Source organism: Parabacteroides sp. KHUB-03 (genome assembly GCF_056640975.1).
The window spans coordinates 346,029-461,371 of record NZ_CM153257.1 but is presented as its reverse complement, the minus strand read 5'-3'; the positions used below and the strand labels follow the sequence as shown (position 1 = coordinate 461,371).

Here is a 115,343-nt window from a genome sequence, read left to right as displayed (position 1 = left end):
GACTTCACAAATCATAGATTTACGAGATAAATTATATATGGTCGATTGCGGAGAAGGTACCCAAGTACAAATGCGCCACATGCGAATAAAGTTCAGCAGGCTGAATCATATATTTATTTCCCACCTGCATGGTGATCATTGTTTTGGTTTGCCCGGCCTGTTATCTACTTTGGGGATGCTTGGCCGGACCGGAGAACTCGTGATTCATGGCCCTAAAGAACTGGAAAATTATTTACGTCCCGTATTGACAATCTTCAGCAAAGGTTTACCCTACGAAATACGAATCAATACGGTGGATACATATCAACATTCGCTTATAATGGAAGATCGCTCTCTAAGTGTGTATTCGATCCCTTTAAAACATCGTATACCTTGCTGCGGATATTTGTTCGTAGAAAAACAAAAAGAAGCTCATATTCTCAGGGAAATGACCGATTTTTACCAAGTTCCCGTCCGAATGATGCAAGAAATAAAAAGAGGAGCAGATTTTATAACGGAAGAAGGAGAGATAATTCCAAATGCACGTCTCACACATCCGGCAAAACCTGCAAAACGATATGCCTATTGTTCCGACACAGCATTTTATCCGAATATCATCCCATATATTGAAGGAGTAGATTTACTTTATCATGAAGCCACTTTTGCAGAATGTGATGCAGCACGAGCGAAAGAGACATTTCATTCTACAGCAAAACAAGCAGCCGAAATAGCCAAACGAGCCCAAGTAAAGCAACTAGTTATAGGCCATTACTCTGCACGCTATGAAAACCTGAGCCAACTCAAACAGGAAGCCGATGAAATATATACGGATACAACCTTAGCCAACGAAGGCATGGTTATTTCATTGTCATAGCTTCCATAGTCCATTGTTTCACAGGCTACAGACAAGTTAGATATGGCGCTAAATAAACCGGTCTTTTCTTTCTTCGTTTACAGATTTCTTCATACATTTGTGCGAAATTAGGGTTTTGAATATGAAAGTCTTTATTACAATACTGTTAGCCCTGACTTTACAGGTAGGTTCTTCAATTCCAGCATACGCTTCGAAGTTGAAGAGTGAAACCTTTGCCATAGACCAAAACAATCTTAAACCAATAGAAATATCTGTATCTGAAAATCGCATTCATGTAGAAAATGCACCTATAGGCAGTATCCTCGAAATCTATAGCGTAGTCGGAATCAAAGTAGCAGAAATAGAATTAAAACAACCGTCCGGAGATTACACAGTAAACATTGCCAAAGGATATTATATTATCCGTATCGGGGAAACTGTACGCAAAATAGCAATTCGTTAAGGTATAAGTTTCCACACAGATATTTTCACGTAGTCCGTTTGTTTTTTTCGTCCTTCTTCTATATCTTAGTCGTTTGTAGTATAAACAAAGAGGAATGTTATCGGCTATATATATACAGTTTATAGTAGGCACTATTTTCATTATATTATATTGTGTAACTATCGTAGGATTAATATTGGTTATTCTGACTGAAAACAGAAATCCGCTAAAAACAATCCCATGGGTAATTGTATTGTTATTAGCTCCCGGTATCGGATTGCTCTTTTATTTCTTTTTCGGACAGGACAATCGCAAACAACGTATTATTTCGAGAAGAACCTACAAACGTATTATGAGGCGGCCTCAAGAAGGTAAGCTACCTCAGGATATGTGCATCGTGCCTGAAGCTTATCAGCCGCTATCGACGTTGCTAAGCAACAGTAGCCAATCATCACTTTTATACGGAAGTGATATAACAATCTATACTAATGGCACTGATAAATTACAGGATTTACTAAAAGAAATAAATAATGCCACTCATCACATTCACTTGCAATACTATATTTTTTGTGATGACGAAACAGGCTATAAAGTACAGAAAGCTTTGATCAAGAAAGCCCGTGAAGGTGTAAAAGTACGTGTACTGTACGATGATGTAGGTTGTTGGAATGTGAAAAACCGCTTTTTCAAAGAAATGCAAGATGCCGGAATTGAAGTATATGCTTTTCTTAAAGTGGCATTTCCTATTCTAACCAGCAAAGTAAATTACCGTAACCATCGTAAAATAGTAGTAATTGACGGCAGAATAGGCTTTATGGGTGGTATGAACATTGCCGACCGTTATGACAAAGGCACATCTTGGGGAACATGGCGAGATACACATTTTAAAATTATAGGAAAAGGCGTCCATGGCCTTCAATCCGCTTTTCTTATTGACTGGTATGTTGTAAGTAAAAAGCTGCTGAATGACAAAATATACTATCCTCCAGCACAGATTTATAGCGATAACATCATGCAGATAGCAACTAGTGGACCTGTAGGGCAATGGAGAACATTGCTACAGGCAGCCATCTTTGTTATAGCAAACGCAAAGAAATACATCTTTATACAAACCCCTTATTTCTTACCGACTGAAGGATTGAATCAAGCACTGCAAACAGCAGCCTTAGGAGGTGTTAACGTACGGCTGATGTTACCTAAACGTTCAGACACCCGCACAGCAAACATGGCAACTCATTCTTTTATTGACGAGATGGTAAAAGCCGGAGTAAAAGTATACTTCTACAAGCCGGGATTCCTACATTCCAAACTGGTAATAAGTGATGATACCATTGCATGTATCGGTTCTGCAAATATGGACTTCCGCAGTTTTGAACACAATTTTGAAATTAACGCATTCATATATCAAAGGGAGTTCACTTTGCAAATGAAAAAAGTGTTTATGCACGACATGCAAAATTGTGAGCGTCTCGTACCTTCCAAATGGCTAAAACGTCCATGGAAACAAAGGATAGCAGAATCTTTTATGCGTCTGTTTTCCCCTCTTCTATAATCCGTTCCTCTTTAACAAAAATAGAGAAGTTTACAGAACCATAAACTCTGTGTTGATTAAAATAAGGAAGAGAAGAAAAATCATTTGCCTTTGGATGCTCCATGACAAAAATGCCTCCTTCGCGTAATAAATCACGTTTAAATATTAATTCAGGAACCTGAGGTAATTCCTTTAATGCATAAGGAGGATCGGCAAAAATAAAATCAAAACTTTGCGCCGGAGCCGAATGAAGATACCGAAATACATCCCCTCTGATCAGTGTCAGATCATCTGTCTTTAGCTCCTTGACAACTTTTGCTATAAAAGATGCATGTGCATTATTTTTCTCTACAGCAACAACACGACGACATTCGCGGGATAATAATTCAAAAGAAATACTACCCGTACCGGCAAATAAGTCCAACGCATCTAATCCTTCAAAATCAATGAGATTAGAAACTACATTAAACAAATTCTCCTTTGCAAAATCTGTTGTTGGACGTGCACTAAAAGAAGAAGGTACGTCAAAACGCCGACGACCATATTTACCACTTATAATTCGCATATCGATAAAGAAATTAAATCCATAGGGGCCTGGCCAATCTCAACTCCCAGCAAATAAGCCTCCGAAGGAATCTCCATTAAATGAATCTGCTGCAAATATGTATGCAACGTACTCATTATAGTATTACGCAACATGGAATTTCCCGCCAGATAGAGAATATCTTTCACCTGATTCATGCCAACCTCTCTCCATACATTTAATATGTAATATAACATATCATCAGGAACTGTTACCTCAAAAGAGTTTACAAAAAGCAAATTGCCTTGGGTAAAACAGGCAATATCTATCATACCATCATGCAATACCACATACATCCGCTTCGAAAGACTTGTCCGGCTTTGTTTACTCCATAAAGATATTAATGGAGTCATATAATGGACAAAACAAGGATTCAACAGCGAACGGGAACAAAACTCATATGCTTCTTCATCCAAGCCAAATACAACTTCCATTCGATCTGCTTTCAAAGCATTATTCAAACATTTCTTTTCCGGAGTTGAAAAATTAAAAGAAAGAAAGTCGTTTTTTCTTTTTTCATCAAAAATATCTCCGGGAACAAGCGTATACTGAGCAGATACACAAACCACGTAAATCCGTTTATACATCCAATTCAGAAAATCATGTTCAAAGAAAAATTCTTTCAAAGAAGACATATATGAAACTGTCCGGCTAAATTCTGCTTCTCTGTAAAAGAAGCTTCCTACTTCCGAAGGGATATAACCGGAAAAAGAAAGTCCACCCGACCATAGCCGGATGGACACTATATATTTTTCCGAATTACCAGTTAACGTATCAGGAATACTGATAGTCATATAGTTTTCGATTATTCCCAGTTACCTGCGTTATTATTAATTTCTTCCAAAGAACCTACACGCAAGCCAGGGAACTTAGATTGTTTTTCTGCTTTTTCAATCAAGTTATAAGTCAACTGAGGATCCAAATCATACAAATAGTCTGCAAACTTAACCTGGCACTGGAATACTTTAATTTCATAACCTGAACCAGACTTCAATGTAGCAGTATCCATATCAAATGTTATTTTTTCACCTGGTACTTCAGGAACATAACGCATACCTGCAACATCATAACCTGCGCCCAACAATGTATCGACAGCCAACACCCACATAGTATCACGTCTGATCAAACCTTTCTTTACAGCTTCCTTTTCAGTCATACCCTTTTCCAGCTGTTCATCAGTTAAAACACCTTCCTTTACCAAGAACGGCAGTTTTTCTGTTGTCAAGAATTTAGCCAATTCATCAAAATTAGCGGCATGTACCTTGTGAATATTTTTGTATTCAATCTGAGCTTTACGGATATCAATCAGGCGAGTCTTGATAGCGTTGTCACGTATTTCTTTCTCTGCATCATATTCCCTTGGTGCCTGAATACTTCTATAACACATGTAAACTAGCAGTAGAACTGCAGCAGCTAATAAAATCTTTAATGTAACTTTCATGGTTTGTATTGTTTTTTGAATTTATTTCGTTCGGCAAATTTAAAAAAGAATATTTAATACACTACCTTTATCGCAAAAATTATTACTTCCAAAATGATAAATAGTTATTTGAGTTGCCAAATTACACAAAATTTCCCATACAATCCCACAGATGACCAACTTTCCGCCCTGAAAATCATCTCAAACTTCTTATTTTCAAGAGAGCCGGACGGTCTTCTTCTTCTCAAAGGATATGCAGGTACCGGAAAGACTTCACTAGTGGGTTCCTTAGTAAAAACCTTAAACGAACTTAAACAAAAAACCATCCTTTTAGCACCTACCGGGCGGGCAGCAAAAGTGTTTTCCGGATATGCTGCACAGAAAGCTTACACCATACATAAAAAAATATATCGGCAAAAAGCATTTTCTAATGAACCAACTGGGTTTCTTCCGGATACTAATCTACACAAAGACACCCTGTTTATAGTAGATGAAGCTTCTATGATTTCCAATGACGGATTAGATACATTCTTTTTTGGCACCGGACGCCTGTTAGACGACCTGGTTCACTATGTTTACTCAGGCGAAAACTGCCGCTTAATACTGATGGGCGATGTTGCCCAGTTACCACCCGTAAGCCAATCTGAAAGTCCGGCTCTCAACAAAAAAATTCTTCAAGGATATAACTTGCAAGTAGAAGAAATAACTCTCACACAAGTAGTCCGCCAAAGTGAAAATTCAGGTATCTTGTTCAATGCGACTAACCTCAGAGACGCTTTAAGAAACAACACGGTGGAAAATTTCCCAAAACTGCACCTGGAAAGTTTTTCCGACTTCAGAAAAATAAATGGAGATGAATTAATAGAAGAAATTTCAGCGGCTTATGACAGAGATGGTATTGAAGAGACTATGATCATATCTCGCTCCAACAAACGGGCGACTATTTACAACAACGGCATACGCAATCGCATTCTATACCGTGAAGAAGAACTATCCTCCGGTGAGCGTCTAATGGTAGCCAAAAATAATTATTATTGGACTGCCGGATGTAAAGAAATGGACTTTATTGCCAATGGAGAAATTATTCAGGTATTACGTGTACGCCATACAACAGATTTATATGGTTTCAGATTTGCTGACGTATTAGTCCGTTTTCAGGATTACGACTTAGAGATGGAAATAAAAATTTTATTAGACGCTCTCCAGACAGACTCCCCTGCTTTACCTAAAGAGCTTAACGACAAGCTATTTTACACCATCCTCGAAGACTATGAAGATATACCTACAAAAGCCGGGAAAATGAAAAAAATGAAAGTAGACCCATATTATAACGTCGTCCAGGTAAAATACGCTTATGCTGTAACTTGTCATAAAGCACAAGGCGGACAATGGATGAATGTATTCCTTGACATCGGTTACATCACAGAAGAAATGTTAGGAGAAAGTTTCTACCGTTGGCTTTATACTGCTTTTACACGAGCAACCCATAGGCTCTATTTAGTAAACCTGCCAGACGAATTTATTGAGTAACAACGTATCTTTACAACAATATTTTACATCAATACAACGTTACATTAATAAGAAATACTTACTTTTGCGAATAACAGAGCGGATTATCTTCCCGCTTGAATACATAAAAGTATGGCAAACAAAGAAAAGATAGATTATCTGTTACTGGACATCAAGGAATTAGAAAAGCAAGTTGCCGGCATGAGGGATGTCGAAATATATCCGGTATCCTTTTTCAGCCAGACATTTGATTTGACACATAAAATACTCAAAGATCTTCATGCGCTCGAAGCAATTCAGATAGAAATGCTGCGCAAGCAAATGGAAGAACACGCAGTTTTATTGCAGTCTATCCCTAAACAAACAGCCACACCAATGCCGGATGCCCCTTCATTGGAAAAGGCTATTGAAGAAATTCCTGTTGTAAAAGAACAAATCATAAAAGTAGAAGAACCGGTCAAAGAGACAAATAATACAGCTGATCGCCCGAATTTGTTCCTCAACGATTTATTGGAAAAGAAAAACTTATCCGATTTCCGTAAAGCTTTCAGCTTAAATGATCGTTTCCGCTTTCGCAGGGAATTGTTCGGAGGAGATGAAAACAAAATGAATAAAGCAATCTCCGATCTTAATGACATTCATTCATATGAAGATTCGATTGCTTATCTGAATAATGAATTGAAATGGAATATAGAAGATGAAGCTGTAACGGACTTCATGAAACTTCTGGAAAAACGGTTCCTATGACAAAGTTAACAGTTGTACCAACTCCTGTCGGAAACCTGGAAGATATGACATTCCGGGCTATCCGGGTGCTAAAAGAGGCTGATCTTATTTTAGCAGAAGACACTCGTACAACCGGGATTCTATTAAAGCACTTTGAAATAGAAAACCGAATGCAGTCTCACCATAAATTTAATGAACATAAAACGGTGGGACAAATCGCAGCAAGAATTAAAGCAGGCGAAAATATAGCGCTTGTTTCAGATGCAGGAACTCCTGCTATCTCCGATCCCGGTTTTATGTTGGTTAGAGAATGTGTAAAACAAGGAGTAGAAGTTGAATGCCTCCCTGGTGCAACAGCATTCGTTCCGGCATTAGTTGCATCAGGACTACCGAATGAGAAATTCTGTTTTGAAGGTTTTCTTCCCCAGAAAAAAGGAAGGCAAACCCGGCTCAAAGAATTGTCGACTGAGTATCGCACAATTATCTTCTATGAATCACCTTTCAGGTTAGTAAAAACATTAGTACAACTAGCTGAATTTTTTGGAGCAGACCGACAAGTTTCCGTTTCTCGTGAAATATCTAAAATACATGAAGAAACTGTAAGAGGAACGCTTCAAGAAGTGGTTGCGCACTTTAGTGTGAACGATCCGAGAGGTGAAATTGTTATTGTATTAGCAGGCTTAAAAGATAAAAAGGACAAAGAGACAGAAAAGGATGTTTAACGTAACAAACAAAAAGACATGAAGAAAGTATTAGTAGTATGTATCTGCACAGCCATGCTGGCCTCCTGTGGACAAAATTCAGCCGATTATAAGAAGCTGAAAGCTGAAAATGATTCTCTGAGACTGGAGAATACCCGCAACACTGACGAAATTAATGAAATGCTGAACACATTAAACGATGTAGAAGCAGACTTTCAATCAATACGTGATGCCGAAAATTATTTAACCATCCAACAACAAACAGGTGGTGAAATGAATCTGAGCAAACGCGAACAGATTAAGCAGAATATGGAGTTAATCACTGAAACTTTGAAGAAGAACAAAGAACAGATTAACCAATTGCAGGATAAACTAAAGAAAAGCGGAATTCAATCGGCAGCACTGAAAAAGACTATAGACCGCCTATCTTCCGAGCTTGATCAAAAAGCTACAATGATTGTTGCTTTACAAGAAGATTTAGCTAAAAAAAATATCCGCATCCAGGAATTGGACGAAATGGTCTCATCTTTAAATGAAGATGTGGAAACTCTGGCAGCTACAACAGCTGCTCAATCCGAAAAAATAAATGCGCAAGATCAAACAATCAACACCGCTTATTATTGTTTCGGCACATCCAAAGAATTGAAAGATCAGAAAATTCTTTCCGGCGGCGGCCTATTTGCAAAATCAAAAGTATTGCAAAGTGGTTTTAACAAGGATTATTTTATTTCTATCGATATCCGAGAAGTAAAAGAAATACCTTTATTTGCAAGTAAAGCAAAACTAAGATCCAATCATCCGGAAGGTTCTTATGAATTTGTAAAAGACGAAGATAACAACCTGACACTTAAAATCACAGATACAAAAGCATTCTGGAGTTTAGGTAAATATCTGGTAATTGAAGTAGGATGACGAAATACAAAAATCTATTCATAGACTTAGACGATACCCTTTGGGATACGTATCACAACAATAAAGAATGCCTCGAAGAGATTTATAATGCCTACAATTTCGGGCGTTATTATGCCTCCTTCGAGGCTTTCTTTGATATATATATGCCCAACAATATAGATTTATGGGCTAAATATCGTACCGGAGAAATAAACCGGCAAACACTTATTATCGAACGCTTCCGTTATATGACCCGTCCGATGGGTATTGAAGATGTCAAATCCATTATGGAATTAAATAATGATTTTTTGCAACGGACTACAAAGAAAACCCGTCTAATTCCGGGAGCCATCGAACTGCTGGAATACCTCCGTCCATCTTACAGAATGTTCATTCTTTCAAATGGATTCAGGGAAGTACAATTCAAGAAACTACATAATTCCGGCCTCGCTCCTTACTTTGAGCGTATGGTATTGTCTGAAGATGCCAATATACAAAAGCCACATAAAGAAATATTTGATTTTGCCCTGCGTAATACAAACTCCCGCAGAAATGAAAGTTTAATGATAGGAGACAGCTGGGATGCTGACATTATAGGAGCTTACAATTCAAAGATAGACCAAGTCTGGTTTAACCCCGAAGGTCTTCCTGCCGGGCATTTCACTCCAACATACACTGTATATTCTTTGGAAGAAATAAAAAAAATCCTTTAAGATTTTATCTGGTAAATAAATCAACCAAAAGCAGGGGCATATCCTTCCAGCTATTCTTTACGGTCTATTAAATACTGCTGAAATCCTTCGGAATACTCAACGCGATAGCCAGTATCAACAGAATCAGAACAGATAAGATAATATTCTATTTCCGGAATTTTTATTTTCAAAGCCTTTGCTCCGTTTGAGCCCAACACCATAATAGCCGTAGCACAAGCATCAGCAATCATACCTTCCGGTGCAATAACAGTTGCCCCCAAAACATCCCGTTGTACAGGACATCCTTCACGAGGGTCAATAGTATGTGCATATTTCTTACCATCTTTCACATAAAAATTGCGGTAATTACCAGAGGTCGCCAATCCGTGGCGGCCACACAAAGAAACAATATCCTGTAAATCCTGCGTCATACCGGAAGCATCGTCTATAGGCTTTGTTATACCTATACGCCAGCACTCTCCTTTGGGATTCATCCCTTTGGCAACCACTTCTCCCCCAAAATCGATCATAAAATTTTGGATACCTTTACTTTCAAACAGCCGGGCAATCATGTCACATACCGTACCATCAGCCAATGAAGATGCGTTAAGCAATAAACGGGGATCATCCTTTTGAATTTGCCCGTTTACCAAATGCACTTTCTGATAACCGACAAAGGCTTTAACACTATCAATATGCTGAGGGGTAACACTATCTTTTTTGCTAAATCCAAACCCCCACAAATTAATGATAGGAGCACATGTAATATCATAAGCACCATCTGTTTGTTCGGAAACATATATAGCCGTATTAAATAGCTTGGCAAAAAGCGAATCTTCCACAGACATATTTGTATTCCGGTTTATTTGGGAAATAACAGATGTAGAATCAAATGCATTAAACAAATGATAAAAACGCTCAAACTCTGCATTTATTTCGTCCGTTAACGGTTGCTTATATTCATACTTAACCGTATAAGGGGTATGTAACTGACCTGTCAACGTATAATACTGTTGTTTAGGTTGACAAGACATTTGCAGCAAAAACAAACTACCCCAAAGCAGACAAAACAATACAGATTTCATATTTCCTTAAAATTCAGATGTAAAATGGAATTTAATATCCGGGAAATCATGCTGGGCCATTGTAAGAACATAATTTGAATCGGCAAGATAGACATCTCGGCCCTCCTTATCCAAAGCCATATATTGAGATTTCCGCTTTTTAAAATTCTCTAAAGCTTCTGCGTTATCACTTTCAATCCAACATGCCTTATATAAACTGATCGGCTCCCATTTACATTGGGCTCCGTATTCGTGTAGCAGACGATATTGGATAACCTCAAACTGAAGTTGTCCTACTGTTCCAATGATTTTACGGCCGTTAAACTGATTTGTAAATAACTGCGCAACTCCTTCATCCATCAATTGCTCAATACCTTTATTAAGCTGTTTGGCTTTCATCGGATCAGCATTTTCAATATACTTAAACATTTCAGGAGAAAAGCTAGGCAAGCCTTTAAAGTGAAGTTCTTCGCCGGATGTCAAAGTATCTCCTATCTTGAAATTTCCAGTATCAGGCAAACCGATAATATCACCTGCAAAAGCTTCGTCTACTACTTCTTTCTTTTGTGCCATAAATGCTGTCGGACTACTAAAACGCATCTGTTTACCAAAACGAACATGTTTATAATTGGCATTACGTTCGAAACGGCCCGAACAAACTTTCACAAAAGCAATACAGCTACGATGGTTAGGGTCCATATTAGCATGTATTTTAAAAATAAAGCCCGTAAAATTTTCTTCTTCCGGATCAACCACACGTTCCTCCGCTTGTATAGGACGAGGAAAAGGAGCAATATTTATAAAACAATCCAGCAATTCCTTTACACCAAAATTATTCAGTGCCGAACCAAAAAATACAGGAGCAATATCACCACGCAAATAGGTATCTATATCAAATTCAGGGTATACACCCTCTATCAATTCAATATCCTGACGTAGCTTTTCAGCTTGCATGGAATCTATATAAGTCTCCAATTCCGGACTATTTATATCTTTAAACTCTACGTTCTCTGTTACATATTGCTTGCTCGGAGTATACAGGTTCAGTTTCTGTTCATAGATATTATAAACACCTTTGAAGCGTTGTCCCATATCGATAGGCCAACTCAGCGGACGCACATTTATGTGTAATTCTTCTTCTATTTCATCTAACAAATCAAATGGGTCTTTACCGTCACGGTCCATCTTATTTACAAAAACAATAACCGGAGTTTTACGCATGCGGCACACTTCCATCAATTTGCGTGTCTGCGCTTCCACACCCTTTGCTATATCAATAACAATAATAACACTGTCTACAGCCGTTAGAGTACGAAATGTATCTTCGGCGAAATCCTGGTGCCCGGGGGTATCCAGAATATTGATTTTATGATCATTATAATCGAAAGCCATTACAGAAGTCGCGACAGAAATACCACGTTGTTTTTCTATTTCCATCCAATCGGAAGTTGCTGTTTTTTTAATCTTATTAGATTTAACTGCACCGGCAACATGTATGGCACCTCCAAAAAGCAATAATTTCTCCGTTAACGTAGTCTTACCAGCATCCGGGTGGCTGATGATAGCAAATGTTCTTCTTCTCTTTATTTCTTCTGAATATTGACCCATTGTTATATCTTAAATTCGTTTTGTTATTTTCAATCTTACTAAAAAGGGAATTTTTCTATTTTACAAAAACAACCGCTCTAAACAATTCCGTAAACTTTCTTCCCAATGTGGAATAATAAGGCCATAAGTTTCTTTTATTTTCCGCTTATTCAACACGCTATAATGAGGGCGTGGGGCACGTACCGGATAATCTTTCGTTTCTATAGGAACTACACGGGGCGTTAAACCTGCCAATTGTATAATTTTTACTGTAAAATCATACCAACTGCATACACCTTCTCCTGAAAAATGATAAATACCGGGACAATACGCATCATCTTCTCCCTGTTTTATGACCTCTAATATGGCAATAGCCAAATCTCCGGCATAAGTAGGCGAACCGATCTGATCAAATATAAAACGTAATTCATCACGCTCCTTACCTAAGCAAAGTACTGTCTTTACAAAGTTGTTTCCATATTCCGAATACAACCAGGCTGTACGGATAATTACTGCGTCTGTACAAACTTCCTGTAAAGCTATTTCACCCTCCAGTTTGGTACGGCCGTAAACAGATACCGGACATGTCCTGTCTGTTTCTATATAAGGACGGAAATTTGTTCCGTCAAATACATAATCCGTAGAAATATGAATCACACGGGCACCAACAATACTGGCAGCTTCACCTAGATAACGTACGGCATCCCGATTAATACGGGTACATAAATCTATATCATCTTCAGCTTTATCAACAGCCGTATAAGCAGCACAATTCACAATATAATCGACAGCATGAGTCTGCACAAACGAACAAACAACCTCTTTATTACAGAGATCTAATGTATCGACATCCGTGAATAAAAAATTAAACCGGGGATATTTTCCAGAAAGTTGACGGAGTGAATTACCCAATTGACCATTGGCACCGGTTACTAAAACAGTCTTCATAACAATTTAATCTTCTAGTTTCAGTTCTCCGTTCATATCTTCACGATACTTTTCGGCAAGCAAAGCTAAAAAAGAACTGATTTGTTTTATAGCTTCCATCGTTTCCGCACCCACTTCTTTTCCTTGCATCTTCAGAAGCAGATAACCATAAACAGCAGCAAAACAAGTTTCAATCTCCGGTAAATCCTGTCCACCCGATTTTGCACGCAATTGTACAATATAAGGAAGGGTTTTATAATAAGCGCCATTATAAACCATCTCTTTCGGAGACTTCAACAACCGTAAATGCAGATCAGTAAGTGCTATAATGACATTTTTGTTTAATTGGATATGCCCATTTTCCATAACACCTTCCGAACGCATCATTTCGATCAATTCTTCATACCACTGTTCTATTTCTTTCTTCACTTCATCCGATTGGTCATAATGGGCTATCACCGTACGACGAATTGAATCCATATCAAACTTGTTTGCACGAATCAAATCTTCTACCTGCCACATATAAAGCAGATATTCGGCTATATTTTCTTTTCTTTTTTGTCTGGCTACAATCATAGCTGCAAAGATAAGCTATATTCGGATAATGCCTTATAAAAATCAGTATCTTTAACTCCTAACTGCCGGCAAGCCAAGCGTGCAGCATTCAGATTTATCAAAAAATATGTATCCGGAATATAAACGGGAAAATCTCCATAACGCGTACTGAGAAAAACCTGCCCGTCTTTTTCTATTACCTGATGGCTGTCATAAGGAATAGCCGTAATATCAGTTCGTACTTCTTCTGCCAACCGGGTTACTGCAGAATCTGCACTGTAATAGATTAGTTTTCCTTCCCTTTCAATAGAGGTAGTAAAAGCCTGATAGGTACCCAAATAATCTTCAGAGGTTGCATGTCCGGTCTTATCCGACCATGACAGATTGGTCAATACGGCTATATGAGGACGATAAAATTCAAGTTGGCCATGTTGATCCAGGACAGAAGTAACATGTTCATCACCCTCAACCAATGCTATACGCGACTCATAACTCAGATGCACGCGGCTGGGAAGCAATGGAACTTCACTGGTAAGAGCATAATCGAAAGCTAACTTTTGTTGCTTCAAGGCACTTACCATCATGGAAATAATTGTTTTTTTCCCTCGACTTCCAGCTACCACAACCCGGGTTTTAGAACGTGTACGCTGATAAATAAATTCCGGAACCGACTGAATAAGCAACCCTAATTCTTTTGCTCTTACCAGTTCTGGATTATTCTGTTCCACATTAGCCCCCAGTACTACAGTATAAATATCTTTTGTTAATCTCTCCGGAAACCATCCGTCTCCGTAGCAGGCACAACCAGATTCACTCAATTTTATAAAAGCAGTGTCTGATATTCCTGTTCCGGAAACTGTCACGTCATAACCTTTTTCACGAATTGCTAAAGCTAAGTCCAATATTATCGGTTCGGTTACGGAGATCAAATGAACTTTTCGCATCATATATAATTTGCGGCAAATGTACGATAAATTAACCGATATGCGATTTCAGGTTTTGTAAAAAGTTGTTCCATTTTGACAAAAACAGAACAACACCTTATGAAAAAGATCGGGATGATTACAAAAAATGTTCCCGATGATTTTAAAAAAAGATCGGGATGATTTTATTACTTCCACACACATTATAGTATAACCCAAATTATCTTCAATAAATCCTTTTTATGTTTTTACCTTTTTTTATCAGTATAATGGACGTATCTTTGTAGTCGGAATTCAAGAGAAAAGCGTTAATTCAGAATGCTCGGAACGATAACAAAAGGTTTAATAATAGGCATATTAGTATCGGCACCAATGGGACCGATAGGTATGCTCTGCATACAAAGAACGCTAAACAAAGGACGATGGCATGGTTTTATTACAGGTTTGGGAGCTGCCCTTTCAGATGTATTATATGCGGCTTTCACATGTCTGGGAATGGGAGTTGTTGTAAACTTTGTTGAAGCCAATCAAGCTCCGTTACAAATTATAGGAAGTATTGTTCTAGGCATTTTCGGCTATTATATATATCAAAGCAACCCAGTAAAGAACATAAAGAAACAAAGAGAGAAAAAATTATCGTTTACGCAGGATTTCATTACAGCCTTCTTACTCACCTTTAGTAACGTCTTAATCGTATTATTATATATAGGTTTGTTTGCCCGTTTCGGTTTTGTTTTACCGGACTCTTCCATATGGATGTTGGCCGGAGGAATCGGTTGTATCGGAGTAGGCGCCATATTATGGTGGTTCGGCATAACGTATATAGTAGCAAAACTAAGAAAATGGTTTAACGTAAGAGGTATATGGATGTTAAACAGAATAGTAGGTACCATAATTATTGTATTATCGATTATAGGCGTATTATCCGTATTACTCACTTCCTATTTCCACGTGCCATTAATCCAAATCTATATTTAAAATGAAAAGTCTGAAAGTACCTTATTTGGAAATGCTGGATGTATTATCACCATCTTCCATTGATCCTGTATTGGAAAAATATGCACAACGCGAATATGTCGACGTGCTTAACTGGAAATCAGAATACGGATACAAACCAATTGTCGCATTCGACATAGCCCGTTCCAAAACACATTTGTATATCCGCTATTTTGTAAAAGGCAATAGTCTCAAAGCGGAATACGGCATAAACAATTCTCCTGTCCACCAGGATAGTTGTGTAGAGTTTTTTATGCAGAAGGCTGGAGATTCCAACTATATGAACTTTGAATTCAATTGCATTGGGACTTGTGATGCAGCCCGGCGCGAATCCAGAGAAAATAAAAGCTCATTATCCCAGGAAGAATATGCATCTATCAAAACCTATTCTTCCTTAGGAACTAAACCTTTCCTGGAAAAAGAAGGTGTGTTTGCCTGGGAACTCACTGTTGTTATTCCTTTTACTTTAATGGGGCTAGACCCAAATAATCTTCCACAAAAGATCATGGGAAACTTCTACAAATGTGCAGATAACACACAATTCCCTCATTTTGTAAGTTGGAATCCGATTGATTTACCGGAACCCGATTTCCATTGTCCAAAATTTTTCGGAGAAATTTATTTATAACAAAAAAGCCCGCAGATCAATGATCTGCGGGCTTTTTTGTTCCATTTATCATTTCTTTCCCATCTTCAACTCTATAACAAAGGCTACTATTAATCCTATACCGCCAAAAAGAAGAACAGAAGCACCATAAGTAGTACCAGCCATTTCATTTCTGTACCAATCGTCTGTCCCATTTAACACGAATAAAGTATTCATTATAAATCCTACCAACATTCCCAGCCCAAGACCTGAGAGTAGACATCCTATCTTTAAGCTGCTGAATGAAAAACAAGGAGAATAAGCCGACAAATGCAATTTATCCTCTAAAGAAGACATACCCTGTTTGTCGCTTAATTTTTCAATAATGGCCATTCGTTCCTTACGGCGTAAAAACAATTCGGACAAGCCATATATCCCGGCAAACACAATACCAACGATCAGCGGAGTTGTAATAAAGTTCATCATACCTTTCTCTATTTTAGTAAATAATTTGTTTATCTATTTGACGCAAACAAATTGATTCGGTTACAATTTCTTCTTAAAATTCACTCCGAAACCAGCAAAAAACTATGACAGACAAAAATGTTACAGTTCCGGGGAAGTTCCTCCACAGGGATGAATAAGAACAAACCGGGCGCCATCAGTATAAGACGAATCAATAAAAATAGAACCACCTAACCGCTCAGCTATAATACTGCAAATAGATAACCCTAAGCCTGTTCCTGGTTTATAGTCATCTAATTTTTCAAACCGCTTAAATACGGCAGCTTGTTTATCTAAAGGAATACCACACCCCGTATCTGTTACAGTAATTCGGACATTCTGCCCGTCCGCCTCTTGTTTATATGAAAGGTTTATTTCTCCTTCGGTTGTAAATTTTGCGGCATTAGTCAATAAATTGGTTAACAACTGTTGCAAACGTAGAACATCAGTATATACCACAACACTATTTTGATCAGGAGTAAAAGTAAGCCGGACACCTTCAGGTATACGGTAACGTATACTATCAAGTGCTTTCCTGCAACATTCCAACAAAGAATAACGTTTCATCTTAAAAGCCATATCTCCTGTTTCCATCTGGGATAAATCCAAAACATCATTAATCAATGTCAATAACAGGTCCGTATTATTCCTGATCACCTTAGAATATTCTTCCTTTTCTTCAAAACTCGATTCTCCATCTATCAACAAACCCGAAAATCCTACAATTGCATTTAACGGAGTACGTATTTCATGACTCATATTCGCCACAAAAGTACTTTTCATCTGACTGGCTTCTTCTGCACTATTTCTCTCCTGAATTAACCGGTTTTCCGACTTTAACAATGATTTTTTTTCATGCAGCAATTCATTTTTAAGACGTTGGGCACGACGAATATAGACATATAACACATAGAGTAGCACCAACAAAATAATAATAACAGACAGTGACAACAGCAGTTGATCTTGTTTATGGCTCATCCGCTTGTTCGCGTACTCCAATTCGCGACTCTGCGACTCCCGCTCATTTATTTTATGCAAAGTCCGTAGCTGATTTACCTGGCGCAAAAAAGTTTCTGTATTCTTTGCCTGGTCATAACTATAAATCTCATCATACAAAAACATGGCTTCCTTTAGTTTTCCCTGTTCTTTTAAGATATCAGCCTTCAATTGAAGTTCATCAGGAAGACGTTCTACTTCCAATATTTTGTCTATATAATAAAGGGCTAATACATGATCTTTTGTCGCTTTATAATAAGATGCCTTCGAAAACAAATAAACCAATTCTGCATAATCGCCGTCTGTAAATATATTTCCGGCATACACATTTGCGCTATCCAAAGCTTCTTTAGCCCGGTCAATTTTACCTTCACGCGTATATAAGTCCACACACAAACTATAATATAACCCATATTCCCGTTTAACCGGATATGTATCTCCGATCTCTTCATTCAACTTTTCCTGTTCTTTAATAAGGGCTAAATATTTATCCGCTATTTGTTCTGCCTGTTCAAACAGGCGAACCCGATAACAAGATTCTAATTGCAAACTAATCATACGTAATTGCATGTCTAATTTGTCACTTAATGAAAAATGCAATTGTTCACATTGTTTTTCAGTCATATTATTCAGTAAATCAATACCTTCCTGATATGCAACAACAGCATCGCTATCACGGGAAACAGCTCTGTAAATAAGTCCCAGACATTCGGAACTACAAATCAATCCATATTCTTTTTGCTTTTCACTAGCTATACGATATAGCTCCATAGCTTCTCCCATAGCTGTTTCGTAGTCTTTTTTCCAAATAAGATCTTTACAAGAAAAGCTTTTCGCAATAAACAAAGCCTTGGGATATTCATTATTTCTGTGTGCAACCGAATCAATCTTACGAATCCAAAACAAAAGGCTATCCCTCTGATCCATTCTATTATAATAATAATTCGATATATTCTCCAATGCATTATATATATCAGCTTTGGAATCTATTCGTACAGATAAATCATATTGCCGGAGCAGATATTGCAAACGTTCCGGTTTAAAATCATTCAGCTCGGCAAGCCTCTTCAATATAGGTATACGATTCTGCGGTTTTGATTCTCTTTCCAATATTCGATTCAAACTATCAATTTCCTGCTTAAATTTCTCATTAGCAAATACAGGCAATACAGAAAAAAAGCTGATACTTAAACACAGCCACAAATTTAACCAATTACGCCTATATATATTATTTGTTATCATACTCAGGAATTCATTATAACAGGGTGGACAAAAATAAAACGGGCACCTTCCGTGTAATCCGGATCAACATAAAGTTGTCCTCCTAATTTTGTGGCTATCAACCAACATATAGGCAACCCTAATCCGGTTCCCTGAGCAAAATCATTCAATTTTTCAAAACGCTCAAATACTAAACCTTGCTTCTCTATAGGTATTCCACATCCCGTATCAGTAACTATAAAACGAATTATTTGCTTTTCTTCTGATATTTCTATCGAAAGATTTATTTCTCCCTTAGTTGTAAACTTTGAAGCGTTAAGCAACAATTTATTCAATAGTTGACGAATGCGATTCATGTCAGTTTTTAATTCAAAGGACTCCACGGAGGAAGTAAACGTTAATTGCACCCCATCTGAAACTTTATCCTTTATATATTCAAATACTTCCCTGCAACAAGAAACTATGTCGCAAAAGGTAAATGAAAAACGGAAATTTGCAGATTCTAAGCAGGACAAATCAAGAACATCATTCACTAAATTCATTAATATTTCCGAATTCTTACCAATAATAGCTGCAAACTCCATCCGATCTCCTTCACTATAATTATTTTCAGCCATAAGCTCGGAAAAGCCAACTATCGCATTTAGCGGAGTACGTACCTCATGACTAATATTGGCAATAAACGCGCTTTTTTGCCGATTGGCTTTTTCAGCTTCTTCTTTAGCCATCTGTAATAATTTTTCAGAAGCCACCAAAGAATCTTTTTCACACAACAATTCATCCTTTAAGCGGCAAGTCCGCCGGTAATACCGGATAAGAAAATAAAGCACTAATAATAAAATGATAACAAACAAAACAGATATAAACAATAATCGTTGTTTTATCAAAATCTGTTCATTCTGATACAGCAAAGCACTCTCCTGTTCATTTTGATCGTTTAAATCATTTAAAATACGGAGTTGTTTTATCTGGCGATTAAATGCATCATTACTAATTACGGAATTGTTCTTTAGCAATTCTTCATAAACAGCCATTGCTTTTTTTATCTGACCATCAGCCCTCAAAACATCCACCTTTCTTTTCTGCATTTCCAAATCCAAATTCAGTGCCAAAGCATTGTCTATTGCTTTCAAAGCCAGGGCCGCGTTGTTTATTTTCTGATAATACATAGCCTTGGCTCTATAGTAGACATATCTCACCCATTCATCTGTTTCCGATTCGATAGTTTTTGTTGCTTCGCCTAATGCTTTTTCAGCTTTATTTAATTGACCGGAGACTGTATACAATTCGACATAATACGAATTGATTAATCCCGAATGCCAGCGCATCGGATATGTAATACCTATAGCTTTATATTTTTGTTGTTCATCTTTGTAGATGTTCTGATATTTTTTCAACAAATCCTCTGATTCTTCAATGTCATTCATACGCAAAGACGAGACGAGCATATCAGACAAATACTGCATAAAAAAGCCACGCTGAATACTTCTATTTTCCCATTGCAAACCCTCCCTAAAGACATTCACAGCCTCTCTATCACGCTTAACTGCCTGATATATCAGTCCTAAATTCTGTTTTGAGCACATAAAGCCAAATGCATACTTCTCTTTTTCGGCACGTGCAAACTGCAATAGGGCTTCGTTCATTGCTAACTCATAATTAGCCTCCGACAAATATTTCCTACATATAAGATTACCGACTTTGAAAAAGGCTTCAGGATATTTTTGTTTTGCCAAGCATAAAGAATCCAACTGCTTTTTCCAATATATCAAACTATCAGAAACAGATAAATTATAATAATAACGGCACATTCCGGCTATTGCATCATATACAATTCCTGTAGAATCTATCTTATTGGCAACATCTATAATCTGCTTCAAATAGGCAATCTCTTCAGGTTGCTGCCAATACTGATTAACTAATATTTTTAAAACCGGGATTTTTTCGGCATCAGTAACACAATTCTTTAGTGCCACATCAAGGCTATCCTTTGTTGTTTGACCAGGAATAACTTGCGCCTTCATCTGCGTGCCACAAAACAAATGGACAAATACAAAAATAAAGATATATATATAAACAAACGAACGCGTAGTTTTCATGCTTTCCTCTTAAAGCAAACAAACATACGAATTTATTCAGAATTGATTCAAACAAATGGTTATATTTTTTCACGAAACTTCGTAAAAATAAAGATGTTCCAGAATCACCTTCAAACTTGTCATTCTGGCCTGATACAACCCAACAGTACTCAATTTAATCTGCACACACTATAAAAATAGGACATTAGACATAAACTCATTCTTTTTTCATTCGAAAAACACTTGGGTATCAGAAAAAAGCATTACCTTTGCCCCGATTTTTTGAGAAATGACAACATAATGTCTAACTTACTAATTAAAACAAACTTAGTATTAACAATTAAAGAATGGAAAATTTAAAGAACATTCAGCCGGTTGACGATTTCAACTGGGATGCCTTTGAACAAGGTGAGTCTTACGGTGACGTAAGCAAGGACGATCTTGTAAAAACGTATGATGAGACCCTGAACACTGTAAAGGACAAAGAAGTGGTTATGGGTACTGTTACTGCAATGAACAAACGCGAAGTTGTAGTTAACATTGGCTTCAAATCTGACGGAGTTGTTCCAATGTCGGAATTCCGTTACAATCCGGATTTGAAGATCGGCGACGAAGTAGAAGTTTACATCGAAAGCCAGGAAGACAAAAAAGGACAATTAATCCTTTCACACAAGAAAGCACGTGCTACACGTTCTTGGGATCGTGTTAACGAAGCTCTTGAAAAAGACGAAATCATTAAGGGTTACATTAAGTGTCGTACAAAAGGCGGTATGATCGTTGATGTATTCGGTATCGAAGCATTCTTGCCGGGTTCTCAGATCGATGTTAAGCCTATCCGCGACTACGATGTATTTGTTGGTAAGACAATGGAATTCAAGATTGTTAAAATCAATCAGGAATTCAAGAATGTTGTTGTATCTCACAAAGCTCTTATCGAAGCAGAACTTGAACAACAGAAGAAAGACATTATCTCTAAACTGGAAAAAGGACAGGTATTGGAAGGTACCGTTAAAAACATCACTTCTTACGGTGTATTCATCGACTTGGGTGGCGTAGACGGTTTGATCCATATCACAGACCTTTCTTGGGGTCGTGTTTCTCATCCGGAAGAAATCGTACAGTTGGATCAGAAGATCAATGTTGTTATCTTGGATTTCGACGACGAAAAGAAACGTATTGCTTTAGGCTTGAAACAACTTACTCCGCATCCTTGGGATGCTTTGGATGCTAACTTGAAGGTTGGCGACAAAGTAAAAGGTAAAGTTGTTGTTATGGCCGACTACGGTGCATTCATCGAAATTGCTCCGGGCGTAGAAGGTTTGATCCACGTATCTAAAATGTCTTGGACTCAGCACTTGCGTAGCGCTCAGGACTTCATGAAAGTTGGTGACGAAATCGAGGCTGTTATCTTAACACTAGACCGCGACGAACGCAAGATGTCTTTGGGTATCAAACAGCTTAAAGCTGATCCATGGGAAGATATCGAATCTCGTTTCCCTGTTGGTTCACGCCACACAGCTAAGGTTCGCAACTTCACTAACTTCGGCGTATTTGTTGAAATCGAAGAAGGTGTTGACGGCTTGATCCATATCTCCGACTTATCTTGGACTAAGAAAATCAAACATCCGTCTGAATTTACTCAGATCGGTTCAGAAATTGAAGTCCAGGTACTTGAAATCGACAAAGAAAACCGTCGTTTGAGCTTAGGTCATAAGCAATTGGAAGAAAATCCTTGGGATGTATTCGAAACTATCTTCACAGTAGGTTCAATCCACGAAGGTACAATTATCGAAGTTCTTGATAAGGGTGCTGTAGTTTCTTTACCTTACGGCGTAGAAGGTTTCGCAACTCCGAAACATTTGGTAAAAGAAGACGGTTCGCAGGCTGTAGTAGACGAAAAGCTCCAGTTCAAGGTAATCGAATTCAACAAGGAAGCTAAGCGTATCATTCTTTCTCACAGCCGCATCTTCGAAGATGAACAAAAGGGTGCAAAGAAAGAAGGAGCTGCTGACAAAAAATCATCAGCAAAACGCAACAAAAAAGAAGAAGATTCAGCAATGGTAACCGGTTCTGTTGAAAAGACAACACTGGGGGACATTGAAGAACTTGCAGCTTTGAAAGAAAAATTGTCTGGTAAATAATCGACAACTTTCAATATAAACAAGAGCGGCAGGTTAATTATAACCAGCCGCTCTTTCTTTATCTGGCATCTTTATCTTTCAATTCACGTCCTTGTTCCTTCTCTCCATAATAATCATAGCTTTCATCAATATGAAGCAAACGATTTATCTTATGCCGCTTATTTAAATCGACAAAATAAGATTCCACCACTTTATATAAATTAAAACCATCTGTAGAACCGGCAGCTAAACTCAGTTTCTCTATTAGCTCCTCTACGGCTTTATGAATTTCATTCTTGTTCACCAAATGAAACTCATTATTATGTACCAAAGGTTTGCTATTCATAAGGCTTATTTTTAAGTTATTCTATCTTTATAACCACCCATTCATGTGATATGTTTTAAAGATATCGATAATACCAAAAGAACAGCAAGAACAACTTGTGTGCAAGAAATTAGAGAAAACAAAAAAAGGAATTAAGTTTACCAACTTAATTCCTTTTACTCAGCAGGTCGGGATGACTGGATTCGAACCAGCGACCACACGCCCCCCAGACGCGTACTCTAACCGGGCTGAGCTACATCCCGCTTTATTTTTACGGGTGCAAAGGTAAACTATTTTAGTTACACTCCAAAACTTTCACGGTAGAAATCCAACGACTCGAGAATCTTTTCCTTCTCTACATCCTGGTTTATGCGGACATCACCAATATTTGCAAGCAAAGTAAAGTTGATAACACCGCCTTCATTCTTCTTATCATGCGTCATTAATTCGTATAAGCTTTCATAATCCTTACAATCAAACATAAAAGGCGGATAATACTCTTTGATATAATAAACGACCTGGCTTAATTTGTCCATAGGGAAGTTGCAAAATTTATGAGACAAATACAATTCGCTAACAATACCTGCAGCCACAGCATGGCCATGCAATAACGGCTTGTTCTTTTTAAACGACAAACTTTCGTAAGCATGGCCTATTGTATGCCCGAAGTTTAAGGCCTTCCGAATACCTTTTTCTTTCGGATCTTCCTCCACTATTTGTTCTTTAACAGCCACCGACTGAGCAACCATACGATTAAGGAATGTATAATCTAATTTCTGATCCAAATCAAAAAGCATAACAGATGCATACGTGTCCATGGAACTGATTAATCCATGTTTTATCATCTCTGCATATCCGGACAAAAGATTATTCCTGTCCAACGTACTCAAAAATCCGCAATCAATAAATACACATAACGGAGGATAAAAAGAACCTATCTCATTCTTCAATCCATTGAAATTAATCCCGGTCTTTCCTCCTACAGCCGCATCAACCGAAGCCATCAATGTAGTTGGAATATTAATAGTATGTATTCCACGTTTAAATGTCGCTCCGGCAAAGCCTCCCATATCCGTTATCATGCCTCCGCCTAAATTTATAAGTAATGAATTACGTGAGGCCCCTTCATTAGACAGCCGTGTCCAGATATAAGAAATTTGTTCCAAATTTTTATGCATATCTCCCGCCTCAACAGTTATAACCGGAGCATCTTGTATTGCCGGAACACTTTGTATTAAAGGGAAACATTTTTCCTGCGTATTTGTATCCGTCAGGATAAAAAGTTTATCATAATTCAGAGAAGACAGAAATTCCTGTAATTCAACTTTCAGATTTTCGCAAATTAAAACTTTTTGATCTGACATACTTATTCTTATTTAATTGTAGCTTTTACGACAAAGGTATTATTTGTATTCTTATTATCCAAAGAGGCATAAAAAAATCCTCCGGACGCAAACTGTAAATCAGAGGTGCATCCGAAGGATTTTTTATTTTCTTCCGAGAGAAATCTAAATTTCTTCCGAATAAAACTTCTTTTACATTAATCCAGCAGCTTCGATGACAGTATTTACTGCAATAGACAGGCCATTCAGATTCTTACCTCCTGCTGTTGCAAAGTGAGGTTGACCGCCACCGCCACCCTGGATATGTTTAGCTGCGTCTTTTACCATCTTTCCGGCATTCAAACCGTCAACAACCAAATCATCGCTAAGCATAACCATCAGTGTGCATTTGGCATCGTCTACGATTCCAGCAACAAAAAGGAAACTACCTTCTGTCTCACTTTTAATCTGAAACGCTACATCTTTCATCGCATCCGGGTTACCTTTGCCTATAAAAGTCATTAACTTCACACCATTACGTTCGATCGCTTTAGCTACAATATCCTTTTTCAATCCGGCAGCTTTTTCCTTGATATAATTGTCCAGCTGCTTCTTCATATCTGAATTTTCTTCGATAGATTTCCTGATAGCCAGTGAAATGTTTGGCATATTATTAAATAAGGCACGAACTTCATTAAGCAAATCCTGCTGTGCATATACATAATCTTCTGCACCTTCCGCCGTTACAGCTTCAATACGACGAACGCCTGCTGCAATAGAACTTTCGCCTATAATACGCAACGAACCTATCATACCTGTAGCAGGAATATGTGTACCACCACATAGTTCCACCGAGCTTCCATATTTTACAACACGAACCTCATCACCATATTTTTCTCCAAACAAAGCCATGGCGCCCATTGCTTTTGCGTTGGCAATCGGCACATTCCGATGTTCTTCCAGCGGATAGTTTGCACGAATCTTTTCACTAACCAAACGTTCCACTTTACGAAGTTCTTCATCTGTTACTTTCTGGAAATGTGAAAAGTCGAAACGTAAAGACTGGGGAGACACATAGGAACCTTTCTGTTCGACATGCGTACCCAACACTTCACGCAATGCTTCATGCAACAAGTGAGTAGCCGAGTGGTTACATTCACACTGCACACGTTTCTTTTCATTGATCTTTGCCGTAAATGTTGCTGTTACATCGTTTGGCAATTTAGCGATCAAATGAACCGGTAGATTGTTCTCACGCTTCGTGTCAATTATTTCAATCTTCTCGTCATCCGAAATCAACCAACCGGTATCACCTACCTGACCACCCATTTCGGCATAAAAAGGCGTCTGATCCAAAACAATCTGATATAACGTCTTATTCTTTTGTTTGATCTGACGATAACGAAGAATTTCGGCTTCACACTCAAACAGATCATAACCAACAAATTTACTTTCTCCTTCTTTTATAGTGATCCAGTCGCCAGTCTCAATAGCAGCCGCGTTACGTGCACGTTCTTTCTGCTTCTGCATTTCAGCATTGAACTCATCTATATTGACTTCCATTCCGTTTTCACGCAAAATCAGTTCAGTCAAGTCCAACGGAAATCCGTAAGTATCATATAAAGTAAATGCGTCCACTCCGTTCAGGACATTTGTTCCGGCAGCTTTAGTATCTTCCATCTTCTTATCCAGCAAACGAATACCTGTTTCCAATGTACGTAAGAAAGATTCTTCTTCTTCCTTGACAACCTTTTCTATCAATGTCTTCTGTGCAATCAATTCAGGATAAGCATCACCCATTGTCTCAATCAAAACAGGCAACAATTTATACATAAATGCTTCGCGCCGTCCCAGGAAAGTATATCCGTAACGAACAGCACGGCGCAAAATACGACGAATTACATAACCGGCCTTGGCATTAGAAGGTAACTGTCCGTCAGTAATAGCAAAAGCAATCGTACGGATATGGTCGGCAATTACACGCATTGCCACATCTTGTTCCTTATCATTGCCATATACAGTTCCAGCCATTCCGGCAATTACCTTGATAATAGGCTGGAATACATCTGTATCATAATTAGACGTCTTGCCTTGAAGAGCCATGCACAGGCGTTCAAATCCCATTCCTGTATCAATCACCTTTGCCGGTAGTGGCTCCAGAGAAGCATCTGCCTTGCGGTTAAACTGCATAAAAACCAGATTCCATATCTCAATAACCTGAGGATGGTCTTTATTTACCATATCCTGGCCGGGAAGTACCTTGCGTTCTTCTTCCGGACGGAGGTCTATATGTATCTCAGAGCATGGACCGCAAGGACCCGTATCTCCCATTTCCCAGAAATTATCATGCTTGTTACCATTGATAATATGATCTTTCGGCAGATATTGTTCCCAATAGCCGGCTGCTTCATTATCACGTTCAAGCCCTTCGGCAGGGCTACCTTCAAATACAGTAGCATATAAACGTTCTGGATTCAGTTTCAACACATCCACCAAATACTCCCATGCCCAGTTGATGGCTTCTTTCTTGAAATAATCGCCAAAAGACCAGTTTCCCAACATCTCAAACATGGTATGGTGATAAGTATCATGGCCTACTTCTTCCAAATCGTTGTGCTTGCCACTTACACGAAGACATTTCTGTGAATCCGCGACACGAGGAGATTTACGAGGAACATTCCCCAGGATTATATCTTTAAACTGATTCATTCCTGCATTGGTAAACATCAATGTAGGGTCACCTTTTACCACCATCGGTGCAGACGGCACAATCTGGTGATCCTTTGAGGCAAAGAATGCTTTAAAGGACTCACGGGTTTCTTTTGCTGTCAACATATCTACTATATAGTTCTCGTTAATATTCTGAAAAACAATTTGCAAAAGTACTGCAAATTATTATTTTTGCACACATCCAAGTAATAAAAAAATCAATGGGACTATTTAAATCTCGTAAAACATACTATTTTTATAACCCAAACACCCTCAATTATGAGCGCGTTTATCCCTCTGGCAGAGACCGCTTTTTTACAGTAATCCGGCATTTAAGCACCGGCATTGTTTTTGGTGTGGCAACATTCTTTGCCATGATGTACTTAGTAGATTCACCCATGGAATCGCAACTAAGGAAAGAAAACAAGTTGATGCAAACGCAATATGAAGTACTTTCATTACGGCTAAACAATGCATTGGAAACACTTGATGACATACAACAACGAGATGAAAATTTATACCGTGCTATCTTCCAGGCAGAATCAATTCCGGAATCGGTACGTAAATCCGGTTTTGGCGGCAGTAATCGATACGAGCATTTAATGAATTTATCCAATCCGGAGCTTATTGTTTCAACCACTCAAAAGATGGATATGTTGCGAAAACAACTATATATTGAATCCAACTCTTTGGAAGAACTCATCTCTATGGGCAAGAATCTGGAAGAACGGAGCAAATGCATCCCCGCTATCCAGCCTATATCAAACAAAGACCTTAGGCGTACAGCTTCGGGTTATGGCGTACGAATCGATCCGATTTATCGTACTCCGCGTTTCCATGCAGGTATGGACTTTTCCGCTAAAATCGGGACAGAAATTTATGCTACCGGCAATGGAGTTGTGACTTCTGCAGGATGGAAGCAAGGTTATGGTAACTGTTTGACTATAGATCATGGTTATGGATTTGAAACATTATATGGCCACATGAGCAAATTCAAAGCCCGTGTAGGACAAAAGGTTACTCGTGGAGAAGTTATAGGGGAAGTAGGCAATACAGGGAAATCCACCGGGCCTCACCTGCATTATGAGGTAATTGTACACGGTAAACACGACAATCCTTCCAAATATTACTATATGGATCTTACACCTGAAGAGTATGACCGTATGATTCAGATTGCAGAAAACCATGGTCAGGTTATGGATTAATTACTTGAAAGGCTATGGGACTAAAAAAAAATAAAAACCAAAAGCTATACTTTTCCATAAGCGAAGTGGCACAGATATTCGACGTCAATGAGTCTACGCTACGCTTCTGGGAAAAAGAGTTTGATATCATACGTCCGAGGAAAACCAGTAAAGGAACCCGTTTCTATAAGCAGGAAGATATCGATGCAATACGCCTTATTTATCACTTGGTAAAAGAACGGGGCATGACGCTTGCTGGTGCACGGCAGAAACTTAAAGATAACAAAGAAACAACCATAAACCAAGAAGAGATCGTAAACCGGCTCAAGCAAATAAAAGAAGAACTACTTACCCTAAAAGCCGCTTTTGATCTCCTTGACCCTATAGATATAGACCAGGTTGTTGATAAAAACGAACCAAACATCTAGCATGTTACAGGTAAAAAGGGTAACTTCGCAGTCAATTAATAAAACGATAAACATGGAAATTACTGGAAAGATTATTGCCGTACTGCCAGAGCAAGGCGGTATAAGCAAAACTGGAAACGAATGGAAAAAACAAGAGTATGTACTAGAGACACACGACCAATACCCTAAAAAGGTATGCTTCCAACTTTTTGGGGCCGACCGGATTGCACAGGCAGCCATACAGCCAGGAGAAGAACTGACTGTTTCTTTCGACATCGACAGCCGTGAGTACCAGGGACGTTGGTTCACCAACATCAGTGCATGGAAAATCGAACGTGCAGGAGCAGCTGTAACCCAAAACCCGGCGGAGACTATCACTCCGAATAATTTCGCTCCGGCAGCAGCACCGATCGCATCACCTGAACCTGATTTCGGACCAGCCAACCCGATAGACGATTTACCATTTTAAACTAATTGTATGAATATCGTCCTGCTTCTTGGCGGCTTAGTACTTATTCTCGTAGGAGCAAATGCTCTTACGGATGGTTCGGCTTCAATTGCTAAACGCTTCCGCATATCCAATTTGTTTATCGGGCTTACGATCGTTGCTTTCGGAACATCAGCGCCTGAGTTAACCGTAAGTGTCGTATCGTCTTTGAAGGGAAGCGCTGATATAGCAATAGGTAACGTAATAGGCAGTAACATTTTTAATACTTTAATGATCGTTGGCAGCACGGCAGCCATCGTCCCGATCAATATAACAAAAGGGACATTAAGCAAAGAAATCCCGTTGTGCATCCTTGCCTCCATAATTTTATTTATTTGCTCAAACGACATGCTCATAAATAAAGCCCCGGCAAATATCATAAGCAGTAGTGACGGGTTAATTTTACTTTGCTTCTTCCTTATTTTCTTAAGTTATACATTTGCCATTGCACATAATAGAAATGCAGAGACCGAGACATCTATTAAAGAATTGCCCGTCTGGAAATCTTCTTTATTCATTCTGGGAGGATTAGTCGGGCTTATCTATGGAGGACAATTTTTCGTAAACGGAGCGTCAGGCATTGCGCGCAGTTTGGGGGTAAGCGAATCTGTTATCGGACTTACATTAGTAGCCGGCGGAACTTCTCTGCCCGAACTGGCAACATCTATAGTAGCTGCCCTGAAAAAGAATCCGGAAATGGCGATTGGAAACGTTATTGGTTCCAACTTATTCAACATATTCTTTGTACTGGGATGCAGTGCAGCTATCAGCCCGATGAGCATACAAGGTATTACCAATATGGATTTAGGAATCTTGATTGGCTCCTGCATTTTACTTTACATCTTTGGGCTACTTTTCAAAAAACGGACAATAACACGGTGGGAAGGTATCTTCATGGCTATATGTTATGTGGCCTACACTGTCTACCTGATATACTAAATAAAAAAAGTAAGCATCCAGACCGATCCGAATGCTTACCTTTTTTTATTTGAATGCCTACCCTTTCTCATGTTCAATCGGCCACGCGTCCTACCGACTTGACATTATTGATTTTAGAAAGCGTAACACACATTTTCTGTATATCTTCCACATCGTGTACTTTCATTTTGATCTTACCTTCAAACACTCCGTCTTTTGCCTCTATCAGCAAACGCTGGATATTAACATTAAAATCATCGGAAATTATTTTAGTTATCGTATTAAGCACTCCCATCGAATCGATACCTTTTATTTCTAATGTGGCCTCAAAAGAAGCATTCTTATGACTACTCCACTCTGTATTCAGAATACGTTCACCAAAACTGCTCTTCAAACGCATTGCTATCGGACACGAACGCTTGTGTACAACAACGTTTCCGTCATCATTAATAAAACCCAGTGCTTCGTCACCCGGAATAGGTTTGCAACATTCTGCTATAACATAGTTACGTTCAAAAGCTTCTTCCCGAAGAATGTATGGCTTCGATTTATCAAATCGAGGTTTTTCTTTCGGTGTTTGTTCTATCTCGGCCTCTTTAGGTTTAGTGCCTACCCGCAAAGCCTGCTTTACATATTTAAACAGAACATTATCAGTCTTCTCCTTCAATAACTTCTTTATATTTTCAGGAAGAACCACATCACCTTTTTCCACAGCACAGAAAAATTCTTCACGCTTGGAAAAACCAAAATACATACAAAGTTTGTCCAGATTAGAAGTGTTCGGCTCCATATCTGCACGCTTAAATGCTGCAATAACCTTTATTTCTCCAGCCTTTGCTGCTTCTTTACGTACACGTTTCAGTACAGCGTCAATCTTAGCTCTTGCCTTCGCTGTTGTAACAAAATTCAACCATTCTGCCTGCGGTTCCTGAGATCGAGAAGTAAGTATTTCCACCTGATCTCCACTAGCCAATGGATGACTTAAAGGAACCAAACGATGGTTTACCTTTGCCCCTATACAATGATTGCCAACATCAGTATGAAGAGCATAAGCAAAATCCAAAGATGTAGCGCCTTGCGGCAAAGTTTTTATGTCGCCTTTCGGAGTAAATACAAATATTTCGGAAGTAAACAAGTTCAGCTTAATCGTATCAAGAAAATCCAAAGCATTCGGATCCGGACTTTCCAGTATTTCCGTAATTGTTTGAAGCCATTTATCCAATTCGGTATCTTCTTCAACATGATGCTCTTTATACTTCCAATGAGCAGCAAAACCTTTCTCTGCTATTTCATCCATACGACGGCTTCGTATCTGGATTTCCACCCATTCTCCATCCGGCCCCATCACTGTAAGATGCAGAGCCTGATATCCATTTGCTTTCGGACGGCTCACCCAATCACGGATACGATCCGGACGAATACGGTATATATCCGTAATAGCCGAATAAATATCCCAACACTGATTCTTTTCATCTACGCCGGGAAGCGGATCAAAAATGATACGAACAGCATAGATATCATAGATATCTTCAAAAGTCACCCCTTTACTTTCCATCTTATTCCATATAGAATAGATAGATTTAACCCGGGCACGCATCTCATAGCTAAGCCCCATAGCTTTTAGTTTCTTATCTACAGGCTCTGCAAAATGTTGAAACAAAGCATTACGGGCTGCTTCGGTAGATTTCAGCTTCTCTTTGATGAATTCGTACTCTTGGGGATGTTCATATTTAAAGCTCAGGTCTTCAAGTTCGGTCTTAATAGAAAAAAGTCCTAAACGATGAGCCATAGGTGCATAAAGGTAAAGTGTTTCGCCGGCAATCTTGAATTGCTTTGCCGGTAGCATGGAACCCAGTGTACGCATATTATGCAAACGGTCTGCTATTTTAATCAGAATCACCCTGATATCATCACTCATGGTAAGAAGCAACTTTCGGAAATTTTCGGCCTGCGCAGAAGCCTGTTCCCCAAATATACCGCCCGATATCTTTGTCAGGCCGTCTACAATCTGGGCGATTTTATCGCCAAACATATCGCGAATGTCATCTACAGTATATTCCGTATCTTCTACAACATCATGCAAGAGGGCGGAGCAAATAGAAGTAGATCCCAGCCCCATTTCCTTACATACAATATGGGCTACAGCTATCGGATGCATTATATAAGGTTCACCCGAACGACGTTTTACACCGGCATGTGCTTGATTAGCAAAATTGAATGCTTTTGTGATACGTTCCACCTTACGGCGGTGATTAGAAGCCAGATAATCTTTCAGAAGAGCATCGAATCCTTCTTGAATCATTTGCTCATCAGCCGATAAAGCAGGTTTCGCCTCGCCTGCACTCTGTATATCTTTTGTGTCCTTTGTATTATCCTCCATGATCACCTTTCCTCCTGTTTATAAAAACATCTCTAGCCACAAATATACAAATATTCAGAAGAAGGGCATCACAAAGCAAGGAAAATAGCAGGTCAGCCCACAGGAATTTTCAACACTTGTCCGGGGCGAATATCAGAACCAGACAACCCGTTAACCTTTTGCAACGATGATGCTGTAACACCTGGATACTTCTGTGAAATTGAATAAAGCGAATCTCCGGACTTCACCTTATAGGAAACGAAGTTTTTCCCCACAAGCGGCAAACTTGCCTGCTTTGAGTTAGAAGCATCTTTATCAACCATGGTCTTCCGTGCAGCAGTTGTTGCTGTATTTTTATTGTCTCTCTTTGAATTTTGGCTGGAAGCAATTGCTACGCCGCCATTATCTACAAACAATTTCAAACGCCTTCCTTTTGCAACTCTATTCGATTTCAGACCGTTCCATTTACGAATATCCCGAGCGGTCACTCCATAACGATTAGCAATCGTATACAAATTTTCTCCTGCACCTACAATATGAGTAATCTTTTCCTGAGTTACCGAACGTGATAAATTCTTGCTTGCACCGGTTACAGGAATACAATTTGCCAGTAAATCTTCTGCACGATGAGTATATACAGTGTCCTCTTTGTCTACAAAAGCATACGTTTCAGCAGCAGGAAGCTTCAATACTGAAGCTTTTGCATTCCCTGGAATAATATCTCTTTTATATTGCGGATTCAAGGCACGCAGTTCTTCTATACTCAGATGAAGCAAATCTGCAACCTGCTGTAAATGCAACATTTTATTAACCATTATCGTATCGGTAGCCAAAGGAAGACTTGTCTGCATCGGGCAGATATTATGATCACAATAATAATTCATTATATAGTTGGCTGCAATAAATAACGGCACATACGAACGGGTTTCTTTTGGCAAATATGGAAAAATATCCCAGAAATCCGTTTTTCCACCCGAACGTCGAATTGCTTTGTTCACATTACCCGGACCGCAATTGTAGGAAGCAAGCACCAGATTCCAGTCTCCGTAAATTGCGTACATATCCTTAAAGTATTGACAGGCTGCTTCGGTTGCTTTTAAAGGATCACGTCTTTCATCAACCAAACTATTAATCTCCAAGCCATAACTTTTGCCGGTTGGCAACATAAACTGCCATAGTCCGCAAGCTCCAACTCTCGACAAAGCCACCGGATTCAAGGCACTTTCTACAACAGCAAGATATTTTAATTCGATAGGCAAGCCATGTTTATCTAGCACTTGTTCTATAATAGGGAAATAAAAATCGGCCATACCCAACATATAGCGTACCAAATCTCGTTTACGATCTGCATATAAATCAATACAATCGCGCACGATCTTATTATATGGTAAAGAAATCACGCGGGGTAATCTATCCAAACGCTGAATATAGATAGAGTCTGGGAAATAAACATTTTCAACATCATCATGGCAATATTCATCTACCTTAGAAAAATATTGCACATGCCAGGTACGGAACAGACTGTCTACATTTGCATCCAGACTCTCCGGTATCAAGCCCACCTCCTCAGCAATAGAATCTGCTGACAAGGCCGAATATTTTTGTTCGCCGTCTGTCTGTGTTTGAGCATTCACAGGTCCAAAAGCACAAACTAAACATAACAGGGCAGTAAGCAGGTACGTTTTCATTTATAATTAATCAGAATGTTAAACTGCAATTCAAGCCATACGTCCGGGGACTATAATGTGTCTTCGGAGTAACAGTAGGTTCAAGATGCATTGACAAATCCGGGGATATGTCAAAATCAAACAATTGGGCATCAATATAAGCATCTATAATACTCAGGAAATAAATACCGGCCGTAATAATAATGCTCAAATCACGATAACGCCGGTAAAAGTCCTTCCTGCTCTTCAACTGACTATGAAACTGTGTATTTTTCACATATTCAGCCGCATCACGCCCGTTAGGTAAAAGCAAAGTCCAACTATCATGCCAATCTTTCTCCGGCAACGGATTCCCATTATTATAGTCAATCAAAATATCTTTATAAGCCGCAGAATAATCCTGATAGTTCTTATTATTCCATGTTATAGCATAAAGACATCCCATGAAACCTCCATATACGATAGGCAGTTTCCAGTATTTACGATTATATATCTGTCCCAATCCGGGAACTAATGCTAAAAGTGTTGCTTTGGTAGGGCTCGGTTTAAATTCCATCTTCATTTTCGTAGCAGCCGGAACAACAATCGAGTCGGCACTTTTTAATACAGCCATGACAGACGAATCGGGAGCAGCTTCAGGCAGATTTTCCTGCGCACGCATCACACACGGGCAGCCTAACATGAATATTAAAAAGTATATGATTATATCTTTCATTTTAACTTATCCAATAAGCTTATCAACTTTTCCAGTTCTTCCTCCGAAGCAAAAGGAATAGTAATGCGCCCTTTACCTTTTTCATTACATGCTAACTGTACTTTTGTATTAAAGAAACGGGAAAGATGATCTTTCAGCAGATTAAATTCTTCCGGCAACATAGATTTCCGGGAGGGAGCAATCTCATTCTTCTCCCGTTTACCTCCTTCTGTTGCGTTACGAACCAAATCTTCTACATTACGAACAGAAAGCCCTTCGGCCAATATTTGTTCATATAACGCCAACTGAATCTCCGGATCTTCTACCGAAATCAGAGCCCGTGCATGTCCCATATCAATCTTTTTATCCTTCAGTCCCATTTGTATTTCTGCAGGAAGTTTCAAAAGACGCAGATAGTTAGCAATCGTTGCACGCTTCTTACCTACCCGTTCACTTAATTTTTCCTGAGTAAGCCCGTAATTATCTATCAATTTCTGATAAGCCAAAGCAATTTCAATGGAGTTCAGGTCTTCGCGTTGTATATTTTCTATCAACGCCATCTCGACAACATTCTCGTCGGCCGCCGTTTTAATATAAGCTGGTATTCTATCCAAACCAGCCTTCAAAGAAGCACGGTAACGACGTTCTCCGGAGATAATCATATACTTATCTGTCCCGGTTTCTTTTAAAGTAATCGGTTGAATAACGCCAAGGGCACGGATAGAAGTTGCTAATTCTTCTAAAGCTTCTTCTTCAAAAACAGAGCGAGGCTGGTTTGGATTAGGCTGTATTTTACTTAATTCTATTTCACTAATAGAAGAAGAACCACCTGTTTTCAGATCGTCCATCGTAATCAAAGCATCCAATCCGCGGCCTAAAGCCGATCGTTTCATTACTGCCATAAATCAAAATACTATTTGTTCTTATCTATCAATTCCTGGGCTAATTGCATATGGTTAACCGCTCCTTTGGATTCGGCATCATACAACAAAACGGGTTTACCATAACTAGACGCTTCGCTCAACTTTACATTCCTTTGTATTACCGTAGTAAACACCAAATCGCGGAACGGACGCTTTACCTCTTCATATATCTGGTTTGCCAGACGAAGGCGGGCATCATACATTGTAAGTAAGAAGCCTTCTATTTCCAACGCAGGATTCAGTTTAGATTTAATAATTTTAATCGTATTCAACAGTTTGCTGATTCCTTCCAGGGCAAAATACTCACATTGTACAGGAATCATTACGGAATCGGCAGCTGTAAGCGCATTCACTGTAATTAGTCCCAATGACGGCGAACAATCTATCAGAATAAAATCATACGAATCTTTCAGCGGAACTAATATCTGTTTCAATATCTGTTCCCTGTTTTCCATATTCAACATTTCAATCTCCGCACCTACCAGGTCTATATGAGAAGGAATAATATCCAGTCCTTCTACTTCCGTAGAAATTATTGCTCTTTTTGAATCCTCTCCATTCACCAAGCATTCATAGATAGAAAGTTGCACATTGCGTATATCCACGCCCAGTCCGGACGAAGCATTCGCCTGCGGATCGGCATCTACAACCAGCACTTTTTTCTCAAGAGCAGCCAGAGATGCAGCCAGATTAATCGTAGTAGTAGTCTTTCCAACACCACCTTTCTGATTTGCCAAAGCGATAATCTTTCCCATATTATATACAATTAATTCGGGGCAAAACTAAACATTAAAAACCGAACCAAATCATGTTCAATCAAAACAATGCCTGTTTTGTTGATAAGTCACCCTAACTGTTGATAACTTACAAAGATAACCAGAATTATTTGAATAAACAGTTACAAATTAAGCAACTGGGCGTTTTTTTGGAAATGATAACGAAGTTTTAGGAATAAGAAACGGGCAATAATGCGGATATTAAACTGAAATAATGAATATTGTTTATAATACAATCCAAAAAACAAACGATAAAAGAACGACTCTTACACACGATTTAAACCATTCATTATTAGCAATATTAACACACAAAACGCACTTAGCCACCAACCATTATTAACATATCAAGACCTCTATTTTTACCTTTTTTGTGTAAATATTAAACTAAAACACGCGTTATTTGTTACATTATTAAGAGATATGATTTGATATGAGGAAGTCGACAATTTGGTTGCTTGCATTAGTAATGGCATTCGCCTTCACCGGCTTGCTTTATTTACAAATAAACTATGTAAGCATACTATTAAAGGCGCGTAGCGAGCAATTTAATGAAACTGTAAAAAGAAGCTTGCACCAAGTATCTAAAAATCTGGAATTGGATGAAACAAGAAAATATCTGGAAGAAGACGTAAGTAGGGACCAAAGCAGTTTTATGTATCAGAACGCACCCGATGTACAAAGTCTCGGACAGGTTATTAATCAGGAAAAATATCAATTACAGATTACGGAGTCCAACGGTGCAGTGCAACATATAGAATTACACAGCTTCAGTAGTCAGAAAATAAAACCGTTATCATCTTTATCCGGAAGGGAATCATCCAACAGTATTGTAAACACTTCGAAAGACTTACAACGGACACTAAAAAGACGTTATCAATACCAAGGTGGATTGATTGAAGAGGTGATTCTGAATATCTTATCTACTGCCAGTCTGAAACCAATAGAGGAACGTATAGATTTTAAAAAGCTGAATAATTACTTAAAAACAGAATTTATTAACAACGGATTGAACCTGCCGTTCGTTTTTTCTGTTATTAACAAAGACGGAAATACAGTATACCAAAGTGGTGAGATTCCGAAGGATCCAATTGCATCCGACATTTTTACAAGAGCTTTGTTTCCTAACGACCCACCATCCAAGCTAAATTATTTGAAAGTGTATTTCCCGACAAAGGGAGACTATATATCCAGTTCGGTCACATTCATTGTGCCATCGGTTATCTTCTCGCTGCTATTGCTGGTAACATTTATCTTTACCATATATATAGTATTCCGTCAGAAGAAACTATCGGAAATGAAAAACGACTTTATCAACAATATGACGCACGAACTGAAAACACCTGTTTCTACTATTTCACTCGCCGCTCAGATGTTGAAAGACACGGATATAACGAAAAGTCCGGATGTATTTAAACATATTTCCGGTGTCATTAACGACGAGACGAAACGATTAGGCTTCCTGGTTGAAAAGGTTCTGCAAATGTCATTGTTCGAAAGACAAAAAGCAGCCTTGAAACTAAAAGAAATAGATGCTAACGATCTGGTAGCAAACATAGCAAACACGTTTATTCTGAAAGTCGAAAAGTATGGTGGTACAATGGATATAGACTTGCAAGCTACCGAATCGGACATTTATGTGGATGAAATGCACATCACCAATGTACTGTTTAACCTAATGGACAACGCCGTTAAATACCGTCGTCCGGAAGTACCGCTTACATTGATGGCGCGCACATGGAACGAAGGCGGGAAACTGCTCATTTCCGTGGAAGACAATGGTATCGGAATAAAGAAAGAATACCTCAAAAAAGTATTCGACCGTTTCTTCCGTGTACCGACAGGAAACGTACACGACGTAAAAGGTTTCGGCCTGGGGCTCGCTTACGTACGTAAAATTATAGAGGACCATAAAGGCACGATACGCGCCGAAAGTGGACCCGGGAATATTGGTACAAAATTTATTATTACTTTACCTCTTATAAAAAGTTAGTTATGGAAGAAAAACTGAAGATCTTCTTTTGCGAAGACGACGAAAATTTAGGAATGCTGTTAAGAGAGTACTTACAAGCTAAAGGTTATGTTACGGATCTTTTCTCTGATGGAGAGGCCGGTTACAAAGGTTTCACAAAAGGCAAATACGACTTATGTGTACTGGATGTGATGATGCCTAAGAAAGACGGTTTTACGTTAGCTCAGGAAATTCGTTCCATTAATCCGGATATTCCTGTTATCTTCCTTACTGCCAAAACAATGAAGGAAGATATTCTGGAAGGATTTAAGATTGGTGCAGACGATTATCTGACAAAACCATTCAGTATGGAAGAGTTATTACTTCGTATTGAAGCAATCCTTCGCCGTGTGAAAGGCAAAAAAATGAAAGATATTCCTTTCTACAAGTTAGGAAACTTCTTATTCGATACTCAAAAACAAACATTGTCTATCGGAGATAAAGTGACCAAACTAACAACCAAGGAATGCGAATTGCTGAGCCTTCTTTGTGCCCATGCAAATGAAATACTGGAACGTAATTATGCACTGAAAACAATCTGGGTAGACGATAACTACTTCAACGCCCGTAGTATGGATGTGTACATCACTAAACTTCGTAAATTGCTGAAAGATGATCCGGGTATCGAAATCATCAACATCCACGGTAAAGGCTATAAGCTGATTACCCCTTCAGGAGAAGAACAAGCGCGCGAAGAAGGCATACAAGTATTGTAAGAACGTTTTCTACGCAATAGTATTACCTAACGCAGGTGCAACGGTTGATTTCTTTGCACCTGCGTTTTTTTAGTTGCCTACCCAAATACAGCCAATATCAGAATTTTACAATTGAGGGACAGCCCTCTGGTGACAAAGTGGAAAACATACCCCATCCGTATTTACGGAACATGGACGTCTCTTTATCTGGATACCCTGCGTTTCCAGACAAAGAACACAACAGTTACTATCAATGTAATACATATACCTATCAATTGAGATATATGAGGGGACATTCCCAATCCTTCCGGGGCTACGAAAATATATGTGGAACATACGGCCGTCATAAACAGGGCAGGAATAAGAGTAACCCAATATATTTTCTTGGCATTAACCAAGTAGACTGTCAGTGCCCAAAGCGTAAATACGGCCAATGTCTGGTTGCTCCATGCAAAATAACGCCATATCATATCAAACCCGTCTTTATCTTTCAGGCTATACAAAAGCAGACCGATGGCGATTAAGAACAATGGCAAGCAAATCAGCAAACGCTTTACCACAGTTTTCTGCTCCATATGTAAAAAATCAGCAACAATCAGGCGAGCAGAACGAAAAGCAGTATCGCCGGATGTTATTGGAGCCGCAATTACTCCTAATATAGCCAGAATTCCTCCAACCGTACCAAGCCATTCCTTTGTGATACTATCAACTATAACAGCCGCATTATTTTCAGACATACCGTTATTCTGATAAAAATAAGTGGCAGCAGCAGCCCAGATAAGAGCAACTATACCTTCTGTAATCATAGCTCCGTAAAAGACCGGTTTAGCATGCTTCTCATTCGTCAGGCAACGTGCCATCAGCGGGCTTTGTGTAGCATGAAAACCAGAAATAGCACCACAAGCAATACTCACAAACATGATCGGGAAGATAGGCAAACCCTGAGGATCCGTGTTATGCATTCCATCCGTTATTTCCGGCAGTGGAGGATAATGAACAAACAGCATTAACAGGATTCCCACGGCCATGAATAAAAGAGCAATGGCAAAAAGAGGATATATCTTACCTATAATCTTATCAATTGGCAATAAAGTAGCCAATACGTAATAAATAAAAACAACAATAATCCAGAAAGTAGTATCCAGGTGTTCCGGAGTAAGTTTTGCCAACAAGCCTGCGGGACCTGCAACAAACACGGATCCCACAAGTATCATCAATATTACCGTAAAAGCGCGCATAAACTGACCGAAATTATTTCCCAGATACCGGCCGATCATTTCAGGAAGGCTTTCTCCTTTATTCCGCAAAGACAACATACCTGCCATAAAATCGTGCGTTGCACCTGCGAAGATACTACCAAAAACGATCCATAGGAATGAGGCTGTACCGAACTTTGCCCCCATAATAGCTCCGAAAATCGGACCTAAACCGGCAATGTTCAAAAACTGAATCATAAAAACTTTCCACGTTGGCAACGGGATATAGTCTACTCCATCCTGTTGTGTGTAAGCGGGTGTTTTACGAGACGGATCAATTCCGATAATACGCTCAATGAAAGAGCCATAAACAAAATAGCCAACGATTAGGGCTACAAGGCAACAAATAAATGTAATCATGGTTTTTTTAATTGAAGATTGAGAAACAATAAAGCCAGATCAGATAAAGCTGGGTAAAAAAGAAAAAAGAAATATACCAAAAGCTATTACCGAACGCAAATGACACAAACAAAGCAAAGATAAACGCAGGCCTTATTGATTATTAATAGAAAAGTCTACGATACTCTACATATTCTGCGTCATTTGCGCCCCTTAATCCTGACTTTTGACACACCGGCTTTTATAATACTAATTTAATAAACGTTTTACTATATCGGAAATTAAGCGTCCTTCTGCTTTTCCTGCAAGAGCTTTTGAAGCAGTGCCCATAACTTTACCCATATCCTTTGCACTGGTAGCGCCAACCTGGGCAATTATAGTTTTAAGCTCAACCTCTAATTCTTCGGCAGACATTTGCTTAGGCAAATAAGCCTCGATCACATTTACCTGAGCTAATTCAGCATCAGCCAAATCCTGACGTCCCTGTTGTACATAAATAGTAGCAGAATCCTTGCCTTGTTTAACCAATTTCTGCATAATCTTTAATGCATCAGCATCTGTCAATGTATCATTGGCACCCGGAGCAGTTTTTGCTTCCAGAAAAAATTTCTTTACGTTCCGAAGCGTATCTAAAGCTACTTTGTCTTTCGCTTTCATTGCGTTTTTAATGTCTTCGCTGACTCTTTCAAACAAATCCATAATGACGATGTAAATATCTTATTAATTAATTATCTGAAACTAATTTTCGGCTTCCCGTTAGCAGATGTATTAGGACGTGCCGAAGAAGATGCCGGTTTTGAAGATGCACCGGATACCGTAATATCTTCTCCCGAAACTTTTGCCCGTACGCGGGCAACCACCTTCGGATCGCGATTATATGTCGGATTCTCCTCCATAAAGGCAATCAGCACATCATCATCCAATTCTTCCTGAGTAAGGACAATTGCAGACGCTCTGGAAATAAAACGCCCTACTTGTTTAGCCGAACTGCCATAATACTTACCGATAAGCTCCTGCTCTTTCTGCTCTTTCTGGATTCGTTCCTCTTCCTGACGAATCTGTTCTTCCGTCATCTGCTGATCTTCAAGACGACGTTTTTCAGCAATCTGAGGGATATCATCCATTGCAAATCCTGTAGCCAGAATTGTTATCTTGACTTTATCGCCTAGTGTATCATCAATTGCCGTACCCCAAATAACTTCTATATCCCGGTTAAATTCGGCCATAAAGTTATTTACGTAATTCATTTCCTCCATGCGAAGTTCACATTCTTTGCTGAAATAAACATTGAATAATATCTTCTTCGCATTCTTTACGTTATTATTGCTCAACAACGGAGAGTTTAATGCATCTTCGACCGCCTGATGAACACGATCTTCGCCTTCACCATAACCATTACTCATCAAAGCAACTCCACCATCTTTCATTGTTGTATTAACATCTGCAAAGTCCAGGTTTATTATACCAGGCAGAGTGATAATTTCGGCAATACTTTTCGCTGCAACCGTTAATGTGTCATCGGCTTTCCCGAACGCATTCATAACAGTAAGATCGGCATATATTTCACGCAAACGCTCATTGTTAATAACCAATAGAGCATCTACATTCTTAGCAATTTCTTCTACGCCATTCAGAGCCTGGATAATCTTACGTTCACCTTCAAACAAGAATGGAATAGTAACAATACCCACCGTAAGTATTCCCATATCTTTGGCAATACGCGCAAGAACCGGAGCAGCACCAGTTCCTGTACCTCCACCCATTCCAGCCGTGATGAAGACCATTTTCGTTCCATCACTTAACATCTTACGGATATCTTCCATACTTTCTTCGGCAGCCATCATGGCACGCTCAGGCTTGTTGCCCGCACCCAACCCTTGTGTGATTTCGCGCCCCAGCAATAATTTATCAGGCACATCCAAACGATTTAAAGCCTGCATATCCGTGTTACATAATACAAAGGCTACATCATGTATACCCTCTTTATACATATGATCAACGGCATTTCCACCACCACCGCCTACACCTATTACTTTAATGATTTTCGGTGTATTCGTAGGATAACCGAAGTTTAATATTTTATCGTCCATATCGTCCGGTTTTATTACGTTGCTGATTATCTTTCTTCATCGTCAAACAAATCACCCGTCATATTATCTATGTTCTTCTTCAAACGGTCGAAGATTGAGGGCTTCTTTATCTTTTTCACTTTTTTCTCTTCCGGTTTGACTTTAACCTCTTCTACAAAAGATTCCGGTTCAGGTTTAACTTCCGGTACAGGTTCCGGTTTCGGAGGAATATATGCAGCACAATTCTTGGTACCCTGCATCAGTAATCCTACAGCTGTAGCATACCCTGGATTGGAAGCTATCATTCCGCCACCTTCAACCAAGCCTTTCCTAACAGAAGTATATCTGACATCCATTTGTAACCGGCTACTTATCACTTCCTGCAAATTCTTTAAAGCTGCCGCTCCGCCTGTAACGATAACACCTGCTGCTAAAGATCCCAATAAACCGGTATCTTCAATACGTGCATAAATATTTTCCAATATTTCTTTTATACGGGCTTCAACTACATTATTCAGTTCGGACAACTTAATCTCACGAAGTCCCATACCATCAGCAGAGTTAATACTGATCATTTGGTCATTATCTTTATCCGTCATGGCACTACCATAGGTTAGTTTCACCCTCTCAGCCTCAGCTTCTACCAAATGTAGGCTCATTATATCTTTTGTAATCAGATTGCCCCCGAAAGGTACTACCGAAAGATTCACCAAGTTACCATTTTTATATACAGAGAGAGATGTCACACCTGCTCCAAAGTTAATCAAAGCGCAACCCAACATCTTCTCGTCTTCCGTCAAGATAACATCAGCAAGAGCTAACGGAGATACAACTATATCAGCAATCTCTACTTTAGCCCGTTCGGAAATACTGTTCATGATATGGCGCTTTAACGAAGGACGTCCCACTATCAATTGGTAATGGGCATCAATACGTTTGCAGGGTATGCCTTTCGGATTCGCTTCCGGTTTATCATCTAAAAAATAGGTAGGCGAAGTAATTGCCAGTACATCCAACATCTCCGGGTGATAGTTCTTACACTCTTGATAAAGAGCGTCCAGCATTTCCTCCGTAACTTCTCCATCCTCTGGTAGTACCTTCGGAACAGTATGTTCCAATGAACGAATAGATTGTCCTCCTATGCCAACATACACCTTCCCGATCTTAGCATCTCCCAATTTATTTTCTAACTTAAGAATGAGACGTTTTATCTTGTTAGCTGTTTCTTCCACATTATATACGCATCCTCTCCGTATACAATTAGCGGAATTTTCAACTTCGTAGGCAATGATCGAAAGAGTGCCGGCAGCATTCTTGGTCCCCACCATACCAACCATTTGGGAAGTCCCCAGGTCGATGGTTGCTATAAAGTCAGTGTACGCCATATTATCTATTTTTTAGTACAAACTATCTGGTTGTTATATTTTAAATTTATCACATTATACTTCTTCCAACCTACTTTAGGAATGGCTTGTTCATAGAAAAGTTGCAAATTATTAAGCTTCTCTTCAAAATTATCGAACGTACCCAGTATAATACGATGGTCTCCCACCCTCGGAATAAGCTCTATTTCATTATCCGGTTCCACATAGATTTGTTCTATCTGGTTATTCCAGAACTCATTCTTCTGCAAAAATAGTGCAAATTTATATAAGTCGGTTACCGCCAACTCTTTTTCCACATATCCACTTACAATTGGTACATGAGCTACATAACGGGAACTGACAGGCATAACGCTTCCCAAATTATCCACATAGTAATTCCCGGAAGTACCGATAATGCGCAAGATAGGAACTTTCTGCTTTACTTCCAACTTTATAATACCCGAAGGTGTTTTATAAGCCTCTACGGAAGCGATCATCTGATTTTTCAGCAATTCATTTTCTATCTGGTCGGTATTTACCGTGTTCATCTGCTTATCTATAGGGTTAAGATGGGCTTTTTTTAATAAGCCAATCAAATCACCTTCGCTCACGAAATGCTTATCCAGACTATCTTTTACTACAACCTGAAGATCATGGCAAACATAATCCCGTCTCATTTCCCGAAAGAAAAAAGTGATAAACACGATGTAACAAAACAACAGCGTAGCTACTACTATGGAGATAATCCGTATCACAATCTATTTCTTATCTAATATTTCTTTTACCGGTTCCACCAAACGATCAATATTGCCTGCACCAACCATTAACACAACCTCCAAAGATTCCTTTTCCGATTTTATCAAATTCAGTAATTCATCCTTGCAGATCAGCCTTTTTGCAGAAATAGTTACCTTATCTAAAATCACTTGAGAAGTAATACCAGAAATCGGTTTTTCGCGTGCCGGATATATATCCAGCAAAATCAATTCATCCAACAATGACAGGCTTGCCGCAAAATCAGCTGCAAAATCTCTTGTACGCGTATAAAGATGGGGTTGAAATATCCCGGTTACCTTTTTATCCGCATACAATTCCTTTACAGATAATATACTTGCTTTCAGCTCTTCAGGATGATGAGCATAATCATCTATTAATACAATATTATCTTTCTTCAAATGGTAATCAAAACGACGGACAGGGCCGGCAAAAGAGGCCATCCCTTTTTTTATTTCGTCTGCAGTAACTCCATTCAACCATGCAAGAGCAATAGCTGCTATACCATTTTCAATATTAACTTTAACAGGAACACCTAATTGGATATCGGCTATACGAACATCCGGTGCCACAAAATCAAAAAAGATTTCGCCATTTCCTATACGTATATTTTCCGCATGAAAATCTCCTCCGTCCGTAGCAGAATAAGTATACAGACGTACACCTTTTTGTAATCGGGGCGTTATACTTATTCCTTTTTTCATTATCAAAATACCATCCGGGCGGATCAGTGACGTGAATTTTTCAAAACTTTCACGATAAGCTTCCGGTGTTCCGTAAATATCCAAATGATCAGGATCGGCAGCCGTAATAACAGCCATATAAGGAGTAAGCCAATGAAACGAACGGTCAAATTCGTCAGCCTCAATTACAGTCAAATCACTTTTGTCCGACAACATCAGGTTGCTATTATAATTTTTCAGGATTCCTCCTAAAAAAGCATTACAATCCACTTGGGATTGTTTCAGCAAATGAGCCGTCATAGATGAGGTAGTCGTTTTACCATGTGTTCCGGCTACACAAAGTCCACGGGAACAATTCGTAACCTCTCCCAACACACGGGCTCGTTTCACCACTTCAAATCCATTTGTATGGAAGTAAACAAGCTCTGTATGCGACTCAGGCACAGCTGGTGTATATACAACCAATGTATCGGATAACGATTTACATACCTCCGGAATCAAATCAACATTATCTTCATAATGAATAGCAGCACCTTCTTTATTTAACTGTTCCGTTAAAGCAGAAGGAGTTTTGTCATAACCGGCTACAAACTTCCCCTTAGAAAGAAAATACCTGATCAGGGCGCTCATTCCTATACCGCCGGCACCCACAAAATAAACTGCTTTTACAGTGTTTATATTCATATTAAATCGTCTTCTGTTACGCTTTTTCTTTCTCTATAATCTTTACAATTTCATCTACAATCAACTCCGCACTTTGATGATGAGCCATACAAGTGATATTAGAACTTAACGCATGAAGTAAATCATCATTATGTATAGTTGCCAGTGCCGTCGTTACCAATGAATTTTCGGCCTCTTTATCTGTCACCATAATTGCAGCATTTTGATTTACCAGAGCTTGAGCATTTTTAGTCTGATGATCTTCCGCCACATTAGGAGAAGGCACCAGAATCACCGGTTTCTGCAACAAGCAGAGCTCCGATATGGAACTGGCTCCTGCACGGGAAATCACCAAATCTGCTGCCGCATAGGCATAATCCATACGGGTAATAAAATCAGAACACCATACCGGCATACCGCGATACGCCTTCAAATGTTTTAAAGCTTCATCCTGATAATAACGTCCCGTCTGCCAGATCACCTGCACATCCGATGCAAATAATTTATCAAGATCACCCATGATACTACGATTTATAGTTCGCGCACCAAGGCTTCCGCCCACAACCAATATTGTTTTTTTATCAGAAGAAAGACCGAAAAAATCCAACGCTTCTTTCTTCTTGTCCAAAGCCTCTTCCAAATCCTGACGCACCGGATTACCGGTTATAACAATCTTTTCTGCAGGGAAAAACTTATCCATACTTTGGTATGCTACACAGATACGGTCTGCACGCTTTGCCAGTAATTTATTTGTCACTCCCGCATACGAATTTTGCTCCTGAATCAATGTAGGTACACCCAAAGAAGAAGCCATCCATAGTGTCGGACCACTAGCATAACCGCCTACACCAACAGCAATATCCGGTTTGAATTCGCGGATAGTCCGTTTTGCCAGGCGAAGACTTCTAATCAGCCGTCCCATCACTTTTATATTATTTGCCAAATGAGCACGATCGAAACCACTCACCGGCAAACCTATAATATTATACCCCGCAGACGGAACCTTCTCCATCTCCATACGGTCTTCAGCTCCAACAAACAATATCTCCGCCTCAGGGAAACGTTTCTTGAAAGTATTGGCTATAGAAATAGCCGGAAAGATATGCCCCCCCGTACCTCCGCCACTTATAATTATCCGATATTGTTTCATACTTTCGTTTCTGTTATAATTTCTACATTTTCTTGCACGGTAGCCATTGGAGACTCTTGTATTGCAATTTCCCCTTCTGGAAGTTCGGAAGAATTATTGTTTTCTTCATTTTCCAAAACTTCATCGTCTTCTTCCTCGCCCATATGTGCACCAAACCTGCTTACACTCAGGATTATTCCGAAATAGATGCAAGATATCACCGTAGAAGTACCACCACGGCTAACCAATGGCAAAGGCTGACCGGTAACAGGTATTAAATTAACAGCCACCGCCATATTGGCAAGAGCCTGAATACCAACCAGAAGCCCACACCCTATCACCAGGTATTTAGCATATACTTTATCACACTTCCGGGCTATAATACCAACCCGAACCAGCAACATTATATACAACATCAACACAAATACACCTCCGGCATATCCCATCTCCTCTATAATAATAGCATAAATAAAGTCGGAATATGCTTGCGGAAGAAAATCTCTTTGCTGCCCATGTCCCGGCATATTGCCTATAACGCCACCACGTGCTATAGCTATTTTCGCATGCGAAACCTGATAGTTTTTATCATTAATTTCATACGTTTCCGGATCTATTTTATCTTCTCCGTGCAAATGCTCCTGAATACGGTACTTCCATGTCAAACCGCGATCCAGATATTTATGCATCGTATCTTCAGGAGTAATAAATAATACAGCAAAAATAGTAGCACCGAACAGAACAACAATCCCCGTCAGTATCAATAACTTCTTTATTGCAACTTGCCCGATAAACATCATCAGGTAACAGAATCCAAAAAGCATTGCAGCAGTAGAAAAGTTTTCCGGAAAAATCAACACACAAGCCAACCCCACGCCACCTAATATCCACCAGAATATCTTATCAGGAGGAACCGTATCTTTCTTGCTCAACCAATAAGCCATATAGCCGATAGAGGCAAGCTTAGCAAGCTCCGAGGGTTGTATACCCCATAGCCATCGTCCGGCTCCGTTAATTTCTTGTCCCAGAATAGGAGTCAATATCAACAGGATAATAGAGATGGGAAAAAGCAACACTAAGAAACCGGCAATCTTCTTATACGGTACATGGTGCAGAAAGACAATCAAACAAACACCAAAAGCCAAAATCATAGCATGCCTGCGGATAGGTACCCACGGACTTGCCTGTTTATAGGCTAAAGTGCTGGTTGCACTAAACACCTCCACCAACGATATAACACAAAGGAACATAAAGATGATCCATATCACCATATCTCCTTTTAATAATTTATTTACCAGTTTCATCCTCTAGCAGACCTCGTTATTAAAGGTTACGTACACAAGCTTTAAACTGGTCGCCACGATCTTCATAACTTTTAAACAGATCGAAGCTGGCACAACAAGGGGATAATAATACAGTATCTCCTTTTTCCGCCAATTTATAGGCTTTTGTTACTGCTTCTTCCATAGAGCGGGCATCCTCGATCTTCTCTACTTTGCCATCAAAAAAAGCATGCAGTTTATTATTATCAACTCCCAAAAACAATAAAGCACGGGCTTTTTGTTTTACCAACTCTTCTATTTCCGAATAATCATTGCCCTTGTCCGTACCACCTAATATGAGTACAACTTTAGTTGTCATACTCTGTAAAGCATACCAGCACGAGTTTACATTCGTAGCTTTAGAATCATTAATATAATCCACGCCTCGTATACGGGCAACTTTTTCCAGACGATGTTCAACTCCGGCAAAATCACTCAACGAAGCACGAATCTTCTCATCATGAATATCTACGACTTTAGCCGCAATACCCGATGCCAATGAATTGTACAAATTATGTGTACCTGTTAATGCCAATAAGTCTTGTTCCATTGTAAATGTTCCATTTGACGTTTCAATTTTCACTTGCTTATTATCAGTATATCCCTTCACACCTTTTTCATTTGTTTCGGCGAACGGGTAAAGAGTAGCTTTCGGATTACGCTTGGCAATCTCACGAGCTATGATAGGATCATCATTCCAGAAAATAAAGACATCTTCTTCGGTCTGATTCTGCAAAATACGTAATTTTGCATCCACGTAATTCTGCATTTCATAATTATAGCGGTCCAAGTGATCCGGTGTTATATTCAAAAGAATCGCAATATCCGCCTTAAAATCATACATATTATCCAATTGAAAACTGCTCAGCTCTATAACATATACTGCATGTGGACTTTCTGCCACCTGCAAAGCCAGGCTATTTCCTACATTTCCGGCTAATCCTACGTCTATACCTGCCTGTTTTAATATATGATAGGTAAGCATCGTTGTCGTAGTTTTGCCATTACTACCAGTAATACAAATCATTTTAGACTCGGTATATCTCCCCGCAAACTCTATTTCGGAGATGATATGCGTCCCCTGTTCTTTCAATTTCCTAATGACAGGAGCCTTATCAGGAATACCCGGGCTCTTTATCACTTCGTCGGCATTCAGAATGTCGGCTTCGGTATGCTGTCCTTCTTCCCAACGAATACTATGGGCATCCAGCATCTCCTTATACTTAGGTTTGATAGACGAAAGATCGGAAACAAACACATCAAATCCTTTCGCCTTGGCTAGTACGGCAGCACCTGCTCCACTCTCACCAGCCCCTAATATAACCATTCTTTTCTTTTTATCCATTTTTATCTTTTAAATGTCAATTGTCCGTCATTTACCTCATCTTTAACGTTACAATTGTAATAACAGCCAGAATAATACCAATTAACCAGAAACGAACTACAATCTTTGATTCGGGAACCACATTATAAGGCTTCTGTATCAAAGCCTCGATTCCGGCATTACCCTGTTTCTGGAAATGATGATGAAGAGGTGCCATCTTGAAGACACGGCGTCCTTCGCCATATTTCTTTTTCGTATATTTAAAATAAAAACGCTGTATAAGTACAGATAAATTTTCCACCAGAAAGATACCGCAAAGGATCGGGATAAGCAATTCTTTTCTTATGATAATGGCAAAAACGGCTATCACACCACCTAACATAAGGCTTCCGGTATCCCCCATAAACACTTGCGCCGGATATGAATTATACCATAGAAAACCAACTGTCGCTCCAATAAAAGCCGCCGCAAATACGACTAGTTCTTCCGCTCCCGGAATGAACATAATATTAAGGAAAGACGCAAATTCAAAATGCGCCGACATATAAGCCAAGATACCTAACGCCACTCCTATTATTGCCGAGCTGCCTGCTGCCAATCCATCCAGCCCATCCGTCAGGTTAGCACCATTAGAAACGGCCGTTACCACAAAAATCACCATAATTACAAATATAAGCCAGGCCGCTTCTTCTTTATAATCGCCTGCCCAACTAACCAACTGTGCATAATCAAAATTATTATTCTTCACAAATGGAATTGTAGTTTTGGTTGACTTTTTCTCCACCGTATGATAACGCACTTCTTCAATCACATTATCATGCCGTACTTCCATATTTTCTTTAATCACCACATCCGGGCTTATAAAAAGAACCAAGCCTACAATCAGGCCAAGACCAACCTGTCCGATAATCTTGAATTTACCATGCATACCTTCTTTGTTCTTTTTGAACACCTTAATATAGTCGTCTGCAAAACCAAGGGCTCCCAGCCACAGAGTCGTAACCAGCATCAAAATTACATATATATTATTAAGGCGGGCAAATAGCAAAGTTGGTACCACTATTGCAATAATAATAATCAGTCCTCCCATTGTAGGCGTACCTTTCTTACTCATTTGTCCTTCCAGACCGAGATTACGTACAGTTTCCCCTATCTGAAGCAATTGCAGTTTGTCAATAATACGCCTGCCAATAGCGGTCGAAATAAACAATGATAAGATCAATGCCAGTGCCGAACGGAATGATACATATTTAAACATTCCCGCCCCCGGAAAGTCAAACTGATCCAAATAATTAAACAAATAATACAGCATGTCGTTTTCCTATGATTGTTGTGTTGCAAATATATCCTTTAATTTCTCGCGGTCATCAAAATGATGCTTTACACCTTGTACATCTTGATAATCTTCATGTCCTTTGCCTGCTACCAATATTACATCGCCTTTCTTAGCCAGCATAGTCGCCGTTTTAATTGCCTGGGCACGATCGGTAATACAAAGCGTATCATGCATGTCATCCTTGGATAGTCCGGCTACCATATCCTTAATAATTTCGTCAGGATCTTCCAGCCGGGGATTATCCGAAGTAAGTATAAGCTGGTCGCTCAGCCTGGCAGCTTCTTTAGCCATAATAGGGCGTTTACCTTTATCACGGTTTCCTCCACAGCCAACAACGGTAATGACGCGTCCTTTTCCTTCCAATACTTCATGGATTGTATTTAATACATTCACTAAAGCATCCGGTGTATGCGCATAATCAACAATCGCAGTATAACCTAATGGAGACTGTATGGTCTGAAAACGTCCGGACACCGAATGTAACGTACTTAACACCACTAAAACCTCTTCCGGATTTTTACCCAACGAAACTGCAGCCCCGTAAACAGCCAACAAGTTATATGCATTGAAACGTCCGACAAAATGAACAAACACTTCTTTGTTATTTATCAGCATATCTGTCCCGTCAAAAAAGGACTCCAGTATTTTTCCCTTAAAATCGGCTAATGTACGTAACGAATAAGTCAATTTCTTCGCAGCCGTATTTTGCAACATAACTAAACCTGATTTGTCATCAACATTCGTAATCGCAAATGTGCCGGCAGGCAGATCATCAAAAAACTTTTTCTTAGCTTTCAGATAATTTTCTACCGTTTTATGATAATCCAGATGATCACGCGTCAAATTGGTAAAAATACCACCATTAAATGACAGGCCGCTAATGCGTCGCTGATCTATTGAATGTGAACTCACTTCCATAAATGCATATTCGCAACCAGCTTCCACCATGCGTGCCATCAAAGCATGGAGCGTAATCGGATCAGGAGTTGTATGCTCTGTGGGTATCGGTTCACCGTCTATATAATTACATACAGTAGAGAGCAAACCAACCTTATGTCCCATTTTACGGAACATTTCATATAATAAAGTTGCTATAGTAGTCTTACCATTTGTACCGGTAACACCCACTAACACCAATTTATCCGAAGGATTATCATACCATTGGGAAACCAGTTTGCCTAAAGCTTCGGCAGAATCTTTCACCCGGATGAAAATAGGATTCCTTCCGAGAGAAATTATAAATTCTTCCGGAAGAAAAGGAATTTCTTCACAAACTACGGCTACCGCACCTTTTTTCAAAGCGCCTTCAATATACGCATGGCCGTCTACTGCCGTACCCCGGACAGCAACAAACAAAAAGCCTGGTTCCACTTTACGTGAATCAGACTGGACACCTGCTATGTTTACAGCCACATCACCCATCACTTCCGGCGAATCCAACGAATAAAGCAGTTTCTTTAATTCCATATTCAATCGTACAATTTATTCCTTATCTCAATGTCAATAATATAGTCTGCCCTTTTACAATACGTTGACCAGGCAGAATACTTTGCGAGACAACACGCCCTGCTCCCGCTAAAGAAACTCTCAATCCAACTTTTTCGAGCAGATAAACAGCATCACGGGCACCCATTCCGGTTACACGTGGCACCAGGCCTTCCCGTATTGTTACATCTTTCAGATCAACTTTCTTTTCATCCTGGTTATCCGAAGCAAATACCCATTTGGTCTCCAGACTATCCGTATCCGTGTCTATATCCAATTCGTCTAAAACATCTTCTACAGCTTTCAAATTACCACCTTTCACCGAAGGGACTTTCACGGCCAAAGAATCAACCTCCATATCACGCACATCAAAAGACATGTGGCTCGCATATACCTTCTCTGCAATCGCTTTTACCACAGCGCCCGACATTGTACCTCCGGAAGGATAACCAATCCGGGGACGACGAATTACCACAATTGCCGAATATTTCGGATGATCGGCAGGAAAATAGCCACAGAAAGATACCTGATGCCCACTGGTACGATACACCCCGCCACTGGCAATCTGAGCCGTACCTGTCTTTCCTGCTATCGGAATAATATCCGAATGGACTGCTTTACCTGTGCCTTGCTCCACCACATTAACCAACATTTCTTTTATAAGAGATAACGTACGGCTAGAACAAATAGAAGATTTTATCACTTCCGTAGAAAAACTTTCGACAGTCTTTCCGTTATGCATAATTTCTTTTGTAAACATCGGACGTACCATCTTCCCATCATTGGCTATGGCGTTAAAAAAAGTCAACGTATAAATAGGAGGAACCTGAGTTTCATAACCAAATGACATCCACGGCAATGTTGTTTTAGACCAATAGCGTGTTGAATCGTCCGGACGGCGTATCTTTGACCGGCCAGCACCCGGAATTTCCAAACGCAGGTCTGCATTCATACCAACACGGTATAAGCCTTCCACGAATTTTGTCGGGTTATTAGAATATCCCTTCAGGATCGTTTTGGCGACACCTATATTAGAAGAATACCAGATAGACTGGGCAACCGATATACGCCCATATCCTCCATGATTCATATTATGGTCGGTCATCCGGGCACCTTTATACATATATATACCATTACCTACGTCTACTGTATCATTGGGAGTACATACCCCATCTTCAAGAGCAACCATTATAGAAGCAACTTTAAATGTAGACCCAGGTTCTGTTTCATCGGCTACAGCATGGTTTTTAGTTTCGCCATAAACACCCTCACGAATACGTCCCATATTAGTGATTGCCTTAATTTCTCCGGTCTTCACATCCATGACAACAGCTGTGCCCGATTCCGCATCAATTTCTTTCAGTTTATCTATCAAACTCTTTTCTGTAATATCCTGTATACTTATATCTATTGTAGTACGGATATCCAGACCATCCGTAGGCTCAAGTTCAACAACATTTGTCCAACCTCCACCGACACGGCGTACAGAACTTAGACCAGCCTGCCCACGTAATAAAGAGTCATATTGTAATTCAAGCCCGTTTTTACCTTTAGTTGTCCCGCTTGCTTCAATTTCCCCATAAATATCTCCAATTGTACGGGAAGCTAATGTTCCAAAAGGTTTCTGGCGCTGTACCATCTCTTTAGCATAAAATCCGCTTCTAAAACGACCTAAGCGCATAAACGGATACTTTTTTATCTCCTTATAATCAGAATAAGAAACTTTTCCTTCATAAAGAGGAAACTGCCGGCTTCCGCTTTTCAATCCACGTACCAAATAATCTTTATAACCACCTGGAGTGCGGTTTTTGAGCTTACGCGACAAGTAGATAGATAAGGAATCGAGCCCGTCACGTTTCGACTTCAGTAAAGTATCCCGGCTGTTCCACTTCTTTGAAGGATTTTTATAGCAGTCCGCCCCAAAATCGATATATAAATAATAACGAGGCACACTGGTTGCCATTAATTTGCCGTCTGCAGAATAAATATTACCACGCCCGGGCAATATTAGGCGGTTCGGCCGTTTTTGTTTCTCAGCTACTTTTTCCCATATTGCTTTTTCCACAAAAGCAGTATTAAAAGCACGTATTAATATGGCAACAGCTACGAGCCCTAGCACAACAACAACAAGGAAATAACAGAGTAAAATTCTATTATTGCCCGGCACCACTTCTTTTGGTTCGTTCTCTTCTGCCATAATTATTTATACAATTCATAAGGAGGCGTTTTTGCGCCTTCCAATTCAATACCTTGTTCTTCAATAAGTAATTCTATCTGTGACTGGCGGCTATTGCCTGTCAATTCCGACGAAATCGACAATGCTTCAAAGCGCACATCACGTAATTGTTGTTGCAAACGATCTATTTCGCGTAATTTCTGCATACACGTATAACGATTGCTAATGAAAAAGAATATCAATATCACAACAAGTATAATCATGCGCGTATGTTTGATAATGAAATCCTCCTTCAGGATACCACCACCCAACACATACAAAGGAGAAAAACGATTTTCTTTCCTTTTTGCCTTTTTACGCTGTTGTTTTTTCTCTTCTTCCATATTTCAGTTTACAATAACAACTCTGGTACTCATTATTTTTTCTCAGCAATCCGAAGTTTAGCACTTCTGGAACGGGGATTCCGTATGACCTCTTCTTCATCCGGAACGATAATTTTATTATTCACTAATTTAAACGGAGACTGAATATTTCCAAAAAAGTCCTGCTCGCTCTTTCCTTCAAAGTTGCCTGTTTTGAGGAAGTTTTTCACTAAACGATCTTCCAGCGAATGATAAGTAATAACCACTAACCGTCCACCCGGCCTCAATATTTTCAAAGTCTGCTGAAGCATATCGCGCAAAGCACGCATCTCGTCATTCACCTCTATACGAAGTGCCTGAAAAGCCTGTGCTAAAAACTTTTTTTCTTTATCCCTGCCGGCAAACGGCTTCAGTATTTCCAAAAAATCCCCAATAGTCCTTATTTCTTTGGTTTCACGTGCTTTTACCAACACAGCAGCCAACTTTCGCGCAACCTTCAATTCACCATACAAGTAGAACACATTAGCTAATGCCTCTGCCGTATAAGTATTTACGATGTCGGCAGCAGTCTTACCCGCACGGGTATTCATCCGCATATCCAATGCACCGTCAAACCGAAAAGAAAAACCGCGTTCTTTATCATCAAAATGATGGGACGATACACCCAGATCGGCTAGCAAAGCATCGACTTCCCCATCCACTCCGTAATAACGCATAAAATTATACAAGTAGCGGAAATTACTTCTAACGAATGTAAATCCCGGCTGATCCGGGATATTATTTTCCGCATCCGCATCCTGATCAAAGCCATATAAGTGCCCTTCGCTATCCAACCGTTTCAGTATCTCACGGGAATGCCCGCCACCACCAAATGTCACATCAACATAAATACCCGAAGGACTAATATTCATACCCTCCAGGCTTTGATGCAACATCACCGGAACATGATAGCAAATTTCTGTCTCTTCCATCTCCTGCATTTATGTTAAACTTCCTCTTAAAATAAGATGGCGTACTTCTTTGAGCAGCACATACATTAACCTATTAGAGGGTAAAAGTACATATTTCCGAAAATACCTGCCAAGAAATAGATAAGAAAAGTGCAAAAAAAGTTTTCAACAGCTCATCAAATAAACAGGAAAGCCAAAACGGACACAATCATAGTTATGATTCTTTTAATTCATAGTTATGTTTTTGAAAAGTCATAACGATGAATTTTTTCTTTTGTCCAACAGTATTGGTTATTCTGATTAGTATTCACTACATTTGTACATCTCAAAAAGAAAAACCATTTTATCATTATGAGAACACCATTTCTTATTATCGCTTCTATTTTTATTTCATTTTTTACACAAGCAAATGATTGGAAGATTTTAAAACCAACAAATGCACACCGCGCTTATGAAATTGCAGCAAATGAATTTCAGGCATTCTATCATGCCGTTACAGGGCAAAAGCTGGAAATTATAAACACTCCCCAAAAAGGCAATTTAATTGTCATAGGCTCAGATATTGTGAACCGTTTTACAAGAGATGCCATCGAAAAAAAAATCATATCACCTCTTAATATCGGAGCAGAAAGTGACTCTTATCGAATATTATCAGCAAAAGACGACGGTTGTAACTTTCTTTTTCTTGCAGGAGGAAACGGGCGGTCTACGCTATATGCCGTATATGATTTCTTCGAAAGAGAAGCAGGATGCCGCTATTTCTGGGATGGGGATATTATTCCAAAAGCCGACCATATCCAAATGACAGGACTTGATATTACGGAATCTCCCCGATTCATGTATAGAGGTCTTCGCTATTTTGCGCACCGCAGCCTGACCCGTTTTCAGGCAGAGCACTGGGGACCTGACGAATGGGAGAAAGAAATAAACTGGATCGTAAAAAAGCGCCTGAATCTATTCATGCTACGTATTGGCATGGATGATATTTTCCAGAAAGCATTTCCAGACATTGTTCCTTACCCTCCTACTGATAAAACTTTGCCGGAAGCACTCCCCCGCTCATTTTATGACAGAACGACAGCCTGGCCTTTACAATATCGCGGCGAATTACGAAAACACATCCTGAGCTATGCAAGAGACCGGGAACTAATACATCCTGAGGATATGGGGACTATGACCCACTGGTATAGTTGTACACCCAAAGCTTTCCTTAAAACCGTTCAACCCACATTTAACCCACAATCCGGAGGTGCCTATCTGGGAAATCCCACCAATGCCGTATGGGATATCCGCGACGATAAGAACCTAGATAACTATTGGAAACTAACGCAAGCCCACATTGATAATTACGGTAGTCCCAATATGTTTCACACGATTGGCATAGCAGAAAGAGAAACTTTTAACACACGGGAAGATAATCTGGAAATGAAACTATACGCATACCGCCGTATAATTAATAAACTACGCGAACACTATCCAACAGCACCGGTTTTAATAGCATCATGGGATTTTTATCTCCCAGGCTGGAAAGGCAGCGAAATAAAAAAACTATTAATGCAATTGAATCCTTCAAATACAATTATTCTTGATTATACATCAGATTTACCTTCCAACAAAACAAACACGCATTTTGAGAACTGGGGTGTGGTAAATAAATTTCCATACACATTTGGCATTTTCCACGCATACGAATGGGAAAATGAATTGCGGGGAAATTACGACTTGATCAGGCAGCGTATGCCCATCGCTATTGCAGACCCAATGTGTAAAGGTTTTGTTTTCTGGCCTGAAACATCACATAGCGATCCCTTAATGTTGGAATTTTTCACACATAATTCCTGGAAGCCCGACATGTTAACCCCGGAAGAAATTTTACCTGTATTCTGCAATGACCGCTATGAAGAAAATGCAAAAATTATGCTGGAAGGCTGGAAAGCTGCAATGCCTGTTATCGAGCTAGAAGATGAACTTCCTGCACAATACAAAAACATATGGGCTTTTGCCAAAAAGGAGATCACAGACGAATCTGTAAAAGAATTCCGGGACAATGACACAAAAATAGCTACAACCTTAAATAAAGTACCTGAAATACTTCACATATTAGCACGCTTGCCCTATGGCAAAGGAAATAAGTTCATAGACCGGGACGCTATTGATTTGGCACGCACTATTGCAGGTCGTCAATTCACAGCCGAATTGTACCGCTATGCTATTGCACAAGCAGACTACCGGGCAGGAAGATGTAAAATAAATCACATCAAGACAGCCGAGAGGCGGGCCAAAGCAACATTATATGCTTTAAGAGACATACTGGCTTTACATGATGATTATTCAATGAATGCTTCCTTAAAACAGATCGAATCAGTAAAGCAACCTGTCAATCCAGCATTTGAACAAGCTTTAAAAGGCAATTCCGAAAACGATTATTGCCGTAGTTATATCAGCGAGTTCTTTGATTATTATTATCTACCCCAATTTGAACACTATGTGAAAGAAATAAACAAAGAATTAGCCGTCAAGCATATAAAAAAATTCCCCGATGCTGACAAAATGGATATGCAATATATAATCAATGCATTCTATAATAAACCATTAAAAGAAATGAGACCTTTAAATCCAAAGCCCAGAACAAATAAGACATATCATAGTATTTTGGAAGATTTAGCCAAAGATTTAGAGAAATATAATTAAAAACATCCTATAAAAAAGGTCTGATTTAATTATTCGCTATATCTTTGCCACGAGTGAATGCAAGAATGACACAGGCAAATAGCATAAAACAGATTGACATAAGGCAGGTACTACAAGAAAAAGCACCTGCTGCTAAAAAGATACCGGGGTTTGTTGTCAATTATCTGACACGTACCATTCATCAAGAAGAATTAAATGACATCCTCACCCGTTACCACGACAAAGACGGAGTGGACTTCATGAATGAACTTATAGGATATTTCGATCTTACCCTAAATTTAGTAGACGTAGAAAATCTCCCCTCAGAAGGACGATATATATTCGCATCCAATCATCCGTTAGGAGGACTGGACGGAATTTGCCTGTCGGCCGTTATCGGAACACACTATAATGGAAAAATCCGTTATCTGGTAAACGACCTGCTCCTTTATTTATCTAATTTAAAATCGATATTTGTCCCTATTAATAAACATGGCGCCCAAGGTAAAGAAAATGCCAGATTGATAGAAGAAGCTTATACATCTGACAACCAAATTATTACCTTTCCGGCAGGACTTTGTTCGCGCAAGCAAAACGGACATATTACCGATCTAGAATGGAAAAAATCATTCATCCAAAAAGCTGTAGAATATAAACGAAACGTTATACCCGTTTACTTTGAAGGAAAAAACTCCAATTTTTTCTATCGTTTGGCAAATATCCGCAAAGCATTCGGTATAAAAATGAATTACGAAATGATATACCTGCCGGATGAAATGTTCCGGTGCAAGCATAAAACATTCCACATTTATTTTGGCAAACCCATTCCCTGGCAAACATTCGACAATAGCAAAAAGCCGGCTGAATGGGCTGAATGGGTAAAAGGAATTGTTTATAATTTAAAGAAAAAATAGACTCACTATATGCAAGACATCATTAAACCTGTTGACCGGACTCTTTTGAAAGCTGAACTTACAAAAGATAAATTACTCCGGAGAACAAATAAATCGAACAACGAAATTTACATCATTACAGCCCATGATGCCCCCAACGTCATGCGTGAAATAGGACGTCTCCGCGAAATAGCTTTCCGGTATTATGGAGGCGGCACTGGCTTAGATTGCGATATTGACATGTTCGACACTATGGAAGATGCATACAGACAACTAATCGTATGGAGTCCTGAAGACGAACAAATATTGGGAGGGTATCGCTTTTTATGCGGTACAGATGTAAAATTCGATAAGACAGGAAAGCCGATACTTGCGACAGCACATCTGTTTAATTTTTCAGAGCAGTTCATAAAAGAAGTGCTTCCTTACACCGTAGAGCTAGGACGCTCGTTCGTTACATTGGAATACCAATCAACAAGGACTTCTGCAAAGAGCTTATTCGTACTTGACAATTTATGGGACGGGCTAGGCGCATTATCCGTAGTAGACCCAAGTTTAAAATATTACTTCGGTAAAGTTACGATGTATAACACTTACAATACCGAAGCCCGAAATATGATTCTTTACTTCCTGGGACTCCATTTTCCTGATGCAGAAAAACTGATAACACCTGTTTATCCGCTACAAACAAACACTGACTTAGAAAAAATGAAAGCACTTTTCCACCATGACAATTTCAAAGACAATTATAAGGTATTAAACCAGGAAGTAAGAAAATTCGGAATCAATGTTCCGCCGCTTGTAAATGCGTATATGAGCCTTTCCCCAAAGATGCGTGTATTCGGAACTGCTATCAACCACGAGTTCGGAGAAGTAGAAGAAACCGGAATACTTATCGCTATCAACGAAATTCTGGAAGACAAGAAAAAGCGTCATATCGAAACATACCTTAAAGAGGAATGCCAATCGGCAGAACTGATCCGGAAAGGCTGATTACTTCTGCGCTTTCAGCCAGGCAGCATAGTCTGTATAAAATTTATCTGCTTTCGGCTGTCCGAGAGTTGCTATTGAACCCGGTTTACTCATAAGTCCGCTATACTGGTAAATTAATATTTTCTCAACAAAAGGAGAAACATCTTCCATCTGCACAAGAAGACGATCGAATGTAGACGGTATGGCCGGACTTGTATATACTTTCCCTTCAAAATCAAATATCTCCAAGTCTGCCCAGATTTTAGCACGACCAGCTTTATTATGGGCACGAGACAAAGCCTCGAAGTATTTTCCAACTTCACCGGCCTTAGACTTTTGCACACCGACTTCATCTTGATATGCAATAATATCCACATCTAATCTCTCCAATTGTTTTGCATAATAATCATCAGCTTTTACAGTACGTGTCCCGTAAGGGGCAATCATCGTTTTACAATGAGGAGTCAATTCGTGCGCCAATTTTGAACTGCCATTGACATAAGCGATTGTCATTTCATCCATCGTTTCCGTCAAATTGGTTTCATTCGGATAATACCAACCGTAAAAACTTTTATGATGAGAATATTTTGTGGCTACTTCTTCCATTCCTTTAGCACGCAGAGCAGCTATTTCCCGGCTAGTCATCATTTTATCCACTTCCCGGAAATCTCCCCAATAATCATTACTAATAAAGAACTTGATTCCATATTCATCCGCTGCGCTAAGCACAGTTTCTAACGGATCAGGTGAAGCCATATCATATCGTGGTTGCAAGTTTGACGGATAAAAAGTCTTTCCATTGTCTGCAACAGATAGCAATACCAGATACTCCATACCCAATTCATGGATATCTTTGATCATTGCCCGCCATTGTTCATCCGTATATTTATATAAAATAGGATTCCAATACTTCGCTCCCACACGCGAATGGTGATAGAATTCGAACCAGGAACCCACAACCGGCTTTATTTTCGGATTATGTTTAAAATCCATAGCCTTTAAATCACTTGACATCAATGCTGCAGTAGCAGCCAATCCACCTAACTGTAAAAATCTACGTCTATCCATACTAGTATTAATTTAAGGAATTACAAATTTACATATTCTTTTGCTTCGACCACTCTTGGGCACACTGTTCTAAAGCATCATACCATTCTTTACCAAACTTACGGATCAGCGGTTCTTTCAAGAACTTATAAACCGGAAGTTTCTCTTTCTTCCCTAATATTTCGGCAGCTTTACACACATCCCACCGATGAAGGTTTACAGCACGGAAATCACGGTATTGTGTAACCCGGATCGGATATAAATGGCAAGATACCGGTTTATAAAAATCGACGCGGCCTTCACGGTATGCTTTTTCGATAGCACATTTACAAGTTCCATCCCCATCGTAACAGGTAAACACACAGTCCTTCCCATTCACAATAGAAGTTACCGTATCTCCTTCTTCGTCGATATAAGCCACTCCCTGTCTATCTATCACTTCCTGTGCTTTAGGAGACAAATCATTCCATACATATGGAAGTACCTTCTGAAGTTTTGCCAATTCGGAATCTTCCAAAGGAGCACCAGAGTCACCTTCTATGCAACAAGCCCCTTTACAATGAGAAAGGTCGCAAATGAAATAGCGTTCTATTACATCCAAGCTAACCAATGTGTCATCTATCTGTATCATAAATAAGAAAAATAAACATACAAAAAACCCTGTAAAAGCAAACAACATTTGTTAGTCCCTTACAGGGTTTAAAGATCATATTAATATATTATTATTATTTAATCAACACCTTCCCAGTCATTTCTTTTGGCTGTTCCATGCCCATAATCCGGAGAAGAGAAGGTGCTACATCTGCTAAAATACCATCTTCCACTTTTGCATCTTTATTTGCCGTTACATACACAAACGGAACCGGATTTAAAGAGTGGGCAGTATTAGGAGTACCATCTTCATTCAATGCATGGTCTGCATTTCCATGGTCTGCAATAATGATTACTTCATAATCATTCGCTTTTGCAGCCTCAACCGTATCATGCAGGCAAGCGTCTACTGCAACAACTGCTTTTTCAATTGCATCGTAGATTCCGGTATGGCCTACCATATCGCCATTAGCATAATTACAAACGATGAAATCATATTTCTTCGTATTGATTGCCTCAACCAATTTATCTTTTACTTCATATGCACTCATTTCAGGCTTCAGGTCGTACGTTGCCACTTTCGGAGACGGAACCAAGATACGTTCTTCTGCATCATAAGGAGTTTCGCGTCCGCCATTGAAAAAGAATGTTACGTGAGCATATTTTTCAGTTTCTGCAATATGCAACTGGGTCTTACCTTCAGCTGCAAGATATTCTCCCAATGTATTTTCTACATTTTCCTTATCAAACAAGATATGCACTCCTTTAAAACTTGCATCATACGGAGTCATACAGAAATATTGCAAATTAGGGATAGTACGCATACCGGCTTCGGGCATGTCTTGTTGTGTCAATACAACCGTTAATTCTTTAGCACGGTCGTTACGATAGTTGAAAAATATAATAACATCGCCTTCTTCGATAGTAGCTACCGGTTTGCCGTTTTCAACATGTACAATCGGCTTAATAAACTCGTCAGTTACACCTTCTGCATATGATTCCTCCATTGCAGTCACCATACAAGCAGCTTCTTTACCTTTGCCATTTACAAGCAGGTCATAAGCTTCTTTTATGCGTTCCCAACGTTTATCACGGTCCATTGCATAATAACGGCCAATAATAGAAGCAATCTTGCCTCCTGTCGTTTTCAAATGATTTTCCAGCTGTTCTATAAAGCCCTTTCCGCTCTTCGGGTCTGTATCACGACCATCCATAAAGCAATGAACATAAGCTTTACTGATACCGTATTCCTTAGCAATATCTGTTAGTTTGAACAAATGCTCCATAGAACTATGCACACCTCCGTCCGAAACCAATCCCATGAAATGAATCTGCTTATTATTTTCTTTTGCATAACTATAAGCACGTTTGATTTCCGGGTTATCCATAATTGTATTCTGGCGGCATGCTATATTAATTTTCACCAAATCCTGATATACAACACGTCCTGCACCAATATTCAGGTGACCTACTTCCGAGTTACCCATCTGTCCGTCAGGTAGACCGACATTTTCACCAGAAGCCTGCAACTGAGAGTTCGGGTATGTTTTCAACAGATAATCCCAATAAGGAGTAGAAGTGTTATAGATTACGTCATCTTTCTGATGGTCTCCGATACCCCAACCATCACAGATTAATAATAGTGCTTTTTTGCTCATGATCTGTAATATTATATTTATTTATACTATTTCTGGAATCTGGCTGCAAAGATACATATTTCTACGGTATTATTCCCCCGCAAAGTATTACTTTTGCATACGTTATGGAAAAGATGATACCCGACAGTGAATTAGGAATTATAAAGTTGCGTACACATCCCCGCGCTATCCGATACTCTCTAAAAGTAGTAAACGGAGAAATAGTCGGAACCATGCCTGTGAACGGAAATGAAGACTTCATGTTACGCCTTATCCGGGAAAACAAAGAACGTTTGTTACAACATTTGCAGAACCGCCCTCTGGTTTTATTGGATGAGAACACCCAACTTCAAACCTATTCATTCCATCTCCGCATTTTGCGCCATAAACATAAAAAATTCGTAATGGCTTTGAAAGATGGCTATCTTAATATAGCTTGTCCTGAAGACATTCTTTTTGAGAATAAGGAAACCCAGAAAGTCTTACATAAAATGCTGGAAACCGCTCTCCGGCACGAAGCCAAGCGCTTACTTCCTCCACGCATTAAACTATTAGCCGAACGCCACAAGTTTTCTTATAAAAGTCTTAAAATACAAAACAGCAAAAGCAGATGGGGCAGTTGTTCTTCCGGTAAAAACATAAACCTGTCACTTAGCCTGATGCTTTTACCGGAACATCTGATAGATTACGTATTACTACATGAATTATGCCATACGGTAGAAATGAATCACAACGAGCGGTTCTGGAATATCATGAACAGAGTAACCGAAAACAAAGCTTTATCCTTACGGAAAGAATTAAAAAATTTCCATCCTTTATAAGCCAAACATTTAATTGCAGATAAAATTAACAGTTTGATTAATGGCGAAACCAAGCCGGCTCCGCCTCAATTATCAGAAATGCTCTAAAACGTAGTATTCAATTGCATAATAAACGTCCGGGGTGCGCCAACATCCATCGGGCGTACACTATACTCTTTATTCCAAAGGTTATTTATAATACCCTGAAAATGAATATTTTTTGTTATTTTCACTCCTAGACGAATATCCATAGTGAAATATCCTTTATTATTATTCGTCCAGTAATCATGAAGGTCTCCGAACATCAAACCACGAACATAGTCCATCAAATCGGGATATACTTTTTCCCGTTCATCTACCATAAAGTAATCAACAGCTAAAGTCTTGCTTTTCCAGGCCAGGTTTGTACCTATGTTTACACGCTTCCATTCCAGATCGAACATACCTTTCAAGGAATGCTTTTGACGGTATTTCAAATACCTCGAAGTATTCGATTTAGATTTCATAGAAAACACATCCGTATTCGCCTCCTCTTTTGCATTTATATCATCCGCTTCCAGATCGATGGGCTGAGTATAGACATAACCCAAATTAAAGGTCAGTTTTGTATGCGAATTAAAATTATACATACCGTTAACAGAAGCATCAATACCGGAAATACGGGCTTTTCCCACATTTGTAAACTGAGCGCCTATACCCGGGACTTTCCCATTTATCAACAAGGAGATTATATCCTTCAGATTATCGAGGTATTCAAATGATTCTTTATCAAACAAGCCGATCTGAAACTCGATCATATCTTTATACTGAGTGTAAAAGCCGGCAACATCCACAAAACCTTTTAGACCTCCCAGTTTATATCCTTGCTTAAAGCCTATTTCCGCATTGAACCCTTGTTCTGCTTTCAGATTGGCATTCGGAAACGCACCAACTCCACCAATGTCTTTCAAAACGAATTTTTCTACGATAGATGGATAACGATACCCTTGCCCGAAAGAAGCACGTATGAAGCTATACTCTCCTAATTCATAATTCAGACCGCCACGGAAGACAGGCTTAAACGGAATGTCAGATCCAAATAGTTTTGTCTCGGCTTCTCTATAATGATCGTCCACACGATAATATTCCATCCGCATTCCTAACGATAGATTCAACTTATCGAAGAATTTCCGGTCATATTGAACAAACAGGGCAATATTATCGCTTTTATGTGTACCTGTCACCTTCGAATCGGCATAAACACGCTCGTAAGTAGCGCCTGTCGTCAATAAAGAATTATCATATTTCTTGCTAAACTGGTAATCCAAATAATACGAAGCAGTCAGATCTGCACCCGGTTTCTTTTTCTCTACCGGTTCCAATGCATTTTCCAGCCAAGGCAGAAGTTCTTCTTCATTGGTTGGTAGTGGAGTACGCCCCATTACCCAAGAAACCAAATCCATATAATCGGCAGGTTTTGCCGTCGGAAAGAAATGATTACCTAATTTTTCTACCTCCCCGGCTAATCCTGTAAAATTGCCGTTTAATACATCTCCCAGGTGTGGAATAACTATAGGCATCAACGTTTCCATCGGATTTTTTGCTATATTCACTATCTCAGGAATGGAGTTAGAATCAAATCCCATGTTGTTGGCAATCTCTGAAATGGACTTGTCCGTTGTACCCGATACAATCTGATCTTTGCGGCGATAAATGCGTCCTTTAATACGATGCACCGTATTATTATCAGGATTGGAATAATTGATAAAAGGATCAACATAAAAACTATGTCCTTCGCGTCCCATATTCGCTAACGGAGATTGTGTATACACTTCCTCCGGAGAACGCCACAAAAAGAATCCAGCATAATCATTTGAAAGGAAATTACCATTCACACCATAATTTAATCCTTTCACTCGCGGATCATGGTACGTCAGGTTTCCTCCGGCGCGGAAACGTTTTGTGTAATTACCTTTACGATAACCTTCGTCGGAAAAAAGATTCAGGCCAGCCGACAAATCGAAATTGCCTATACGACGGCTATGCGACAAATCAACCCCATTATACATCGGATTTGAACCGGGAAGAATATTACGCAACAAAGGCTTCGTGCCATATCCTCCATTCTTCCAGAAATCACGATCCCACCAAATATTACTTTTATTTTCAGGATCCCCATAAATACCCATATACGCATTTGCATGTGTTACCGGATCCAAGCTCGGACGTTTAGTACGCACATTAATCAAACCATTTAATGCAGAAGAACCATAAAGCACAGAAGAGGCTCCCTTCAGCACTTCCACCTGCTCCACATTTTCCATTGGAACAATATTCCAGTTTATTTCTCCCGATCCCGGTGAAAGAACGGACATCCCATCTACCAGAATAAGACAACGGCTACCTACTCCATACGTCCAGCCGCTTCCACCACGAATTGATGGTTGGCGATCCGTAATTTCTACGCCCGGTAGATTCTTTAATACGGAAGTCAGATCCACAGGGTCTTGTTTAACAATATCGGATGCTTTAAGAAGCTCCATCGAAACAGTCACATCGCTTAATTTTTGTTCGTAACGGCTCACACTAACAACCACCTCATCCATCAAGTTCGTCTGAACCTTCATTTGCGCATTTAAAGTATAACTCTGTCCGCGAGCAAGGATTAACGGGTAGGACTGGTTCTCATATCCTAAATAGCTGAACATTAATATGACACTTCCTGCAGGAACCGGCAATTCATAATGTCCGTCTATATCTGATACGGTTCCTCTTGTTCCAGACTTATCTTTATAATATATACTGACACCGGTCAAAGGGTCATTGTTTGCTGCATCATAAACATATCCTTCTACTTTTTGACCAAAAATCTGGCCAAAAAGCAATAAGAAAAGGCCAAACAGAATGTAAACTCTTTTCATACACTAACCTGTTTATTATTGATATTTCGAATTATTGTGCCAATGAAAAACGGACACTTAATCCATAGTTTGAGTTTGAAGTCGGATATGATGCACTCGATACTAATGGTTTATTTACCTGCAAATCATAAAAAGCCCTTAAAGTAAGTGCACGGCTTAAACCATAGTCGGCAGAGAACTGGATTGTTCTTGCAATATTGCCACTGGTAGCTTGTGTAAAACCATCCTCTATCTTACGGATCAATGATTGCATTTTGCGAAATGAAAAATCCATACGAACCGTAAGGTCATTACTAAAGTCTCTTGTCTTTTTCATCTTCAATACCTTGTTGAATTCCGTCATTTTATATCCCAAACCTATAACAAACTCATTAGATAAAGCTTCCACTAACTGATAAGATGAAATATTCAAACTCAGATTCCGGGTAGTGCGATATTCGGCACGCGCCGTTACATTATTCAGCATGGTTGCATCAACTCCCAATAAAGGACTAAATCCTTCAGATATGCTTACTGCTGCAATTTCATAAGGAGAAGAAGGTGTTGGATTGCCAGTTAACACATCCCGGATATAACCAAGACCATCCTGCCCCGTATCGACCCAGTTCAGAAATGAAGAGAATGTTCCTACACTATAAGAACAACGATATTGATGGCTCAACATCACACTTTTAAAATATTTCTTTATTGTCGGAATCTTTATCAACCCGTCATAGGTAATACGCCAGTTTGGCAACAAACTGGCTATTGAAGGGAAAGCGGAAAGTCCAACATTATTAGGATTCCTCCCGGTATAGGCAGCCAAAAATGCCGGAATTAATACATCCGTTGAATTTAAACTAACACCTCCGCGTTTATACGGACGCCCTGCATTTGGCGTACCCGCAATAAAACCGGCATTCGGATAAACGGTACCGGAATACATATTTTCCAGACGTTCTGCTATGATACTGCGATTGGACAGGAACTTATCAAATGCTTTAGACGAGTACCCATTTCCAGCATTGCCACTTCCTCCCAAAGCACTCCCCAAAGCAATAGTTGTCATAGTAAAACTACCGCCTTGAATTTCCGGCATACCATCATACATATATTGAATCTCCGTACTACGGGTATCAACACGATTTGCATTCAAATCAATTTTCAATCCGGGAATAGGTTCCAGATTTGCACGGATTGTCAGATTCTTCGCATTATTGATCATGGCCGGAGTTACATTAGAGGAATCCATTACCAGCCAGCCTCTGTCTGCCGCCTCATTAATATAATTACGGTCTACGGAACCAAAAGCAAAGCCCAGCCCCGGAGCCAATATGCCACTATTTCTTTTCTGTCCGAATATATCTCCAATTTGCGGACGAAAGCCTGGCAACATCATACCTGCCGTCGTAGAATACTGAACATTAATACGACGAACCATCATCAAGAAACGACTAGCATATTCTGCTGATTTATAAAAGAAATCTTCAGTTGGTTTAGGTCCGGGATAAATCGTCAATTTTAAATGTGCCGTATCTTTATTCAGAATCATTACCTGTGCGTAGTTAAGAGGTTTGTATTTAACTGAATATAATTTTCCATCAGCACCGCGGGCTTTAATACGAACTTTTTTCGTAAACATACCATGCTGGACAATAGTACCACTATCCGGATTCAATTGAATTTCTTTTTCCAGTTTCACCTCCTTTTTCTTCTTCTCTTGTTCACGGGAAGCTGTAGAACGAGTGGTGCTAAATTTCTGATTAACCTTCTTCAAAAATTTATTTTTGTTATACAATGACTGCATATTAAAACTACCCTGCCAATCAAATTGACGTTGGTTTTTAATGATATTTCCTATTTCAGTCTCAGCATCTACTTCTGCCCCACGATCCCAATTATAAGCAGCATTATATGATAATGAACTATTAACCCAATTAAGGGCAGGTACAAATTGTAATGGCATATTCCACGTCACAGACAGAGATTGGTCATATTTCATCGGCGTACCTAAGTCTGCAATACTTTGTTTTACCGAATCTTTCCAGACCTTATATGCATCCGGATTCAGCTCCTTGTTCACTTGAACATGAGGTTCCTCAATCCGGGCATTCGTTCCTGAAGTGAACGTTGCACTTAAATTATTAGTAAAATCCCAACGTAAACTAAATGCACGATCCCAATAAAAATTCTGGCTGAATGACACAGGTACTTTATCCCCTCCACTACTCTGACTCGTCAAGTCACGCAATTGAATTTCATAATAATTACGCATCATTGCCGTTTGGAAACTTATGTTAGAAGGTACATAATTCAAGCTTAATTGTTTAATATAGCTCGTATATCCATTACTCTTCTTTATCTTTCCAAACGGGCGGAAAGGTTTTACATAGGGTGTATAATTATACGCTAAATTTCCTCTGTAATTTTTGGTTGTTTCGTATTCCGTATCAGGATTCCGTTTACTGTTTTCGCTATATGAATATCCGAAAGAGAAATTCGCCGGATCATATGGCATCGGATTTTTGCTCTGTATGTTAACCCGCACGTTATTAAATGAAATACTTTTAATAATATTACGGTCCTGTGCAAAGTTTTTGATAGAGTCTTTTTCCGCTTTTGTTTCCATTTCATCCAAAGCATCCGACAGTTTTATATCCTGATCCAACGGATTATATTTTGGATTTGTAACTTCTTTCGAATAAGCATAATATAATGGTACGCTCACCTTTGCTTTTTCAGGAAATAATTTTCCTAATTCAATAGAGGTTGCTACACTATACTGAGAATAATCATCTAAACGACGTTCATTCAAAGACTGATCTAAAGCACCGAAACCTGCCGTTTCAATCCGTCCCGCAAGGTTTACCGTTCCCAGATCTGATAAAGCAACATTCAAATTTGCATTAGCAGCCCAACCTCCCGATTCATTAAAGTCGGTCAAACGAAGTTCATTAACCCAGACTTCCGCACTTTTTATTTCCCTGGAATTATTACGAACACCAATCATAATTGTTTTAACCTCAGACAAAGAAGGATTACCCACAATACTGATTTTATTCAACGGATGTTCAGAATCATTTCTGGAGTACACGGTCTGAAACGTAACATCGCCTGCTCCCATACGTTTTGCACGATTACGCTCCATCTTAATATTCGTCAGTTCTTCCAAGCTAAAATCCAACTTATTCGAAGTAGGCCAAACAGCTTCCCTGTCATCCGAATTATTCGAATTATACTGATCACTATGAGGTGTCAAACGCAATGGTACTTCATATTCATAATAATTGTTCTTATAATCAGATCCTAAACGAATGAAAACCGACAATTCATTACTTTTAAGTTCTGAAACGTTCGGGCTGAAAGCCTCCGCATGTGTAAACAGTTGCAAACGTTTATATTGACGTAAATCATAATACGTATTTTTATAAACAGCCCTTGCATCCTGAGGAGCCAGATTAGTTACTTTCAACGAAAGAGACTGTTCATTCTGTTGCACTAACTGAGGCTGACCAGGATCAAGCATACGGCTGATTCCCGGAGGAAGCACATAATTGACAGGTTGGCGATCGCTATTTTCTTCAATATTTACGGTAGAAACCTCCAAAGTACCTTTAATCGTAGGAGGTACTTTTGGATTGGATAAATCCTGTTCATACGAACGCCAGTCGCCTCTTACCAATTGGAATGTTCCAAAACGGAAAAATGTAGAATCACGAAAATCTGTCAAATACATACGCATAAAACGTATCGTCTTAAAGTTACTGATACCACCAACTGCACGATCGTATTTCTTTACCGGTATTTTAAACTGATACCAGGTTACTTTATCTGTTGTACCATCTACCAAGTTTACAGAAGATTCGCGCTTATCTACGATAAAATTACTTCCTACCACTAAATCTTTCGGACGGACAGAAACCCTATATTCATAATATTTTTCATTTTTATTCAGCGTATTGTCCTGATTTATATCTTCCACATCCGGTAAATTCTTTGCAGATGTATTATACCGGCCTGTTGATTCTTCTGAATTTCCCTCTGTTCCATTATAACGTTTGTAACGTTCCAATATACTCTTTTCCTGTTCATCATAGTCCTCACCACGGAAATAATGGTAATTGTCACTGGCAGGATCATTAAACACAGAAAAAGGATCATTTTGCATATTGGCAACCGTAGAAGCCGGCAACTTACGCTTCAGTTTCTCCAAAAATTCCACATATGTATCGAAACCTAACTCTTCGGCAGTTGATAAGCCATTCAAACCTACATCCTGCAATTTTCTAGCTCCGGCTGTATTATCAAAAGCATATACTGTACTTTGCTGACGAGGGACTTTACCCCAGACAGTAGTATCTACCTTTGACACATCCCCATCTATAGGCAAACCATTTTCAAAAAACTTTTTCTCATCTTTCAGAATATCTTCCGAAATTTCCCCAAGGTTAAAATACAGATCGCCGCCTTTCACATCACGGTCATAAATAAAAGGATCCATCAACCAAAATTCTATATATTCGATATTGGCCGTCTCAAAATCACTTTGATCGATCTTACGCATAATTCCGCCCCATCTCTTTTCAGGTGCAGCCAGCGTTCCATCCGGATTTACATTGTCTGCATCCAGATTATAAGGTCCTCGTTGGTTCGGATAGTAAGCCAGGTTCAAAACAGAAAGAGTATTATTCTCATTATATCCCAAATCTTTGTTCGGAAACAATTCTTGTGAATAAACAGCACGCACATAATGATTAGACAATTGCTTTTTATCTTCCTTTAAATGTCTGGGTAAAGCGGATGAATTTTTACGCGTAAAAATACCGTCTATATAATACCAAGCTAATAAAGCCCTGTTTTTTCCGTATTCTATATTATTTACGAACTTCCCTTCCGGGAATAAAGCAGATGAACCCTCATCAGTTGGAGTGCTAGCTAAATTCCAGGGATATGGATTCAACAAATCAAAACCACTCTGAGTAGATTCAAAATCATCCAGATAAGAATATCCTCCGGTATTTTTATTTTCATAATGCCCGGCTATCAAATGGGCAAATTCTGCATTGAAAGATATCTGACTTGGTTTAGTCAATGTCAACAAAGGTAGCTTGTCAAGCATATTGGTCAACCATTGACTTTCGCCTTTATAAGAGGCATTCACGCCCCATAATGTATTTTTAATAGATTCATCACCAAATGCAGTTTTAGTAGTCAGCGGCATTTCGGACATGTGCATAATTGTTGCACCCAGATTAAAGTCTTTACTGAACTGATAATTCAAATCGAGCCCCATCATTGTCTTTCGCTGCATATTATACATCGACTGGTTTTCAAGAGAAACACTGACAGGAGTTCCGGCAGAAATAATACTTTCATTCAAAATTGTTACCGTACCGGAAGTATAATCTACAGTATAATCTACATTTTCTGTAAGAATCGCTCCACCTGCTGTTACTTTTACCGATCCCCGTGCTACATTAGTAGCCCCGAGTTGAATTTCAGAACCTGATGAAGCTTTATACTCCCCACGCATAATAAACTTATTCTTCTCTGCAATTTGTCGCGCAACAGTCAATGTAGAATCATATAATTCCTGATACACATATTTTTTAGAAATAGCATCATTACCTATTTTATTTTTCAGGTTTGAGCCAAACGGTTCAATTACCGGAAAAATAATTTTACCATTTTCCGATTGAACAGTATAACCATCAACATAGTCAAAAAAGCCGTCAGCATAAGGTTCATTCTTTGAATCCAAACGATCTAAATTCATCAACTTCAACCATATCTGATTTTTAAGTGAAGGCTCCGGAATATAATTTACATATGTACCGGCAGAATCGCTCTGATACATAATATCCAACTTAAACTTTTCTTTCTGTACAGAATAAGCGCCTAAAGAATAGACATTTTTCATCATCAAGTCCCAGAAAGGCATATTAGGTGCCATTGTAACACCTTTCAGCAATTTCACAAACAGACAATTGGCAGTATTATTGGAATTGTCAGTAGAAAATTCCCCCACTTGATATACCTGCCCGTTGGAAGTGTATTCAAATGCTACGGCCAATACTTCATCCTGTTGCAATTGTGTTTTCAATGAGATATATCCCAACTGTTTACTATAAGTATATTCGGATTCATCCAGTCTGCGGGCACTTTCTATTTCTTCAAAATCCTTTCCCCCATCCAGACTTCCCTGTAAGGCCTGCCCCACTCTGCTAATTTCACGGGCACCATCAATCGTTTGTAGCTTACTATATAAATTATTAGCTCCGTTTGCAGGTAAATTACTAGATCCGGCAGGCTGAATAAAAGAAGTATTACTTATATGTTTATGTTCCGCTAAATCAGAGAAAGCAACAATATTACGGGATTGATCATAATTACTTCTTTTATTTGTAATCCAGACCTCAATACGGTTAATCGTAATGGAAGAAGAAATATAAGGCAATTTTTTCATTGCATCATCATACGTATCCCTAAAATACTGAGCAAGGAAAAAGTGTCGGTTTTCATCATATTGATCAATTGTTATTTCAAAGGGCTTTGTTTGTACTCCGCCTTTAGAATTAACAGTTTTCGATTCCGACTCCTGCTGGGCAAACAATGCATTTACACGAAGTTTTCCAAACTGCAAATCGGTCTTAATACCAAACAAAGCTGCACCTCCGTTAATCAGCGAGTTATTAGTAGTCATACTTACATTTCCCGCTTCCAAAGATTTTATTATTTCATCTTCTTCTCCGGTATATGCCAGTTTCAGTTTTTTAGAATCAAAATCAAAAGATGTTTCAGTATTATAATTCATACCAAAATTCACTTTCGTTCCAACAGAAGCCTGAACATTTAATTGTACACTCTCATCGAAATTAAAGAATGTCCGATTCCGGGAACGCTCCGGCAAAGAAGGGTTTTGTACTTTATTATTCTTCAATCCCATCGTAAGTTCGGCAGAACCCTGTGTTTTAACCCGTACTCCACCCGGACCGAATATACGATCTGCAGCACCAATATTAAATTGCATATCTGTCAGGTTGAACTGCTTATTTGCCTCCTTTTGGAATTCTTCTTCATTTTTCTGGCGGAAATAAGAACGCAACGACTGTTGCATACTATAATCCTGATACTCTTCCGGCGTTAAAGTCATAGGTGTTCCCAATTCCATATCGCCTAGTTTGGTTCGAACAATGTAAGTGCCTGTTTTTAAGTCATATTCCACAGCGGTTTTTACATTTTCAGGATTACGGAGATCGGCAGGAGACTGTTTCACAATATCTTCATATTCCTGAGGAGAAGTCTTGGCTACAGGAAAACGGGGTGGAATTGTATCTTCGGGAGCACTTATTACTTCAAGTTCAGGCAAAGAGGCAGTATAAGTCAAGTAGTCGGCATTCAAAGAATACATACCGACCCCAAACAATAAAACAACAATCCACAGAATATATTTCAGTATCCGTTTTCTCATTATTTCCAACCCGAAAATTAAAGCATTCTGAGTGCAGTTTTTATAACTTGCTCAACAGCCAACATGGGTGACCCTTTTAATATTGTATTCACGGCTTTTTGAGAAGCAGCTTTCTGAAAACCAAGCATTACCAACGCTGCTACCGCTTCTTCAACTATTGCCGTATTACCCGGAACCGGAGATGTAGAAGAAACAGCAATTCCTTCTACCGGTTTCACTTTACTCTTTAAATCGACCAATATACGCTGTGCTGTTTTCGCCCCAATCCCTTTCACAGCTGTTAAAGCCGTCTCATTTTTTGTCGAAATAACCTGTATTAATTCGGAAGGAGGAAGGGAAGAAAGAATCATTCGTGCCGTATTGGGACCAACTCCCGATACTGAAGTTAAAAGCAAAAATAACTCCCTTTCTATTTTTTCGGCAAAACCAAACAACAGGTGGGCATCCTCCCTTATAACTTCATATACATAAATTTTCCCCGCAGACTTCCCATTATAAGCACTATATGTATTTAAAGATATATTGAACTCATAACCAATGCCACTACATTCCAGGATCATACGTGCAGGCGTAAGTTCTACAATTTCGCCCTTTATATATTCTATCATTTATGTGTCAACTTAATGATTCGTATCTTTTATAACGTAAAATTAAACGAAAACGTATATTACGAATCGTAAAAATTACTGCTTCCAAAATCCGGGAAGCAATATTGTAATTACAGTAAATATCTCCAAACGTCCAGTCATCATCAGGAATGAAAGCACCCATTTCGAAAAGTCAGGTAATGCAGAAAAATTATCAACAGGTCCTACGCTCCCCAAACCGGGTCCTGTATTACTCACTGCTGATACAGCAGAACCAATCGATTCCTCAAAACCTACTCCATCAACCATCAGCAGCAGACAACCCACCACTATCAGGCTAATATAAATAAAAGCAAACGACAAAACCCGATATACAACCTCATCGGACAAAGCATGACCATTTACACGTACCGGCACTACTGCATGGGGATGTGTCCGTTTCTTAAATTCATTCAGTAAGTTTTTTGTCAGAATCATAAAACGTCCCATCTTAAAACCTCCGCAGGTGGAACCGGCACATCCACAGATTATCATCAGAATGATAGCTATTAACCAGAAAAAAGGCCCCCAAGGGATATAGTTGGCTGTCGCAAATCCACAAGTAGAAACCAAGGTTGCAACCTGAAACGATGCCAAACGAAATGCCTCCCCAAAACTACCGGCAAATCCTTTTTGCATCAGGTAAAAAGTAACAATCAGCATTGTCCCCGCTACAAATATATAGAACCAGTGGGTTTCTTCGTCTTTCAGAAGCTTTCCATATTTTCCATTAAAAAAGAAATAAATCAACGCCATATTAGTAGCTCCAATGCACATAAAGAACGTAATCACATAATCAATATATGCAGAATTCCAATAAGCAATACTAGCATTTTTAGTAGAATATCCCCCTGTTGCCATCGTTGTCATAGCATGGTTAACGGCATCATACAAATCCATCGGTCCTGCCCACAAAAAACAACAAAGAATAATAGTCAGAATCATATACACACCCCACAAGCGTTTGGCAACCTGAGCAATACGCGGGCGAAAACGTTCGTGCGTAATACCAGGCGTCTCCGCATCAAACATCTGCGCCGCTCCTCCACCAAAAATCGGCAACAATGCCACAGTAAAAACCACCATTCCGATCCCTCCTTGCCATTGTGTCAAACTCCGCCAAAATAAAACACCTTTAGGCAATGATTCAATATCTGTCAGGATAGTAGATCCGGTGGTTGTGAATCCCGACATCGTTTCAAAGAAAGCATCGGTCACAGTATTAATATATCCGCCTATATAAAAAGGAAGCATTCCCAGCAAAGAACAAAATATCCACGTCAATGTAACGATTAACATACCTTCCCGTCGTCCTACATTATATTCGTTTGCCCGAAAACCAATCATGTAACAAACCAGGCCGGTACCAAACATAATCCCACAAGACTGCAATAAAGGGATTACATCGTCCCCTTTATAAATAAATGCCACAGCCGTAGCAGCAAGGAGAAATAATGTCTCAAGGATAAACATTCCTCCCAGCATTTTAATTATAAAACGAATATTCAACAACATATCTTATAAATTGCCAACTGCCAACTAATTAAAATAGTCTTCTATTTTACGCATTGCCGTATCCAGACAAAATACAACAACATGGTCGTAAGCTTGTATCTGCGTATCACCTTTAATCATCATAGGTTCTCCATCCCGGATAAGTCCCCCCAAAGTCATATCACGAGGAAGGCGCAAATCCTTAACCTGCTTTTTTGTGATTTTCGAATTAGGGCGTGCCACCAATTCAGCAACATCAGCGTTGGCAAATGTCAGGCATTTCACATTAGAGACATCCGCATCCAATAAAAATTGATAAATATGACTGGCAGCAATCAATTTTTTGTTGATAACAGAACCAATATCCATACTTTCGGCTAATGATATATAATCAATATTTTCAATTTTAGCAATTGTCTTAAATACTCCGAAACGCTTAGCAGCAAGGCATGCCAATATATTTGTACTCGAATTTTCAGTCAAAGCTATAAAAGCCTGTGCATCTTTGATTCCTTCTTGCATCAACAAATCCGTATCTCTCCCGTCACCATTAATTATAAGCACATTACCGGGTACGACTTCCGCTATCCGATGGCTTTTTTCTTTATTGGTTTCCAAAACTTTCACGCGGATATTATTCGGCAGATACTGGCAAGCGCGAATTGCAATACGACTCCCCCCCATAATAAAGACCTTTTTCACTTCCGGGTCTTTCTTACCTGCATGCATGCGCACATCTTCTATATGTGCTTTAGTAGTTGTAAAAAACAAAATGTCTCCAGGTTCAATCCTGTCTGTACCCCGAGGAATAATCGTTTCATTCTGGCGCTTAATAGCTACAATATGATAAAGTTTCTGTTCATTCAACAACTCCGACAATTGACGATTAACAATACGGGCATTATCGCGTACTTTCACTCCAATCAGAATAAGTGCCCCGCCAAACAACTCCCAATATTGACGGGCCCACGGACGACGTACGGCAGTTACAATCTCTTTTGCTGCCAACATCTCCGGATAGATCATAGAGCCAATGCCCAACTTCTCAAATAATTCTTTATTTTTAGGCAACAGATATTCATAGTTATTGATTCGTGCAAATGTTTTATGAGCACCTAACCGGTGAGCCAGAATACAAGCAGTCACATTTGTCGTCTCTTCAGGAGTGACACTTACAAACAAATCCGTATGCCTGATACCGGCTTCCTCCAAATCCCGCAAAGAAGTAGGATTTCCTACAATAGGAAGTATCTCCATGCCCGAATTGGGAAAATTCAAACGCTCCTCATTAGGATCCATCAATATAATGTCCTGGTTCTCCTGAGACAACATTTTTGCTAAATGTGTTCCCACTTCACCTGCTCCAGCAATGATAATCTTCATAATACGCTAAATAGTCTAAAATACATACACTACGCACTCTTTATCAAAAAGAACTTATTAAACCAGCAATACTTTCCGCATCCATATTGCACAATTTATATAGTTCGGGAATGGAACCGTGTTCTATAAATTCATCAGGAACACCAACACGTTTTACTAAAGGAGTATATCCTTTATCTGCCATAAATTCAAGGACAGCACTACCTAGTCCCCCTTTTATCACACCATTTTCAACCGTAATAATACGAGTAAACTTTTGGCCTACTTCATGCAACAGTTCTTCATCTATCGGTTTCAAATAGACCATATCATAATGAGCAACAGATATGCCTTTACTTTCAACCATCTGTATTGCTTTTATCACTTCATTACCTATAGATCCCAGCGAAAGCACAGCAATATCTTTTCCTTCACGTAACTTTCTGCCTTTGCCTACCGGCAATATCGTCATTTCATTGCGCCAATCCTTTTTTTCACCCTTACCACGCGGATAACGAATTACAAAAGGACCATTTGCCGTTTTGTATCCGGTAAACATAAGGTTTCGTAAGTCCAGTTCATTCAGGGGAGATGAAATTACCAAATTCGGTACAGGTCTGAGATAAGCCATATCAAAAACACCATGATGCGTTGCTCCATCCTCACCAACTAAACCTGCACGATCCAAACAAATAACCATGTGCAACTTTTGTATGGCAACATCATGAATAAGCATATCATAAGCTCTCTGCATAAACGATGAATATACATTACAAAAAGGAATCATACCTTCTTTTGCCAAACCCGCTGAAAAAGTAACAGCATGTCCTTCTGCAATACCTACATCGAAAGCCCGGTCGGGAAAGGCTTTCATCATATAAGTCATCGAACATCCGGTTGGCATTGCAGGAGTAACCCCTACTATCCGATCATCTTTTTCTGCTAATTCTACCAGTGTATGGCCAAACACATCCTGATAAAGCTGAGGTTCTTCCAAACTATGCACAACTATGCGTTGTCCTGTCTCTTTATTAAAACGTCCCGGAGCATGCCATTCTGTTGCCGACTCTTCTGCAGGTTTAAATCCTTTTCCTTTTTTTGTTTTGATATGCAATAATTTAGGTCCTTGCATATCTTTTATATCATTCAGTATTTTTATTAAATAATTTACATCATGACCATCAATAGGTCCGAAGTAACGAATACTGAATCCCTCGAAAAGATTATGCTGTTGAGTAAGCAACGCTTTCAGGCTATTATTAAACCTGAGTATATTTTCACGACGATCGTTGTTAATCAATTTCATCTTACGCAGTCCGCGATACACATCATACCGCATTTTATTGTAAGTCTGGCTTGTTGTAATATCTACAAGATACTGGCTAAGTCCACCTACACTGTGGTCAATAGCCATATCGTTATCATTCAGTATAATAAGCAAATTATTAGGATTTGCAGAAGCGTTGTTCAGCCCTTCAAAAGCCAATCCGCCTGTCATGGCACCATCACCAATAACCGCAATTACATGACGATCTTGTTCATTTTTCAAAGCAAAAGCAACAGACATACCCATTGCAGCTGATATGGATGTAGAAGCATGTCCGGCAATAAACGCGTCATACTCGCTCTCTTTCGGATTAGGAAAGCCACCTATTCCTTTAAAACGGCGCAATGTATGAAATTCATCACGGCGTCCGGTTAATATCTTATGTCCATAAGCTTGATGCCCCACATCCCAAACAATCCGGTCATAGGGGGTATTAAAAACATAATGGAGTGCAACTGTCAATTCAACAGTACCCAGACTGGCTCCAAGGTGGCCCGGATTTTCAGATAAGACATCTATAATATACTGACGTAAATCAGCACACACATCTACCAGCTTATCTTGCGACACCCCTCTCAGGTCTGCAGGATTATTTATGCTGCTCAATATATGCTTATTTTTGCATTCCGCCATTTCTATTACTTTTTGTGGCAAAAGTAAAGAATTAACGGCATATATAATAGTTTTAGCCGGTCAATTATTCTATATACTCCATTGCAGGCTTAGTTTGTTGACATAAATACAAAAGCCTTATCAGTCTATTTAACTGATAAGGCTTGTCTTGTAGCTGTCGTTCTTCTTCACAGAAGTATTGACAGTTAGAACTTTATTTTTTACTTAGTAATAATGCTACTTGTTCGCTTTTCACAAGTTACTAAATGGCTCTCCCGAAAGAGAGCCATTACGTAGCATTCAAAATATTTGATTATAAATTCGTTTGCTTAATTACTTAACCATTGCTTTTACAGCAGCCTCACCATCAACAGCTACTATAACTGCACCCTGAGGTACCACAATAGTTTCATTATCAGATGTAGCTACAGCTGTTGCAACTGTCTGGCCTAAGATATTAGTGATAACGACTTTCTTACCAGCGGCACCAGTAACTGTTACATTACCTTCACCTGCAATAATTGATATGCCAGAATTAGTAATCACTTCATTATCTGTAGCAATTTCGTCGTTAGCAACATGCTTAACATCAAAGATCAAAGCATCATCACCACCAGTCATTTCTTTGAATTCAGAAGTTGCCTTATCTGACAATACCAAGCAACCATTCTGCATCTTCAACCATGCTGCATATTCAGGAGCAATATCCTTATCACTAGCTTTCTTCATTGATTCAATCAAGAAAGTCTTGTTATCAGTACCCGGTTTAACATAACGCATTGACCATGTTATAAGTTTGTGCTTATCAGTTGTCAAGTTTACAATATACCCCTTACGGCTATCGGTAACAGCATCATTAGCTTTGATAATCTTAGCAAGCAAAGCAGGATTTACATCCTTCTTTGTTACACCTGCAAATTCATCTTTCAATATATACAAGCTATCACCATATTGGATTGCTTTTACGAAACCTGCACGGTCATATTCTTTCCAGTTATAACCTTTCTTTGTAGAACCAATTTCTTTTCCTAAAGCAACTGAATCTGCGAAGTTTACAAGATATTTACCGAAACGCATATCAGGAGTAGCCTGGATGTCATGTTTACAATCTTTGATAGGCTCTTTACCTGCATCGATCAGTCTCTGACATTCTGCACATCTCTGGAACGGAGTACCCTTAACATCATCACGTTCGATTGAGATCAGGTATTGAGGTTTGATATAACCCAAACCACGGTTAACCCAAGCTGTATCAACAATGAATGACAATCCGGAAGGAGCAGCACCTTCAGTATAAATACCTAAGAAGTCTACGCCAGGAACTTTAAAGTTCTTGTTTCCTTCAATCTGCAATACTTCACCACGATATTGTTCTACAAATCTTAATGTATCAGATGCATCGCCTTCGTTTCCTTCTAACTCAGCATTATTGAAACGTCTGTAAAGAGGAGCGTCTATTTCTTCCACAGTGAAAGCAGAAGTTCTTGATTCTGCAGTCAGGTTCTGAACTTTCAGAGGAGTTGTAAGACCGTCATCGGCAACACCTACCTTATTTGCATCATCAGCAATCTGGCAATAGCCGTTATTTTCTACAAATGCATAGTAATGCTTACCATCATAATGGTTGTTTTCTTTGAAGTAGAAGGTATCTACAGGAACAACCGAACTTACAGAGTATTTATCTCCGGCAGCTGTTTCTTTCAAAGATTTGCTTCCGTTATAAATAACATAGTGAACTCTGCGTAGTTGAGCCAGACCCGGGATCTTTTTCAAAAGATCTGCTGTTACGTCAACACCATACACACTATCACGTCCTTCTTTCATTGTGAACGGAGCGTAATCATCCTGTACATACAGAACTGAATCTGCAGAACTGTTCAAGCCAATCCACTTGTTGTGATTGAATGCATGCAAATAATTGAATTTAAACTTAGTAACATCCAAATCTGCAGCTTTTACACGCTTGTAACCTAAATATGCATCTTTAATGAAAGCAGAGTCACCTTCCTGGCTTCCGATCTTGTCAAATATCAAAGCACCTCCATTCAAACCTAAAGAAGCATCAGCAGTAACAATGTTATCATTTTTATCTCTAGTTAATTGCAAAGATGCTACGTTCTGAGCTTTAAACTCACGGTTAATAACCTTAATAGTAGATGTTTTAGGCAGAGCCTCTTGATTCTGAACGATTACCCATTGATAAGCAGGCATATGTCTCGGTTCCTGAGCATCCAATTTTACCCATTCGATAGAAGTTCCATTCTTATGGATAGGAGCAGCTAGCACTTCACCCTTAGCATTCTTGATAATATACAAACCGCTAGGTACAGAAGTTCTATCACTTTCAACTTCAGCGCAACCGGCATAACCCAAAGAAATATGAACATTCTGGTCCAAACTATCTATTGTCAAAACCTTTTCTGTACCCAAATCCTGAGCAAATACTCTGGCATTTTCAAATCCAACAGTATCAGTAGGTGCAGACCAAGTTTTAGCAGTTTCGCTTGTCTTAAATGTAGCACGGTGAACATAGATATTAACGCTATCAACAGAAGGTCTATATGTGAACAAGAACTGGTGTTGAGCTTTCAATGCCGAATTGTTCAAAGAATCAGTAGCAGAAATCTTATTTGTAGTTTCCTTCAATCCTGTCCAGCCATAAGCCAAATAACCATGACCAATTGTATTAGCATAAGAAGTATCTACGCGTAAATACGAAGAGTCTGCTTTCAATACATAAACATAACTCGTAGAATCTCCACTGCCATTATCAACCTGTTTTGCAAAGAATTTATTGCTCTTGTCGTTAAATGGATTGTTCTTCGCTACTTCCGGTTTAAATTTCAAATTAACACCAGCATCGGCTTTCTGTTGACCGAAAATAGTATTGATCTGATTTGCATTCAAAATAATTTCAGGAGCAGTCTGAATAGTCAGTTTAGTAAAGAAAAGACCATCAACAGCATCTTTAATTGCAGCTTCTGTAGCATCTGCTTTTACTGCATAAAAATATCCGTTACTCGGATTATAACCAAGACCAACAACAGAGTCTGTTTTATAATAAGAATACAAAGGCTTTCCTTTTTCAAGTGATCCTTCATAAGACTTAGAGAAAGCCCATCCATAGACTTCACCACCAACTATTACAGAATCCTTAAGAGCAGGCCATTCCATTGTGCCCAAACCTTCGAGGCCGGTCATTGTAATATCCAAGCGCTGGCCTGTACCTTTGTTGATAAAGTCAAATGTAGGATTTTGACCCAACTTTTCAGGAGCAGCCACATTGACACACCACAATGTATTTGCCAAACTGTCGGCATTAGCAGGAGTCGGCACAAATTGCAAAGCTCCATCTTTACTCATATAGACAACACTGTCCGCATAAGTTCCGGTAAAGGAGCCATTTCCCAACTGATACAAGCCATTGTCGCTAGCAGGCAATTTTTCAATAGCTCTAGCTCCCGCAAAATTCACATTGGCGAAGTCAGCAGCCCCCACTGTCAATGAACTAAGTAAAGCCAAGCCACCTACAAGAGTAGAAAACTTTTTGTTCATAATCTAAAAATTTAATATTAATACTAAAGTGTAATAAGTTCATTATCAACGATCGTCCTTATAAAAAATGACTAGGGAAAACGATCATTTTCCCTAGTCATTTTATTGACCATTTTTGGCCTGTTTGTAACAGGAATCGTTTGTTTTGTATGCTATAGGTTATATTGTTGATAAGAAAGAAGATAGAGAAGAAAAAAAAGAATATAAAACCGTTGCAAGAATGAAAGAAAGATGTACCTTTGCAATGACGAATCTAAACGATCGTTTTCCCTAGTCGCTTCAGACATCTATAATCAATTATATAACAACATATTACAAACAGAACAAGTATATTATATATTTAATGTACGCGTACATTCTTGTAATTACTGTTTATCATATGAACAACCGCTTAACCAAAACATTCGCACGCCATATTTCAATTCATCCCGATGTTATTAAAAATTCATCCCGATGATTTTACAAAAACATCCCGATCATTTCTTTTTTCGTGCATAGCTAGACGGCATTCAAATATTTTATACATTTGTCTATAAAAAAGATGTATAAATGGAGTTTTCAACACACATAGTAATACCCAAATGCAAATTCTCATTTGAATACGGAGAACAAATCATATTACTAGGCTCCTGTTTTGCCGAAAACATAGGAAATAAGCTACAGGAAAATAAATTCGATGTAGATATCAATCCATTTGGTACACTATACAATCCGGCTTCTATAGCTTCTGCATTACGGATGCTTTTACGACCTGAACAATTCACGAAAGATGATCTGTTTCTACACGAAGGCACTTATCATAGTTTTACGCATCATAGTAGGTTTTCGTCTATCTCAGAAACAGAATGTCTGGAAAATATGAATCAACGGCTTTTAAAATCTGCCGAATATTTGCGAAAGACCAAATGTCTGGTCATTACATTTGGAACAGCATATGTTTATAAATTAAAAAGTAACGGACAAATCGTCTCCAACTGCCATAAACTACCGGACAAGATGTTTTTGCGCGAAATGCTATCTGTCCAAAGTATTATTGATGATTGGAATTGCTTGCTATTATCTCTGTGGGAACAAAATCCGGAACTTAAAATTCTGTTTACCGTTAGCCCTATCCGTCACTGGAAGGACGGAGCACATGGCAACCAGCTCAGCAAAGCATCTTTATTACTGGCTATTGATCAAATACAAACCAATTTTCCAACACAAACAGCCTATTTTCCAGCATACGAAATCATGATGGATGAACTCAGAGATTATCGATTTTATGCAGATGACATGCTACACCCATCGTCTTTGGCAGTAGAATATATTTGGCAAAGATTTGTCGAGAATTGTCTATCTTCAAAAAGTCTAACAATATTTAAAGAATGGAATGAAATAAAAAAAGCGCTTAATCACAAGCCCTTTCAACCGGAAAGTGAAGCCTATAAACAATTTATGTCGCAAACTTTGTTAAAGATGGAACGTATTAGCAATAAAATACCTTCCTTTGATATCTCAACAGAGTGTGAATTAATAAAGTCTAAACTAAAGTAAGGAATGGAATACGCTATTAAAGAAGTTGCCGGAATTATAGGAACAAAAACAGACAAACTACATGACAACACTATAAGCATTTTGCTTACCGATAGCCGCCGCCTCTCTTTTCCGGAACAAAGTCTTTTCTTTGCCCTTAAAACAAAAACAAATGACGGGCACAAATATATCGCAGAATTGTACAAACTTCGTGTTCGCAATTTTGTTGTAAGCACAATCTTACCGGAGTTTGACGCAATGGCAGATGCGAACTTTCTTGTGGTAAAAGATGTACAAAAAGCCCTTCAAAAATTAGCGACCAATCATCGCAAACGATTTAATATACCCGTAATAGGTATAACCGGGAGTAACGGAAAAACAATAGTAAAAGAGTTTCTATATCAATTACTTCATAACGAATTTAATATCGTTCGTTCGCCCCGGAGCTATAATTCGCAACTGGGAGTACCGCTTTCTGTCTGGCAAATAAATGAAAAACACACACTGGGTATTTTTGAAGCAGGAATTTCGCAACCGGATGAAATGGAGCGTTTACAGCCCATTATTGCTCCCACCATTGGAATTATCACGAATATAGGGGAAGCACATCAGGAAAATTTTGTTTCAACAACACAAAAATGTTTGGAAAAGCTGAGTTTATTCAATGATTGCGAAGCTATCATATATGACGGAGATAACGCATTCATCGCAAATTGCATAGAATCGGCATGTCTGTCACATAAAGCAATTGCGTGGAGCCGTACAGATTCGGAAGCCCCTTTATTCATTGAATCGATCCGGAAAAAAGAAAATAAGACAACTATCCATTGCACGTTATTAGGATTTAATCGCGTCTATACGATTCCGTTTACAGACGATGCTTCTATCGAAAACGTGATACATTGTATGGCTGCCATGCTTTACCTAAAGCCAACCAGTGTAAATGACGAAGAAAAATTCTCGCATCTGGAACCCGTCGCGATGAGACTGGACGTAAAACAAGGAATAAATAACTGCCTGTTAATCAACGACACATATAATTCGGACATCAACTCGCTGGATATAGCTCTAGACTTTCAACAAAGTCGGCGTGTCGAGAAAAAACTGAAAAGCACATTGATACTTTCCGATATCCTGCAATCCGGCACATTGCCTAAATCCCTTTACAAAAAAGTAGCAGATCTGGTTCGCAGAAAGAAAGTAGACCGTATAATAGGCATTGGCCGCGATTTATGTGAATATGGAAATGTCTTCGAAATGGAGAAAGAGTTTTACCTAAAAACAGAAGACTTTATCAAATCCCCCTCTTTCCGTAAATTCAAAGACGAACTTATACTCATAAAAGGCTCCCGCCATTTTCATTTTGAACAAATTTCAGAATTACTGGAAAAGAAGGTGCACGAAACCATCCTGGAAGTAAATCTGGATGCCATTGTTCATAACTTCAACTATTACCGGTCTAAGCTAAAACCGGAAACAAAAATGGTCTGTATGGTTAAAGCTTTTGCTTATGGGGCAGGCTCGTATGAATTAGCTAAGACTCTGCAAGAACATCGATGTGATTATCTGGCTGTTGCCGTTGCTGATGAAGGAGCCGAATTACGTAAAGAAGGTATCTCTATCCCTATCATTGTGATGAATCCGGAATTTAGCAGTTTCAATGTTTTACTTGAAAATCATTTGGAACCGGAAGTTTATAGCTTCCGCCTTTTAGAGGCCATGATTCATGAGACAGAACGCCGGGGCATTACTTCTTACCCCATTCACATCAAGATCGATACAGGAATGCACCGGTTGGGCTTCCAGCCCGAAGATATTCCGGCTGTATGCGAACGGATAAAAAAACAATCTGGTGTAGCAGTTCGTTCCGTATTCTCTCATTTAGCAGGAAGCGATTCATACATATTCGATGATTTCACCCAGCAACAATTGGATAAGTTCGCAAAAGCCTCTGCCGAACTGGAAACCGGTTTGGAGTATAACGTTATCAAACATATCCTTAATTCTGCCGGAATAGAACGATTTGCAAAATACCAAATGGATATGGTTCGTTTGGGTATCGGTTTATACGGTGTAAGCGCATCCGGACAAAAAGGACTAAGAAATGTAAGTACACTCAAAACAACCATATTACAAATTCAAAACGTCCCCAATGGAGATTCTATCGGATACAGCCGGATGAGCTTTGTTAAACGGGACTCACGCATAGCCATCATCCCGATTGGATATGCGGACGGCCTGAACAGGCACTTTAGTAATGGTGGCGGAGAAGTTCTGATCAATGGACATCGTTGTCCCATAATAGGGAATATATGTATGGATGCCTGCATGATAGACGTAACAGACATTGATGCCCACGAAGGCGATTCCGTTATTATTTTCGGAGAAGATCTTCCGGTTAGCGAACTGTCGGACAAACTTAAAACCATCCCTTACGAAATACTTACATCCGTATCGCCAAGGGTCAAAAGGGTATACTACAGAGAATAGTAAAAAGTAGAATATAGATATTGCCAATGCAGATATTCGGGCTATGACAAAACAATGGCAACAATTGCATTGTTTTGATAAAGAGAGCTAAAATATATAAGTTAATGATCGGCTTCACAAAATTAATCAAATGTATATGAAAGGTTTCCTTCCGTGCGGAAAATCTTTCGGTTTGTACATATCGCACATTTTGTGTACTTTTGTGCCGAAATAAACATAATTAAGTATGAGTCATAATTTATTGAAAGGCAAACGCGGCATTATTTTCGGTGCACTGAATGAAATGTCTATTGCCTGGAAAGTGGCAGAAAGAGCCGTAGAAGAAGGAGCAACCATTACTTTAAGTAATACTCCCATAGCAGTTCGTATGGGTCAGATAGATGACTTGGCGCAAAAACTAAATGCAGAAGTAATACCGGCAGATGCAACCAGCGTGGAAGATCTTGAAATGGTATTCTCAAAATCCGTTGAAATACTTGGTGGCAAAATAGATTTCATATTACATTCAATCGGCATGAGTCCTAATGTCCGTAAGAAACGTACGTATGACGATCTGGATTATGATATGCTGGAAAAGACACTGGACATTTCCGCTATTTCTTTCCACAAGATGTTGCAGGTTGCTAAAAAACAGGACGCTATTGCAGAATATGGTTCTGTTATAGCCCTTTCTTATGTGGCAGCCCAACGTACATTCTTTGGCTACAACGATATGGCCGATGCAAAAAGCCTGCTGGAATCTATCGCCCGCAGTTTCGGTTATATCTACGGTCGCGAAAAAGGAGTCCGTATCAACACCATTTCACAATCGCCAACATTAACAACAGCAGGTAGTGGTGTAAAAGGAATGGATCATCTGATGGACTTTGCAAATAAGATGAGCCCTCTGGGTAATGCTAATGCCGACGAATGTGCCGACTACTGCATCATGATGTTCTCCGACCTTACACGCAAAGTAACTATGCAGAATCTTTTCCACGACGGAGGCTTCTCAAGCATGGGTATGAGCCTTCGTGCTATGCACCAGTATAGCAAGTGCCTGGACGATTACGCGGATAAAGACGGACATATCATTTACGGCTAATATGCTTATAAAGATTTACCCTGAAAATCCGAATCAAAGAGAAATAGACAAGGTAATCTCCGTCTTACAAGACGGGGGTCTTGTTATTTATCCTACCGATACTGTCTATGCTATTGGTTGCGATGCTCTTAATGTACGTGCAGTAGAAAAGATCTGTCAAATGAAAAACATCAACCCGCAGAAGAGCAACCTCTCTATTATCTGCTATGATCTTTCAAACCTGAGCGAATATGCAAAAGTAAGCAATGCGGTATTCAAACTGATGAAGAAAAACTTACCAGGTCCTTTCACTTTCATCCTTCCAACAAGCAGCGAACTGCCTAAGATTTACAAAAACCGCAAAGAAGTAGGAATCCGTATCCCCGACAACAATATCATCCGTACTTTGGTAAAAGAACTGGGTAACCCCATCCTTACCACTTCCGTGCACGACGAAGACGATATGATTGAATACACGACCGACCCGGAACTCATTCATGAGAAATATGAGAACCAGGTCGATATTGTCATTGACGGAGGTTACGGAGGCATCGAAGCATCTACTATTGTAGACTGTACAACCAACGATTTTGAAATACTCCGCCAGGGAAAAGGTGAACTGATATAGCAAAATACCTATTGAGGACAAACCATACGATCGGCAGTCCAACTATCCACTACTATCTCAATCCTTTCTTTAGGAACAGAAGTAGTAAAATCCAGTTTTACCTGTTGTCTGTCTCCCGGCATCAATGTGATATAGTTATCGGAGTAGTGAACAGGCAGTATGCGCTTTCCGGTTTCTTTATCAAACACTTTAATACGATTGAAGAAAGATATTTTCTTATCAGCCTCCAATTCAACAACTCCTGAGTAAGTAGTACCTCCACCGTTAACCAATCTGGCTTGCAAACGGGGTGTTGTTCTTGGCAACTGATATAAAGTAGTATAATCCTTTGGCGAAGTAGTCAACCAATAAATATTGGACGTAATCTGCTCTTTACTCTCATTATCTGCAAGCGTCAGTTTCAGAAAATAAACACCGCTCACGCTTTGTGGTTCGGTAACGGTAAACAATTCTTTCACCGTATTAGCATCCATATCGGCTATAGTTTCCTTTTCCCAAACACGTTTTCCTTCCCGATCATAAATCTCGGCCTTTACTAAAAGATTTTTACAATCGTAGATATTCGTATTCAACAGTTCTACTTGTTTTTCAACCGGATTATAGAAGGGGTGCAAAGGTTCGCATCCTTTTTTCGTACCATATAAAGAAGCATTTACATCCAATGTCCAGTCATACATCTGACCACGCAAAGAAGTCCACGGATTCTGGGTCTTCCATATCAATATACCGGTATACCATTTCCACATATTAGAAGCCCATCCTTCCATAAAACTACGGTATTGATCATAGTTTACTACTTGCGCATGCTTACAATACGTCTCAATATCCTTCACCTCACCCAAACGCTCCAACTGATCCAGATAGCCCAAATCCTTATGATAGCGCCACACGTAATTACGCGTCCGGCCTCTACGTGGAAATTCCGCCAAGTCCTGCTCCGTCATCATCTCGCGCATACTTTCGATTTCCGGCGAACCAACCGACCCGGCCTCGGGATTAAACGGATGAGAACGAAAAGTAAAAAACCACTCTACCTCTTGGATACCGTAAGGACCATCTCCATTATCACCTAACAAATTGCGGGTAAATACCGTATCTGTAGAAAAACTGGCAAAAAGACGTTCAGGGTCGAGCTTAGGGAATACTTCCGTTTTCAACTTTTCATCTATATCTTTTGCCAAAGGCCATTCATTCGCGCCACACCAGAAACAAAGGCTTGGATGATTTCGCACCATCTTTACCTGATCTTCAACAGAAGCTATGAACAAATCATGATTATCCGGATATTCCCAACGACGTTCCTGCGATTCCAGTTTCGTAGGATCTTCCCAGGCGCCGTTGCAATCTCCACTACCCCATAAATCCTGAAAAACCAGAATACCGTATTCGTCACATGCATCATAAAATTCAGGGCGTTCAAGCAAAGCCCCACCCCATACGCGCATCATACGCAAATTCATTTCGGCATGGAAACGTACCTCATCCCGGTAACGCTCGGGAGAAAGACGAAGCAACCAATCGGAGTTGATATAATTTCCGCCTGTAATATAAATTTTCTGTCCATTAACAAAGAACATACGTCCACCCGTAACCGGATCTTTTTCGGTCGCGATTTCGCGTATACCATAATGAAGATTTTCGCTATCGCTGACCTGTCCATTCTGCTCGAAGCGAATGTCCATTCTATAAAGGGGATGTTTACCTATGCCGTTAGGCCACCAAAGTTCCGGATTCCTTATACTCAAATCTTTAAACGCAATGCATTTCTTTTCTTTCGGCTGCAAAGAAACAGACTGCTTCAATGTTTGCCCGTTTGTTTCACAGACCAGCATACCCTGCTGTGGCACGTTTGTAGTGTTTTCCAGTTCCACAGAGGTTTTTACAAACGCATCCTTCTGTTGTTTATCTTTAGGACTGCGTATACCGGGCACTTTAGTTATTACGTAAGGATGTTCCACTTTAACCGCACCTGTTGTCGTAATAGAAACCTCATCCCAAATGCCGGTATTACGGTCACGCACCGGCTGAATCCAATCCCAGCCCGGGGTATATTGCATTGTATTATTGCGGGCAATCATTCCGTCGCCACCTTGTCCGCCATTCGGGTTTCCGGGATAAGTAGGAGGAAATACAATAACAGCAAGAATATTGGCTTTATCGGAATGAAGATAAGGAGTTATGTCAAAACTTTTCCGAAGAAACATTCCTTCATGTGTAGTCGCATTGATACGTTTTCCGTTCAGAAAGATATCCGCTTTATAATTTATTCCCCTGAAGTTAAGCCATACATTTTTATTCTGAGGTAAGTCGGGCGTTTTAAATTCTTTCACAAACCAGAAAGTATAAAAACCGGAACCTGTTTCATAAATATCGGGTATCAGGTTATTATTCACCCCAAACTCCGGAGCGGGGAATAATTTATTCTCCAACATTGTAGTCAGTACCGTACCGGGAACACGGGCAGATAGCCATCCTGCCTTATCAAAAGGGACTGCCGAGAGTGTGTTGCCATCTACTTTTACCTCATTTGCCCTTCGGGCAATCCAGCCGGAGTTCAACAACACTTTTTGACCCGGCTCAAGCAACTTAATGACTTCTATTGCCTTAATATGAACCGGAACAAGTAAGCACAAAAGGCATAACCATACAGTGAAAAAGTTACAATTATATTTTTTCATAACACTAATTAGTTTAGAGTATAAATATAAGAATAAAATTATACCCTCCATCGTTCCACATTTACCAAATGCTTACCAAATATAATCCCGATGCCTATCCTTTTCGGTTTAGTTGCCTATCTGAATATATTTACATTACAGCCCCATAAAACAAAAAAGCCCGTCCGACTCTTTTTGTCAGACAGGCTTTTTCCGTTATAATAAATTACTAACCAAATGCTGGTTAGAAATTCCTACCAGTATCCCACCAAAGACGAGTAGCTTCATTATCCGGACCGTTCAACAAAGCTTTGGCCTTTTCAACTTCAGCAGCATTAGCATTCTTGTCATTACGCGGGAAAGGAAGACGTTTGATAAAATCGCCATTTGCAATGTTTGCGCTAAAGTTATTCACTACCGGGAATAATTTAGGGTAGCCTGTACGACGGAATTCGCTCCATGCTTCCTGGCCTTCAGGATACATAGCTAACCATTTCTGGTTAATTATCTTATGAAGTTTGTCTTCTTTTGAAGCCGCTTCGTCCCATTTAACAGTACACTTATCAAGCCCTTTAATATTGTTTACTGTATTATGAGGATCTTCATAATCAGCACCCACACCTGTATTATTCTCAATATACTTTGCATATTCCGAAGCAGGAATACCATATTCGTCGAACGATACTTTTATTCCTTGTTCGTATAATTCTTTTGCAGAACCACCCATGTTCCAACCACGCAAAGCACCTTCTGCACGCAAGAAATAAGCTTCTGCAACTTTCATCCACGGCAAATGATTAGACAATTGAACATTATTTCCCGTATAATCAGCCATTCTTGTTGTTAAAGACATATTTACAGTAGAATATACCTGATAAATATCCTTATCTACCAGAGTTCCCTGACGAATACCAACATATTGGCCAATCTTATTCGTTTTTTTACCCTGGCTATCTTTTATATCCTGACTTACACCTTTGTCTTTAAACCATCCAACTTGTGTAACATAGATTGGTAAACGCGGATCGCTATACCCTTGCAAAAGACTTACCAAAGATGCACCTGCACGCATATCATTGTAACCAATATTACATTCAGCCAAAGGATTCATTAATGTTGCATCTATCACTTCCACATTTTTATTGCCAGCTACCAATACGCCATATTTATGGCCGACGGCAGCCTCTGCTGTTTTTTGTGCTATTTCCGGAGCAACAACAGAAAGACGCATAGCAAGACGTAAACGTAATGTATTAGCAAAGCGAATCCACTGCTTATGATCCGAACCACACACTATGTCAAAGTCTGACAAACGGTTAGATTCTGCATTACCTCCATCAACAAAAGTAGTTAAGTCATTTACACTCTCTTCCAGTTCTGTAAGGAAAGTTTTATAAAGCGTTTCTACATCGTCGTAAGGCACAGATGAACCTCCCTGCATAGCCTTTGTATATGGAATAGGTCCATAACAATCTACAACCCGGTGCATAGCTTCTACGCGAATAATCTTAGCAATAGAAGTATAATCCAAAGCTTCGGTTGATTTCAGAATATCACTGATAGGTTTCATTACATAAAGCTCACCAGCTTTGAATGGGGTCTCATTCCAACCCTCCTGTAGTGCATAAGTTGAATTATTCTTATTTCCGTTAAAAGGCGTCGGATTAGCCATATAGCCAGAATACAGATCTGCATTCAGATTTTGCTGTAGTTGGAATTCATAGTTTCTATTTTGATAATTCAAATATACAGAAACTATCGGTTGGTTGAAACGGGATGCGATTTTCACCTGTGAAGGCTTCAGACCGTTTGGATTTGTATTGATATTTTCAAAACTATCCGTGCAAGCCGTTGCTCCCATTATAAGAGCAATTCCCCAAAACGGCAATGTGTTTTTTATTTGTTTAAATATATTCTTTTTCATAATGATAGACGTTTTTAGAATGTAACCTTCAAATTAATACCATAGCTACGTGTTGCAGGAAGGCCGAATGAATCATATCCTTTCCATGCATTATTAGTAGAAACAGATAAGTCCGGATCATTAGGAGAGTCTTTATAAATAAAGAATAAGTTACGAGCCACAAATGACAAGTTTAGATTCTTGGAAGCTCCCAACAAATTACGGAATGTATATCCTAAAGACAATTCACGCAGACGGAAATTTGTTGCAGAATATACATAATTACCTTTTGCACCTTCTTTACCAGAAGTTGAAGAATAATATTTCTGGGCATCCATTTTCTGGCCGTTACCTATATCAACACCACCATTATCACGAGCATCGGCTGTCTCTTCTGTTACGCCAAAGCTATCCAGGTAACTCTGTGTCATACTAATTGTATTACCTCCAATCTTTCCATCAATTAAAAAGTAGAGCGAGAAATCTTTATAAGTAAATGTATTACCCCAACCCATTTGCCATTTAGGGTTCACATTACCCAGATAAACTTCATTTTCGGTCAACATTATCTCACCTTTATCTGATAAGGCTATAGAACCATCTTCGTTACGTCTCAGATCTTTACCATAAATATCGCCATAAGATCCGCCTTCTTTCAACATAAAGCGATAACCGGCACCACTACCAACTTGTACGCCATCAGCTAAACGGTCGTCCAATTTCTTAACCTTATTATCGTTATATGAAATATTGAACTCAGGTCTCCAGCTCCAATCCTTAGCAAAATCCCAACGATAACTTACAGAAGCTTCAAAACCCTGGTTCTGGATATCTCCGGCATTTATGTAATATTGCTCATAACCAGAAGCCAACGGAGCATCAATAGTAAAATATTGGTTCTTATTATTCGTCTTATAATATGTAACATCAAAGTTAAAACGATTATCGAACATCGTCAGATCAAGACCAAACTCCATAGAATGCATCTTTTCCGGCTTCATTTCAGAGAATGGCTCCTTTGTATTCGGTTCTAGTTGCCCTAAGTTAATACCATCCATTGGATAAGTAATATAAGCAGGAACATCATTACCTACAACAGAATAAGAACCACGCAACTTCAACAGATTAATCTTTTCAGACATCGGAATTATTTCATTCAACAAAGCAGTTAAACCCACTGAAGGATAAAAATAAGAATAGTTCTGTGTATATGCTAAAGCGGAAGCCCAGTCATTACGTCCTGTCACATCCAAATAAATCATACCATTAAAGCCGAATTGTACTGTTCCAAACACAGAATTCAATCGTTTATGAGGATTACTCATGCGTTGGTTACCATTCCCATTAATATTTTCAGGCACAAAGAAATTTGCCTCGATAAGACCCAGTTTATCACTATCCAATAATGTATTTTGAACTTTAGATTCCATGAAACTAGTTCCTAAAGAAGCATTTAATTCCCATTTTTCATTCCAGGTTTTATTAAAGTTAATCAAGAAATCCCCATAGAATTGCTTTGCATCAAAACGTTCCTGACGGTAACGTCCATTAGCATGAGCCGCCCAGTTGATATTGGTAGTGGCATGCCATTTACGTTCAAATTTATCAAATGTATTATCAACACTCAAACGACCCTGAACATTCAAATAATCAGTAATCTTCAATTTAGCTGTCGCCGAAGCCATCACACGATCACGCTTTTCTTTAGCCTGAACACGTTCTAGCAACCAATATGGGTTAGCTGTAAAGTCGTCTAATGAAGTATACCAGTTTTGAGCCATCAGGTTACGTGAGTCATCAAACGTTTCGAAATTCTTTTTATAATAACCGAAATCTCCATTTTGAGGGAATGTATACAAACCTGTCAATGGGTTAATATACGTACCTCCATGAGGACGGTTTGTTGCTTTTTGTGTAATATATGAAAGAGAAGCATCAACAGTCAAACGATTGTTAAACAAGTTGAATGTTTCACGCATTGACATATTATGCCGTTGAAAATCATTAGTAGGCATAATGCCCAGCGCAGTTGTATTTGCATAAGAAAGAAAACTCTGGATTTTCTCGGTACCACCATTAATTGTAACAGAGTTAATGTAGGTAGAACCTGTACGGTAAAAGTCATTTACATTATCCATTGCTTTCTTATCATTATCAGCAATCTTTTCTCCCCAGCTCATCAAACTCAACTGGTCTCCTGTTTTAACAGCACCATAACGACCTTGTAGTTTGGGGAGTGACAGTGGGGTCTCTAACGTTATATTAGAAGAAAAATCTACACGTGCAGCACCATCACGGCCTTTCTTAGTTGTAATCATGATAACACCATTGGCAGCCATGCTACCGTATAATGCAGCAGCAGAAGCACCTTTCAACACGTTCATGCTGGCAATATCGTCAGGGTTCAGGTTACCTAAAGCGTCACCTCCGTCACGTCCTTCATATTCGCCAGACAACTGAGTCGTTTCAGGATTATTCATCGGAATACCATCAATAACGATCAAAGGTTGGTTGTTTCCATAAACAGACTTATTACCACGAAGTATAATTTTTGAAGATCCACCGGCACCGGTAGCATTCGGGGTAATTACCATACCGGCTGCTTTACCTTGCAATGCATTAATCAAGTTAGCATCTTTTGCACGTGTCAGTTCCTGGCCGGCAAGCTGTTGGGTTGCATATGTCAGCGATTTGGCTTTTCGCTGAATACCCATAGCAGTAACAACAACTTCGTCGATCTTCTGAGAATCGGAGTACATGTCTACGTTAATTACGGAACGGCCATTAATAGGTTCTGTAATGGTTTCCATTCCTAAATAAGAGAATTCGAGGATGGCATTAGCACCTACCTCTAATACATACTTACCATCTAAATCGGTAACCGTGCCGTTTGTTGTTCCCTTTTCAACAACGTTACAACCGATCAACGGCATGTTGGCATCTTTGTCCATTACGACGCCACTCACTTTGTTTTGTGCCCATAGCACACTTGTACATGCCCCTATACAGAACAGCACAAATAAAATTAAGCTCTTTCTCATAAAGCTAGATTGTTTAGGCGAGTTAATAAATATAGTTCTCTTCATATTAATTTTTAGACCAAAGTCCTATTTTAATTTACATTTTGAGCGCCAAGTCTTCTTAGAACTATGGTTGATTTTAATTTTAGCTGATGCAAATATACATATAAAATAAGATTTACTAACATCCTTCTCATAAATATTATAATAATCTTATAATTTTAACTTGAAGTCAGGTGCATTTCAGGTATATCTATTAACATATTTAAAAGAACAAATCTTTTTATGATTTAGTTCTAAGAAAACTAAAAAAAATCACATTTAATATATCTTTCACATTACAACTTCTTGTCTTTACGATTAATTCATACATTTGTGTATCGAAAAAATAATCAGAAAATTATGAATTGGACGCAACTACTTTCCGGAAAACGTTTCGGGATGGAAGAATATCACGAACGAAAACATGAGCGTACAGACTTCCAAAGAGATTATGACCGTTTAATTTTTTCTTCCCCTTTTCGCCGGCTACAAAATAAAACACAAGTTTTCCCCCTGCCCGGAAGTATCTTTGTCCATAACAGACTTACACATAGCCTGGAAGTATCGTGCGTAGGACGTTCCCTGGGTAATAATGTAGCTAAAGGATTAATGCAAAAGTATCCCAACGGGAGTATTAACTTTCCGGAAATAGGCTCCATTGTCTCTGCAGCATGTTTAGCCCATGATATGGGAAATCCCCCCTTCGGACATTCGGGCGAACGTGCTATTTCTGCCTATTTTTCGGAAGGAAACGGTAGAAAATTAGAGGAAAAAGTTCGCAAAGAGGGTAATCGTTGGGAAGATTTCGTCCATTTTGAAGGAAATGCAAATGCTATGCGGTTGCTAACTCATCAGTTTATAGGAAGACGAAAAGGAGGATTTGCTTTAACCTACAGTACACTTGCATCAATTATTAAATATCCATACGCATCTACTCAATCAGGCTCAAAAGGCAAATTTGGTTTTTTCCAGTCTGAAGAAGATACTTATATGCAAATTGCAAACGAACTCGGCATTTGTAAAAGTAAAGAAAACAACAATAGGTTTGTCCGTTATCCCCTGGTATACCTGGTTGAGGCGGCCGACGATATTTGTTATCAAATTATGGATATAGAAGATGCCTGCAAATTACATATCCTGACAAAAGAAGAAGCTATCAATCTACTACTTAATTTTTTTGAAGGAGAGCGTCTTGAACATATTGTAAAAATAATGAAAATGGTAGATGATACCAACGAACAGATAGCTTACTTGCGTTCATGTATCATCGGATTGCTGGTAGACGAATGTTCACGGGTGTTCCTTGAAAATGAAAATGGCTTACTGGATGGCTCTTATCATACGCCTTTAATCGAACAAATATCAGGGAAAGCGCAGGAAGCATATCAAACATGTTCCGCCACAGCCTACAAAAAGATATATAAAGCAAAAGAAGTACTTGACATAGAATTAGCGGGGTATCATATTTTCAGCCACCTGATAGACAGCCTCACGGAAGCAGTCATGAATCAGGATCATGCTTATAGCAAATTGCTTCTGCAGCGTATACCTGAACAATATAACACAAATGCACCCAGCACTTATGGCAAAATACAATGTGTGTTAGATTATATTTCCGGTATGACTGATGTATACGCACTAGATTTGTACCGTAAAATCACAGGAATGAGTTTACCGGCTGTATAGAGCATTAATATTCTTCGCGATATTTACTTTCTTCCTTGTCGTCAAGAATGTTAAGATAGCTCTTATAGCGGGATTCACTGATGCGATGGTTTTCCACTGCTTTAAGCACAGCGCAACCCGGCTCATGCCGATGCGAACAATTACTAAATTTACATTCGGAAGAAAAACTGAAAATCTCCGGAAAATAATGGGACACTTCTGCACCTTCCATCTCTATTGTTCCAAAACCTTTAATGCCCGGAGTGTCGATAATATAGCCACCATCCGGTAAGGGAATCATTTCAGAGAATGTTGTAGTATGCATTCCTTTATTATGGTATTCGGAAATCGTACCTGTCCGTAAATTCACCCCCGGAACCATTGTATTAATTATAGTAGATTTACCCACTCCCGAATGTCCAGACAGAAGTGTAATCTTATCCTTCAGTTCAGCCTTTAGCTCATCCAATCCTTCCCCTGTACGAGCACACAATTTAGAACAGGGATAACCAATTTTTGTATAAAGCTTAATAAGTTCTTCCAGGCATTCACGATCTTCGCCACGATAACGATCCACTTTATTAAATACCAGTTTCACGGGGACGCGGTAAGCCTCGGCTGTTGCTAAAAAACGATCAATGAATATAGTAGTTGTAATAGGATAGTTTACTGTAACGATCAGCATTGCCTGATCCAGATTTGCAGCAATGATATGAGATTGCTTGGAAAGATTGGATGCTCGGCGTATAATATAGTTCTTACGGTCTTCAATTTCAGAAATAAAAGCGGTTCCCTCCTGGTTTATATCTATCACCACACGGTCGCCCACAGCTATAGGGTTGGTACTGCGAATATCTTTCAAACGAAAGTTTCCCTTGATCTTACTCTCGATATCGCGTCCGTCTTCCGTACGAACAGTGTACCAACTACCTGTGTTTTTTATTACTAACCCTCTCATATCAGTTGACAAGTGACAGTTGACAAGTGACAGGTAAATATAAAACGTTGTCAACTGTCAACTGCCAGCTTATTTATACGGTCATTATTTCTTTTTCTTTTGCGGCGTAGATTTCTTCCACTTTCTTGATATATTTATCATGTATCTTTTGCACTTCCCCTTCTGCATCTTTTTCTACATCTTCAGGTACACCATCAGATTTAACGCTCTTTTTCAAAGCTTCAATTGCATCACGACGTGCATTACGTATACTGATTTTTGCACTCTCAGCTTCCTGTTTTGATTGTTTTGCCAACTGACGGCGACGTTCCTCTGTCAGAGGAGGAATTCCCAAACGAATAATCTCTCCGTTATTATCCGGCGTAATACCTACTTCAGAATCTAAAATAGCCTTCTCTATATCACGAATAATCTTTTTTTCCCAAGGAGTAATCATGATTGTTTTTGCATCAGGTACGGTTACAGTTGCCACATTGGTAAGCGGAACCAAACTACCGTAATAAGGGACCTTTACACAATCCAGAATTTTCGGATTTGCTTTGCCGGCCCGGATATGAGACAATTGTTCGTCAAGGTATTCTATTGCGAACTTCATTTTATCTTCCGACGCTTTTACATGTTGCTTTGTATCTACCATAGTTGTACGTTTATATTTGCCGTTTTTTTAATTAACAAAAGTAATAAAGATTTCGAAACCTGCAAAAATATTCGGATAATGTACTAAGCCTCTATGTTTATAACTAAAAAAGCGGATAGAAAATTAATAGTCGAAGTTGGCCGGCCGCTTACGGATCTATGATAGGATAGTTACGGCACAAATATATTAATGGATGTTCTTTTTGTTCATTATCCTTACAATAACTTATCGACAGATCGAATACATCCTTGATTTCCGGATCATTAATCAGCGGGTCATTTTTTTCCGACTCTAAAAACCAGCTAATCCACATTTGTCCCTCCTGTTTATCCAAATCCGTTTCTAATTCTTGATATAAACCAGGAAGATGGAAGACAATTAAAGCAGCCTGTTGAAAGTATTTGCGGTCGGTCGTTATCACCCAATCAATGGGAATATCTTCAATTCTCGGCAATAAATCTTCACTATATATCATATTGTATATTAATGCCATTATTTTTACCATAATCCGTCATTACTTTCTTTTGAATTTCCAAAGAAGTTTCTTCAATATCAGACGCAAAATACTTCCGAATTTCCACTTCCAACAAATCCAAAGGAACCATTTCTTTGAAGCAAGCACCTTTACGACCTCTAAAAGAAACAGATTGCAGATGATCATAATTGGCAGGTGTCACTATTCCTCCTAAACCGTAATCACCCAAAATAACACAGGGTTTACAAAGTGCCATCGCACGTATCGCATCGAATCCGGAGGCTACCACCAAATGGGCTCTCCTATAGATGGAAAGCTTGTAAGAGCCAGGTGCGACAATGACAAAAGAAGGCAATGCGTTCTTTAAACATCGATATTCATCTGAAACGATAGTTAGCAGGGCATTTGTTTTATGCAGAAAAGTCAATAATTTAAGGTCACTTTCCTTGATTGTATTTCCGGTTGGACAATAAACAATCCGGCAATACTTCGGTTGTTGTTCGTAAAAGTAGTAATTAGCCATTTTCTTCACCGGATAATTAAAATGAAGCATCATTTCTTCCGGTATACCAAAAGCCGGCAAGGCTGCATCACTCATACTCAGTACTCCATACAAATTCTTAAACGGGGCAATGTAGCTATCTAAACGGTTCGTTGTAGCAATAAACAATGCAGGAGATTTACCCAACCGCTTAAGCTGTTTTCTATAGCGTATAAGGCTAAGCGAATTTTGAATGATAATCAGATCATAAGATTGTCCCTGTTCATAGCTTTGCTCAGAAAACAGGTCTCCCAACAGATGAAGTTGATAATAGGTAGATAACGACTTAACTAAATAATTAGATATCTCTCTTGAACAAATATCCAACCTTTTTTGTGTTCCTACATATAGTATTAATAGATAGTTGACAGGCATACACAAAAAAAATTAAGATTAACAATTATTTCTTTAAAAATATAAACAATCTTGTTGTAAAAAACAACCCTTAAAGAGTTAAAATATTTAATACAACAAAGAAGGGGGCGGTAAAGAAATATTAATATACCCCAAGATATCCCAATATGCCACTAACATTATTTCTTCAATTTACCCACAAATAAAAATAAGTAGTCTTTAGTGTAACTTTTTAAATCGATTGTAGATTTGTGTGAATTTTTATTTTTGAGATTATCTGTAGTATTATTGTTTTTTTCCAAAAAGGAAATTATTTCAGACAAAAAATAATATTCTGAAAAATATCCATTAGAAATCGTATTTAATAAAATGGGATGCTTATTTCCCAATAATATGTTATAATCTGATGAGAAACAATCAAAAGCACAACCAGTCAATTTCTTTTTGTCAATTATAACTTTCTGATACGATAGATTTTCAGCGTTAGCAATTCTTTTATCAACTTCTATTATAAAGTGATTTGGGAGCTCGTAGATATAATAAGGAATATTATCTTCTGTATTTTTGATTCTAAATCGTGGTGATAGCCTATTTCTATTCTTTATAAAATGATATAAATAGTCAGACCCATTATTAACTCTATAATGAAAATAGCTAATTTCTTGCATCTGAAAATATGTTATTGCCATACTTCCTGAATAAGAAATATCACGATAATAAGTATAAGGTGCTATACTCTGTAAACGTTTACCTGTAAAATCCTGAATCCATATACAATGTTCAGTTTTACTATTAAAAGGAGTTAATATTAGAATTTCTTCATTTTTACTATTCACTTGGAAAGATGAACCAGAAATATTTTTATGGACCAAAGGTATGTTCCGATAATATTTGCCTAAAAAATCATATTCTAAAATAAAGTCGGTATTAATGGGTAATATGTAAATTCTATTATTTTCTTCATCCATAAAAATATTGTCTATGTTTATATATTGTCCTAATTTCTCACCAATCCGACCTATATTTCGAATAAAAGCCCCCTTTTTATCAAATAGCATTAGTGGTGATTTGGCATTAGAATACATGCAAATATAATTATCTGAAAATCGAAATACAGGAACAAAAGGATTCTCTAAACGGTCTTTTATTAAATTATCGAATGTGATAATGCTTAATGTATCAACTAATAAATAGATGGGTAGTTCTTTTTTATTTTTAGCAAGAGATATATCACAAACAATAACTGTGTCACTAATATTATCTCTGTATCTTTTTAAGATATTATTATGAGCAATAATTGCGTGATTTTCTTTATTTTTATCAGTTGATTTATGAGAATTACAACTGAACAAAAGAATAAAAATAACAAACACACAGTATTTTATAATCTGGACCATGACTGTAAATTGCAGAAACTGAAGTAATTCATAAAAATTTCAAAATCGCTTATTGAAGGACATAGGATATTATATTTACAACTTGAACATGGACTCACTGATTTTCTTGTTAAGAACCAATTTCTATTTTCTGTCATTTCTTTAAGAATAATATTTTTTATTGAATTTGATGATATATTGCCTAATGTAACTTTATTTATACAACTAAATATTTCACCATTTGGAAAAATTGATAATCTTCCGTAAAAATTTGAATTAATCAATTGTCGAGAAAAAATGGAATTTTCATCTAATTCTTGACTAAATATATCTAACAAATCGAATTTTAATTGATTAATACAAAAATCTTTATTATAGCCGGTGAAATATGGATAGTAGTATGAAAAATAATAATCATTTTTTGTATAATATTCTAATTCTGTATTATTAGAAAAAAGTCCAACATATTTATAATTGTTTGTATATAATTTTGTAAATGGAAAAACCCATAATATTATCCTATCGTTACTAAGATTTAGACTTGAAATTAATTTTTTGTTGGGATATATAGTATATACAAATATCTCAAATTTATCATTAAGTAATAAAACTAAATTATTTATTGATTCAATAATAAAATCAGAAAAATATCCGACTATCAGATTTAATCGAACCTTATATAAATACTTGTAATTGATAAATTTTAATAAAAAAGAAAAATCTACAATTTCATCATGAGATACTACAGGGAATAAGTAGTATCTGCTACAATTTTTATATGTATCATATTCATTGGATAAAGAATTTACATAAATTGTTATCTCTTTTAAATTATTTAATATTTTATTCCCCAATACGTTTTTTCTTTCTAGATCAAATTTTTTATCTTTATCGTTGCAATTTATTAGTTCTGAATAAATTACATGATTATGTCTTCCTATATTTAGCATTGGAGAAAAAAGGACTGGAATATTTTTTATATCTGTTAATAATTCTCCCATATGCTTTTCTTCTAAATCTTTTAAGAATAATTTAAAATCGTAATTTCCCATTAAACTTTCATCAAATTCAATATAATATTTAGATGTTTCATTTTGGTTAAAACACAAGAATAAATCGTAAACTATTCTCGAGTTAATAAGTAAAACTGATTTGTTTATTGTATTATACATTAATATTTCATCTGGTACTATATTGACAAAAACAAAACTATAGATAGCAACGATTCTTTTCATATTATTAAATTTTTGAAATATCAATCATGAAATTTGTATAATATTCTAATTGTTTGGTATAATCTTCTTTTGAAAATTTTTTGCATTTAAAATTCCTTTCAAACAGACAGGTGGAACAAGTATAAATATTATAGCATTTTAAGCATTCATTGGCAATAGTTTTGTAATATTTGTTATAATTAATTGCTAATGATTCAAAATCAAATTGTGGAATATTATTTATATCAATATATCCCAATGGATATTTGTAACCAATCTTTTCACATAAATGAATTTTTGAATCAGCTGAAACAAACAATTTAAATGAAAAAGGAGTACACGAAATGGTTGGAATATATGATGAAGAATCAATTATGTCAAGCAACTCACCTAAATTATTATAAGTATTACTAACCAATAGTGATATTTTCTTTTTTAAAGAATCAATTCTTGGATCTAATAAAAGATAATCTTTTCTATCTATAAAATTTTTAGACTTCACTAATTCTTCAATTAAATTTTTTTTCATCTTATTATATATATGCCTAGTGCTAGATAACAATGATGCTTGAGACAATTCAGACAATTTAGGTATCTTATCAAAGTTTGATTTCATAAACTCCAGTACGTCCAATAGAGAATTTTTATCGTGTAACACTGTGTTAAAAACAACTTTGTTTTTGAAATATTCGGGATATTTTTGTTTTAGTTTTTTTATATTAAGTAGTATTTTATTGTAAATTTTATTCCCTTTTTTAGAAACCCTATATGATGAGGAATTATAATCTCCATCTAAACTTATCATAAGCATGAAATTATTATTAACCAGAAAATCTAAATGCTTGTCTAACAATAAAGCATTTGTTGTCATTGTATATTCTATTTTGACATTATTTATTTTTATTTTATTCAAATACTCTACCATCTTTTTGATAAATCTAAAATTTAATAATGGTTCTCCTCCATAAAAACCTATTGTTAGAAATCGGGATATTGATAAATTATTTTTACTATTATAATTATTAAACATATAATCTATTAATCCTCGAGCTTTGTTGAATGAAAGATTTCTTATATGGTTATTTTCTGTATTATTATAAAGTTCACCATATGTACAATAATAACATTTTAAATTACATTTTTGAGTAACTTCAAATGTGATTACATTTACATTGCTAATATTTTGTTTAATGTAATCACTTGTTATAAGTGATAATTCATGAGTATTAGTATCAGTTAGAAAAGAATTATTTTCAAAAAACAATAGCTGTTTCTTTGCTTTATTTAGTTCACTTAAAGAATATTTTGAATTCATCTTTTCAAAAATGGAGTCGAAATTATACCCAGATAAATATAAATTGACTAATTCAAAAACAACTCTATTTAAGTAGCACAATTTTTTTCGACTAAAAGAATACATATAGGAATTACCATATTTATCTTTAAATAATATTGGCTTCATAATTTGTTTTTTTTAGGGAGCTAAAAGATAGCTCCCAATTTGATTAACTGCGTATTCGATTAAATCATGAACCTATATCTCTCACATATATATCGTTATCACGATTTTGTCCATAATTATCCGATAGAGCATAGCTAATATGAAAGCCGGAGCAAGTATTACAACCATAGGTCGTACTACACTTAAAATTGCAAGCACCTCCCAAAATTTTACTTTCTTCTTTTTTGGAAAGTTTGATTAAAGATAACTTTTTCATAAGCAATAATTTAATTATTAATTAATTGTTATAATATACCATTATTTCAAATGGTATATTATTATCAGTGGATTAGAGTCTTCGTTAACTTTTTTAATTTCCCCTTCGGGATTGTTTAATATTCCATTTTCTTTTAAATATAGTATTTCTGATGCAGTATTAAATTGAACTAATAATTTTTTATCCCAATACATTTTAGAAATCCATACAGGTATGTTGTTATTATATAAACTTTTTAAGCCAATCAGACTTAAATTTCTGTTATATTCCATCATTTCAAATGGATCTAATTTAGAGAGTATACCTGCTGTTTGTTTGTTTGTTTTATTATAAGAATAAATGTACATATTACTATTATATATTACTCTAACATAAAAATAATCAGTTGTTTCAAAAAAATCATGTATCAAGAAATTATTTTCAATCATATTGTCAGAACGAAAATTCGATAATTTTTTTTTGGCTTCAATTGTTCTTTCAGTATTTATTTCATATACAGGTTCTATACCTTTTGAAGAAAGGCTGAAAATAGTGTCGCTTAGAGATATATATGATAAATAATTGTTACTTATTCCTGAAATTAAATAAGAATTAATGATTCCTGTAATATCAGCTGATAATATTTCTTCATTAACAAAATTATTTCTTATATCAATAGTATCTCCATCTAAATTGAAAATGCCTAAACCTATCATTCTTGGATAATTTATAGGGAGAAATAGTTTTCCAGTTTCTATCCATAAATTATTCTTTAAATAATATTGGAAAGAAGTAAGTCTTGATATTTTTATAGTCTTAAGATAATTCCCATGGAAGTCATAGACTAATGTTGTAGATAATTGAGATATATATAATTCTTCTTTTTCTTCATTTGCTGAAATAGAATTTATGGATATAGTTTCTCCAGGTCCATCTCCTTTATGAGCAAAATGTCTAATAAATTTCCCTGATCTGTTGAACTGTAATATTCCTCCTTTTTTTGAAGAATGAATAAAAATATAATCATTTGTAACGCAATAATCTAATATGTTATTGATTGAAGATTCACCATCAGGAGTCATTTCTAATAATATATATTCAATTGAATCTAAATCGGCTTCAAAGAAAAGCTCATCTAACATCTTAGCTTCTTTTAAATCGATCCGGTCTAGTTCTAAAGAATGCATCTTTTTCTCTGTGCATCCAATTAATGATAATATCAAAACTAAAAGTAGCAGCTTTTTCATAATATAAAATCTATTTTAAAAAAATCCACAGTAATATTCTCCACTTTTTCATACTTATTATTGATATCTAGTATTTCATTATAATTAATAATATTATTTTTATCTTCAGTTTTATACATAAGGTATTTTTTTTTCCGTATTTTTTGAGTCAAATAGCCATAATGAAGAATTAAAGTTTGGCTTATATACGGCTTACTAAGATATGGTACTGATTTAAAGTGAAGTTTATTTGTTACTATATATTTCATTCTTCCTTGATTTCTGAACATCCTCCATCTTACCCATAAACCTTGGTTAAATATAAAATTAGACATTCCTATATTTACTCTATAAACCTTTTCGTTATCCCACAAATTTGCAATCCAAACCCCTACCGTATCTACATCGTCTCTTTTCATCACTTCCCGCAAATCCACAAACCGATCATCAAACCGCTCGTCTGCATCTATGAAAATGAACCATTCCGCTTTAAAGAACGAGGCTATGTCCAACAGGATATTGCGGTTTTGTTTGTCATTAAATTCGGTACGCACTTTTTTCGCTTTGATTAATAGTTTATCCGATTGGGCTATCCGGTAGGTATCGTCCGTACTTTCATCGTCCAGCAAGATGATGCCGTCACAATATTTTTCTACGCTTCGCAAACAATCAGTTATGCGTTCGGATTCATTGTATGTAGGGATTAATGCAATCAAAGGATATGACTTTTCAAATATATCATCTGACAGTAGATCAAATTGCGTTAAGGTTAAAAGATAATCCTGGCATTGCTGTTTGGCATAAGGATGTTCTTTCCAGTCATATTCTACCGTATAATTGGTTCCCCAATCAGATTTATTCACATTTATCTCTACGGGCAAAAGTATTTCCGATAATAATTCATGCTGTATGACTGTTTCTTGAGAGAGATCCTCCTTCTGAATCGATATAGCTTCTGGAAAAAACAGTTGATGGATACCAGCTAACTCCAAACGTCTGCGCAAATTGTCATCGGCGTCTCTCCATTCGGTATAATGTTCATCATATCCGCCTACCTTTTCAAAATATTCTTTTTTAGCCATGACGCTTCCATATGGAATCAACTTATCCATATACCGGGTTTGACCGGCAGCATAATGTTCCGGGTAAGAATCCTGCTTTTCGCGTAACTCATAGATTACGTCTGAGCAAAATTCCAATACCGGATACATAATCAAAACGTATTGTTTCGTTGCCTGTCGGATGCCGGCATTAAAATCAGTTGCCGGATTGTGTTGCGAGTGATCTTGCCTATTAATCACTACTTTCCAATTGATAAATGGATAAGTACGGATATAATCCAGTGTCTCTTGCTGTTCGTTCGGCTTATTGATCACCAGCACCACTTCAATACCGTTTCGTTCATAGTAGTTCGATTCAGACGAGAATACCCGTTTAAATTCATCTAACCGGCCACAAAGTGGTATTACGATGCTTAAATCAAAGTCCGGCAACTGTTTCATGGTGAAAAAAGTATTAGTTTCTCTTTCCACAATTCATACAGATTAGACCAAAGTATTCCGGTTTCCTCTTTATTATATCCGTTTCGTTCGGCTAACTCCAGTACAGACAAAGTTCCGTCACACTGTTTCAGCAGGTTGGCCATTTCTATATCTATCTCGCCAAAACACCCGAACCCACGCATCAGATTTTGTTTTCCGTCCGATTCTTCCAAAGCAAACAAAGAGGATAAGCGGGGCTTTAACGAATACCTTTCGCTGCGTTTGTTTATCGATGCAGACAAACTGATTATCCGCTCTGTTTCTTCCAATATTTTTTTATCAATAATAATTTTACCATAATCCGCAAATATCTTTTTTTGAACCTCAAAAAAAGATTTCAGGGAATCAGATGTAAAATACTTTCGAATTTCCACTTCCAACAAATCCAAAGGAACCATTTCTTTGAAGCAAGCACCTTTACGACCTCTAAAAGAAACAGATTGCAAGTGGTCATAGTTGGCAGGCGTCACCATTCCTCCCAGGCCGTAATCTCCTAAAATAACACAGGGTTTACAAAGTGCCATCGCACGCACTGCATCAATACCTGAGGCTACCACCAAATGCGCTCTCCTATAGATGGAAAGCTTGTAAGAGCTAGGTGCGACTATGACAAAAGAAGGCAATGCGTTCTTTAAACATCGATATTCATCCGAAACGATAGTTAGCAGGGCATTTGTTTTATGCAGAAAAGTCAATAATTTAAGGTCACTTTCCTTGATTGTATTTCCGGTTGGACAATAAACAATCCGGCAATACTTCGGTTGTTGTTCGTAAAAGTAGTAATTAGCCATTTTCTTCACCGGATAATTAAAATGAAGCATCATTTCTTCCGGTATACCAAAATCCGGCAAGGCTGCATCACTCATACTCAGTACTCCATACAAATTCTTAAACGGGGCAATGTAACTATCTAAACGGTTCGTTGTAGCAATAAACAATACAGGAGATTTACCCAACCGCTTAAGCTGTTTTTTATAGCGTATAAGGCTAAGCGAATTTTGAATGATAATCAGATCGTAAGATTGTCCCTCTTCATAGCTTTGCTCAGGAAACAGGTCTCCCAACAGATGAAGTTGATAATGGGCAGATAACAACTTAACCAGATAGCCGGATATTTCTCTCGAACAAGTATCCAGTCCTTCCTGTGTTCCTATATATAATATTGAAGAGTAGCTTATAGGCATATATGAGAGATCTAAGGTTAAATTATTTTTTCCAAAACTAATGGATTAAAATACCATAAACAAGCCTATTAAGAAAATGTCATTAAAATGTCATTAAATTAAAAACCAATTAGTAGCAGTCATTCAACAGATATAACTATAGTATTGTCGTCCTCTGATATATTACATAAGTTGCTTACATCGCTATTTTTATTTGCTTTAGTTCTTTTTTGATGTTAAGGCTTCTATTCAATTTTATTTATACATTCAGAATATTATATTTTGATCGCCCCTATTTATGTTTATTTCCTATACTTAGCCAACATAATTACCGGGTTTGATTCTTCATTCAATCCGGCTGCAATTTCTTCCAGTTTGCCTTTCAGTTGTCCTTTCCCGTAGGCCTCGACAAGTTCGTGGGCTTGTAATGACTGTCCGATTATGAATTCCTGATCTAAAGGTCTCGACGTCATATCCACTTCTCTTTTGCTGGTATAATCACCATTGTATATTTTAGGTATGAATAAAGAATTTTCCGGGTGATACTTCCATCCTGCTTGGAAAAGATTAAATAATATGGATGTATGACGTTTGACGGGTTTTCCAGACTATTATCCGGTACATAAGAAATCAAATTTTCCCGGTCGTAATTAAATGTATTTATATGAGAATCCGTACCTGCGGCTTTGAAACTCCTTTTAAAATTTCCGTCTAGATCATATACTGAGATTTTACTTCCGGTGTAGGCTATAACAAATATTTCCTTGTTTGCTTCATCCAGGACAATCTCAGTAATACCCACATATTCTTCGCCACCTTCCCCCTTCCTGTTTATCTTCTTCAAGCCTTTGCCGGTTTTTCTATCAAAAACAAACAAATTCCCATCGTTGATCCAGTTTGTTATTAATATAACTTCTGCACCAACGGCCATTACTTTACCTTGGGTAACAAACTCATCATTTGTTTCCAACGGGATGTATTCCACATCCATAAAATCCTGTAATATCAGTTCCTTTTCAGGATAATTCTTTGTAACATCAACTATGACGAGCTCATTTGTTGACTGTTTGTTCCCTCCGCACCCTGACATAACAAACAGAATTATTGCTACAATTGTAAATGATCTTTTCATGACAGTAATATTTTTGTTTACTTTTTCACATGGCAACAACTTATTAGTGTTTTCGTGTTCATCTTATAACCATATTATACAAATATACTGTTTATCAAATAAAATGATTAAAAAAACGGTTTGAAATCATCGAGGTGATTTAATAAAATGATCCCGATGATTTTAAAAAAACATCGGGATCATTTTATAAAGGGGTTGCCCCTCTATGACAAAGGGCAAAGAAATAGTTATCTTAATTCAGCTTTCTCCATAAATAGAGCAGATAAATAACTCCAATACTCAAAATAGCCACGGCTCCTGTCTGTGAGGCCATCATGTCTGAAGCAACTCCCATCAATAACGGGAATATTGTACCTCCGAATAGTCCCATAATCATAAGTCCTGAAACTTCATTCTGCTTATTCGGCATATAAAGTAACGCCTGAGAGAATATAATGGAAAAGACATTCGAGTTTCCAAAGCCGATCAAGCCTATACATATATATATAATAGACAACGAATGGAACAAGAATAAACCAACCATAGCTATCAGCATCAGTACCACACTGAAAATAAAAAAGGATTTAGGAGATATTTTCCGCATAATAAACGCACCCGAAAAACATCCGGCCGTACGGCAAATAAAATATAAACTGGTAGCAAAACCTGCATCAGCCAAAGTCATACCCAGACGTTCCATCAAAATCTTCGGGGCTGTAGTATTTGTACCTACATCAATACCCACATGACACATAATACCAATAAAGCATAGCAAAATAAACGGCTTACCCAGCAATGCCAGACATTCTCCGAATGTAGAAGGTTTTCCTTCTTCTTTTGTTTCATAGATAGAAGTTGCCCCCAATAAGAAAACAGCAACCACTGCTATTACCATATAAATAGGAAACAACACTCTCCATCCCAAGCCGAAAGAAGGTATAGCCATTGTTGCCCCCCACATAGCAATATAAGGCGCCAGGAACGATGCAATTGCTTTTATAAACTGTCCGAAAGTAAGAGTACTTGCCAGTTTATCTCCATTGACTATATTTGAAAGTAATGGATTCAGTGATGTTTGCATCAATGCATTTCCTATACCCAACAAAGAGAAGGAAACAAGCATTACCATATATGTATCACTGAAAACAGGAATCAGCAACGAAAGAAAAGTTACAACCAAACTTAACAGCACAGTCTTTTTTCGCCCGATCTTATTCATCAACATTCCTGTTGGAACAGAAAAGATCAAGAACCAGAAAAACACTAAAGACGGGAAAATATTTGCTTCCGAGTCTGTCAAGTTCAAATCCGCTTTTATATAATTGGAAGCGATTCCTACCAAATCAACAAATCCCATAGTGAAGAACGTAAGCATCACCGGGATCAATTTCCACGACATTCCTTTTTCTTTCATACTCATTATTCTTTATTTGGATATGGAGGCCATGCCCCCTCCTGTGTACAAACAAACGCAGCTGTCTCAACAGCTTTTTGGTGAGCTTCACGCAGAGACTTGCCTGTTAATATGGAATAAACAAATGCACCGGAAAAAGAATCGCCGGCTCCAACAGTATCTGCAACCTTTACTTTAGGGGTAGGAATCGTAGATTTTTCTCCCGTAGAGTATATCGTGCTGAAATCGGCACCGGCAGTTAAAATAAGATACTTCAGAGAATAAGCTTCCATAAACCAGTTGCAAACATCATCAACCGAACCTTCCAAGCTGAACATTGAACGGAGCAATTCCAGTTCCTCATCATTTATTTTAAACACATTAGCTTGTTCAAGCAATGAGTCTATAAGCTCTCTGGAATAATAAGACTGGCGGATGTTTATATCAAAAAAGCGCAAAGAATCTTCCGGTATATAGCTCAGTAATGTACGAAGAGTCTCCCTCGATTCAGGAGCGCGTTGTGCCAAAGTTCCGAAGCATACGGCATCAGTTCTCTTCATCAAATCGATCGCATCTTGTGTAAGTGGTATATGATCCCAGGCTACCCCCTCTATAATAGTATAAGAAGGTATTCCGTCTTTCAACTCCACCATAACACTACCTGTAGGATATTCTACTGTGCTGATATAATAACTGATGTGGTTCTTATCCAGTTCCTGTAAAATTTCCGTACCAAAAACATCATTGCCTACTGCACTGATAGCATATCCTTCCGCTCCTAACTGGGTAGCATGATACACGAAATTAATAGGAGCACCGCCAGCCCTTTTTCCTGTGGGAAGCACATCCCACAGGAGTTCGCCAATGCCTGCCACTACTGGTTTATTCTTTTTCATGAGTATAAATTTATATCTATTTCCAAATTGAATGTAACTCTGTAATTTTAGCTTCTGTTATTTGTATATCTCCATTTTCCGTAAAGACTTCTATCGTATCAAATGGTTCGGACGGATAAAACACATCCGTTATGGCAATACGGCCTTCTGCCGTAAAAAATTCCACAGAAGCTACATCTATCAACAATGTCCATTCTACAGTCGGCGTATTAACAATATAAGGTGTCGAATGGATAGAGGCAAACTTATCTGAAAAAACTTCTCCTATTGCATTCGTACGATCTACATAAAACAATTTGTCTACATTCTCATATCCTATGGTTATATATTCGCCTTTTCCATTCTTCAATCGTACACCATAACGGGAAGCAAAACCCAACCGGGTATTATTTTCCTGGTTAAAAGTCAGTTTAAGCTCAATCGGAGCTTTTGCAAAATCGAACTTATCAGACAGTACTTCCGATTTACTGACATTAATATCTTTCAGGTCTACGGATTCACCATACAAAGTACTTATTTCTTTTACCGGCTCCGAAGTCAATAAATAAACCGGCCCATCTTTGACCAAACCTAATTCGCGGGGCAAAGTAGCTGCGCCACTCCATTTAACACACGGTTTATCACCTGCATACTGCCAGTTATTCATCCAACCTATCAGAATTTGGCGACCATCCGGTGCATCAGACCAAGTCACTCCTGCATAATTATCGCGTCCGTGATCCATCCAAAATGTCTTTTTCTGGTCGCTGGTAAATGTTTTACCATCAAAATCTCCTACAAAATATTGTGTGGCAGAACCGCCGGCCGGACCACCCGGATTAATATTTACAATCAAAACCCATTTAGTCTCATCCGATCCTTTTACTTTCAAAGGAATCAAATCCGGACATTCCCACACTCCGTCATGACAGCCGTATCCTTTGCCAAAATTACTCAGGTAAGTCCAGTCTTTACAATCCGGAGAAGAATAGAAACGTATCTCTTGTCCCGAAGCCAAAGCTACAATCCACCGTTTGCTCGCTTCATGCCAGATTACTTTCGGATCGCGGAAATCACGAATACCCGGATTCTTAATCACCGGATTTTTATCATATTTCGTCCACGTACGACCCTTATCCGTACTATAAGCAATAGCCTGAGATTCGACTTCAATTTCTTTGGCTTGTTCTATATCCGGATTATGATAAGTAAAGAAAGCTACCAACGGAGGATTCTCTTTTGTTCCGAAACCGGATGTATTATTCCAGTCTACCAC

General features: G+C 38.4%; 85 protein-coding genes, 1 tRNA gene and 1 pseudogene (2 of these 87 cut by a window edge). 26 read left to right on the top strand and 61 right to left on the bottom strand.

Annotated features, from left to right (window positions below):
- From ACYIB7_RS01805 to cls, 3 genes are all read left to right on the top strand, one after another.
- A protein-coding gene (locus ACYIB7_RS01805; protein ID WP_480337946.1) for a ribonuclease Z crosses the window boundary here: on the top strand, nt 1-853 show its 3' portion. 65 nt of this gene lie to the left of the window's left edge; 853 of the gene's 918 nt are visible here — the last part of the coding sequence; the start codon falls outside the window, past its left edge; its stop codon occupies nt 851-853.
- Between the two features lie 121 nt (nt 854-974).
- Nucleotides 975-1,295, top strand: coding sequence for a hypothetical protein (locus tag ACYIB7_RS01800; protein WP_103983401.1), 321 nt, complete (start codon nt 975-977; stop codon nt 1,293-1,295).
- Nucleotides 1,296-1,389: 94 nt separating this feature from the next.
- A complete protein-coding gene (gene cls / locus ACYIB7_RS01795; protein WP_480337945.1) occupies nt 1,390-2,826 on the top strand; it encodes a cardiolipin synthase in 1,437 nt (478 codons plus the stop codon).
- On the opposite strand, the gene rsmD is transcribed toward cls, so the two are convergent.
- The 3 genes from rsmD to ACYIB7_RS01780 are packed head-to-tail and all read right to left on the bottom strand — an operon-like array spanning nt 2,798 to nt 4,829.
- The gene (rsmD, locus tag ACYIB7_RS01790; protein WP_103983403.1) at nt 2,798-3,370 is read right to left on the bottom strand and encodes a 16S rRNA (guanine(966)-N(2))-methyltransferase RsmD; all 573 of its coding nucleotides are present in this window, start codon (nt 3,368-3,370) and stop codon (nt 2,798-2,800) included. The genes cls and rsmD overlap by 29 nt on opposite strands.
- On the bottom strand, nt 3,358-4,182 hold the full coding sequence (locus tag ACYIB7_RS01785) for a DUF3822 family protein (protein WP_480337944.1): 825 nt from the start codon (nt 4,180-4,182) through the stop codon (nt 3,358-3,360). Before ACYIB7_RS01785 ends, rsmD begins: the two co-directional genes overlap by 13 nt.
- Nucleotides 4,183-4,193: 11 nt before the next feature.
- Nucleotides 4,194-4,829, bottom strand: a complete 636-nt coding sequence (locus ACYIB7_RS01780; RefSeq protein ID WP_099463660.1) for a hypothetical protein — start codon at nt 4,827-4,829, stop codon at nt 4,194-4,196.
- A 93-nt stretch (nt 4,830-4,922) separates the two neighbouring features.
- On the opposite strand from ACYIB7_RS01780, the gene ACYIB7_RS01775 reads away from it, so the two are divergent.
- The 5 genes from ACYIB7_RS01775 (at nt 4,923) to ACYIB7_RS01755 (ending at nt 9,348) form a co-directional block, all read left to right on the top strand.
- Nucleotides 4,923-6,338 carry an ATP-dependent DNA helicase gene (locus ACYIB7_RS01775; protein ID WP_480337943.1) on the top strand — a complete coding sequence of 472 codons (1,416 nt, stop codon included), beginning with the start codon at nt 4,923-4,925 and terminating at the stop codon, nt 6,336-6,338.
- Between the two features lie 111 nt (nt 6,339-6,449).
- Nucleotides 6,450-7,064: a hypothetical protein gene (locus ACYIB7_RS01770; protein WP_103983406.1), complete on the top strand. Its 615-nt coding sequence runs from the start codon at nt 6,450-6,452 to the stop codon at nt 7,062-7,064.
- Nucleotides 7,061-7,765, top strand: a complete 705-nt coding sequence (rsmI, locus tag ACYIB7_RS01765; protein WP_480337941.1) for a 16S rRNA (cytidine(1402)-2'-O)-methyltransferase — start codon at nt 7,061-7,063, stop codon at nt 7,763-7,765. The genes ACYIB7_RS01770 and rsmI overlap by 4 nt, the downstream gene beginning before the upstream one ends.
- 18 nt (nt 7,766-7,783) lie before the next feature.
- Entirely contained in the window at nt 7,784-8,656 is an 873-nt protein-coding gene (locus ACYIB7_RS01760; protein ID WP_103983408.1) for a Cbp1 family collagen-binding glycoprotein adhesin, read from the top strand.
- A complete protein-coding gene (locus ACYIB7_RS01755; RefSeq protein WP_103983409.1) occupies nt 8,653-9,348 on the top strand; it encodes a YjjG family noncanonical pyrimidine nucleotidase in 696 nt (231 codons plus the stop codon). Before ACYIB7_RS01760 ends, ACYIB7_RS01755 begins: the two co-directional genes overlap by 4 nt.
- A 50-nt stretch (nt 9,349-9,398) precedes the next feature.
- On the opposite strand, the gene ACYIB7_RS01750 is transcribed toward ACYIB7_RS01755, so the two are convergent.
- From ACYIB7_RS01750 to ACYIB7_RS01730, 5 genes are read right to left on the bottom strand one after another with little or no spacing between them, the layout of a single operon-like run.
- A complete protein-coding gene (locus ACYIB7_RS01750; RefSeq protein WP_480337939.1) occupies nt 9,399-10,412 on the bottom strand; it encodes an FAD:protein FMN transferase in 1,014 nt (337 codons plus the stop codon).
- 6 nt (nt 10,413-10,418) lie between these two features.
- Entirely contained in the window at nt 10,419-11,999 is a 1,581-nt protein-coding gene (locus tag ACYIB7_RS01745) for a peptide chain release factor 3 (RefSeq protein WP_099463667.1), read from the bottom strand.
- 60 nt (nt 12,000-12,059) lie between these two features.
- The gene (gene rfbD, locus ACYIB7_RS01740) at nt 12,060-12,926 is read right to left on the bottom strand and encodes a dTDP-4-dehydrorhamnose reductase (RefSeq protein ID WP_480337937.1); all 867 of its coding nucleotides are present in this window, start codon (nt 12,924-12,926) and stop codon (nt 12,060-12,062) included.
- A 6-nt stretch (nt 12,927-12,932) separates the two neighbouring features.
- Nucleotides 12,933-13,481, bottom strand: a complete 549-nt coding sequence (locus ACYIB7_RS01735; RefSeq protein WP_099463669.1) for a DUF4924 family protein — start codon at nt 13,479-13,481, stop codon at nt 12,933-12,935.
- On the bottom strand, nt 13,478-14,404 hold the full coding sequence (locus ACYIB7_RS01730) for a Mur ligase family protein (protein WP_103983412.1): 927 nt from the start codon (nt 14,402-14,404) through the stop codon (nt 13,478-13,480). The genes ACYIB7_RS01735 and ACYIB7_RS01730 overlap by 4 nt, the downstream gene beginning before the upstream one ends.
- A gap of 297 nt (nt 14,405-14,701) precedes the next feature.
- On the opposite strand from ACYIB7_RS01730, the gene ACYIB7_RS01725 reads away from it, so the two are divergent.
- Both ACYIB7_RS01725 and ACYIB7_RS01720 read left to right on the top strand, forming a co-directional pair.
- Nucleotides 14,702-15,361, top strand: coding sequence for a LysE family translocator (locus ACYIB7_RS01725; RefSeq protein ID WP_099463670.1), 660 nt, complete (start codon nt 14,702-14,704; stop codon nt 15,359-15,361).
- Between the two features lies 1 nt (nt 15,362).
- Entirely contained in the window at nt 15,363-16,007 is a 645-nt protein-coding gene (locus tag ACYIB7_RS01720; RefSeq protein WP_480337936.1) for a carbohydrate-binding family 9-like protein, read from the top strand.
- A gap of 48 nt (nt 16,008-16,055) precedes the next feature.
- On the opposite strand, the gene ACYIB7_RS01715 is transcribed toward ACYIB7_RS01720, so the two are convergent.
- The 3 genes from ACYIB7_RS01715 to ACYIB7_RS01705 all read right to left on the bottom strand — a co-directional run bounded on the left by ACYIB7_RS01715 (nt 16,056) and on the right by ACYIB7_RS01705 (nt 20,785).
- Nucleotides 16,056-16,451 carry a DUF6249 domain-containing protein gene (locus ACYIB7_RS01715; protein ID WP_480337934.1) on the bottom strand — a complete coding sequence of 132 codons (396 nt, stop codon included), beginning with the start codon at nt 16,449-16,451 and terminating at the stop codon, nt 16,056-16,058.
- Between the two features lie 120 nt (nt 16,452-16,571).
- A complete protein-coding gene (locus ACYIB7_RS01710; RefSeq protein WP_480337932.1) occupies nt 16,572-18,707 on the bottom strand; it encodes a sensor histidine kinase in 2,136 nt (711 codons plus the stop codon).
- A 2-nt stretch (nt 18,708-18,709) separates the two neighbouring features.
- Nucleotides 18,710-20,785: an ATP-binding protein gene (locus ACYIB7_RS01705; RefSeq protein ID WP_103983416.1), complete on the bottom strand. Its 2,076-nt coding sequence runs from the start codon at nt 20,783-20,785 to the stop codon at nt 18,710-18,712.
- 326 nt (nt 20,786-21,111) lie between these two features.
- Here ACYIB7_RS01705 and rpsA point away from each other — a divergent pair, with 326 nt between their 5' ends.
- Nucleotides 21,112-22,905, top strand: a complete 1,794-nt coding sequence (gene rpsA, locus ACYIB7_RS01700) for a 30S ribosomal protein S1 (RefSeq protein WP_480337930.1) — start codon at nt 21,112-21,114, stop codon at nt 22,903-22,905.
- A gap of 58 nt (nt 22,906-22,963) precedes the next feature.
- Here the strand turns inward: rpsA and ACYIB7_RS01695 are convergent, their stop codons facing one another.
- From ACYIB7_RS01695 to alaS, 4 genes are all read right to left on the bottom strand, one after another.
- A complete protein-coding gene (locus ACYIB7_RS01695) occupies nt 22,964-23,230 on the bottom strand; it encodes a hypothetical protein (RefSeq protein ID WP_099463675.1) in 267 nt (88 codons plus the stop codon).
- A gap of 167 nt (nt 23,231-23,397) precedes the next feature.
- A tRNA-Pro gene (locus ACYIB7_RS01690) sits at nt 23,398-23,472 on the bottom strand.
- Between the two features lie 36 nt (nt 23,473-23,508).
- Complete coding sequence (gene aroB / locus ACYIB7_RS01685) at nt 23,509-24,573, bottom strand: 3-dehydroquinate synthase (protein WP_103983435.1); 1,065 nt, start codon at nt 24,571-24,573, stop codon at nt 23,509-23,511.
- A gap of 171 nt (nt 24,574-24,744) precedes the next feature.
- Entirely contained in the window at nt 24,745-27,366 is a 2,622-nt protein-coding gene (gene alaS, locus ACYIB7_RS01680) for an alanine--tRNA ligase (protein ID WP_480337927.1), read from the bottom strand.
- A 95-nt stretch (nt 27,367-27,461) separates the two neighbouring features.
- On the opposite strand from alaS, the gene ACYIB7_RS01675 reads away from it, so the two are divergent.
- The 4 genes from ACYIB7_RS01675 to ACYIB7_RS01660 are packed head-to-tail and all read left to right on the top strand — an operon-like array spanning nt 27,462 to nt 30,257.
- Nucleotides 27,462-28,445 carry a peptidoglycan DD-metalloendopeptidase family protein gene (locus ACYIB7_RS01675; RefSeq protein ID WP_480337925.1) on the top strand — a complete coding sequence of 328 codons (984 nt, stop codon included), beginning with the start codon at nt 27,462-27,464 and terminating at the stop codon, nt 28,443-28,445.
- A gap of 14 nt (nt 28,446-28,459) precedes the next feature.
- Nucleotides 28,460-28,852, top strand: coding sequence for a MerR family transcriptional regulator (locus ACYIB7_RS01670; RefSeq protein ID WP_099463686.1), 393 nt, complete (start codon nt 28,460-28,462; stop codon nt 28,850-28,852).
- Nucleotides 28,853-28,904: 52 nt separating this feature from the next.
- Complete coding sequence (locus tag ACYIB7_RS01665) at nt 28,905-29,300, top strand: DUF3127 domain-containing protein (protein WP_480337924.1); 396 nt, start codon at nt 28,905-28,907, stop codon at nt 29,298-29,300.
- A 9-nt stretch (nt 29,301-29,309) separates the two neighbouring features.
- Nucleotides 29,310-30,257, top strand: coding sequence for a calcium/sodium antiporter (locus tag ACYIB7_RS01660; RefSeq protein ID WP_480337922.1), 948 nt, complete (start codon nt 29,310-29,312; stop codon nt 30,255-30,257).
- Between the two features lie 73 nt (nt 30,258-30,330).
- Here the strand turns inward: ACYIB7_RS01660 and ACYIB7_RS01655 are convergent, their stop codons facing one another.
- The 5 genes from ACYIB7_RS01655 to ACYIB7_RS01635 all read right to left on the bottom strand — a co-directional run bounded on the left by ACYIB7_RS01655 (nt 30,331) and on the right by ACYIB7_RS01635 (nt 36,634).
- Nucleotides 30,331-32,616 carry a RelA/SpoT family protein gene (locus ACYIB7_RS01655; RefSeq protein WP_103983438.1) on the bottom strand — a complete coding sequence of 762 codons (2,286 nt, stop codon included), beginning with the start codon at nt 32,614-32,616 and terminating at the stop codon, nt 30,331-30,333.
- A gap of 92 nt (nt 32,617-32,708) precedes the next feature.
- The gene (locus ACYIB7_RS01650; RefSeq protein WP_103983439.1) at nt 32,709-34,283 is read right to left on the bottom strand and encodes a lytic transglycosylase domain-containing protein; all 1,575 of its coding nucleotides are present in this window, start codon (nt 34,281-34,283) and stop codon (nt 32,709-32,711) included.
- Between the two features lie 10 nt (nt 34,284-34,293).
- Entirely contained in the window at nt 34,294-34,977 is a 684-nt protein-coding gene (locus ACYIB7_RS01645) for a DUF5683 domain-containing protein (protein ID WP_480337919.1), read from the bottom strand.
- Entirely contained in the window at nt 34,974-35,858 is an 885-nt protein-coding gene (locus ACYIB7_RS01640) for a ParB/RepB/Spo0J family partition protein (RefSeq protein ID WP_099463692.1), read from the bottom strand. Before ACYIB7_RS01640 ends, ACYIB7_RS01645 begins: the two co-directional genes overlap by 4 nt.
- Before the next feature lie 11 nt (nt 35,859-35,869).
- Nucleotides 35,870-36,634 carry a ParA family protein gene (locus ACYIB7_RS01635; protein WP_480337917.1) on the bottom strand — a complete coding sequence of 255 codons (765 nt, stop codon included), beginning with the start codon at nt 36,632-36,634 and terminating at the stop codon, nt 35,870-35,872.
- A gap of 451 nt (nt 36,635-37,085) precedes the next feature.
- Here ACYIB7_RS01635 and ACYIB7_RS01630 point away from each other — a divergent pair, with 451 nt between their 5' ends.
- Nucleotides 37,086-38,645 carry a sensor histidine kinase gene (locus ACYIB7_RS01630; RefSeq protein WP_103983442.1) on the top strand — a complete coding sequence of 520 codons (1,560 nt, stop codon included), beginning with the start codon at nt 37,086-37,088 and terminating at the stop codon, nt 38,643-38,645.
- A gap of 2 nt (nt 38,646-38,647) precedes the next feature.
- Nucleotides 38,648-39,379, top strand: coding sequence for a response regulator transcription factor RprY (gene rprY / locus ACYIB7_RS01625; RefSeq protein WP_102407161.1), 732 nt, complete (start codon nt 38,648-38,650; stop codon nt 39,377-39,379).
- A 182-nt stretch (nt 39,380-39,561) separates the two neighbouring features.
- Here the strand turns inward: rprY and ACYIB7_RS01620 are convergent, their stop codons facing one another.
- The 14 genes from ACYIB7_RS01620 to rsmH form a co-directional block, all read right to left on the bottom strand.
- On the bottom strand, nt 39,562-40,974 hold the full coding sequence (locus ACYIB7_RS01620) for a carbon starvation CstA family protein (protein ID WP_103983443.1): 1,413 nt from the start codon (nt 40,972-40,974) through the stop codon (nt 39,562-39,564).
- Between the two features lie 228 nt (nt 40,975-41,202).
- The gene (locus ACYIB7_RS01615) at nt 41,203-41,652 is read right to left on the bottom strand and encodes a GatB/YqeY domain-containing protein (RefSeq protein ID WP_099463697.1); all 450 of its coding nucleotides are present in this window, start codon (nt 41,650-41,652) and stop codon (nt 41,203-41,205) included.
- Nucleotides 41,653-41,681: 29 nt separating this feature from the next.
- Complete coding sequence (gene ftsZ / locus ACYIB7_RS01610; protein WP_103983444.1) at nt 41,682-43,043, bottom strand: cell division protein FtsZ; 1,362 nt, start codon at nt 43,041-43,043, stop codon at nt 41,682-41,684.
- A 26-nt stretch (nt 43,044-43,069) separates the two neighbouring features.
- A complete protein-coding gene (gene ftsA, locus ACYIB7_RS01605; RefSeq protein ID WP_103983445.1) occupies nt 43,070-44,407 on the bottom strand; it encodes a cell division protein FtsA in 1,338 nt (445 codons plus the stop codon).
- 5 nt (nt 44,408-44,412) lie between these two features.
- On the bottom strand, nt 44,413-45,141 hold the full coding sequence (locus tag ACYIB7_RS01600) for a cell division protein FtsQ/DivIB (RefSeq protein ID WP_103983446.1): 729 nt from the start codon (nt 45,139-45,141) through the stop codon (nt 44,413-44,415).
- Between the two features lie 3 nt (nt 45,142-45,144).
- Nucleotides 45,145-46,527 carry a UDP-N-acetylmuramate--L-alanine ligase gene (gene murC / locus ACYIB7_RS01595; protein ID WP_480337912.1) on the bottom strand — a complete coding sequence of 461 codons (1,383 nt, stop codon included), beginning with the start codon at nt 46,525-46,527 and terminating at the stop codon, nt 45,145-45,147.
- Between the two features lie 16 nt (nt 46,528-46,543).
- The gene (gene murG / locus ACYIB7_RS01590; protein ID WP_455629008.1) at nt 46,544-47,656 is read right to left on the bottom strand and encodes an undecaprenyldiphospho-muramoylpentapeptide beta-N-acetylglucosaminyltransferase; all 1,113 of its coding nucleotides are present in this window, start codon (nt 47,654-47,656) and stop codon (nt 46,544-46,546) included.
- Complete coding sequence (locus ACYIB7_RS01585; RefSeq protein WP_480337910.1) at nt 47,653-48,936, bottom strand: FtsW/RodA/SpoVE family cell cycle protein; 1,284 nt, start codon at nt 48,934-48,936, stop codon at nt 47,653-47,655. Before ACYIB7_RS01585 ends, murG begins: the two co-directional genes overlap by 4 nt.
- Before the next feature lie 19 nt (nt 48,937-48,955).
- Nucleotides 48,956-50,299 (bottom strand): UDP-N-acetylmuramoyl-L-alanine--D-glutamate ligase, encoded by a 1,344-nt coding sequence (gene murD, locus ACYIB7_RS01580; RefSeq protein ID WP_103983450.1) that lies wholly within the window; start codon nt 50,297-50,299, stop codon nt 48,956-48,958.
- 31 nt (nt 50,300-50,330) lie between these two features.
- The gene (gene mraY / locus ACYIB7_RS01575) at nt 50,331-51,590 is read right to left on the bottom strand and encodes a phospho-N-acetylmuramoyl-pentapeptide-transferase (RefSeq protein WP_099463705.1); all 1,260 of its coding nucleotides are present in this window, start codon (nt 51,588-51,590) and stop codon (nt 50,331-50,333) included.
- Between the two features lie 9 nt (nt 51,591-51,599).
- Nucleotides 51,600-53,081: a UDP-N-acetylmuramoyl-L-alanyl-D-glutamate--2,6-diaminopimelate ligase gene (locus tag ACYIB7_RS01570; protein WP_103983451.1), complete on the bottom strand. Its 1,482-nt coding sequence runs from the start codon at nt 53,079-53,081 to the stop codon at nt 51,600-51,602.
- A gap of 22 nt (nt 53,082-53,103) precedes the next feature.
- Nucleotides 53,104-55,296, bottom strand: a complete 2,193-nt coding sequence (locus ACYIB7_RS01565) for a penicillin-binding protein (protein WP_103983452.1) — start codon at nt 55,294-55,296, stop codon at nt 53,104-53,106.
- Nucleotides 55,297-55,298: 2 nt separating this feature from the next.
- Complete coding sequence (locus tag ACYIB7_RS01560) at nt 55,299-55,658, bottom strand: FtsL-like putative cell division protein (protein ID WP_099463708.1); 360 nt, start codon at nt 55,656-55,658, stop codon at nt 55,299-55,301.
- Nucleotides 55,659-55,690: 32 nt separating this feature from the next.
- Nucleotides 55,691-56,608, bottom strand: a complete 918-nt coding sequence (gene rsmH / locus ACYIB7_RS01555) for a 16S rRNA (cytosine(1402)-N(4))-methyltransferase RsmH (RefSeq protein WP_480337907.1) — start codon at nt 56,606-56,608, stop codon at nt 55,691-55,693.
- Nucleotides 56,609-56,938: 330 nt separating this feature from the next.
- Between rsmH and ACYIB7_RS01550 the strand changes: the two genes are divergently transcribed.
- From ACYIB7_RS01550 to glsB, 3 genes are all read left to right on the top strand, one after another.
- Nucleotides 56,939-59,278, top strand: coding sequence for an alpha-N-acetylglucosaminidase TIM-barrel domain-containing protein (locus ACYIB7_RS01550; protein WP_480337905.1), 2,340 nt, complete (start codon nt 56,939-56,941; stop codon nt 59,276-59,278).
- Between the two features lie 65 nt (nt 59,279-59,343).
- A complete protein-coding gene (gene glsA, locus ACYIB7_RS01545) occupies nt 59,344-60,171 on the top strand; it encodes a lyso-glycine lipid O-acyltransferase GlsA (RefSeq protein ID WP_103983454.1) in 828 nt (275 codons plus the stop codon).
- Nucleotides 60,172-60,180: 9 nt separating this feature from the next.
- Nucleotides 60,181-61,143: a glycine N(alpha)-acyltransferase GlsB gene (gene glsB, locus ACYIB7_RS01540; RefSeq protein WP_099463711.1), complete on the top strand. Its 963-nt coding sequence runs from the start codon at nt 60,181-60,183 to the stop codon at nt 61,141-61,143.
- Here the strand turns inward: glsB and ACYIB7_RS01535 are convergent, their stop codons facing one another.
- From ACYIB7_RS01535 to gpmI, 3 genes are all read right to left on the bottom strand, one after another.
- A complete protein-coding gene (locus ACYIB7_RS01535; protein WP_103983455.1) occupies nt 61,144-62,190 on the bottom strand; it encodes a DUF4434 domain-containing protein in 1,047 nt (348 codons plus the stop codon).
- A 28-nt stretch (nt 62,191-62,218) separates the two neighbouring features.
- Nucleotides 62,219-62,800 (bottom strand): DUF3109 family protein, encoded by a 582-nt coding sequence (locus ACYIB7_RS01530; RefSeq protein ID WP_103983480.1) that lies wholly within the window; start codon nt 62,798-62,800, stop codon nt 62,219-62,221.
- Nucleotides 62,801-62,894: 94 nt separating this feature from the next.
- Complete coding sequence (gpmI, locus tag ACYIB7_RS01525; protein WP_103983456.1) at nt 62,895-64,418, bottom strand: 2,3-bisphosphoglycerate-independent phosphoglycerate mutase; 1,524 nt, start codon at nt 64,416-64,418, stop codon at nt 62,895-62,897.
- Between the two features lie 104 nt (nt 64,419-64,522).
- Here gpmI and ACYIB7_RS01520 point away from each other — a divergent pair, with 104 nt between their 5' ends.
- The gene (locus tag ACYIB7_RS01520) at nt 64,523-65,218 is read left to right on the top strand and encodes a M48 family metallopeptidase (protein ID WP_103983457.1); all 696 of its coding nucleotides are present in this window, start codon (nt 64,523-64,525) and stop codon (nt 65,216-65,218) included.
- A gap of 83 nt (nt 65,219-65,301) precedes the next feature.
- Here ACYIB7_RS01520 and ACYIB7_RS01515 read toward each other — a convergent pair whose 3' ends face one another.
- The 7 genes from ACYIB7_RS01515 to ACYIB7_RS01485 form a co-directional block, all read right to left on the bottom strand.
- Complete coding sequence (locus ACYIB7_RS01515; protein ID WP_480337902.1) at nt 65,302-68,097, bottom strand: TonB-dependent receptor; 2,796 nt, start codon at nt 68,095-68,097, stop codon at nt 65,302-65,304.
- A 31-nt stretch (nt 68,098-68,128) separates the two neighbouring features.
- Nucleotides 68,129-75,547: a T9SS outer membrane translocon Sov/SprA gene (sov, locus tag ACYIB7_RS01510; RefSeq protein ID WP_480337901.1), complete on the bottom strand. Its 7,419-nt coding sequence runs from the start codon at nt 75,545-75,547 to the stop codon at nt 68,129-68,131.
- A gap of 17 nt (nt 75,548-75,564) precedes the next feature.
- Nucleotides 75,565-76,155, bottom strand: coding sequence for a Holliday junction branch migration protein RuvA (ruvA, locus tag ACYIB7_RS01505; protein WP_103983460.1), 591 nt, complete (start codon nt 76,153-76,155; stop codon nt 75,565-75,567).
- 75 nt (nt 76,156-76,230) lie between these two features.
- Nucleotides 76,231-77,685: a TrkH family potassium uptake protein gene (locus ACYIB7_RS01500; protein WP_103983481.1), complete on the bottom strand. Its 1,455-nt coding sequence runs from the start codon at nt 77,683-77,685 to the stop codon at nt 76,231-76,233.
- A 27-nt stretch (nt 77,686-77,712) separates the two neighbouring features.
- Nucleotides 77,713-79,050, bottom strand: coding sequence for a Trk system potassium transporter TrkA (gene trkA / locus ACYIB7_RS01495; protein WP_103983461.1), 1,338 nt, complete (start codon nt 79,048-79,050; stop codon nt 77,713-77,715).
- Nucleotides 79,051-79,093: 43 nt separating this feature from the next.
- Nucleotides 79,094-80,989 (bottom strand): 1-deoxy-D-xylulose-5-phosphate synthase, encoded by a 1,896-nt coding sequence (gene dxs / locus ACYIB7_RS01490; protein ID WP_480337899.1) that lies wholly within the window; start codon nt 80,987-80,989, stop codon nt 79,094-79,096.
- A 312-nt stretch (nt 80,990-81,301) separates the two neighbouring features.
- Entirely contained in the window at nt 81,302-84,523 is a 3,222-nt protein-coding gene (locus ACYIB7_RS01485) for a DUF6383 domain-containing protein (RefSeq protein ID WP_103983463.1), read from the bottom strand.
- Nucleotides 84,524-85,072: 549 nt separating this feature from the next.
- Between ACYIB7_RS01485 and ACYIB7_RS01480 the strand changes: the two genes are divergently transcribed.
- The 4 genes from ACYIB7_RS01480 to ACYIB7_RS01465 all read left to right on the top strand — a co-directional run bounded on the left by ACYIB7_RS01480 (nt 85,073) and on the right by ACYIB7_RS01465 (nt 90,219).
- A complete protein-coding gene (locus ACYIB7_RS01480; protein ID WP_480337898.1) occupies nt 85,073-86,059 on the top strand; it encodes a GSCFA domain-containing protein in 987 nt (328 codons plus the stop codon).
- Between the two features lie 3 nt (nt 86,060-86,062).
- Nucleotides 86,063-88,528: a bifunctional UDP-N-acetylmuramoyl-tripeptide:D-alanyl-D-alanine ligase/alanine racemase gene (locus ACYIB7_RS01475; protein WP_103983465.1), complete on the top strand. Its 2,466-nt coding sequence runs from the start codon at nt 86,063-86,065 to the stop codon at nt 88,526-88,528.
- 226 nt (nt 88,529-88,754) lie between these two features.
- Entirely contained in the window at nt 88,755-89,612 is an 858-nt protein-coding gene (locus ACYIB7_RS01470) for an enoyl-ACP reductase FabI (RefSeq protein ID WP_103983466.1), read from the top strand.
- Nucleotide 89,613: 1 nt separating this feature from the next.
- A complete protein-coding gene (locus ACYIB7_RS01465) occupies nt 89,614-90,219 on the top strand; it encodes an L-threonylcarbamoyladenylate synthase (protein ID WP_103983467.1) in 606 nt (201 codons plus the stop codon).
- Between the two features lie 8 nt (nt 90,220-90,227).
- Here the strand turns inward: ACYIB7_RS01465 and ACYIB7_RS01460 are convergent, their stop codons facing one another.
- The 3 genes from ACYIB7_RS01460 to ACYIB7_RS01450 all read right to left on the bottom strand — a co-directional run bounded on the left by ACYIB7_RS01460 (nt 90,228) and on the right by ACYIB7_RS01450 (nt 97,820).
- Nucleotides 90,228-92,897 (bottom strand): glycoside hydrolase family 2 protein, encoded by a 2,670-nt coding sequence (locus ACYIB7_RS01460; protein WP_480337895.1) that lies wholly within the window; start codon nt 92,895-92,897, stop codon nt 90,228-90,230.
- A gap of 223 nt (nt 92,898-93,120) precedes the next feature.
- Nucleotides 93,121-94,800, bottom strand: coding sequence for a SusD/RagB family nutrient-binding outer membrane lipoprotein (locus ACYIB7_RS01455; protein WP_103983469.1), 1,680 nt, complete (start codon nt 94,798-94,800; stop codon nt 93,121-93,123).
- A gap of 14 nt (nt 94,801-94,814) precedes the next feature.
- Entirely contained in the window at nt 94,815-97,820 is a 3,006-nt protein-coding gene (locus ACYIB7_RS01450) for a SusC/RagA family TonB-linked outer membrane protein (RefSeq protein ID WP_480337893.1), read from the bottom strand.
- A gap of 381 nt (nt 97,821-98,201) precedes the next feature.
- On the opposite strand from ACYIB7_RS01450, the gene dgt reads away from it, so the two are divergent.
- Complete coding sequence (gene dgt / locus ACYIB7_RS01445) at nt 98,202-99,527, top strand: dGTP triphosphohydrolase (RefSeq protein WP_099463729.1); 1,326 nt, start codon at nt 98,202-98,204, stop codon at nt 99,525-99,527.
- Between the two features lie 4 nt (nt 99,528-99,531).
- Here dgt and rsgA read toward each other — a convergent pair whose 3' ends face one another.
- From rsgA to ACYIB7_RS01375, 14 genes and pseudogenes are all read right to left on the bottom strand, one after another.
- The gene (rsgA, locus tag ACYIB7_RS01440; protein WP_103983471.1) at nt 99,532-100,464 is read right to left on the bottom strand and encodes a ribosome small subunit-dependent GTPase A; all 933 of its coding nucleotides are present in this window, start codon (nt 100,462-100,464) and stop codon (nt 99,532-99,534) included.
- Between the two features lie 73 nt (nt 100,465-100,537).
- Nucleotides 100,538-101,101: a ribosome recycling factor gene (frr, locus tag ACYIB7_RS01435; protein ID WP_099463731.1), complete on the bottom strand. Its 564-nt coding sequence runs from the start codon at nt 101,099-101,101 to the stop codon at nt 100,538-100,540.
- 148 nt (nt 101,102-101,249) lie between these two features.
- Nucleotides 101,250-101,576: a hypothetical protein gene (locus ACYIB7_RS01430; RefSeq protein WP_103983472.1), complete on the bottom strand. Its 327-nt coding sequence runs from the start codon at nt 101,574-101,576 to the stop codon at nt 101,250-101,252.
- Nucleotides 101,566-102,492: a hypothetical protein gene (locus ACYIB7_RS01425; RefSeq protein ID WP_480337889.1), complete on the bottom strand. Its 927-nt coding sequence runs from the start codon at nt 102,490-102,492 to the stop codon at nt 101,566-101,568. The genes ACYIB7_RS01430 and ACYIB7_RS01425 overlap by 11 nt, the downstream gene beginning before the upstream one ends.
- Nucleotides 102,493-102,650: 158 nt before the next feature.
- Entirely contained in the window at nt 102,651-103,844 is a 1,194-nt protein-coding gene (locus tag ACYIB7_RS01420; RefSeq protein WP_480337887.1) for a 6-bladed beta-propeller, read from the bottom strand.
- A gap of 8 nt (nt 103,845-103,852) precedes the next feature.
- Nucleotides 103,853-105,082 carry an SPASM domain-containing protein gene (locus ACYIB7_RS01415; RefSeq protein ID WP_480337885.1) on the bottom strand — a complete coding sequence of 410 codons (1,230 nt, stop codon included), beginning with the start codon at nt 105,080-105,082 and terminating at the stop codon, nt 103,853-103,855.
- Between the two features lie 4 nt (nt 105,083-105,086).
- Complete coding sequence (locus ACYIB7_RS01410; protein WP_480337884.1) at nt 105,087-106,523, bottom strand: radical SAM peptide maturase; 1,437 nt, start codon at nt 106,521-106,523, stop codon at nt 105,087-105,089.
- Between the two features lie 297 nt (nt 106,524-106,820).
- A complete protein-coding gene (locus ACYIB7_RS01405) occupies nt 106,821-108,005 on the bottom strand; it encodes a 6-bladed beta-propeller (RefSeq protein WP_480337882.1) in 1,185 nt (394 codons plus the stop codon).
- Nucleotides 108,002-109,486, bottom strand: a complete 1,485-nt coding sequence (locus ACYIB7_RS01400; protein WP_480337880.1) for a glycosyltransferase family 2 protein — start codon at nt 109,484-109,486, stop codon at nt 108,002-108,004. Before ACYIB7_RS01400 ends, ACYIB7_RS01405 begins: the two co-directional genes overlap by 4 nt.
- Complete coding sequence (locus tag ACYIB7_RS01395; protein ID WP_480337879.1) at nt 109,483-110,709, bottom strand: hypothetical protein; 1,227 nt, start codon at nt 110,707-110,709, stop codon at nt 109,483-109,485. Before ACYIB7_RS01395 ends, ACYIB7_RS01400 begins: the two co-directional genes overlap by 4 nt.
- 281 nt (nt 110,710-110,990) lie before the next feature.
- Nucleotides 110,991-111,820, bottom strand: a pseudogene (locus tag ACYIB7_RS01390) (6-bladed beta-propeller).
- Between the two features lie 232 nt (nt 111,821-112,052).
- On the bottom strand, nt 112,053-113,213 hold the full coding sequence (locus tag ACYIB7_RS01385) for an MFS transporter (RefSeq protein WP_480337877.1): 1,161 nt from the start codon (nt 113,211-113,213) through the stop codon (nt 112,053-112,055).
- Between the two features lie 5 nt (nt 113,214-113,218).
- A complete protein-coding gene (locus ACYIB7_RS01380) occupies nt 113,219-114,088 on the bottom strand; it encodes a carbohydrate kinase family protein (RefSeq protein WP_103983968.1) in 870 nt (289 codons plus the stop codon).
- A gap of 16 nt (nt 114,089-114,104) precedes the next feature.
- A protein-coding gene (locus ACYIB7_RS01375; RefSeq protein ID WP_480337876.1) for a glycoside hydrolase family 32 protein crosses the window boundary here: on the bottom strand, nt 114,105-115,343 show its 3' portion. It continues 345 nt past the right edge of the window; only the last 1,239 of its 1,584 coding nucleotides appear in the window; the start codon falls outside the window, past its right edge; it ends in the stop codon at nt 114,105-114,107.

Excerpts from the sequence above, each read along its gene's own strand:
- ACYIB7_RS01800 (WP_103983401.1), top strand. The coding sequence starts at position 975 with ATGAAAGTCTTTATTACAATACTGTTAGCCCTGACTTTACAGGTAGGT.
- cls (WP_480337945.1), top strand. The coding sequence starts at position 1,390 with ATGTTATCGGCTATATATATACAGTTTATAGTAGGCACTATTTTCATT.
- rsmD (WP_103983403.1), bottom strand. The coding sequence starts at position 3,370 with ATGCGAATTATAAGTGGTAAATATGGTCGTCGGCGTTTTGACGTACCT.
- ACYIB7_RS01785 (WP_480337944.1), bottom strand. The coding sequence starts at position 4,182 with ATGACTATCAGTATTCCTGATACGTTAACTGGTAATTCGGAAAAATAT.
- ACYIB7_RS01780 (WP_099463660.1), bottom strand. The coding sequence starts at position 4,829 with ATGAAAGTTACATTAAAGATTTTATTAGCTGCTGCAGTTCTACTGCTA.
- ACYIB7_RS01775 (WP_480337943.1), top strand. The coding sequence starts at position 4,923 with ATGATAAATAGTTATTTGAGTTGCCAAATTACACAAAATTTCCCATAC.
- ACYIB7_RS01770 (WP_103983406.1), top strand. The coding sequence starts at position 6,450 with ATGGCAAACAAAGAAAAGATAGATTATCTGTTACTGGACATCAAGGAA.
- rsmI (WP_480337941.1), top strand. The coding sequence starts at position 7,061 with ATGACAAAGTTAACAGTTGTACCAACTCCTGTCGGAAACCTGGAAGAT.
- ACYIB7_RS01760 (WP_103983408.1), top strand. The coding sequence starts at position 7,784 with ATGAAGAAAGTATTAGTAGTATGTATCTGCACAGCCATGCTGGCCTCC.
- ACYIB7_RS01755 (WP_103983409.1), top strand. The coding sequence starts at position 8,653 with ATGACGAAATACAAAAATCTATTCATAGACTTAGACGATACCCTTTGG.
- ACYIB7_RS01750 (WP_480337939.1), bottom strand. The coding sequence starts at position 10,412 with ATGAAATCTGTATTGTTTTGTCTGCTTTGGGGTAGTTTGTTTTTGCTG.
- ACYIB7_RS01745 (WP_099463667.1), bottom strand. The coding sequence starts at position 11,999 with ATGGGTCAATATTCAGAAGAAATAAAGAGAAGAAGAACATTTGCTATC.
- rfbD (WP_480337937.1), bottom strand. The coding sequence starts at position 12,926 with ATGAAGACTGTTTTAGTAACCGGTGCCAATGGTCAATTGGGTAATTCA.
- ACYIB7_RS01735 (WP_099463669.1), bottom strand. The coding sequence starts at position 13,481 with ATGATTGTAGCCAGACAAAAAAGAAAAGAAAATATAGCCGAATATCTG.
- ACYIB7_RS01730 (WP_103983412.1), bottom strand. The coding sequence starts at position 14,404 with ATGCGAAAAGTTCATTTGATCTCCGTAACCGAACCGATAATATTGGAC.
- ACYIB7_RS01725 (WP_099463670.1), top strand. The coding sequence starts at position 14,702 with ATGCTCGGAACGATAACAAAAGGTTTAATAATAGGCATATTAGTATCG.
- ACYIB7_RS01720 (WP_480337936.1), top strand. The coding sequence starts at position 15,363 with ATGAAAAGTCTGAAAGTACCTTATTTGGAAATGCTGGATGTATTATCA.
- ACYIB7_RS01715 (WP_480337934.1), bottom strand. The coding sequence starts at position 16,451 with ATGATGAACTTTATTACAACTCCGCTGATCGTTGGTATTGTGTTTGCC.
- ACYIB7_RS01710 (WP_480337932.1), bottom strand. The coding sequence starts at position 18,707 with ATGATAACAAATAATATATATAGGCGTAATTGGTTAAATTTGTGGCTG.
- ACYIB7_RS01705 (WP_103983416.1), bottom strand. The coding sequence starts at position 20,785 with ATGAAAACTACGCGTTCGTTTGTTTATATATATATCTTTATTTTTGTA.
- rpsA (WP_480337930.1), top strand. The coding sequence starts at position 21,112 with ATGGAAAATTTAAAGAACATTCAGCCGGTTGACGATTTCAACTGGGAT.
- ACYIB7_RS01695 (WP_099463675.1), bottom strand. The coding sequence starts at position 23,230 with ATGAATAGCAAACCTTTGGTACATAATAATGAGTTTCATTTGGTGAAC.
- aroB (WP_103983435.1), bottom strand. The coding sequence starts at position 24,573 with ATGTCAGATCAAAAAGTTTTAATTTGCGAAAATCTGAAAGTTGAATTA.
- alaS (WP_480337927.1), bottom strand. The coding sequence starts at position 27,366 with ATGTTGACAGCAAAAGAAACCCGTGAGTCCTTTAAAGCATTCTTTGCC.
- ACYIB7_RS01675 (WP_480337925.1), top strand. The coding sequence starts at position 27,462 with ATGGGACTATTTAAATCTCGTAAAACATACTATTTTTATAACCCAAAC.
- ACYIB7_RS01670 (WP_099463686.1), top strand. The coding sequence starts at position 28,460 with ATGGGACTAAAAAAAAATAAAAACCAAAAGCTATACTTTTCCATAAGC.
- ACYIB7_RS01665 (WP_480337924.1), top strand. The coding sequence starts at position 28,905 with ATGGAAATTACTGGAAAGATTATTGCCGTACTGCCAGAGCAAGGCGGT.
- ACYIB7_RS01660 (WP_480337922.1), top strand. The coding sequence starts at position 29,310 with ATGAATATCGTCCTGCTTCTTGGCGGCTTAGTACTTATTCTCGTAGGA.
- ACYIB7_RS01655 (WP_103983438.1), bottom strand. The coding sequence starts at position 32,616 with ATGGAGGATAATACAAAGGACACAAAAGATATACAGAGTGCAGGCGAG.
- ACYIB7_RS01650 (WP_103983439.1), bottom strand. The coding sequence starts at position 34,283 with ATGAAAACGTACCTGCTTACTGCCCTGTTATGTTTAGTTTGTGCTTTT.
- ACYIB7_RS01645 (WP_480337919.1), bottom strand. The coding sequence starts at position 34,977 with ATGAAAGATATAATCATATACTTTTTAATATTCATGTTAGGCTGCCCG.
- ACYIB7_RS01640 (WP_099463692.1), bottom strand. The coding sequence starts at position 35,858 with ATGGCAGTAATGAAACGATCGGCTTTAGGCCGCGGATTGGATGCTTTG.
- ACYIB7_RS01635 (WP_480337917.1), bottom strand. The coding sequence starts at position 36,634 with ATGGGAAAGATTATCGCTTTGGCAAATCAGAAAGGTGGTGTTGGAAAG.
- ACYIB7_RS01630 (WP_103983442.1), top strand. The coding sequence starts at position 37,086 with ATGAGGAAGTCGACAATTTGGTTGCTTGCATTAGTAATGGCATTCGCC.
- rprY (WP_102407161.1), top strand. The coding sequence starts at position 38,648 with ATGGAAGAAAAACTGAAGATCTTCTTTTGCGAAGACGACGAAAATTTA.
- ACYIB7_RS01620 (WP_103983443.1), bottom strand. The coding sequence starts at position 40,974 with ATGATTACATTTATTTGTTGCCTTGTAGCCCTAATCGTTGGCTATTTT.
- ACYIB7_RS01615 (WP_099463697.1), bottom strand. The coding sequence starts at position 41,652 with ATGGATTTGTTTGAAAGAGTCAGCGAAGACATTAAAAACGCAATGAAA.
- ftsZ (WP_103983444.1), bottom strand. The coding sequence starts at position 43,043 with ATGGACGATAAAATATTAAACTTCGGTTATCCTACGAATACACCGAAA.
- ftsA (WP_103983445.1), bottom strand. The coding sequence starts at position 44,407 with ATGGCGTACACTGACTTTATAGCAACCATCGACCTGGGGACTTCCCAA.
- murC (WP_480337912.1), bottom strand. The coding sequence starts at position 46,527 with ATGAATATAAACACTGTAAAAGCAGTTTATTTTGTGGGTGCCGGCGGT.
- murG (WP_455629008.1), bottom strand. The coding sequence starts at position 47,656 with ATGAAACAATATCGGATAATTATAAGTGGCGGAGGTACGGGGGGGCAT.
- ACYIB7_RS01585 (WP_480337910.1), bottom strand. The coding sequence starts at position 48,936 with ATGAAACTGGTAAATAAATTATTAAAAGGAGATATGGTGATATGGATC.
- murD (WP_103983450.1), bottom strand. The coding sequence starts at position 50,299 with ATGGATAAAAAGAAAAGAATGGTTATATTAGGGGCTGGTGAGAGTGGA.
- mraY (WP_099463705.1), bottom strand. The coding sequence starts at position 51,590 with ATGCTGTATTATTTGTTTAATTATTTGGATCAGTTTGACTTTCCGGGG.
- ACYIB7_RS01570 (WP_103983451.1), bottom strand. The coding sequence starts at position 53,081 with ATGGAATTAAAGAAACTGCTTTATTCGTTGGATTCGCCGGAAGTGATG.
- ACYIB7_RS01565 (WP_103983452.1), bottom strand. The coding sequence starts at position 55,296 with ATGGCAGAAGAGAACGAACCAAAAGAAGTGGTGCCGGGCAATAATAGA.
- ACYIB7_RS01560 (WP_099463708.1), bottom strand. The coding sequence starts at position 55,658 with ATGGAAGAAGAGAAAAAACAACAGCGTAAAAAGGCAAAAAGGAAAGAA.
- rsmH (WP_480337907.1), bottom strand. The coding sequence starts at position 56,608 with ATGGAAGAGACAGAAATTTGCTATCATGTTCCGGTGATGTTGCATCAA.
- ACYIB7_RS01550 (WP_480337905.1), top strand. The coding sequence starts at position 56,939 with ATGAGAACACCATTTCTTATTATCGCTTCTATTTTTATTTCATTTTTT.
- glsA (WP_103983454.1), top strand. The coding sequence starts at position 59,344 with ATGACACAGGCAAATAGCATAAAACAGATTGACATAAGGCAGGTACTA.
- glsB (WP_099463711.1), top strand. The coding sequence starts at position 60,181 with ATGCAAGACATCATTAAACCTGTTGACCGGACTCTTTTGAAAGCTGAA.
- ACYIB7_RS01535 (WP_103983455.1), bottom strand. The coding sequence starts at position 62,190 with ATGGATAGACGTAGATTTTTACAGTTAGGTGGATTGGCTGCTACTGCA.
- ACYIB7_RS01530 (WP_103983480.1), bottom strand. The coding sequence starts at position 62,800 with ATGATACAGATAGATGACACATTGGTTAGCTTGGATGTAATAGAACGC.
- gpmI (WP_103983456.1), bottom strand. The coding sequence starts at position 64,418 with ATGAGCAAAAAAGCACTATTATTAATCTGTGATGGTTGGGGTATCGGA.
- ACYIB7_RS01520 (WP_103983457.1), top strand. The coding sequence starts at position 64,523 with ATGGAAAAGATGATACCCGACAGTGAATTAGGAATTATAAAGTTGCGT.
- ACYIB7_RS01515 (WP_480337902.1), bottom strand. The coding sequence starts at position 68,097 with ATGAAAAGAGTTTACATTCTGTTTGGCCTTTTCTTATTGCTTTTTGGC.
- sov (WP_480337901.1), bottom strand. The coding sequence starts at position 75,547 with ATGAGAAAACGGATACTGAAATATATTCTGTGGATTGTTGTTTTATTG.
- ruvA (WP_103983460.1), bottom strand. The coding sequence starts at position 76,155 with ATGATAGAATATATAAAGGGCGAAATTGTAGAACTTACGCCTGCACGT.
- trkA (WP_103983461.1), bottom strand. The coding sequence starts at position 79,050 with ATGAAGATTATCATTGCTGGAGCAGGTGAAGTGGGAACACATTTAGCA.
- dxs (WP_480337899.1), bottom strand. The coding sequence starts at position 80,989 with ATGGCGGAATGCAAAAATAAGCATATATTGAGCAGCATAAATAATCCT.
- ACYIB7_RS01485 (WP_103983463.1), bottom strand. The coding sequence starts at position 84,523 with ATGAACAAAAAGTTTTCTACTCTTGTAGGTGGCTTGGCTTTACTTAGT.
- ACYIB7_RS01480 (WP_480337898.1), top strand. The coding sequence starts at position 85,073 with ATGGAGTTTTCAACACACATAGTAATACCCAAATGCAAATTCTCATTT.
- ACYIB7_RS01475 (WP_103983465.1), top strand. The coding sequence starts at position 86,063 with ATGGAATACGCTATTAAAGAAGTTGCCGGAATTATAGGAACAAAAACA.
- ACYIB7_RS01470 (WP_103983466.1), top strand. The coding sequence starts at position 88,755 with ATGAGTCATAATTTATTGAAAGGCAAACGCGGCATTATTTTCGGTGCA.
- ACYIB7_RS01465 (WP_103983467.1), top strand. The coding sequence starts at position 89,614 with ATGCTTATAAAGATTTACCCTGAAAATCCGAATCAAAGAGAAATAGAC.
- ACYIB7_RS01460 (WP_480337895.1), bottom strand. The coding sequence starts at position 92,897 with ATGAAAAAATATAATTGTAACTTTTTCACTGTATGGTTATGCCTTTTG.
- ACYIB7_RS01455 (WP_103983469.1), bottom strand. The coding sequence starts at position 94,800 with ATGAAAAAGAATATATTTAAACAAATAAAAAACACATTGCCGTTTTGG.
- ACYIB7_RS01450 (WP_480337893.1), bottom strand. The coding sequence starts at position 97,820 with ATGAGAAAGAGCTTAATTTTATTTGTGCTGTTCTGTATAGGGGCATGT.
- dgt (WP_099463729.1), top strand. The coding sequence starts at position 98,202 with ATGAATTGGACGCAACTACTTTCCGGAAAACGTTTCGGGATGGAAGAA.
- rsgA (WP_103983471.1), bottom strand. The coding sequence starts at position 100,464 with ATGAGAGGGTTAGTAATAAAAAACACAGGTAGTTGGTACACTGTTCGT.
- frr (WP_099463731.1), bottom strand. The coding sequence starts at position 101,101 with ATGGTAGATACAAAGCAACATGTAAAAGCGTCGGAAGATAAAATGAAG.
- ACYIB7_RS01430 (WP_103983472.1), bottom strand. The coding sequence starts at position 101,576 with ATGATATATAGTGAAGATTTATTGCCGAGAATTGAAGATATTCCCATT.
- ACYIB7_RS01425 (WP_480337889.1), bottom strand. The coding sequence starts at position 102,492 with ATGCCTGTCAACTATCTATTAATACTATATGTAGGAACACAAAAAAGG.
- ACYIB7_RS01415 (WP_480337885.1), bottom strand. The coding sequence starts at position 105,082 with ATGAAAAGAATCGTTGCTATCTATAGTTTTGTTTTTGTCAATATAGTA.
- ACYIB7_RS01410 (WP_480337884.1), bottom strand. The coding sequence starts at position 106,523 with ATGAAGCCAATATTATTTAAAGATAAATATGGTAATTCCTATATGTAT.
- ACYIB7_RS01405 (WP_480337882.1), bottom strand. The coding sequence starts at position 108,005 with ATGAAAAAGCTGCTACTTTTAGTTTTGATATTATCATTAATTGGATGC.
- ACYIB7_RS01400 (WP_480337880.1), bottom strand. The coding sequence starts at position 109,486 with ATGAAACAGTTGCCGGACTTTGATTTAAGCATCGTAATACCACTTTGT.
- ACYIB7_RS01395 (WP_480337879.1), bottom strand. The coding sequence starts at position 110,709 with ATGCCTATAAGCTACTCTTCAATATTATATATAGGAACACAGGAAGGA.
- ACYIB7_RS01385 (WP_480337877.1), bottom strand. The coding sequence starts at position 113,213 with ATGAAAGAAAAAGGAATGTCGTGGAAATTGATCCCGGTGATGCTTACG.
- ACYIB7_RS01380 (WP_103983968.1), bottom strand. The coding sequence starts at position 114,088 with ATGAAAAAGAATAAACCAGTAGTGGCAGGCATTGGCGAACTCCTGTGG.